The 115343-nt window shown below is 39.0% G+C and carries 102 protein-coding genes and 2 pseudogenes (1 of these 104 only partly in view); 85 read left to right on the forward strand and 19 right to left on the reverse strand.

Annotated elements, in window-relative coordinates:
• Together KW850_RS08855 and KW850_RS08860 are read left to right on the forward strand one after the other, a co-directional pair.
• Positions 1-365, forward strand: the final stretch of a protein-coding gene (locus tag KW850_RS08855; RefSeq protein WP_218347198.1) for an electron transfer flavoprotein subunit beta/FixA family protein. Its footprint begins 406 nt before the window's first position; 365 of the gene's 771 nt are visible here — the last part of the coding sequence; its start codon lies beyond the left edge, outside the window; its stop codon occupies positions 363-365.
• A gap of 14 nt (positions 366-379) precedes the next feature.
• Positions 380-1354: an electron transfer flavoprotein subunit alpha/FixB family protein gene (locus tag KW850_RS08860; protein WP_218347199.1), complete on the forward strand. Its 975-nt coding sequence runs from the start codon at positions 380-382 to the stop codon at positions 1352-1354.
• A 243-nt stretch (positions 1355-1597) separates the two neighbouring features.
• On the opposite strand, the gene KW850_RS08865 is transcribed toward KW850_RS08860, so the two are convergent.
• Together KW850_RS08865 and purF are read right to left on the reverse strand one after the other, a co-directional pair.
• Positions 1598-1738 (reverse strand): hypothetical protein, encoded by a 141-nt coding sequence (locus KW850_RS08865; RefSeq protein ID WP_218347200.1) that lies wholly within the window; start codon positions 1736-1738, stop codon positions 1598-1600.
• A gap of 141 nt (positions 1739-1879) precedes the next feature.
• A complete protein-coding gene (gene purF, locus KW850_RS08870) occupies positions 1880-3259 on the reverse strand; it encodes an amidophosphoribosyltransferase (RefSeq protein ID WP_218347201.1) in 1380 nt (459 codons plus the stop codon).
• A gap of 195 nt (positions 3260-3454) precedes the next feature.
• On the opposite strand from purF, the gene purK reads away from it, so the two are divergent.
• The 9 genes and pseudogenes from purK (at position 3455) to purD (ending at position 12176) form a co-directional block, all read left to right on the forward strand.
• Positions 3455-4582 carry a 5-(carboxyamino)imidazole ribonucleotide synthase gene (gene purK / locus KW850_RS08875; protein WP_218347202.1) on the forward strand — a complete coding sequence of 376 codons (1128 nt, stop codon included), beginning with the start codon at positions 3455-3457 and terminating at the stop codon, positions 4580-4582.
• A gap of 64 nt (positions 4583-4646) precedes the next feature.
• Positions 4647-5366, forward strand: coding sequence for a phosphoribosylaminoimidazolesuccinocarboxamide synthase (gene purC, locus KW850_RS08880; protein WP_218347203.1), 720 nt, complete (start codon positions 4647-4649; stop codon positions 5364-5366).
• Positions 5359-5613, forward strand: coding sequence for a phosphoribosylformylglycinamidine synthase subunit PurS (gene purS, locus KW850_RS08885; protein WP_218347204.1), 255 nt, complete (start codon positions 5359-5361; stop codon positions 5611-5613). Before purC ends, purS begins: the two co-directional genes overlap by 8 nt.
• Before the next feature lie 12 nt (positions 5614-5625).
• Positions 5626-6309, forward strand: coding sequence for a phosphoribosylformylglycinamidine synthase subunit PurQ (gene purQ, locus KW850_RS08890; RefSeq protein ID WP_218347205.1), 684 nt, complete (start codon positions 5626-5628; stop codon positions 6307-6309).
• On the forward strand, positions 6296-8584 hold the full coding sequence (gene purL, locus KW850_RS08895) for a phosphoribosylformylglycinamidine synthase subunit PurL (protein ID WP_218347206.1): 2289 nt from the start codon (positions 6296-6298) through the stop codon (positions 8582-8584). Before purQ ends, purL begins: the two co-directional genes overlap by 14 nt.
• A gap of 14 nt (positions 8585-8598) precedes the next feature.
• Entirely contained in the window at positions 8599-9633 is a 1035-nt protein-coding gene (gene purM / locus KW850_RS08900; protein WP_218347207.1) for a phosphoribosylformylglycinamidine cyclo-ligase, read from the forward strand.
• 2 nt (positions 9634-9635) lie between these two features.
• Positions 9636-10214, forward strand: a complete 579-nt coding sequence (purN, locus tag KW850_RS08905; protein ID WP_218347208.1) for a phosphoribosylglycinamide formyltransferase — start codon at positions 9636-9638, stop codon at positions 10212-10214.
• Positions 10208-10806: pseudogene (purH, locus tag KW850_RS08910) on the forward strand (bifunctional phosphoribosylaminoimidazolecarboxamide formyltransferase/IMP cyclohydrolase); the annotation flags it as partial. The gene purN and the pseudogene purH, both read left to right, overlap by 7 nt.
• Positions 10807-10913: 107 nt before the next feature.
• Positions 10914-12176, forward strand: a complete 1263-nt coding sequence (gene purD, locus KW850_RS08915; protein ID WP_218347209.1) for a phosphoribosylamine--glycine ligase — start codon at positions 10914-10916, stop codon at positions 12174-12176.
• 683 nt (positions 12177-12859) lie between these two features.
• Here purD and gltC read toward each other — a convergent pair.
• Entirely contained in the window at positions 12860-13762 is a 903-nt protein-coding gene (gene gltC, locus KW850_RS08920; protein ID WP_218347210.1) for a glutamate biosynthesis transcriptional regulator GltC, read from the reverse strand.
• 129 nt (positions 13763-13891) lie between these two features.
• Here gltC and gltB point away from each other — a divergent pair, with 129 nt between their 5' ends.
• Positions 13892-18442 (forward strand): glutamate synthase large subunit, encoded by a 4551-nt coding sequence (gene gltB / locus KW850_RS08925; protein ID WP_218347211.1) that lies wholly within the window; start codon positions 13892-13894, stop codon positions 18440-18442.
• A 15-nt stretch (positions 18443-18457) separates the two neighbouring features.
• Entirely contained in the window at positions 18458-19942 is a 1485-nt protein-coding gene (gltD, locus tag KW850_RS08930; RefSeq protein ID WP_218347212.1) for a glutamate synthase small subunit, read from the forward strand.
• Positions 19943-20137: 195 nt separating this feature from the next.
• On the opposite strand, the gene KW850_RS08935 is transcribed toward gltD, so the two are convergent.
• Both KW850_RS08935 and KW850_RS08940 read right to left on the reverse strand, forming a co-directional pair.
• On the reverse strand, positions 20138-21142 hold the full coding sequence (locus tag KW850_RS08935; RefSeq protein ID WP_218347213.1) for a DUF3231 family protein: 1005 nt from the start codon (positions 21140-21142) through the stop codon (positions 20138-20140).
• Positions 21143-21600: 458 nt separating this feature from the next.
• Positions 21601-21783, reverse strand: coding sequence for a YolD-like family protein (locus tag KW850_RS08940; protein WP_218347214.1), 183 nt, complete (start codon positions 21781-21783; stop codon positions 21601-21603).
• 191 nt (positions 21784-21974) lie between these two features.
• Here KW850_RS08940 and KW850_RS08945 point away from each other — a divergent pair, with 191 nt between their 5' ends.
• The 8 genes from KW850_RS08945 to glnA all read left to right on the forward strand — a co-directional run bounded on the left by KW850_RS08945 (position 21975) and on the right by glnA (position 31194).
• The gene (locus KW850_RS08945) at positions 21975-22295 is read left to right on the forward strand and encodes a ribonuclease E inhibitor RraB (protein ID WP_218347215.1); all 321 of its coding nucleotides are present in this window, start codon (positions 21975-21977) and stop codon (positions 22293-22295) included.
• A 659-nt stretch (positions 22296-22954) separates the two neighbouring features.
• Positions 22955-23722 (forward strand): ABC transporter ATP-binding protein, encoded by a 768-nt coding sequence (locus tag KW850_RS08950; protein ID WP_218347216.1) that lies wholly within the window; start codon positions 22955-22957, stop codon positions 23720-23722.
• 15 nt (positions 23723-23737) lie between these two features.
• On the forward strand, positions 23738-24763 hold the full coding sequence (locus KW850_RS08955; protein WP_218347217.1) for an aliphatic sulfonate ABC transporter substrate-binding protein: 1026 nt from the start codon (positions 23738-23740) through the stop codon (positions 24761-24763).
• An 11-nt stretch (positions 24764-24774) separates the two neighbouring features.
• Positions 24775-25644, forward strand: coding sequence for an ABC transporter permease (locus KW850_RS08960; RefSeq protein ID WP_218347218.1), 870 nt, complete (start codon positions 24775-24777; stop codon positions 25642-25644).
• A gap of 124 nt (positions 25645-25768) precedes the next feature.
• A complete protein-coding gene (gene ssuD, locus KW850_RS08965) occupies positions 25769-26908 on the forward strand; it encodes an FMNH2-dependent alkanesulfonate monooxygenase (protein ID WP_218347219.1) in 1140 nt (379 codons plus the stop codon).
• 164 nt (positions 26909-27072) lie between these two features.
• On the forward strand, positions 27073-28881 hold the full coding sequence (locus tag KW850_RS08970; protein WP_218347220.1) for a glycosyl hydrolase family 18 protein: 1809 nt from the start codon (positions 27073-27075) through the stop codon (positions 28879-28881).
• Positions 28882-28989: 108 nt separating this feature from the next.
• Complete coding sequence (locus KW850_RS08975) at positions 28990-29439, forward strand: DinB family protein (protein WP_218347221.1); 450 nt, start codon at positions 28990-28992, stop codon at positions 29437-29439.
• A gap of 390 nt (positions 29440-29829) precedes the next feature.
• Positions 29830-31194 (forward strand): type I glutamate--ammonia ligase, encoded by a 1365-nt coding sequence (gene glnA, locus KW850_RS08980; RefSeq protein WP_218347222.1) that lies wholly within the window; start codon positions 29830-29832, stop codon positions 31192-31194.
• A 149-nt stretch (positions 31195-31343) separates the two neighbouring features.
• Here the strand turns inward: glnA and KW850_RS08985 are convergent, their stop codons facing one another.
• A complete protein-coding gene (locus tag KW850_RS08985; protein ID WP_218347223.1) occupies positions 31344-31577 on the reverse strand; it encodes an ABC transporter in 234 nt (77 codons plus the stop codon).
• Positions 31578-32033: 456 nt separating this feature from the next.
• Between KW850_RS08985 and KW850_RS08990 the strand changes: the two genes are divergently transcribed.
• Both KW850_RS08990 and KW850_RS08995 read left to right on the forward strand, forming a co-directional pair.
• Positions 32034-33029, forward strand: a complete 996-nt coding sequence (locus tag KW850_RS08990; protein WP_218347224.1) for a hypothetical protein — start codon at positions 32034-32036, stop codon at positions 33027-33029.
• A gap of 192 nt (positions 33030-33221) precedes the next feature.
• A complete protein-coding gene (locus KW850_RS08995) occupies positions 33222-34295 on the forward strand; it encodes an NAD(P)H-dependent flavin oxidoreductase (protein ID WP_218347225.1) in 1074 nt (357 codons plus the stop codon).
• A gap of 70 nt (positions 34296-34365) precedes the next feature.
• Here KW850_RS08995 and KW850_RS09000 read toward each other — a convergent pair whose 3' ends face one another.
• Positions 34366-35121 carry a YqcI/YcgG family protein gene (locus tag KW850_RS09000; RefSeq protein WP_218347226.1) on the reverse strand — a complete coding sequence of 252 codons (756 nt, stop codon included), beginning with the start codon at positions 35119-35121 and terminating at the stop codon, positions 34366-34368.
• A 198-nt stretch (positions 35122-35319) separates the two neighbouring features.
• On the opposite strand from KW850_RS09000, the gene KW850_RS09005 reads away from it, so the two are divergent.
• The 9 genes from KW850_RS09005 to KW850_RS09045 all read left to right on the forward strand — a co-directional run bounded on the left by KW850_RS09005 (position 35320) and on the right by KW850_RS09045 (position 44089).
• Positions 35320-36270, forward strand: coding sequence for a ribose-phosphate diphosphokinase (locus KW850_RS09005; RefSeq protein ID WP_308128772.1), 951 nt, complete (start codon positions 35320-35322; stop codon positions 36268-36270).
• Positions 36271-36529: 259 nt separating this feature from the next.
• Positions 36530-38095 carry an acetate--CoA ligase gene (locus tag KW850_RS09010; protein ID WP_218347331.1) on the forward strand — a complete coding sequence of 522 codons (1566 nt, stop codon included), beginning with the start codon at positions 36530-36532 and terminating at the stop codon, positions 38093-38095.
• A gap of 136 nt (positions 38096-38231) precedes the next feature.
• Positions 38232-39626 (forward strand): MATE family efflux transporter, encoded by a 1395-nt coding sequence (locus KW850_RS09015; RefSeq protein ID WP_218347228.1) that lies wholly within the window; start codon positions 38232-38234, stop codon positions 39624-39626.
• A gap of 88 nt (positions 39627-39714) precedes the next feature.
• Complete coding sequence (locus KW850_RS09020; RefSeq protein WP_256358157.1) at positions 39715-40635, forward strand: carbohydrate kinase family protein; 921 nt, start codon at positions 39715-39717, stop codon at positions 40633-40635.
• 178 nt (positions 40636-40813) lie between these two features.
• Positions 40814-41713, forward strand: coding sequence for a formyltetrahydrofolate deformylase (purU, locus tag KW850_RS09025; protein WP_218347229.1), 900 nt, complete (start codon positions 40814-40816; stop codon positions 41711-41713).
• Positions 41714-41842: 129 nt separating this feature from the next.
• Positions 41843-42547 (forward strand): helix-turn-helix transcriptional regulator, encoded by a 705-nt coding sequence (locus KW850_RS09030; protein ID WP_218347230.1) that lies wholly within the window; start codon positions 41843-41845, stop codon positions 42545-42547.
• Between the two features lie 6 nt (positions 42548-42553).
• Complete coding sequence (gene folE, locus KW850_RS09035; protein WP_218347231.1) at positions 42554-43192, forward strand: GTP cyclohydrolase I FolE; 639 nt, start codon at positions 42554-42556, stop codon at positions 43190-43192.
• A gap of 15 nt (positions 43193-43207) precedes the next feature.
• Positions 43208-43408, forward strand: coding sequence for a CDGSH iron-sulfur domain-containing protein (locus tag KW850_RS09040; protein ID WP_218347232.1), 201 nt, complete (start codon positions 43208-43210; stop codon positions 43406-43408).
• A gap of 258 nt (positions 43409-43666) precedes the next feature.
• Positions 43667-44089 carry an SRPBCC family protein gene (locus KW850_RS09045; RefSeq protein WP_218347233.1) on the forward strand — a complete coding sequence of 141 codons (423 nt, stop codon included), beginning with the start codon at positions 43667-43669 and terminating at the stop codon, positions 44087-44089.
• A gap of 109 nt (positions 44090-44198) precedes the next feature.
• Here the strand turns inward: KW850_RS09045 and guaD are convergent, their stop codons facing one another.
• The gene (guaD, locus tag KW850_RS09050) at positions 44199-45566 is read right to left on the reverse strand and encodes a guanine deaminase (protein WP_218347234.1); all 1368 of its coding nucleotides are present in this window, start codon (positions 45564-45566) and stop codon (positions 44199-44201) included.
• A 203-nt stretch (positions 45567-45769) separates the two neighbouring features.
• Here guaD and KW850_RS09055 point away from each other — a divergent pair, with 203 nt between their 5' ends.
• Complete coding sequence (locus KW850_RS09055) at positions 45770-47338, forward strand: catalase (RefSeq protein ID WP_218347235.1); 1569 nt, start codon at positions 45770-45772, stop codon at positions 47336-47338.
• 82 nt (positions 47339-47420) lie between these two features.
• On the opposite strand, the gene KW850_RS09060 is transcribed toward KW850_RS09055, so the two are convergent.
• On the reverse strand, positions 47421-48104 hold the full coding sequence (locus tag KW850_RS09060) for a Dph6-related ATP pyrophosphatase (RefSeq protein WP_218347236.1): 684 nt from the start codon (positions 48102-48104) through the stop codon (positions 47421-47423).
• Positions 48105-48716: 612 nt separating this feature from the next.
• Between KW850_RS09060 and KW850_RS09065 the strand changes: the two genes are divergently transcribed.
• The 12 genes from KW850_RS09065 (at position 48717) to KW850_RS09120 (ending at position 64037) form a co-directional block, all read left to right on the forward strand.
• On the forward strand, positions 48717-50096 hold the full coding sequence (locus KW850_RS09065; RefSeq protein ID WP_218347237.1) for a sigma-54 interaction domain-containing protein: 1380 nt from the start codon (positions 48717-48719) through the stop codon (positions 50094-50096).
• 305 nt (positions 50097-50401) lie between these two features.
• Entirely contained in the window at positions 50402-51508 is a 1107-nt protein-coding gene (locus KW850_RS09070; protein WP_218347238.1) for an iron-containing alcohol dehydrogenase family protein, read from the forward strand.
• A gap of 82 nt (positions 51509-51590) precedes the next feature.
• Entirely contained in the window at positions 51591-52583 is a 993-nt protein-coding gene (locus tag KW850_RS09075) for an ABC transporter substrate-binding protein (protein WP_218347239.1), read from the forward strand.
• Between the two features lie 119 nt (positions 52584-52702).
• Positions 52703-53500: an ABC transporter permease gene (locus KW850_RS09080; RefSeq protein WP_218347240.1), complete on the forward strand. Its 798-nt coding sequence runs from the start codon at positions 52703-52705 to the stop codon at positions 53498-53500.
• Entirely contained in the window at positions 53501-54358 is an 858-nt protein-coding gene (locus KW850_RS09085) for an ABC transporter ATP-binding protein (RefSeq protein ID WP_218347241.1), read from the forward strand.
• A gap of 61 nt (positions 54359-54419) precedes the next feature.
• A complete protein-coding gene (locus tag KW850_RS09090) occupies positions 54420-55742 on the forward strand; it encodes an aspartate aminotransferase family protein (RefSeq protein WP_218347242.1) in 1323 nt (440 codons plus the stop codon).
• A 370-nt stretch (positions 55743-56112) separates the two neighbouring features.
• Positions 56113-56610 carry a TRAP transporter small permease gene (locus KW850_RS09095; protein ID WP_218347243.1) on the forward strand — a complete coding sequence of 166 codons (498 nt, stop codon included), beginning with the start codon at positions 56113-56115 and terminating at the stop codon, positions 56608-56610.
• Position 56611: 1 nt separating this feature from the next.
• Complete coding sequence (locus tag KW850_RS09100) at positions 56612-57907, forward strand: TRAP transporter large permease (RefSeq protein WP_218347244.1); 1296 nt, start codon at positions 56612-56614, stop codon at positions 57905-57907.
• 51 nt (positions 57908-57958) lie between these two features.
• The gene (locus tag KW850_RS09105; protein ID WP_218347245.1) at positions 57959-58984 is read left to right on the forward strand and encodes a TRAP transporter substrate-binding protein; all 1026 of its coding nucleotides are present in this window, start codon (positions 57959-57961) and stop codon (positions 58982-58984) included.
• Positions 58985-59080: 96 nt separating this feature from the next.
• Entirely contained in the window at positions 59081-60925 is a 1845-nt protein-coding gene (locus KW850_RS09110) for a sensor histidine kinase (protein ID WP_218347246.1), read from the forward strand.
• Positions 60922-61665, forward strand: coding sequence for a response regulator transcription factor (locus KW850_RS09115; RefSeq protein WP_218347247.1), 744 nt, complete (start codon positions 60922-60924; stop codon positions 61663-61665). Before KW850_RS09110 ends, KW850_RS09115 begins: the two co-directional genes overlap by 4 nt.
• Before the next feature lie 350 nt (positions 61666-62015).
• A complete protein-coding gene (locus KW850_RS09120) occupies positions 62016-64037 on the forward strand; it encodes a glycoside hydrolase family 3 protein (RefSeq protein ID WP_218347248.1) in 2022 nt (673 codons plus the stop codon).
• Positions 64038-64193: 156 nt separating this feature from the next.
• Here the strand turns inward: KW850_RS09120 and KW850_RS09125 are convergent, their stop codons facing one another.
• Positions 64194-64520 (reverse strand): hypothetical protein, encoded by a 327-nt coding sequence (locus tag KW850_RS09125; protein ID WP_218347249.1) that lies wholly within the window; start codon positions 64518-64520, stop codon positions 64194-64196.
• Between the two features lie 168 nt (positions 64521-64688).
• Here KW850_RS09125 and KW850_RS09130 point away from each other — a divergent pair, with 168 nt between their 5' ends.
• The 8 genes and pseudogenes from KW850_RS09130 (at position 64689) to KW850_RS09165 (ending at position 72836) form a co-directional block, all read left to right on the forward strand.
• Positions 64689-65192, forward strand: a complete 504-nt coding sequence (locus KW850_RS09130; protein ID WP_218347250.1) for a hypothetical protein — start codon at positions 64689-64691, stop codon at positions 65190-65192.
• Between the two features lie 110 nt (positions 65193-65302).
• Complete coding sequence (locus KW850_RS09135) at positions 65303-66052, forward strand: DUF2161 domain-containing phosphodiesterase (RefSeq protein ID WP_256358158.1); 750 nt, start codon at positions 65303-65305, stop codon at positions 66050-66052.
• Between the two features lie 195 nt (positions 66053-66247).
• On the forward strand, positions 66248-66421 hold the full coding sequence (locus tag KW850_RS09140; protein WP_218347251.1) for a hypothetical protein: 174 nt from the start codon (positions 66248-66250) through the stop codon (positions 66419-66421).
• 272 nt (positions 66422-66693) lie between these two features.
• The gene (locus KW850_RS09145; RefSeq protein ID WP_218347252.1) at positions 66694-68877 is read left to right on the forward strand and encodes a malate synthase G; all 2184 of its coding nucleotides are present in this window, start codon (positions 66694-66696) and stop codon (positions 68875-68877) included.
• 108 nt (positions 68878-68985) lie between these two features.
• Entirely contained in the window at positions 68986-69705 is a 720-nt protein-coding gene (gene deoD, locus KW850_RS09150; RefSeq protein WP_218347253.1) for a purine-nucleoside phosphorylase, read from the forward strand.
• 416 nt (positions 69706-70121) lie between these two features.
• Positions 70122-72074 (forward strand): FUSC family protein, encoded by a 1953-nt coding sequence (locus KW850_RS09155; RefSeq protein WP_218347254.1) that lies wholly within the window; start codon positions 70122-70124, stop codon positions 72072-72074.
• Positions 72074-72217 (forward strand): annotated as a pseudogene (locus tag KW850_RS09160) (isocitrate/isopropylmalate family dehydrogenase); the annotation flags it as partial. The gene KW850_RS09155 and the pseudogene KW850_RS09160, both read left to right, overlap by 1 nt.
• A 67-nt stretch (positions 72218-72284) precedes the next feature.
• Positions 72285-72836: a YybS family protein gene (locus KW850_RS09165; RefSeq protein ID WP_218347255.1), complete on the forward strand. Its 552-nt coding sequence runs from the start codon at positions 72285-72287 to the stop codon at positions 72834-72836.
• Between the two features lie 38 nt (positions 72837-72874).
• On the opposite strand, the gene KW850_RS09170 is transcribed toward KW850_RS09165, so the two are convergent.
• A complete protein-coding gene (locus tag KW850_RS09170; RefSeq protein WP_218347256.1) occupies positions 72875-74464 on the reverse strand; it encodes an acetolactate synthase large subunit in 1590 nt (529 codons plus the stop codon).
• Positions 74465-74715: 251 nt separating this feature from the next.
• Here KW850_RS09170 and KW850_RS09175 point away from each other — a divergent pair, with 251 nt between their 5' ends.
• Positions 74716-75654, forward strand: a complete 939-nt coding sequence (locus KW850_RS09175) for an aldo/keto reductase (protein ID WP_218347257.1) — start codon at positions 74716-74718, stop codon at positions 75652-75654.
• 267 nt (positions 75655-75921) lie between these two features.
• The gene (locus KW850_RS09180; protein ID WP_218347258.1) at positions 75922-76494 is read left to right on the forward strand and encodes a DUF2062 domain-containing protein; all 573 of its coding nucleotides are present in this window, start codon (positions 75922-75924) and stop codon (positions 76492-76494) included.
• Here the strand turns inward: KW850_RS09180 and KW850_RS09185 are convergent.
• On the reverse strand, positions 76491-77327 hold the full coding sequence (locus KW850_RS09185) for an SDR family oxidoreductase (RefSeq protein ID WP_218347259.1): 837 nt from the start codon (positions 77325-77327) through the stop codon (positions 76491-76493). The two genes, KW850_RS09180 and KW850_RS09185, sit on opposite strands and share 4 nt — an antisense overlap.
• A gap of 118 nt (positions 77328-77445) precedes the next feature.
• Complete coding sequence (locus KW850_RS09190) at positions 77446-77640, reverse strand: alpha/beta-type small acid-soluble spore protein (protein ID WP_026567533.1); 195 nt, start codon at positions 77638-77640, stop codon at positions 77446-77448.
• Between the two features lie 576 nt (positions 77641-78216).
• On the opposite strand from KW850_RS09190, the gene KW850_RS09195 reads away from it, so the two are divergent.
• Positions 78217-79341 (forward strand): NAD(P)/FAD-dependent oxidoreductase, encoded by a 1125-nt coding sequence (locus tag KW850_RS09195; RefSeq protein ID WP_218347260.1) that lies wholly within the window; start codon positions 78217-78219, stop codon positions 79339-79341.
• An 87-nt stretch (positions 79342-79428) separates the two neighbouring features.
• Here KW850_RS09195 and KW850_RS09200 read toward each other — a convergent pair whose 3' ends face one another.
• Complete coding sequence (locus KW850_RS09200; protein WP_218347261.1) at positions 79429-80124, reverse strand: response regulator transcription factor; 696 nt, start codon at positions 80122-80124, stop codon at positions 79429-79431.
• 147 nt (positions 80125-80271) lie between these two features.
• Here KW850_RS09200 and KW850_RS09205 point away from each other — a divergent pair, with 147 nt between their 5' ends.
• From KW850_RS09205 to KW850_RS09230, 6 genes are all read left to right on the forward strand, one after another.
• Positions 80272-81219, forward strand: coding sequence for an alpha/beta hydrolase (locus KW850_RS09205; protein WP_256358159.1), 948 nt, complete (start codon positions 80272-80274; stop codon positions 81217-81219).
• 31 nt (positions 81220-81250) lie between these two features.
• Positions 81251-82894, forward strand: coding sequence for a flavin-containing monooxygenase (locus KW850_RS09210; protein WP_218347262.1), 1644 nt, complete (start codon positions 81251-81253; stop codon positions 82892-82894).
• A gap of 293 nt (positions 82895-83187) precedes the next feature.
• On the forward strand, positions 83188-84270 hold the full coding sequence (locus KW850_RS09215) for a sulfate permease (RefSeq protein WP_218347263.1): 1083 nt from the start codon (positions 83188-83190) through the stop codon (positions 84268-84270).
• Between the two features lie 269 nt (positions 84271-84539).
• Positions 84540-85460 carry a ketopantoate reductase family protein gene (locus KW850_RS09220; protein ID WP_218347264.1) on the forward strand — a complete coding sequence of 307 codons (921 nt, stop codon included), beginning with the start codon at positions 84540-84542 and terminating at the stop codon, positions 85458-85460.
• 166 nt (positions 85461-85626) lie between these two features.
• A complete protein-coding gene (yyaC, locus tag KW850_RS09225) occupies positions 85627-86307 on the forward strand; it encodes a spore protease YyaC (RefSeq protein ID WP_256358160.1) in 681 nt (226 codons plus the stop codon).
• A 114-nt stretch (positions 86308-86421) separates the two neighbouring features.
• Complete coding sequence (locus tag KW850_RS09230; RefSeq protein WP_218347265.1) at positions 86422-87099, forward strand: GntR family transcriptional regulator; 678 nt, start codon at positions 86422-86424, stop codon at positions 87097-87099.
• 52 nt (positions 87100-87151) lie between these two features.
• Here the strand turns inward: KW850_RS09230 and KW850_RS09235 are convergent, their stop codons facing one another.
• Positions 87152-87958: an aspartate dehydrogenase gene (locus KW850_RS09235; protein ID WP_218347266.1), complete on the reverse strand. Its 807-nt coding sequence runs from the start codon at positions 87956-87958 to the stop codon at positions 87152-87154.
• Positions 87959-88624: 666 nt separating this feature from the next.
• On the opposite strand from KW850_RS09235, the gene KW850_RS09240 reads away from it, so the two are divergent.
• Both KW850_RS09240 and KW850_RS09245 read left to right on the forward strand, forming a co-directional pair.
• Positions 88625-90067, forward strand: coding sequence for a hypothetical protein (locus tag KW850_RS09240; protein WP_218347267.1), 1443 nt, complete (start codon positions 88625-88627; stop codon positions 90065-90067).
• Positions 90068-90258: 191 nt separating this feature from the next.
• On the forward strand, positions 90259-90972 hold the full coding sequence (locus KW850_RS09245; protein WP_218347268.1) for an NAD(P)-binding domain-containing protein: 714 nt from the start codon (positions 90259-90261) through the stop codon (positions 90970-90972).
• A 54-nt stretch (positions 90973-91026) separates the two neighbouring features.
• On the opposite strand, the gene KW850_RS09250 is transcribed toward KW850_RS09245, so the two are convergent.
• Together KW850_RS09250 and KW850_RS09255 are read right to left on the reverse strand one after the other, a co-directional pair.
• Positions 91027-92250: a hypothetical protein gene (locus KW850_RS09250; protein WP_256358161.1), complete on the reverse strand. Its 1224-nt coding sequence runs from the start codon at positions 92248-92250 to the stop codon at positions 91027-91029.
• Between the two features lie 559 nt (positions 92251-92809).
• Entirely contained in the window at positions 92810-93145 is a 336-nt protein-coding gene (locus KW850_RS09255) for a hypothetical protein (RefSeq protein ID WP_218347270.1), read from the reverse strand.
• Positions 93146-93492: 347 nt separating this feature from the next.
• Here KW850_RS09255 and KW850_RS09260 point away from each other — a divergent pair, with 347 nt between their 5' ends.
• From KW850_RS09260 to KW850_RS09310, 11 genes are all read left to right on the forward strand, one after another.
• Positions 93493-93825, forward strand: a complete 333-nt coding sequence (locus KW850_RS09260; RefSeq protein ID WP_218347271.1) for a 2Fe-2S iron-sulfur cluster-binding protein — start codon at positions 93493-93495, stop codon at positions 93823-93825.
• Between the two features lie 62 nt (positions 93826-93887).
• The gene (locus tag KW850_RS09265) at positions 93888-94658 is read left to right on the forward strand and encodes a creatininase family protein (RefSeq protein ID WP_218347272.1); all 771 of its coding nucleotides are present in this window, start codon (positions 93888-93890) and stop codon (positions 94656-94658) included.
• Between the two features lie 241 nt (positions 94659-94899).
• Positions 94900-95631: an iron-containing redox enzyme family protein gene (locus tag KW850_RS09270; RefSeq protein ID WP_026567517.1), complete on the forward strand. Its 732-nt coding sequence runs from the start codon at positions 94900-94902 to the stop codon at positions 95629-95631.
• Positions 95632-95766: 135 nt separating this feature from the next.
• The gene (locus KW850_RS09275; RefSeq protein ID WP_218347273.1) at positions 95767-97230 is read left to right on the forward strand and encodes an aldehyde dehydrogenase family protein; all 1464 of its coding nucleotides are present in this window, start codon (positions 95767-95769) and stop codon (positions 97228-97230) included.
• A gap of 29 nt (positions 97231-97259) precedes the next feature.
• Positions 97260-97739: a GlcG/HbpS family heme-binding protein gene (locus KW850_RS09280; RefSeq protein WP_218347274.1), complete on the forward strand. Its 480-nt coding sequence runs from the start codon at positions 97260-97262 to the stop codon at positions 97737-97739.
• Between the two features lie 83 nt (positions 97740-97822).
• Entirely contained in the window at positions 97823-98452 is a 630-nt protein-coding gene (locus tag KW850_RS09285) for a chromate transporter (protein ID WP_256358162.1), read from the forward strand.
• On the forward strand, positions 98449-98979 hold the full coding sequence (locus KW850_RS09290) for a chromate transporter (protein WP_218347275.1): 531 nt from the start codon (positions 98449-98451) through the stop codon (positions 98977-98979). Before KW850_RS09285 ends, KW850_RS09290 begins: the two co-directional genes overlap by 4 nt.
• 43 nt (positions 98980-99022) lie before the next feature.
• Entirely contained in the window at positions 99023-99724 is a 702-nt protein-coding gene (locus KW850_RS09295; RefSeq protein WP_218347276.1) for a GntR family transcriptional regulator, read from the forward strand.
• A 185-nt stretch (positions 99725-99909) separates the two neighbouring features.
• Entirely contained in the window at positions 99910-100257 is a 348-nt protein-coding gene (locus tag KW850_RS09300) for a 2Fe-2S iron-sulfur cluster-binding protein (RefSeq protein WP_218347277.1), read from the forward strand.
• A 373-nt stretch (positions 100258-100630) separates the two neighbouring features.
• Entirely contained in the window at positions 100631-101404 is a 774-nt protein-coding gene (locus KW850_RS09305) for an NAD-dependent protein deacylase (RefSeq protein WP_218347278.1), read from the forward strand.
• Between the two features lie 69 nt (positions 101405-101473).
• Positions 101474-102112 (forward strand): hypothetical protein, encoded by a 639-nt coding sequence (locus KW850_RS09310; protein WP_218347279.1) that lies wholly within the window; start codon positions 101474-101476, stop codon positions 102110-102112.
• Between the two features lie 44 nt (positions 102113-102156).
• On the opposite strand, the gene KW850_RS09315 is transcribed toward KW850_RS09310, so the two are convergent.
• Positions 102157-103302, reverse strand: coding sequence for a CAP-associated domain-containing protein (locus KW850_RS09315; protein WP_218347280.1), 1146 nt, complete (start codon positions 103300-103302; stop codon positions 102157-102159).
• 186 nt (positions 103303-103488) lie between these two features.
• Complete coding sequence (locus KW850_RS09320; RefSeq protein ID WP_218347281.1) at positions 103489-104808, reverse strand: helix-turn-helix domain-containing protein; 1320 nt, start codon at positions 104806-104808, stop codon at positions 103489-103491.
• A gap of 233 nt (positions 104809-105041) precedes the next feature.
• On the opposite strand from KW850_RS09320, the gene KW850_RS09325 reads away from it, so the two are divergent.
• The 10 genes from KW850_RS09325 to KW850_RS09370 all read left to right on the forward strand — a co-directional run bounded on the left by KW850_RS09325 (position 105042) and on the right by KW850_RS09370 (position 115096).
• Positions 105042-105554, forward strand: coding sequence for a flavin reductase family protein (locus tag KW850_RS09325; RefSeq protein ID WP_218347282.1), 513 nt, complete (start codon positions 105042-105044; stop codon positions 105552-105554).
• A gap of 47 nt (positions 105555-105601) precedes the next feature.
• The gene (locus KW850_RS09330) at positions 105602-107065 is read left to right on the forward strand and encodes a 4-hydroxyphenylacetate 3-hydroxylase family protein (RefSeq protein WP_218347283.1); all 1464 of its coding nucleotides are present in this window, start codon (positions 105602-105604) and stop codon (positions 107063-107065) included.
• 133 nt (positions 107066-107198) lie between these two features.
• Positions 107199-108473 (forward strand): Zn-dependent hydrolase, encoded by a 1275-nt coding sequence (locus KW850_RS09335; protein ID WP_218347284.1) that lies wholly within the window; start codon positions 107199-107201, stop codon positions 108471-108473.
• Positions 108474-109100: 627 nt separating this feature from the next.
• Complete coding sequence (locus KW850_RS09340; protein WP_256358163.1) at positions 109101-110222, forward strand: ABC transporter substrate-binding protein; 1122 nt, start codon at positions 109101-109103, stop codon at positions 110220-110222.
• Between the two features lie 11 nt (positions 110223-110233).
• Entirely contained in the window at positions 110234-111100 is an 867-nt protein-coding gene (locus KW850_RS09345; protein WP_218347286.1) for a branched-chain amino acid ABC transporter permease, read from the forward strand.
• Positions 111101-111113: 13 nt separating this feature from the next.
• The gene (locus tag KW850_RS09350; protein WP_218347287.1) at positions 111114-112139 is read left to right on the forward strand and encodes a branched-chain amino acid ABC transporter permease; all 1026 of its coding nucleotides are present in this window, start codon (positions 111114-111116) and stop codon (positions 112137-112139) included.
• Positions 112129-112923, forward strand: coding sequence for an ABC transporter ATP-binding protein (locus KW850_RS09355; RefSeq protein WP_218347288.1), 795 nt, complete (start codon positions 112129-112131; stop codon positions 112921-112923). Before KW850_RS09350 ends, KW850_RS09355 begins: the two co-directional genes overlap by 11 nt.
• Positions 112916-113614 carry an ABC transporter ATP-binding protein gene (locus KW850_RS09360; RefSeq protein WP_218347289.1) on the forward strand — a complete coding sequence of 233 codons (699 nt, stop codon included), beginning with the start codon at positions 112916-112918 and terminating at the stop codon, positions 113612-113614. The genes KW850_RS09355 and KW850_RS09360 overlap by 8 nt, the downstream gene beginning before the upstream one ends.
• Before the next feature lie 116 nt (positions 113615-113730).
• A complete protein-coding gene (locus KW850_RS09365) occupies positions 113731-114183 on the forward strand; it encodes a RidA family protein (RefSeq protein WP_218347290.1) in 453 nt (150 codons plus the stop codon).
• A gap of 238 nt (positions 114184-114421) precedes the next feature.
• On the forward strand, positions 114422-115096 hold the full coding sequence (locus KW850_RS09370) for a DUF1028 domain-containing protein (protein ID WP_218347291.1): 675 nt from the start codon (positions 114422-114424) through the stop codon (positions 115094-115096).
• Positions 115097-115343: the final 247 nt, after the last annotated feature.

Consider the following 115343-nt stretch of genomic DNA (forward strand, 5'->3'; position numbering starts at 1 on the left):
TTACTGTCGTTACAACCATAACAAAGCTAACCGTTGATGGTGATAAAGCAATGATCGAACGGGATGTCGAGGGGGATATCGAAATTGTTGAAGCCCAGCTTCCGCTGCTTGTGACTTGTCAACAAGGTTTAAATGAACCTCGCTATCCCTCTTTACCCGGAATCATGAAGGCCAAGAAAAAGCCTCTCGAGACATTAGATTTAGATGATTTAGACTTAGATGAAGAGGATGTTGAAGCAAAATCTAAAACTATTGAGATTTTCTTGCCATCAGGTAAAGGGGCAGGGAAAATTCTTGATGGAGATCTGAAACAGCAAGCACAAGAACTTATTTCACTATTAAAAACAGAAGCAAAGGTAATTTAAGGAGGGGAAACAACATGGCGAAAAAGGTTTTGGTTTTTGGTGAGGTACGTGAAGGTGAATTGCGAAATGTATCCTTTGAAGCGATTGCAGTTGCAAAGCAAATTTCAGATGGTGGGGAAGTAGTCGGATTACTGCTTGGTAATGATGCGAACAACCTTGCAAATACAATGATTCAGTTTGGCGCAGACCGTGTTATAATCGCTCAACATAATGATTTAGAGTCCTATACATCAGATGCATATTCTCAGGCCATTATGCAAGTCATACAGGCAGAAAATCCTCAAGGCTTAATATTAGGGCATACTTCTATCGGAAAAGACATTTCACCAAGAATTGCTGCAAAGTTAAAGTCAGGATTAATTTCTGACGCAATCAGTCTAGAAGTAATTGGAGATCAGGTTATATTTACTCGTCCAATATATTCTGGAAAAGCTTTTGAAAAGAAAGTGATTACGGATGGATTGGTTTTTGCAACCATTCGTCCAAATAATATTCCATTACTAGAAAAGGAAGAATCACGTTTTGGTGAAGTCACTTCAGTTAAAGTTGAGATAAAAGATTTACGCACCATAGTTAAAGATGTTGTTCGTAATGCAACAAGCGGGGTTGACCTTTCAGAAGCAAAAATTATTGTTTCTGGAGGACGCGGCGTTAAAAGTAAAGACGGATTTAAGCCTTTGCAAGAGTTGGCAGAATTGTTAGGTGGCGCAGTTGGGGCATCTCGTGGTGCCTGTGATGCGGACTATTGTGATTACTCGCTTCAAATTGGTCAAACAGGTAAAGTGGTTACACCTGACCTTTATATTGCTTGTGGAATATCAGGTGCTATTCAACACATAGCAGGTATGTCTAATGCGAAAGTGATTGTAGCTATTAACAAAGATCCAGAAGCAAATATTTTCAGCATCGCTGATTATGGAATAGTTGGAGACTTATTTGAAGTTGTACCATTATTAATAGAAGAGTTTAAGAGTGTAGCTGTTTACTAGCTTCAAAGAAGTCGAATGCCAGGTATTGTAAGATACAAATAACCTCAACCCTGTCAAGGTTCTGAAGTGATTCAGATAATAACGGATTTAGTTTGAACACATTGAAATAATAGGAATTTATTTTTCTTATTTATGATTTAAACAATTTCAGTGTTGTTAAAGACATTTATGGAATACATCATTAAAGGGCTTACTTCAAAATGGAGTAGCCCTTTTTGGTTTTTATAGAAGATATCTACCTAATTAATTTTTATCATTTTCGTACGCGATAACCACTACTTTTTTATGTGCTTGCTCACTTATTTTTTCTTCTAGTGATTGAATTTCATTTATTAAATTAGGTGATAGTGAAGCTGCAACATACTGATTTTCTTTATCCATCATAAAAAATCCCTCCAAATAAAAATTATCAAACAGGTTTTAGTATCTCTATTAGAACTCTTACTATTCCTAATTTTAGGTGATAAACCATTATTAAATAAAGACTAGGACTTCTATTATAGAGGTCCTAGTGTAATTAACTTATCACTTCAAATACAAATTAGTTGGATATGCTCCACTAAAACAGGCAATACAACGGTTGCTAGTATCTGCCAGATCTATATCTACTGCCTCTAATAATCCATCTGTACTTAAAAATGCTAATGAGTCTGCTCCAATCACACTTCCCATTGCTCGTTCATGTTCATGTTTGTTAGCAAAAAGTTCTTCTTTTGTTGGCATATCCACTCCATAAAAACAAGGATTTCTTACCATAGGGGAACTAATTCGTACATGGACCTCTTTTGCACCTGCTTGACGAATCAACTGAACAATTCGCTTGCTAGTAGTTCCACGTACAATCGAATCATCAACAAGCACTACCCGTTTATCCTCGAGAATTTCACGAACAGCACTTAATTTTAGACGAACGGCCAAGTCCCGTAATTCTTGGGTTGGTTCAATAAATGAACGACCGGCATAGGGGTTTTTGATAATTCCCATTTCATATGGAATTCCTGATTGTTGGGCAAAACCCATTGCTGCAGGAACACTTGATTCTGGAACAGCAACGACAACATCAGCTGGTGTAGGATGTTCTTTTGCTAAAATTTGGCCTAATTCTTTTCGGATCGATAAAACACTTCTTCCATGAATCACACTATCTGGACGAGCAAAGTAAACAAATTCAAAGGAGCAAAGGGAAACATCACCCTTTGCAGCAAATCTGCCGGTTTTAATTCCCGTCTCGTCAACAAGAAGCCATTCTCCCGGTTCAACATCCCTCCAGAACTTAGCATCAACCGCATTAAGTCCACATGTTTCTGACGACGCGATAATGGATTCACCAATTTTTCCGAGGCTAAGGGGACGTAAGCCATGACGATCTAGGGCAATCAGTATTTGTTTTTCTGTCATGATCAGCAAAGCAAAGGAACCGTCAATCCGCTTAAGAACTTCAGGTCCAGTTTCATTAAAATATTTTTTACTGGAACGGGCTATGAGGTGAGCAATAATTTCTGTATCAGTAGTTGTCTGAAAGATGGCACCCTGTTGCTGGAGAACCTTCCGTTCGATATTGGCATTCACTAGGTTCCCGTTATGGGCAACGGCCAAATCGCCCTCACTGTACTTAAAAACAAGAGGTTGTGCGTTTTGTAGTAAACTTGCACCAGAAGTAGAATATCGTACATGACCGATGGCCATATTTCCGCTTAGTCCATCAAGGATCTCACGTGAAAATACTTGGGTAACTAATCCCATTCCCCTGTGATGCCTGAATGATTTTCCATCACTAGCCACAATTCCTGCACTCTCCTGGCCGCGGTGTTGAAGTGCATGAAGTCCATAATATGTTAAATGGGCTGCTTTGGGGTGATTAAAAACGCCAAATACACCGCATTTCTCCTTCATTTCTGAATCCATTTGTGTATTCCTCCCGTTGATTTCATTTCATTATTTTTGGCGAAAGTAGAATTTTTATCCTTTTGATTGTCTAGTTGAAATTGTATTAGTTTTGTAAATGATAGAAGTTTTTTTGATTAAAAAAGTAAATGAGTGCATTTCAGGAAAACCTAAAATGATGAAAAGCTTAAAAAAGGATGAAGGAGGAAAAATGCTTTGACAGTCATTAAACCCTGCTCAACGATTGGTATCTTAGGGGGAGGCCAGCTAGGAAGAATGATTTCAATTGCTGGTAGAAATATGGGATATCGCTTCATTACTTTGGATCCGACACCTGACTCACCATGTGGACAAGTTGCAGATCTTCAAATCACAGCTCCATATACTGAGCTCAAAGCTGTTAAAGATCTAGCCGATTCCTCAGATGTTATTACTTATGAATTTGAAAATGTAGATTCTACTATAACCTCCATTTTAGAAACTACCTCCTTTGTACCTCAAGGAAGCGAACTGCTCAAAATAACCCAAAATCGTATCCTGGAAAAATCCACCTTAAAGTCCTTTAATGTGAGAGTAGCTCCTTTCTTGGTTATACATTCGGAAAATGACATTGAAACGGCTATAGATCGTATGGGATTGCCTTACATAATGAAAACAGCTACAGGGGGTTACGATGGGAAAGGGCAATGGGTTATAAAAAGCAGGGATGATATACCAATTGCGATTGAGGCTTGGCAAAAGGCAGGGATGGACATGATCATCGAGCAATTTATCCCGTTCTGCAAAGAATTATCCGTGATTGTTGCCCGAAATATCCAAGGTCAGACAAAGACTTTCCCAGTAGTTGAAAATATCCATATTAATAATATCCTGCATCAGTCCTTCGTTCCTGCAAGAATTACCGATGAGCAAAGGTTTCAAGCGGAAACTGAAGCATTAAAAATAGCTGACTCCTTACAAGTAGTAGGATTAATTGCGATCGAAATGTTCCTTACGAATGATGGTGAAATTATCGTAAATGAGTTAGCACCAAGACCTCATAATTCCGGGCATTATTCAATGGATGCATGTATTACTTCTCAATTTGAGCAGCATATTCGGGCAATATGTGGACTTCCCTTAGGAGATACTACTCTTTTAAGTCCGATTATAATGGTTAATATTTTAGGTCAGCATTTAAGTAAAGTGCTAGATGAAATAGATCAGCTTCCTCCAACAGCCAAATTACATTTATACGGCAAAAAGGAAAGCGTAGAAAACAGGAAAATGGGTCACATTAATTTTTTAGGTTCAAATCTCGAGCAAATAGACAAGCAAATTCAGAAACTTGGAATTTGGTCATAAGGGAACGTGAATTAGAGTCGTCCTACTAAAATCATTACCAACGAGTGAAAAGAGTGAAAAAATAATGGAAAAATTAGAACAGCTTTATGAAGGAAAAGCAAAAAAAGTGTACAAAACATCAGAACCAGGAATGTATTGGATTGAATATAAAGATGATGCTACTGCCTTCAATGGCGAGAAAAAAGGGCAAATTGCAGGAAAAGGAACTCTAAATAATGAGATTAGTGCCATTTTCCTAAGTTTGTTAAAAGAAAAAGGCGTGGAAAATCATTTTATTAAAAAGATTTCATTAACAGAGCAGATTGTTCAGCAAGTAGAGATTATCCCGATTGAGGTTGTTGTTAGAAATATAGCGGCTGGCTCACTTGCAAAAAGGTTGGGATGGGAGGAAGGGAAGGAACTCCCAAAAACAATTGTGGAATTCTACTATAAGAATGATGAGCTGGGGGACCCTTTGATTAACAATGATCATATTGCCATTCTTGAGCTCGCATCAGAACCAGAATTGGTTGAACTTCGAAAACAAGCCCTGAAAATCAATGAGATTTTAAAAGAGTATCTTTTAAACAAAGATATTATCTTAGTTGATTTTAAATTAGAGTTTGGAAAAACCCCAGCAGGCACTATTATCTTAGCGGATGAAATCTCTCCGGATACGTGTCGATTTTGGGATGCCCATACAGAGGAAAAGTTAGATAAGGATCGGTTTAGGCGTGATTTAGGGAACGTTCAGGAAGCTTATCAAGAAATATTAAGGAGAATTGGGGGTAGTGTCAATGTTTAAAGCAACGGTTTATGTAACCTTAAGAGAAAGTGTGTTAGATCCACAAGGTAATGCCGTTCATGAGTCGCTGCATTCGCTTGGATATGATGAGGTTGAAGATGTACGAATAGGTAAATATATGGAGCTTGAAATTAATAGTGATGATCAAAAGGCGGCAGAAGAACGAGTAAAGGATATGTGTGAGAAGCTGTTAGCCAATACCGTGATTGAAGATTTTCGTTTTGATCTTACCAAGAAGAAAGGATAGGAGGAGAAATAGATGAACTTTGCAGTACTGGTTTTTCCTGGTTCAAATTGTGATGTAGACATGTATAAAGCAGTGTTAGATTCGATTGAACAGTGTGTCGAATATGTATGGCATCTTGAAACGGACCTATCAAAATATGATGCGATCCTTGTTCCAGGTGGATTTTCCTATGGCGATTATTTGCGGCCAGGGGCTGTTGCAAGCTTGTCTCCTGTCATGGAGCAGGTAAAAATAGCCGCTGAAGAGGGGAAATTGATTCTTGGTGTCTGTAATGGATTTCAAATTCTAACTGAAGCTAATCTTTTGCCTGGTGCATTACGAAGAAATCAACGTTTAAAATTTCATTGTGAAATTATTGATTTAAAAGTAGAAAACAACCAAACTCCGTTCACATTAGACTATCAAGAAGGTGAAACGATTCGTATTCCCATTGCCCATGGCGACGGAAATTATTATTGTGATCAAGAGACGTTAGATCAATTAGAAAAGAACAATCAAATCGTATTCAGATATAAAGGGACGAATCCAAATGGGTCGATTTCTGAGATTGCAGGTGTGATCAATGAGAGAGGAAATGTTTTAGGATTAATGCCCCACCCGGAACGTGCGGTCCATATATGGCTGGGAACAGATGACGGAAAACGTATGTTTTCATCTATTTTAAGTTACTGGAGGAAACAACATGGTACAGCATAAAGAACCAACACCTGAGCAAATCGCCGAGCAGAAGGTCTATCGGGGAATGGGATTAACCGATGAAGAATTTGATAAAGTAATCGAAATTCTTGGGCGGAAACCAAATTATACGGAAACGGGCATATTTAGTGTCATGTGGTCCGAGCATTGCAGCTATAAAAATTCAAAAGTAGTTCTCAAACGTTTTCCGACTTCGGCACCACACGTTTTACAAGGTCCTGGAGAAGGAGCAGGTATTGTTGATATCGGTGATAATCAAGCCGTCGTGTTTAAAATTGAAAGCCACAATCATCCTTCGGCCATTGAGCCTTATCAAGGTGCGGCTACAGGTGTAGGCGGTATCATTCGTGATGTTTTTTCCATGGGTGCTCGCCCGATCGCCTTATTGAACTCGCTGCGTTTTGGCGAACTTGATAACCCAAAAACCAAATATATCTTTGAAAATGTGGTTGCGGGTATTGCCGGATATGGTAACTGTATGGGCATTCCTACAGTTGGTGGGGAAATCTACTTTGATGCTTCCTATGAAGGCAATCCCCTGGTGAATGCCATGTGTGTGGGTTTAATCAACCATAATGAAATTCAAAAAGGCGTCGCTAAAGGGATTGATAACCCAGTCATTTATGTTGGAGCTGCTACCGGCAGGGATGGAATTCATGGAGCTACGTTTGCTTCAGAAGAGTTGAGTGAAAATTCCGAAGTGAAACGTCCAGCCGTCCAAGTGGGCGATCCTTTTATGGAAAAATTGCTGCTGGAAGCCACTCTTGAATTGATCGCCTCTGGTAATGTGGTCGGGATTCAAGATATGGGGGCGGCAGGGTTAACCAGCTCCAGTTCTGAAATGGCCAGTAAAGCGGGAAATGGCGTTGAATTGGATCTTGATCTCGTTCCACAGCGCGAAAAAGGAATGAATGCCTACGAAATGATGCTCTCCGAATCACAAGAAAGAATGCTGGTCGTTGCGAAAAAAGGAAAAGAAGGGGAAGTAAAAAAGATATTTGATAAATGGGGACTCCACTCTTCTGTGATCGGCAAAGTAACTGATGATAACCAACTCCGTTTACTTCACAAGGGAGAGATCGTGGCGGAAATCCCCGCAGACAAGCTTGCAGAAGATGCGCCAGTGTATTGTAAGCCATCGAAAGAGGCGCCGTATTACGAACAATATTCATCATTAGACATAACAGCATCCATTGAAGAACCAAGGGATTATAATTCTGTTCTGCAGCAACTGCTAGCATCGCCTACGATTGCCAGTAAAGAGTGGGTATATCAACAGTATGACTATATGGTTAGAACAAATACGGCTGTCATACCTGGATCGGATGCGGCTGTCGTTGCAATCCGTGGAACACGGAAAGCCTTGGCGATGACAACGGATTGCAACGGAAGGTATGTTTATCTTGATCCGTTTGTTGGAGGAGCTATCGCGGTAGCCGAGGCAGCCCGTAATGTAGTTTGTTCCGGTGCGGAGCCTTTAGCTATTACCGATAACTTGAACTTTGGAAGTCCGGAAAAGCCGGAAATCTTCTGGCAGTTTGAAAAGGCAGCGGATGGAATTAGTGAAGCGTGCCGTCAGCTCAATACTCCCGTTATAGGTGGGAATGTCAGCTTATATAACGAGACAAAAGGAGTAGCTATTTTTCCAACACCAACTATTGGCATGGTAGGGTTAATTAAGGATACCGAACATATTACTACTCAAGAATTTAAAAAAGACGGAGATTTAATTTTTTTAATTGGGGAAACCAAAGCAGAAATAGGCGGGTCGGAATACCAAAAAATAATGACAGGAAAGATCGAAGGGCGCCCGCCGCAGTTAAACCTTGATTTGGAAAAGAAGATACAAGCTTTTACCCTTAAATTGATTCAAGAAGGATTGGTGCAGTCAGCTCATGATACAGCGGAAGGCGGTTTAGCAGTTGCTTTAGCTGAAAGCTGTATAAGTGGGAAGATGGGTGCCGAAATTCAAGTAACCGAAGAACTTCGAACAGACTTTAGCCTTTTTAGTGAATCTCAATCTCGAATCATTCTTTCCGTTGCTCCGGAAAATGCTGAGAAGATGAAGAAAATGGCGGAACAGCTGGAGGTACCACTAAAAGAAATCGGTAATGTAAAAGGTCAGGAACTTTCAATTACACATAATGGTAAGACCATCATTTCTCAACCGATTACTAAATTGGCAGAAGCCTGGCGAAATGCTATACCTAACATAATGTGTTCGGGATTATTAAAAAAGCTCAACATGCAGGAAATCTCTGCAAGTTTACCGTAAAGGAGAGAAACGAAGTGAGTGATGCTTACCGTCAAGCTGGTGTAAATATCGATGCGGGAAATGAAGCAGTTGAACGAATGAAAAAACATGTAAAAAAAACCTTCCGGCCAGAGGTTTTAACAGGACTAGGAGGCTTTGGGGCCCTATTTAAACCAGATTTATCGAAGATAGAAGAGCCTGTTTTTGTTTCAGGTACGGATGGAGTAGGGACCAAATTGAAAATTGCTTTTGCCATGAACAAGCATGATACCATTGGAATCGATGCGGTTGCCATGTGTGTGAATGACGTCATCGTCCAAGGAGCCGAGCCGCTTTTTTTTCTAGATTATTTAGCCTGCGGTAAGATCATCCCGGAAAAAATTGAAGCGATTGTTAAGGGGATTGCAGATGGCTGTGTTCAGGCGGGGTGTTCCCTAATTGGCGGGGAAACTGCCGAGATGCCGGGAATGTACCAGGACGAGGAATATGACATTGCTGGATTCACGGTAGGTATGGTTGATCAAAAACATGTTATTGATGGAACAAAAGTAAAAGAAGGCCAAGCACTCATTGGGTTAACTTCAAGTGGTATACATAGCAATGGGTTTTCACTTGTCCGAAAGGTTCTATTGGAGGATGCAAAGCTCTCATTAGGTGATTATGTGGAGGAATTGGGGACTGAATTAGGAAAAGTGTTGCTTGAACCCACCAAAATTTATGTGAAATCGGTCCTTTCAACGATACGGAAATTTAATGTCACTGGAATGGTACATGTAACAGGCGGGGGTTTTTATGATAACATTCCACGAGTTTTGCCCAAAGGTTTACAGGCTGAAATTAGGGATGGATCATGGAAGGTCCCTGGGGTTTTTTCCTTTATCCAACAAAAAGGTAAAATATCTGATTATGATATGTTCCGAACTTTTAATATGGGAATAGGGATGATTTTAGTGGTCGATATTGCGGACTCTCGGGGCGTTTTGGATCACTTGGAAACGTTGGGTGAAAATGCTTTTGTAATCGGTACAGTGCAAAAAGGAAACGAAGACGTCGTATTCAAGAAGGAGTAAGTATGAAGATTGCCGTTTTTGCTTCTGGTACGGGTTCTAATTTTGCTGCAATTCTAGAATCCATAAAATCAAAAAAAATCAATAACGTTGAAGTGGTTTTACTGGTGAGTGACCGTCCAGAAGCCATTGCAGTCCGCAATGCTATTAATGAATCAATCCCGGTTTTTTCTTTTACTGCAAAAGATTATCCAAACAAACAAGCCTATGAAGAAGAGATCCTTGAAAAGTTAACACAACTGAAGGTTGATTTCATCTTACTGGCAGGATATATGCGACTGTTAGGTCATGTTTTACTGCATGCATACGATCGGAAAATAATCAATGTCCACCCGTCCTTATTACCAGCATTCGCAGGAAAAGATGCTATTGGTCAAGCACTCGATTACGGGGTAAAGGTAACAGGTGTCACTGTCCATTATGTGGACGAAGGAATGGATACAGGGCCCATAATCGACCAGCGAGCCGTTACAATTGATTCGGAAGAGACCAGAGAAACATTGATAAAAAAGATTCAGGTGCAGGAGCACACATTATTACCAGAAGTGATCCAAAGACTGGCGAATAAGGAGGCTGCGGAATGAAAAAGCTGCTTGCTGAAAAAGGTGTACAGGTAACAGGTATATCTGAGGTAACTGGGTTTTCCGGAAATATTAGATGGCCGAGTGAAAACCCTTCATCCCAATATTCATAGCGGCCTTTTAGCCATTAGGGATAAGGAAGAACATCGAAAGCAAATCGAGGAGCGTGGCATTCACCTGATTGATTTGGTTGTCGTGAATTTATATCCATTTAGAGAAACCATTGCGAAACCCAATGTTACATATGAAGATGCAATCGAAAATTGATATCGGCGGTCCGAACATGTTGCGCTTAGCAGCTAAAAATCATGCCTTTGTTACCGTAGTCGTAGACGCTCTGTATTATCCAATCATCCTGAATGAAATGAAAAATGGTGAAGTAACCATTGAAACGAAAAGACGATTAGCTGCGAAGGTGTTCCGACATACTGCAGCCTATGATTCCTTAATTTCTAATTATTTAACGAAGCAAAGCGGAGAAGAATGGCCGGATCAATTTACCGTTACATTTGAAAAGGCACATGACTTACGATATGGAGAGAACCCTCATCAAAATGCTGCCTTTTATCGAAACCCATTAGCGAAATCCGGAAGCCGCATCAGCATCATAGATGTTATTGTAGGATAATTATTTTCCGTGTAATTGTTCAGCCATGGACAATGGGTGTTTTAGACATTTTAAACACTAGGAGGTAAGACGAAATGAAGGTGTTAGTCATAGGGGGAGGCGGCCGTGAGCATGCGATTGTTTGGAAACTGTCTCAAAGTTCTAAAGTTACTCAAGTTTATTGTGCTCCGGGCAATCCAGGGATTGCAGAGTTAGCGGAATGTGTTTCAATCGCTGTTTCAGACATTAAGAAATTAGCGGATTTTGCAGAAAAAGAACAAATCGATCTTACTTTTGTAGGACCAGAAGAGCCGCTCTCATTGGGTATTGTCAATTATTTTAAAGAACGGGGTTTAGCGGTATATGGACCTTCAAAGGAAGCGGCATTGATAGAGGGAAGTAAGGCGTTCGCTAAAGAATTAATGATGAAGTATCAGATTCCAACAGCTAAATATTCTTCTTTTACTAACTATGAGGATGCACTCTCCTATGTCCGCGGTGAAGGGGCACCAATCGTGATCAAAGCGGATGGATTGGCTGCAGGAAAAGGTGTGGTTGTGGCAAAAACATTGGAAGAAGCCGAAGAAGCACTTCATAGTATGATGCAAGAAGTTTCCTTTGGCTCGGCGGGGGCGAGGGTGGTTGTTGAGGAATTTCTGGAAGGAGAAGAATTGACCCTGCTCGCTTTTGTGAGTAGGGCTACTGTAAAGGCAATGGTTCCGGCACAGGACCATAAGCCGGTATATGATGGCGACAAGGGACCTAACACTGGTGGAATGGGAACTTACGCGCCGTTACCACATATTGATCCATCAATGGTTGAGCGGATTATTAATGAAATAGTCGAACCAACGGCAAAAGCTATGGTAGAGGAAGGCTGCCCATATGAGGGAATCCTCTATACTGGTTTGATGCTGACAAAATCAGGTCCAAAGGTCATTGAATATAATGCTCGCTTTGGCGATCCGGAAACACAGGTAGTTCTTCCATTGCTTGAAACAGATTTAATTGATATCTTGCTTGCAAGCCTCACCGGAGAATTAGAAAATCTAGAGGTGAAATGGAAGAACAAGTCTGCTGTTTGCGTGATAATGTCTTCTGCTGGCTATCCGGGACCATACGAAAAAGGCCAAGTGATAAAAGGATTGGAACATATAACTTATCCGTCTATTGTATTCCATGCCGGCACCACTGCAAAGGATGGAGAAATTCTAACAAATGGCGGCCGAGTCCTGGGGATCACTGCCATTGGCGACCATTTGAAGGAAGCGAGAGATTTGGCTTACCAATCCGTGGAAAAGGTATCTTTTATAGGTGCTCATTACCGAACAGATATAGGATCAAAGGCATTTCGTTGACAATTTTTTAGAGGCTTCATAAGCGGCCCAAATGAAGGATAAATCTCTTGCTCCAACAGCGTCTTTTGTCCTTCATTCCGCTTATGAAGGACAAATATCCAGAGCCTGCGGCGCCTTTTGTCTTTCAAACCGCTTATGAAGGACAAATATCCAGAGCCTACGGCGCCTTTTGTCTTTCAAACCGCTTATGAAGGACAAATATCCAGAGTCTGAGGCGCCTTTTGTCCTTCATTCCGCTTATGAAGGACAAATATCCAGAGCCTGCGGCGCCTTTTGTCTTTCAGACCGCTTATGAAGGACAAATATCCAGAGCCTGCGGCGTCTTTTGTCCTTCATTCCGCTTATGAAGGACAAATATCCAGAGCCTACGGCGCCTTTTGTCTTTCAAACCGCTTATGAATGACAAATATCCAGAGTCTGAGGCGCCTTTTGTCCTTCATTCCGCTAATGAAGGACAAATATCCAGAGCCTGCGGCGCCTTTTGTCTTTCAAACCGCTTATGAAGGACAAATATCCAGAGCCTGCGGCGCCTTTTGTCCTTAAAACCGCTTATGATTGCTAAATCTCTAATTCCTGTGACCACAGAATAAAGATCTGCCTATAAAGTCCACCCCATATGGACAAATGAACCTAAGTGTCTTTTTATGGTGCCTGACACCAATAAATGACACCCAAAATCCAGTCTATTGGAACTGCTCTAATACACGGAAAAAGTCTATCGCAAATTGGTAAAAAAGGTTTTCGGAGGGTGCTAGGTCTCTGTGTTTTGGTGTGATTAGGCCGACTGTTCGTTTTACTTTAGGGGAATCAATCGCTATTTTTACTGTATATCTCGGTATAGAGTCATGAACGGTGCTTTCTGGTAAGAGGCATACACCAATGCCTGCTGAGACCAGTCCCTTTAAGGCATCTAAATCCTCACCCTCTGACGTGATATTTGGTACAAATCCTGCTTCTTTGCATGCCTCTACTGCAATTTTTTGGAGAATATACCCTTTTGGAAATGACACGAAGGATTCAGTGCGTAACTCACTGAGGTCTAGCCTCTTTCGGTCCGCAAGTGCATGGTTCGCCGGAAGCAAAGCAGAAATATTTTCTGTAAATAAAATCTTTGCTTCAATATCAGGATCTTTGGTTGGGACAGGGCCAATAAACGCTATATCAATTTCACCATTTTTAACGGCATCAATTAAGTATTGGTAAGATCCCTGTCGCAAATGGAAAACTACATTTGGTTGCTTTGTTCTGAAAGCGGAAATGACGGTTGGAAGCCAATAGCTTGCTAAACTAGTTGGATATCCAATTTTAATGGTGCCGGATTGCGGGTCTAAATATTCATCCACCTTTTCTTTTGCTTCATCAATATATTTTACTGCCTTTTTTATTTGAGTTAAAAAGATCATGCCAATCTGCGTTAATTTAATGTTCCTTCCAGTTCTTTCAAATAAACGAACACCGAGTTCATCTTCTAGTTTGGCTATCTGGAAACTGATTGCGGATTGGGCTACATTTAGATTTTCAGCTGCCTCCGTAACATGTTCACGTTCAGCAACCTCCATAAAATATCGTAATTGACGCAATTCCACCCTCATTTCCTCCATTCATATTAAAATTAGATTGATTTAATCTGAATTATATATTGTTTATATGTATATTTAAACATAAAATTACTATCATACTGATTTATCGGAAAATTAAGAACGGGGGAGATAAAAATGACATTTCATCAACTACCAAAAGCACAAGGTCTCTACCGCCCAGAATACGAACATGATGCATGTGGAATTGGGTTATATGCCCACATTAAAGGGATTGCAACTCATGAGATTGTAACAAAAGGACTAAGTATGCTTTGTAAGCTCGACCACCGCGGGGGACAGGGAAGTGATCCATTTACAGGAGATGGTGCCGGGCTTATGGTCCAGATTCCCGATGCGTTTTTCCGCGATGCCCTCCAAAACGTTCAATTACCAGAGAAAGGCAGTTACGGGGTAGGGATGCTATTTTTCTCAAAAAATGATTCAGAGAGAGAACAAATAGAATCCTATATCAATCAAATGGTTGAACAAGAAGGGCAGAAGGTTCTCGGATGGAGGACTGTGCCTGTCAATGCGGAGACAATCGGTGAAACAGCCAAGAAAAGCCAGCCGTTCATCCGCCAAGTATTTATCGGGGCAAACGAAGGACTGTTGGATGAATTATCTTTCGAGCGGAAATTATATATCATTAGAAAACAATCAGAAAAATGGGCTAAGGAATCTGAGTTAAATTTTTATTTTGCCAGCCTTTCAAGTAAAACTATTGTATATAAAGGGTTATTAACACCAGAACAGGTAGACAGTTTTTATCTAGATTTACAGAATGAGAGTTTTGTATCGGCTTTTGCTTTAGTGCATTCCCGCTTTAGTACAAATACGTTCCCAAGTTGGGAGCGAGCTCATCCTAACCGTTACCTAATCCATAATGGAGAAATTAATACTCTTAGGGGCAATGTCCAATGGATGAAGGCACGTGAAAAGCAATTTGTGTCAGAAGCATTCGGAGACGACCTGCAAAAGGTGCTGCCCATCTTAGATACCGATGGAAGTGACTCGTCTATTTTAGATAACGCACTTGAATTCTTGGTACTGGCGGGCCGGAAACCTGCTCATGCAGCAATGATGCTGATTCCTGAGCCGTGGTCAGAAAATCCCCATATGACAAGAGAAAAGAGAGCGTTCTACGAGTATCATAGTTGCTTAATGGAACCTTGGGATGGGCCAACGGCTATTTCCTTTACGGACGGTAAACAAATTGGAGCTATTTTAGATCGGAACGGCCTTCGTCCGGCTCGTTATTACGTTACGGATGATGATTATATTATTTTTTCATCAGAGGTTGGCGTCATCGATGTCAAACCGGAAAAAGTATTATATAAAGAACGTTTAAGCCCAGGGAAAATGCTATTGATTGATTTTGAAGAGGGAAGAATTATTTCTGATGAAGAAGTAAAAACAGAGATGGCTGAGGCACTTCCGTATCAACAATGGCTCGACGAACAGCTTGTTCGATTAAAAGAAGATAGACAAAACAAATATGAGGTTCTAACGGATTTACTAGTTCGTCAGAAAGCATTTGGATACACATACGAAGATATTTCAAAATATTTAGTTCCTGTAGTAAATGAAGGAAAAGACCCAGTAGGAGCAATGGGGAATGACATGCCTTTAGCGGTGTTATCTGACCGTTCGCAATCATTGTTTAACTACTTTAAGCAATTATTTGCTCAAGTAACGAATCCGCCAATTGACTCTCTTCGTGAAGAAATTGTCACGTCTACGATGACGTTATTAGGATCGGAAGGGAATATATTACATCCTTCTGTATTAAACTGCCGCCGGATACAGCTTGATACACCGGTGATTACGAATGCTCAACTAGAGCAATTGAAATCTTTAAATTCAGTCGATTTTAAAAGTAAAGTAATTGACATCCTGTTCACTGAAGATCTAGAAGGCAGTCTAGTAAGGCTATGCCAAGCGGCGGATTCCGCTATTTCTGAAGGTGTAAGTTTGCTAATCTTATCGGACCGTAAAATGAATAAGCAAGAAGTTGCGATTCCTTCTTTATTGGCAGTAAGTGCCCTTCACCAGCATCTGATTCGTGAGGGCAGCAGAACGAAAGTAAGTATCATAATCGAATCTGGGGAAGTACGTGAAGTTCATCATTTATCCGCCTTAATTGGCTATGGTGTAGATGCGATTAATCCATATCTTGCTTTCGCAACCTATATGCAGGCTATTTTAGATGGAAGTTTACCCTTCACCTATGAAGAAGCAGTAAGCAAGTATGTAAAAGGTATGACTGAAGGCGTTGTAAAAGTCATGTCCAAAATGGGAATTTCAACTGTCCAAAGCTATCGCGGTGCACAAATTTTTGAAGCAGTGGGAATTAGCGAGGAAGTCATTGAACGTTATTTTACTGGAACAGTATCACAGCTTGGAGGTATCGGTTTAGATACGATTGCCAAAGAAGCAAAAATGCTTCATACAGAGGCTTATGGAGATTCGTATGATCAAACATTAGATTCAGGAAGTAACTTCCAGTGGAGAAAAACAGGTGAACATCACGCGTTTAACCCTGGAACTATTCATACTTTGCAATGGGCTTGCCGAAATGGCGATTATAAATTATTTAAAAAGTATTCCAAATTAGCAAATGAAGAAAGAATTGGATTCTTACGCAATTTGTTCACATTCGATGAAACTAGACAGTCTTTATCAATAGACGAGGTAGAACCAGTTGATTCCATTGTCCGCCGTTTCAAAACAGGGGCAATGTCGTTTGGTTCAATCAGTAAGGAAGCCCATGAAACATTAGCGATTGCGATGAATCGCTTAGGGGGAAAAAGCAACTCAGGTGAAGGCGGGGAAGATTCAAGCCGTTTTATCTTGGATGAAAATGGCGATAACCGCCGCAGTGCAGTGAAGCAAATTGCTTCAGGTCGTTTCGGGGTGAAAAGTCATTATCTTATCAATGCTGATGAACTGCAAATTAAGATGGCGCAAGGGGCAAAGCCTGGGGAAGGCGGACAGCTCCCAGGCAATAAGGTTTATCCATGGGTTGCCGATGTCCGTGGGTCTACACCAGGAGTTGGGCTGATTTCACCACCACCGCACCATGATATTTACTCGATTGAAGATTTGGCTCAACTGATTCACGATTTGAAAAATGCCAATCGGGATGCCCGAATCAGCGTTAAGCTTGTATCCAAAGGCGGCGTTGGAACGATTGCTGCCGGTGTGGCAAAAGGTGCAGCAGATGTCATTGTAATAAGTGGTTACGATGGCGGTACCGGAGCTTCTCCAAAAACAAGTATCCAGCATACGGGATTACCATGGGAGCTTGGACTTGCAGAAGCTCACCAAACGTTAATGCTTAATGGTTTGCGTGATCGTGTAGTTCTCGAAACAGATGGTAAATTAATGACTGGAAAAGATGTTTTAATGGCAGCATTATTTGGGGCCGAAGAGTTTGGGTTTGCGACCGCACCGCTCGTCGTGCTCGGATGTGTCATGATGCGCGTTTGTCATTTAGATACTTGCCCGGTTGGAATCGCAACACAAAATCCAGAGCTTCGTAGAAAGTTCTCAGGAGAAGCTGATTACATTGTCAACTATATGCGTTTTATTGCCCAAGAAGTTCGGGAACTAATGGCCGAGCTTGGATTTAGGTCAGTTGACGAAATGGTTGGCCGTTCGGATGTTTTGAAAATGAGTGACCGTGCAAAGGCACACTGGAAAGCAAAGGATCTGGACTTAACTCCATTACTGCATCAACCTAATGGAGTTCGAACGTTTAAGAATCCACAAAATCATAAAATTGATGACTCGCTTGATATGCAACAAATCTTGCCAATTGTGCAAAAAGCATTACAAGATCAAATTCCAGTGGATGTTAGCTTTCCGATTACGAACGTTAACCGTGTTGTTGGGACGATTGTTGGAAGTGAAGTATCGAAACGTTATGGGGAGGCAGGGCTTCCTGAAGATACCATTACCCTTAGGTTTACTGGTTCCGCAGGCCAAAGTTTTGGTGCTTTTGTTCCGAACGGTGTAACACTTAACATTACTGGTGATGTAAATGATTTTCTTGGTAAAGGTTTATCGGGTGGTAAATTGATTGTGAAAGCCGACGAAGTAACAAAAATTGCAGCAAGTGAAAATGTAATCGCCGGGAATGTTGCCTTATATGGTGCAACAAGTGGTGAAGCGTATATAAATGGTCGTGCTGGTGAACGATTTGCGGTCCGCAATAGCGGTGTAAACGTGGTAGTTGAAGGTATAGGCGACCATGGCTGTGAATATATGACAGGCGGACGTGTCGTTATTATAGGTGATGTAGGCAAAAACTTTGCTGCCGGTATGTCAGGTGGAATTGCATACGTACTAGCTGATGATCAAGATGCCTTTAAGAACTTATGTAACCAAGAGATGATTGAAATTGAGTTCATAACTAAAAACGACGAACAAGAGCTTAAGCAACTGATTCGCAATCATTTTTATTATACCAACAGCGTGAAAGCAAGTTGTATCCTAGAAGACTGGCAAAATCATGTCAGAAAATTTGTCAAAGTCATTCCGAAGGACTATAAACGCATGTTGGATCAAATCCAAAAACAAAAAGATGCAGGTTTGACAGAGGAAGAAGCCATTATGAGTGCGTTTTTAGCCAATTCTTCCAAACAAAAAAATACGCCCAAGCAGCCAGAAGCTGTAATACGCTAAGAAAGGGAGAGGAAGATGGGTAAAACAACTGGATTTATGGATTACTATCGAGAAAAAGGTCAAGAACGGAATCCCCTTACGCGTTTAGGCGACTGGAATGAGTATTCGGTTCCTTGCTCAGATGAAACGTTAAGCAGACAGGGAGCGCGGTGCATGGATTGTGCCACTCCTTTCTGCCATATCGGAATGGAACTTCAAGGAGCCACATCAGGTTGCCCAATTCATAATCTCATTCCGGAATGGAACGATTTAGTTTATCGCGGCAGGTGGAAAGAAGCCCTGGATCGTTTGCTTAAAACGAATAATTTTCCTGAGTTTACCGGTCGGGTTTGTCCGGCTCCTTGTGAAGGTTCGTGTACGTTAGCTATTACGGATCCAGCGGTAACGATTAAAAATATTGAGCAGGCCATTATAGATAAAGGTTTTGAAAATGGTTGGATTGCCCCTCGAATTCCCGCACGCAGAACTGGGAAAAAGGTGGCGATTATTGGTTCAGGTCCAGCTGGATTGGCAAGCGCTGATCAATTAAACCAGGCAGGGCACTCGGTAACCGTATTCGAACGTTCAGATCGTCCAGGCGGATTACTTATGTATGGGATTCCCAATATGAAACTTGGTAAAGAAGTCGTGGAACGCCGAATTAGCTTGTTGCGTCAAGAAGGTATTGATTTTGTCACCAATACTGAGGTTGGAGAAGATATTTCAGCTGAAGAATTACAGGCGCAATTCGATGCCGTAATTCTATGTACAGGCGCTCAAAAACAGAGGGACCTAGTGATTGAAGGGCGCGAGGCCAAAGGGATTTATTTCGCAATGGAATACCTGACCAAATCCACAAAAAGCCTATTGGATTCAAACTTTGAAGATGGCCAGTTTATTAATGTAGAAGACAAGGACGTTATTGTCATTGGCGGAGGCGACACAGGAGCAGATTGTGTGGCAACAGCCCTTCGTCAAAACTGCCGAAGTGTAGTTCAGTTTGGCAAACATCCACAGTTACCTGAGATGCGTACCTCAGAAAATATGTGGCCTGCCTATCCAAATGTTTTTACAATGGATTATGCTTATAAAGAGGCAGAAGCAAAGTTTGGTGATGATCCTCGTCAGTATTCTATTCAAACGAAGAAAATCGTTACGGATGAAAGTGGCAATTTGAAAGAGCTTCACACCATCCAAATGGAAAAAATAAGAGACGATGAAGGTCGATTTTATTTTAAAGAGATTCCAGGTACGGAAAAAGTTTGGCCTGCTCAATTTGTGTTTATTGCAATTGGATTTGAGGGCACAGAGCAGCCGCTTTTGAGCCAATTTGGTGTAAAAGCAGCTAATCAAAAGATTGAAGCAGCTTACGGTGATTACCGAACAAATATAGAAGGTGTATTTGCAGCAGGTGATGCAAGAAGAGGGCAAAGCCTAATCGTCTGGGCCATCAACGAGGGACGGCAGGTAGCTCATGAAGTGGACCGTTATTTGATGGGAAAAACCTTTTTACCTAAATAAATTTGCAGTAGGAAAGTAGACCTGATTTGGGAATCAGGTCTCTTTTTTCGGGTCTATAGTATAATTGAAATAAGAATAGGCGAATGATTCTTTTTTCTAATTCTGAAATCCGTTGGAGAGGGAAAATGTAAAAAATGCACTCTAAATAGAAAAAACTAGCCTTTTATAAGGTTAGTTTTGCTGTTCTATAAAAAATCATTTAGTTAATTGATTTCGATCCTCAATCTGTGGTGGTTCTTCCATCCAGCCATTTTTGATCATAAGCTTTCCCCCATCTTGAGCAAAAGTGAAAATATCTTTTGCAAGAAAAGCCATTTTTGCCGGCAAGTCACTTCGTAAACTGAATCCACCGCCTAGTGCATTACTTCCGAGCCCAAATGAAGCTAACAAACTGGTATTGTACATCATCAATTTGTCAGAAAATGGCGAAGTTTTTGACGTTGTTGCTTTACCAGCATGAGTAGCTGGGGGCTCAATATAACTATGGCGTAAAAATTCACCTAAATCTATTTCGATTTTCTTTGACAATTCCATTCCTTTGATTAGATAGTTTTGAACATCTTTATCAACAGCAACTTGTGCGAAACCAATCATTAATTGCATCCCTACAAGGTTAGTTTCAATTGCATGATGGATAAGTGAAACTTCAACTGTATTCAGGGATCTAGTTTCACTAAACCAAGTAAAACCATCCATATAATTTTTATCCTGAACAAAATTAACCTGTTTTGGCATTGATACAAAAGGTGGACGAACGAGTACCCCTTTATCTAAAAGGAATTGAGTTGATTGGCTGTTCATCAATTGGGATTCTGTGGTCATATTTATAAAAAAATCTTCAATATCCTTTCGATAGGACATGCCAGTGAAAAGTGCATAAAGGCTCATTTCCACTTTAGTCATCAAATGTAAATACATAATATCGTACATGAAATCAAATAACTTAGGAACACTTTTATTTACATCGCTTTCTGTAAAACCAATCGGAATTACTGCCCCTTCTTGTCGAAAAATACTTGTAATTATCTCAACGTTTTTGGCGGCAGCATTATAATGAGACTGTAGTAGTTGTTTTCCTTCATGATCTGAGTGCTCTATAAAATGTTCCAATACTCTAAGTATCATGGTTTTTTCTTGAAAAGCCATCCACAAATTAGCTAATTCTGATGATGTAATAGGTGCTCCACTCGAAGTCGTCATGCTAACCCTCCTGGTTTTTATATTATAATGTAACCATTAGGAAGTTATTTTATGAAATACTACAAAGTGCTTCATCTAAATAACGAATTTATTTTTATCAGGAATAAACTAAATTATTTATTGCCAAAAACAATTTTCTCGAATTTTATTATTAAGAAGTACCATTTTAGGATATCCCATACCAGGAGATCAACATTTGTGTCTGAAAAGGGTTCTTTTGTATAAAAAAAAATGTTTCGTATAGCTACCCAAAACCTTAATGTTACAAATATTAGTAAAGTACAAATGAAGTGACAGTCTTTTAGAGGATGTAACTTGAAGGGTAAGAAAAGTTGAAATAAGTCGTTAAAAAAATATAAATTGCTCAAGTAAAAAATTAGACAAAAAAAATAACCTAGACTTAGAGGAATTTCTTAATTCAGCTTTATTGATGATTAAAAAGTTGAAACATAAAAGTGTTAATAAATATGTCTAATAGATGACAAACGGATTGAGAATAACATTTGTTTTTCATCTTTTAAAGAAAGCAATTGGTCTTTTAGATTAAGACGATAAACGCGCCCTTTTAAGGTTTGTAAAGCTCCATTTGTGTAATAATCAATCGTTATCAGGCCATTTTGAGTTAGTTTTTTCAAATACATTAATATCCTCCTTTTATTAGTAATAGATAATACACTACCCATTATATAGTTTGTATTTTAAGAGACAATGAAGATGATGTTAAAAATTTGTAAATCAGAGGTGTTGGAATTTATAATTATGGTTAGTCGAAAAGAATTAAGTAAATTATAATGACAACAATGAATGGAATAGAAAATGGAGGAAAAAACGAATGAAATTTCCCAATGATGCTGATGGAGACGCACTACGTAGTTTATATAAAGATGGATTGGATTTTAAAAAACAACAATCAGTGGAGTTTTTTGTTGCCGTGCCTGATAAAGAGACAGGTAAAAAATTATCGCAAGTATTAAAAGGAGAAGGATTCAACTGTTTCCTAGAGCAAGACGACGAAACTGATGAGTGGGCATGTTCTTGCTCTAAAAGAATGCTTCTAAATTATAACGAACTAATTAAAATACAGGATCAATTAAATAACTTAAGTAAACCACATGGTGGTTATTCTGACGGTTGGGGAGTTTTTGTAGATTAAAAGGATTGAGGGAGGTATTTTTGTTAGGTGAAGTACCGTAAAACTTTCAAATCTCCTATGTGAATCAACTTTTCCAATCTTATTTTTTGAGGTTCAAAATCATCCACTCCATATAATTGAAGTAGGAGTATTCTTTCAGTAGAATTAATTAAAATTAAAGTTTCGTCTAATTCCCACTTGACAGATAGGATTAGTTTGTTTAAGCTCATATTAAGATATGAATTTTCAAAAAATTCCCCGACTGGTTTAATTTAATAAACAACCAGGTGATCAATCCCGACTTTTCACCAACAGTAGGGAAGCTTGTTTTGAACTAGCAAAAGGCAAGAAATGTATGCCATCCCATCCGTCACAGGTAGGATAAGTATAGTTATTATCAACATAATATACAATACATCCATATAAATAAGGGTCTATCAGACAACTGAAGGCTCCAACTCTTAGTATCTAGGAGTTGGAGTTTTTTTAATACATAAGATTCAGAATTTCTAAGTTGTTTTATTGTTTAGGGGTTTTTGATGACCATAAACCAAGTTGTCGGATGGGATAAGTAGTATAAGGAGGTAGCATTTAAAATGTGTGGGAACTTACAAACGCTATTTAGTTGGTAGAGAAGTCAAATGTTTATTCATTCTATTTTTATAAGGAGGAGAAGGATAGTGAGTGTTTCCGTGTCGTCATTACAAAAGGTATTCATTAAGCAGCAGAGAAAAACACAAGTATTACAAGATATAAATTTCCAAGTGAAGCAAGGCGAATTCGTAACCATTATCGGACCGAGCGGATGTGGTAAGAGTACACTGTTGAAGCTTATTGCTGGTCTTGATAACGAATATGAAGGAACGATTAAAATCAATGACCAAGAAATAGCAGGTCCAAGCATAAAACAAGGATTTATTTTTCAAGAACACCGACTCTTTCCTTGGCTGACGGTGGAGAAAAATATAGCAGCTGATTTATCTCTTAAAAATGCTAATGTACGTAAAAGGGTTGATGAACTCATTGAAATTGTAAGATTAAAAGGGTTTGAAAGAGCATATCCTAAGGAACTGTCTGGAGGGATGTCTCAAAGGGTGGCGATTGCCAGAGCGTTATTGCGGGATCCGGAGGTGATGTTGCTTGATGAACCATTCGGTGCACTTGATGCATTTACACGAACTCATTTACAGGATGTGCTGTTAGAGATATGGCATCAGAAGAAAACGACTATGATTCTTGTTACGCACGACTTAGATGAATCTATTTATCTTGCTGATCGTGTCGTGATCATGAGTTCAAGACCAGGTAAAATCAGCAACATTATTCCGATCGATTTACCTCATCCTAGGAAAAGGGCGGGCCGGTCATTCCAGGAATTTAGACAAAAGGTATTAAGTGAATTTGAAAAAGTAGATGAACTTCAGTTGATTGAAGGCTCAGGTATTTAGAGGAGGATGGAGAAAATGATTAAGAAGTTGAGGGTATCTGTTTTATTATTTACAGCAATTATGATGGTTATTTTAACAGGATGCACATCAAAAACGACAACAGTAAATGAGAAGAATGGAAAGAATGAAAATCTAACAATCAATATAGGAATTCAACAAAGCTTGGGTCCGTTATTGATTGCAAAGGAAAAAGGATGGTTTGAAGAAGAATTCGAAAAGGTTGGCGTAAAAGTAAAATGGACAGTATTTCAAAGCGGTCCGCCCCATTTTGAAGCAATGGCAGCCAATCGATTAGATTTTGGTGCAGTGGGCAATTCACCTGTAGTTGCTGGTCAAGCAGCAAATATTCAGTTTAAAGAAATTGCAAATGTAAGTGATGGGCTTAAAGGAAATGCGATTCTTGTTCCTAAAGACAGTCCGATTAATACATTAAACGATTTAAAAGGGAAAAAAATAGCAGTGGCAAAAGGAAGCAGTGGGTTCAATGTACTGTATCGTGCTTTAGAAAAGGCTGGATTAAAACCGGATGATGTAAAAATTATTCAATTACAACCAGATGAAGCACAGCCAGCGTTTGAAACAGGAGCCGTAGATGCTTGGTCTATATGGGAACCTTTCGTTTCGCTTCAAACATTAAAGAAAAATGCAAGAGTACTGGCGGATGGTAAGTCATTGAATGTTTATTCACCAGGTTTCGTAATTGCACGTAAAGAATTTACAAAAGAGCATCCTGATCTTGTTGTACGCTTTCTAAAAATATTCGAAAAAGCGCATCTTTATGAAAAAGAAAACCGTAATGATGCAATCGATTTGTATGCAAATGCAAAAAAAATTGATAAGGATGTAATACGTAAGGTACTCGAAAACAACGAATCTCGTAATCTGCCAATATCAGAAGAAATTATTAATGCACAGCAGGAAACCGCTGATTTCCAATATTCCCTTAAAGCAATTACAAAGAAAATCGATACATCAAAGGTAGTCGATAATTCTTATATTAAGCAAGCATTAAAGGAATTGAAGGAAGAACAAAATAAGTGAGGTGATTTTAGATGAGCAAAGCAAAACTAGCCTTTCCATCCGATAATACGATTAGAGAATTTAGGAAACAAACAGTTGCTAAGCAGGTGAAGGGCACTAAATCCCAGGTTCCTTCATTAATAATTGCACGCGGCTTGGTTTTACCAATCCTCATTTTAGTTGTGTGGCAATTGTTAGGATCACTTTTACAGGTGTCTAATACGATTTTACCAACACCATTAGATATTTTTCAATCGTTTCGGGTTTTAATACAATCGGGTGAATTATTTGGGCATTTAAAAATCAGTGTCACCCGTGCTCTAATTGGATTTATATTAGGTGCAAGTTTGGGTCTTCTGTTCGGGACGATAACCGGTCTTTCTAAAAAAACAGAGCAATTTATTGATCCATCTTTGCAAATGTTACGGACTGTGCCCCATTTAGCATTAGCACCGCTGTTTATTCTATGGTTTGGATTGGGAGAATTATCAAAGGATTTGCTAATTGCACTTGGAGCGTTTTTCCCTTTATATGTAAATACCTTATTAGGCATTCGCGGAGTGGATAAAAAATTATTTGATGTAGCCCGCATTTTGGAATTTAGTAGATGGAAGCAAGTAACACTACTAATTTTTCCGGCTGCTCTTCCTAATATTTTACTTGGGGTTCGCCTATCATTGGGCGCCGCTTGGCTAGGATTAGTTGTTTCTGAATTGATGGGTGCAAGTGAAGGAATCGGCTATTTAATCATGGATGCAAGACAATTTACCCGCACAGATGTTGTTTTTGTTGGAATTATTATCTTTGCACTTGGCGGTAAATTAGCTGATTCTATTGTTCGTGTATTAGAGTCCAGATTATTAAAATGGCGAGATAGCTATCAGGGAGAAAATGTAAGTTAATGAATAATTGGCGTTTGCAAAAATTAAAGTTGTTTACTGGTGCGTTAAATCCGATTAAAACTATCGATTTACTAAAAATTAATATTTATTCTTTTAATTACTTTTTGTAGGGAGTGTAAAATTAATGGAAATTTTATGGTTTATTCCAACACATGGGGACAGCAGATATTTAGGAACAACAAAGGGAGGACGCCTAGCTGATTTTTCTTATTTTCGTCAAGTCGCTCAAGCAGCTGATCGTCTTGGATATACAGGGGTATTAATACCAACAGGAAGATCATGCGAGGATCCTTGGACATTAGCTTCGTCGCTGGCGGCTGTTACAGAACGATTGAAATTTTTGATTGCTGTTCGACCAGGAATTATGTCCCCGTCTGTTGCAGCAAGAATGGCTTCAACAGTGGATCGTATTTCCAATGGACGTCTTCTTATTAATGTCGTCACAGGTGGTGACCCTGTTGAATTAGCTGGTGATGGATTATTCCTTGCTCATGATGAACGTTATGAGGTTACAGATGAATTTTTAACCGTCTGGCGTAATCTTTTAGAAGGAAAAGAGGTTCAATATGATGGGAAGCATGTGAAAATAGAGGGGGGAAAACTGCTCTTTCCTCCTGTTCAGCATCCGCATCCTCCTATTTATTTCGGGGGCTCATCGCCAGCAGGGCAAGCTGTTGCCGCAAAACATACAGATGTTTACTTAACATGGGGAGAGCCACCTGCACAGGTGGAACAAAAAATAAGGGAAGTTCGCCGTTTAGCTGAGCAAGAAGGAAGAACAGTACGATTTGGTATTCGCTTACACGTAATTGTTAGGGAAACAGAAGGAGAAGCATGGGAAGCTGCTGATCGCTTAATTAAATATATTGATAATGATACGATTGAGGCAGCACAACGTACATTAGCCCGTCAAGATTCTGTTGGACAACAGAGAATGATGAAGCTCCATAAAGGAGGAAGAGAGACACTAGAAATCAGTCCGAACCTTTGGGCAGGGGTTGGTCTCGTTCGAGGTGGAGCTGGAACAGCCCTTGTAGGCAATCCTACACAAGTGGCAGAGAGGATGAAAGAATATTCGGCCTTAGGTATTGATACATTTGTGCTATCGGGATATCCACATTTAGAAGAAGCGTATCAATTCGCAGAGTTAGTATTTCCGCATTTACCGCTGAAGAAAAGAGACGGCAACAATAGCACTCAACAAAACAATCATCCCATTGGAGAAATGATAGCAAATCAGTACGTTCCTGAAACAGCAAAATAAATATTTATTAGTAAAAGGAAGGAGTACATAAACCTTCCTTTTGCTATGGTAAAAACAAAAATACCCGTAACACTCCGTATCCAATATACACTACTATCGTCCCTATTTTCAGACTATTCTTTATATTAAAATGAAAATAAAAGATGAAATGGGAGAGGGTATGGATGCTGCCACAAAAACGTAAACTACTATCTAGCAAATTATTAATTGTTTTCACTGTTATTTTAGTATTATATAGTTGTTTTAAAAATGATAAGATCGTTGAAGCCGCAAAGCCAGACCGAATAGCTCCAACTTCACCTACAAACCTCCATGAAACTGGTATTACTGACACAACCATTTCGTTAGTTTGGAATAATTCCACCGATAATACAGGTGTCACTGGTTATGACATTTACCAAGATAATAGATACATAGGGAATGTTGCTTCCACCCAGTATGTGGCTAAGAATCTGACTCCGAATACCTCCTATAGTTTTTTTATTAAAGCAAGGGATGCGCGAGGAAATCTTTCGAATCCCAGTAATCTCATTCAAGTTACAACGAATCCTAAGACATCGATGGACCAACCTCCCCAAGTCAGTGAAATCCAAGTTTCTCCTATTGCGAGTGATGGGAAGACAGTAAGTGGAACCGTTACTTTGTCAGTAAATGCGAGCGATGATAAAGGAATTAGTAAGGTTGAGTTTTATAGTAATAATGGCGGCTATTTAATCCGCTCGCTATCAACCGCTCCTTATACAGTGAATTGGGCTACGAATCCATGGGTGGCTGATGGAGAACAAATAGTAAAAGTCGTTGCTTACGACACTGCAAATCAAACAGCTCAAGTTTCTAGAACGATTCTAGTAAATAATTCCGTTACTCCAGTACCAACAGAATATAAAACAGTGGGTTATTTTGCAGGTTGGGCTACCTACTCGAATTATCAAGTTACCGATATTGATGCTAGTAAACTCACTCATTTGAATTATGCATTTGCTAATATTTCTGCTGATGGAAAAATAGAAGTGGGCGACCCATGGGCCGATATTGAACAATCATTTCCCGGTGATACAGCAGATCAGCCTTATAAAGGGAATTTCTATCAATTAACGAAACTTAAACAACAATATCCACATTTAAAAACCTTAATCTCAGTCGGCGGCTGGTCATGGTCGGACAACTTTTCGGATGTTGCATTAACCGATCAATCCCGAACCATCTTTGCAGATAGTTGTCTGCAATTTATCTTAAAATATGGATTTGATGGAATCGATTTGGATTGGGAATATCCAGTTGCTGGAGGAGAAGCGGGAAATAGTAATCGTCCTGAGGATAAGCAAAATTTTACACTTTTAATCAAGAAAATCAGAGAAACGTTAGATGCTCAAAGTTTAAAGGATGGAAACACGTATTTATTAACGATAGCTGGTGGGGCAAACAAAGGCTACGTAGCAAATACGGAATTAAACCTGCTTCAACAGTATGTGGATTACATCCAGCTCATGACTTATGATTTTCATGGATCTTGGGATACATTGACAGGGATAAATGCTCCGTTATATCGGGATCCGGAGTCTAGATTTTCAGAATTTAGTGTTCAAGATGCTGTACAGATGTATATCAATAGTGGGGTGCCTGCGAATAAACTCGTTATGGGTATTCCTTTCTACGGAAGAGTTTACAACCAAGTAACCAATACGAATAATGGTTTATATCAGTCGTTTACGGGTGGAGGATCGGCTGTCAGTTATGGACAAATAGAAGCAAGTTACCTTAACAAAAACGCATTTACTCGTTTTTGGGAGCCTGATTCCAAAGTGCCTTGGCTGTTTAATGGTTCTCAATTTATTAGTTATGATGATACCGAATCGATTGGATATAAAACCTCTTTGATTAAGTCGATGGGGCTGGGAGGAGCCATGATGTGGGAACTAAGCCAAGATCCCAATAAGGTGTTATTAAGCAAGATTAATAATGATTTAAGATAAAAAATTAGTTTCTTTTGTTTGGCGGGAGTTAGTTGGATAGGGGTGATCCCCAACTGTATACATAAAAAAACTCTAGTCGAATATGGATTAAACCATGGAGGTGTTCACTTGGAAACAATCCGAAATATGTATGAACATTTAAATTGGTCTAATCAACGAATTTTAGAAACCTTGGAAAATATGGAAGGGGAGAACAAACAGGTTACCAATCTATTCTCACATATCCTTCTGGCAGAACAGGTGTGGTTTACTAGGTTAATAGGTTCAGATAGTTCAAACTTACCTATCTGGGCAGAAGTCCATTTAGAAACTTGTTCAGAATTGGCTAACCGAAATAATCAAAACTTTAAAGGATTCCTTACGGGTTTAACTAACCCAGCTCTCGAAAAGATCGTGTCCTATAGAAATAGTAAAGGTATAGAGTTTAATAATTCAGTAAGGGACATCTTGACCCATGTTGCACTACATGGTCAATATCACCGAGGACAAATCAATCTTCTTCTAAGGGCCAATGATACCGAGCCTGTTAACGTAGACTTTATTACTTTTAAGAGATGAGTGTAGGTAAACCAGTCCTACATTAAGGGAAGACGAATAAAAGCCACCAATACTATGTAAAACTAGGACTGAGTTAAAAAATGAGTGTTTCATCGGTGTCAGGCACCATGAAACACTCATTTTTTTCTTGCTGGTTATATTACTATGATTACTTGCTTAGGTTTTGAAGTTGCAAAAAATATACAAAGTTTTGTATAAAAATAAATACAAATACATCCAAATTTATTGAAAGTAGTAGATTTAATCAAACAAATTATGAAAACGCTTACTAAAAAATCAGCATAAATATTCAAAAAAATCACTAAAAAAGATTGTCAAACTATTCTTTTTTTATTATAATCTATTTATTGATGTAACAAAATATAACATGAAATTGCGAGGTAATGTAACATGACAAATACACTAGTTTCAAATGCGACTGTAGCCGCAACTACTCTTGAACAAATTAAAGAAACGATCAAAGAAAAAAGTGTTGAACTATTACACTTGCAATTTGTTGATATTGAAGGGATCTTAAAGCACGTTACGGTTACAAGCGAGCAATTAGAAGATGTAGTAGAAGGAAAAATGATGTTTGATGGCTCGTCTATTAAAGGTTTTTCACCTATTCATAAATCGGACCTTTATCTGCAACCAGATTTAGCTACCTTTGCGGTTCTTCCTTGGACCGTAGAAGAGGGTTATGCTGAAGCTAGATTCCTATGTTCTGTAAAGAACGCAGACGGATCACTATTTGAAGGAGATACAAGAAATGTTCTCAAGAAAACAGTGGAGCGTGCTGCTAATCATGGGTACACGATTTCAGTTGGTCCTGAGTTAGAATTTTTCCTTTTTAAAACGGATGAAAATGGATATGCAACACAAGAACTTGGTGATAAAGCAGGCTATTTTGAACCATCTCCACATGACCTTGGCGAGCGTGTTCGTTTAGAAATTTACAGAGCCTTAAAAGCAATGGGCTTCACAATTGAAGCTTCACACCATGAAGTGGCTGAAGGACAACATGAAATTAACTTTAAATATGCGGATGTATTAACTGCAGCTGATCTATCCACTACATATAAATGGGTCGTGAAGACGGTTGCGAAGAAATTCGGAATGCATGCTACATTTATGCCAAAGCCGGTATTCGGAATCAACGGTTCAGGTATGCACGTGAATATGTCATTCTTTAAAGGAAGCGAAAATGCATTTTTTGATCCATCCGATGAGTTACAATTATCTGAAAAAGCGTATCATTTCATTGCAGGTGTCCTAGAAAACGTGAAGAGCTTTACGGCAGTAACAAACCCGCTAGTAAACTCTTATAAGCGTTTAGTGCCAGGCTATGAAGCTCCTTGTTATATTGCATGGTCAGCATCTAACCGTTCAGCGCTAATTCGTATTCCTGCAAAAAAAGGTCTAGCGACACGTGTAGAATTACGCTGTCCAGATCCATCAGCTAACCCTTACTTAACGTTTGCAGTTATTGCCTCTGCAGGTTTAGATGGAATCGAACAAGGACTACAAGCGCCAGCACCAATCAATGAAGATATCTTCCATATGACGGAAGAGGAAAGAGCCTTCTTAGGCATTGATAACCTGCCTGGTAGTTTAGCAGAATCAATTAAAGAATTAGAAGCAGGAGAGATTGCTGCTAAAACACTAGGTGAGCACGTATACGGCGAGTACGTTTCATTGAAGAAATCAGAATGGGACAGCTACCGTACAGCTGTTCACACATGGGAAATTGATAACTATCATTCTAAATTCTAATTTAATAAGCGGGACAGCAGGGCTGATAACAGTCCTAGTTGCCCGCTTTTTTTAATGAAAAGGACAGGCTCTAATAAGAGACTGTCCTCCAGTAGTGGTTCCTTGCACAAAATTTAATATTCCAAGCTTGATTAATCCTGCATGCTATTTCACTTACAGTGATGCCATGCCTTCTTGAATACGCATAATCCGAAGATAAGGAATGCAAGGAATCCAATTAAAGCGATAAGGAATTTTAAAACGGTAACAATTAAACCACTTAGTCCGATTATTCCAAGCAAGAGAGTCACCCAGCCCAATGCTACAAACAATATCCAAATGGCACCTGTTAAAAATCCAAGAAAAATCCCAAAAATGCCACTGGAAGAATGGTTAGTACCCATCTGATTTCACCCCCTGTCCTAGTTTGTTCACCAACATTGTATGCGGTTTTTTTAAAAAATGTTTTATGAAAATAGAAAAAGAGGCGATTGTCCTAAAGCCGTCCTTTTTGAAAAAATATGAACAATAATTATAAAAATATTATTATAATTCGTGTTTTGTATTAATTGTTTGCTTGAAATACATAAAATTGTAGGTTTGTACAATAAAATAACAAACATTGCACAAGGAGTGAAAATGTTTGATTGATTTAAATATAGTGTAAAAAATATTATGTGAAATGGGGATGAAGTTCCAGATGAAGAATCGTTGGCTCAAAGCTATTTCAGCAGTTGGGATACATATATCACATTGTGATGTATTTCACAAAATGTTCAAGATTAGGATGGTTACCGTGCGTAATATCGTTGTATATTATCACTATAGTTATATTGTTTATATTGCTAGGGGGATTACGAATGAAAAAGATATTACAGATTTTACTAACATTTGGGCTTATTATGACACCTTTTTTTGCGCAAGCACATGTGAAATGGTTCACAAAAGTAGTGCCGCATAAGGAGTCCATTGAACATATATTATCACCCATGTTTATATATTTAACTTTAGTTGCGGCTATTGTTTTAGCCACATTAACATTGATCATTCCAAAAATGGCTGAATGGGAACCAGTGAAAAAAATGGAGAACTGGCTCTCCGGGTTAAGAAAGTACTCTAGGTATTTATTAAAATATGGGACTGCCGTTGCGTTGATGATTCAAATGCTGAATGGAACTCTATTTGCTCCTGAGTTCCATGTTGGTAGTACGATCATTACTGTATTAACATGGGTTACGATTGGATTTTTATTGATTCCGCATCATATCTCAACAAAAATTGGTGCTTCCATTTTATTCGGATTATTTATTTATGTAACGATTCATCATGGCATTTTCTATATGTTAGATTACGGGTTTTACGTAGCCATTATCGGTGTTTTAATGGTAGGAAATACAAAACTGGAGAAGGCAGGGTTCCCATTTCTTTATTTAGGGACAGGGTTATCACTCAGCTGGGTAGCCGTTGAAAAATGGGTATATCCAGGAATGGCTTTAGATATAGTCACAAACCATCATGTGCCTACATTTGGCTTCGAACCAGGTTTGTTTGTAGTGATGGCAGCATTTATTGAGTTTGTCGTGGGCTATTTGTTAGTTGTCGGTATCTTAAATCGTGTGTTAGGTTTTGTGGTAACAGGCATTTTTATCTCAACCACAATGCTCTTTGGAATGACAGAAGTCATAGGCCATTTCATGATTCATATTGTATTGATTATCTTCATTATAGAAGGTGTATCATTCTATAATCCGCCAATCAAAATGCATAAAACGAAATCAGATCAATTTATCTTCGTATTTTTAAACTTCATTTTTGTTCTAGCAACCTTTTTATTAATTTACTATCGTTTTGCTTAACTGAATTTAATATTAATCGGGAAGCGATACTTCAAGATTGAAGTATCGTTCTTTTTCATAGAATGAAAGGACGTGCAGGTTTCAAATATAACCATTATTTGTTAATATTTAAGTGAGTCATTCTTTATTGGTTCAAAAGAATATTTTCCCTTCACAAATATCGAATCATAATTGGTAGAGAGGAGGATCTTTATGAAATTACATACGAATTTATGTGAAATACTTGATATTACTTATCCGATCATTCAAGCGGGTATGGCTGGAGGTCCAACGACCGTGGACCTTGTTGCCAATGTTTCGAACGCTGGAGCTTTAGGGACTTTGGGTGCGGCGTATATGAAGCCTGAGGAAATTAGAATGGCCATCAGAGAAATTAAGAAGCGGACAACGAAACCTTTTGCAGTAAACTTGTTTTGTACCAATTGGAGCGATCAATATGAGGGGGTGGAAAAGTCACAAAAAGTACTTAATGCCATTAGAGGAAAGTTAGGTATGGAAACTTCGGAACACCACGTAGTGACGAACAACTTTTTTGAAGAACAGTTTAAAATATTAATAGAAGAAAAAGTACCTGTCATTTCTACTGCGTTCGGTGTCCTTCCTAAAGATAAAATGACTGTAGCAAAGCAGTATAACATCATCATTACTTCCATGGTAACAACTGTTCAGGAAGCACTGTTTGCTGAGGAAAATGGAACAGATATTATCATTGCCCAGGGAAGTGACGCAGGAGGACACCGCGGGACATTTGAAATTGAAAAAAACACCTATGGGGCAACAGTCGGTACCTTTTCGCTAGTCCCTCAGATTGTCGATGCTGCATCAGTGCCTGTTGTTGCTGCAGGGGGCATCATGGATAGCCGAGGTCTAGTTGCTGCCATAGCTTTAGGTGCCCAAGGGGTACAAATGGGGACCGCTTTCTTAACGACGACTGAGTCGGGGGCTCACCCCGTATACAAACAAGCTCTACTGAATAGTACGGAAGAAAGTACCGTGATAACGAAAGTTTTTTCCGGACGTCCGGCAAGGGGAATTAAAAATACATTTATACAAGCCTATTATGACGCCAAAATCTCCCCAGCGGATTTCCCAACACAAAATACCATGACCAATGATATCCGTAGACATGCAGCTTTGCAAAATAATCCCGAATATATGTCACTATGGGCAGGGCAGGCTACAAGACTATTACAAAACGAAATACCAGCAGGTAAACTTATTCATGATGTAATGGAAGGGGCCAAACGGTTACTATCTTCCAATTAATTACTGAATAAACACAAAGAATATACTTATGGTTAAAAAAGCGCAGATTCCTGCGCTTTTTTGCGTGTGGTTAATCAACATTCTTTTTTAATAATGAATGAAAGGGACACTTCGATAATGAGGCATCATCATCACGTAAAAAATATTGCCTCCACTCGTAATTGTCATTATTCCCATAACTATTTAAATCAGGATGTATACGAATCGAATCATAATTTTCTAGTCTTTTTCGAACCTTAGCTTTTATACTTTTTGCAAACGTTTCATTTCTATTGAATTCTTGTAATACCCATCTAGGTGTGATCGCTAGCATAAAGTTGTCAAAGTGTCTGCTTTTCCTATTTTGGTGGGCAGGTGTCGCGCAATACATAAAGTACTGCTCGCCATGAAAACAGAACTCCCAAATCGGATTGTGCGGGTCGAGTGGTATGTGATTCGGCCAATCCATCCCGTCCTTTTTGGATAGATCACTTAACTGCTGCCAGAATAATTGCTCAAACATTTCTACCGTATACGTGTCTTTCAAGTCTGGTGGTGTTTCATAAAAAATAATAAGCGAGGTATAGTTCCCATAATCTCTAGAAGTTTTCGTGTAGTCACTAAGTAAAGCAGCAACCTCTTCTATGGTAGAAGGAAGCTTGGGATCCCCTGCAAACCCGTAACGGATGTGGTTCTTTGTAAATCCTATCGTGGCGGGTATACAGGGGAAGGGCCTTTTTTCATCCGTTATTTTCGCTTTAAATTTCTCTAGAGCTGTTCGTTCCCATTGTTGGAGTTGGGGGCGTAGTAAAGGGGTATCATGAAAGAGTGTTTTTATTTTAATCACCTCCTAATGGCTCATACAGTATATTCATGGGTGGATGAGGGAGGTGAATGTTCGAACCAATATGGGCGGAGGGTGTATCATTTTGTTTTAAAAGTTTCTTCTAGGGTGTATTTCCTACCACTATGTTGATTAATATAGTAAAATAAGATGGATCGATATGAAGTAAAAGAAGAAATTCAAACGTGTGGAGGATCTAAGGTGACATATCAACAAAACAAACGATTTAAACTGTTTTCATTGAATTCCAATCAAAAGCTCTCAACAGAGATGGCAGAACTCTTGGGCTGCGAGTTAGGTAAATGTTCTGTATCTCATTTTAGTGATGGGGAGATTCAAATTCATATTGAAGAAAGTGTACGCGGCAGTGAGGTGTTTGTAGTTCAATCCACTTCCTACCCTGTCAATGACAATATTTTAGAACTCCTAATCATGATTGATGCTCTAAAAAGAGCATCTGCAAGCATCATTAATGTGGTCATTCCATACTATGGCTATGGTCGACAAGATCGAAAGGCACGTTCGCGGGAGCCAATTACAGCGAAACTAGTTGCGAACCTTTTAGAAACGACTGGTGCAAGTAGAATTCTTACAATGGACCTCCATACTTCCCAAATACAAGGTTTCTTTGATATTCCTGTTGAACATTTATATGGTGTTCCGATCCTTGGACAGTATTTTCAGGAAAAAGGCCTAGAAGATATTGTTATTGTAGCGCCTCATAATGGCAGCATTGGCAGAGCAAGAAAAGTGGCCAACCTCTTACACGCTCCAATTGCCCTGATTGATAAAAGAAAATTTGAAGAAAACGGTCCCGAATCCGTTAATGTTATTGGTAATGTTGATGGAAAAAATGTGGTTATTATTGATGATTTAATTGATACAGGTGAAACCATCACTTTAGCAGCAAAGGCTCTAGAAGAAAACGGGGCAAAAGCAATTTATGCCGGATGCACCCATCCTGTTTTTACAGACAAAGCGATTGAAAAAATTGCATCGTCACCGATTAAAGAATTAGTCGTAACCAATACCATCCAGTTACCAGAAGAGAAAATCATCAATAAAATAAAATCGATATCTGTTGCCCCACTGCTTGTCGAGGCAATTGATCGAATTCATAATGAGAAAGCAGTAAGTCCTTTATTTGAATAAGTTATCTTGCGAAGCCAACTAATTATTATAGTTGGCTTTTTTTATAGAGGAAAAAAAGTGGGTTAGGACTAGATAATAAGGCTTAGTATTAGATTTAATTCCTAAGTCTAAATAATTTACATAGATTTTTAAAGTGATATTATTGTAAGAGTAAATATTATTTTGATATCTTATGTTACCACCAGGTACTAACTATTTGGAATCAAGCTAAGTTACATGGGGAACCCAAATTCTAAACTACCAAGAATGGAGATTGAAAATTGTGGATTTGAAATCATTGATCGCACCAGAGCACTTTAATTTAGCAAGTGAAATTTCTAAGCATCACTCCGAAAAAATCGCTTTACGCTGGCAAAATGAACTCGGAGAAACGATAACGATCTCTTATGCTCAGTTAATCACAAAAGCCAATAAACTTGCCAATGGGTTAACTAAATTAGGACTAGAGAAAGGTGACCGGATTGTTGTCATGAGTACACGACTCATTGAATCATATGTCATCTATTTAGCTTGTTTAAAAGCAGGATTAGTCATTAGCCCATCATCAGAACTTTTAAGGGCAAAGGATTTAGTGTATCGCTTGAATCATTCAGAAGCGAAAGCCGTCATTTCTTATTCCGAGTTAATTGAAGAATTCGAAAATATAAGTGAAGAAACACCATTTTTACAATTTAAGATTGCCTTTGGTCAGGAAGTACCAAATTGGCTTTCGTTAGAAGTTTTAGTAGAAGAGGAATCAGACATTTTCAATGATGTCGATACGCGAAGTGAAGATACTGCCTTTTTAGCTTATACTTCCGGGACAACCGGACAGCCTAAAGGGGTTGTACATAGCCATGGCTGGGGCTACGCTCATTTACGAATTGCGGCTTCCAAATGGCTGAATATAAGTGAGGACGATCTGGTTTGGGCTACGGCTTCCCCAGGATGGCAAAAATGGGTTTGGAGTCCATTTTTATCAATTCTCGGATCTGGAGCAACAGGATTTATCTATCATGGCAGGTTTAATCCGCACAAATATTTACGTCTTCTTCAAGATCACAAAGTAAATGTTTTGTGCTGCACACCTACCGAATACCGGATGATGGCTAAATTAGATGATCTATCTACCTTCGACCTATCCCACTTACACACGGCTGTTTCTGCAGGTGAGGCACTGAATCGGGAAGTCATCGATGTGTTTAAAGAACATTTTCAGATCCTGATTCGCGATGGTTATGGCCAGACAGAAAGTACGTTATTGATTGCTAATTTAAATGTGGATGAAAAAAAATTAGGATCAATGGGACAGCCGCTGTTAGAAGAATTTATTGATGTAATCGATGAAAACGGCGAACCGGCACCGATCAACCAAGTAGGGACGATTGCGATTAGAAGCGATTTCCCCGCCTTATTTAAACAATATTACAAAAATCCAGTGACCACCGCTTCTTCCTATCAAGGGCAATATTTTTTGACCGGTGACCGTGCAATGAAAGACGAGGATAACTATTATTGGTTCCAGGGTAGAAAAGATGATGTGATCATCAGCTCTGGTTATACGATTGGACCTTTTGAAGTAGAAGATGCATTAATGAAACATAAATCGGTAAAAGAGTGCGCGGTAGTTGCATTGCCAGATCCAATTAGAGGAAACGTTGTAAAAGCATTTGTTGTGTTGAAAGACGGGACTCTAGGTACAGCAGAGTTGTCCAAGGAATTACAGGGGTTTGTAAAAAAATTAACAGCGCCTTATAAGTATCCACGGGTGATCGAATATATTGAGGTACTGCCTAAAACAGATTCAGGAAAAATTCGTCGTGTAGAACTGCGAACGCAACGATAATGAATAAGGAATTGGACATTTATTCCATTAGCTATAAACCTTTACACACTTCCAAATTGTGGTATAATTATCCGTATTAAAATTTACAAATATGGTAGGTACCAGTCCAAAAATTCCATCAAAGAAGTGTTGAGTAATGAATAAATTAGAACTGAATATTAGGCACCGAACGGTTTCTTTGTTAGATAAGTATTTTTCTGGCGAATCCATAGATTACAAGAAAATATTTGCAATTATCTTGCCCATTTTCGTAGACCAGGCCTTTTTAATTATCATGAGTTTATTAAACACAGCGATGATTAGTTCGGCTGGAGTGGCAGCGGTTAGTGCCGTGAGTATGGTAGATTCATTGAATATTTTCCTAGCCAATGTCTTTATAGCTGTCGCAACAGGCGGAACCGTGATTGTGGCCCAATATAAAGGGAGCGGGAATGGGGAAATGGTGTCCAAAACTGCCACACAAGCGATAACTGCAGTTACCCTATTTTCAGTCCTAATCAGCACCCTAGTTATCATTTTTCATACGCCAACCTTAAATCTTTTATTTGGTAAAGCGGAAGCAGATGTATTTCAAAACGCAAGGATCTATCTTATCGGCAGCTGTCTTTCTTTTCCATTTATCGCTATCTTTCAGGCGGTGACTGGCGCTTTAAGAGGTGTGGGAGAGACGAAACCCTGCCTAAATTTATCGTTATTAATGAATTTAACCAATACGATTCTAAATCTATTATTGATTACATTCTTTAACATGGGTGTGGAAGGGCTCGTCATATCCACGCTTTTGGCTAGATTTTTAGGAATGGCCGCTTCTTTGGTTTATGTCTTAAAATATAATGAGACCATCCGTTTCAAGATGAAAAATGCGGTTAGAATTGACCTGTCTATTTTAAAAAAGGTAATGTATATTGGGCTGCCTTTCGCTGCGGAACAAATCTTTTTCAATGGTGGAAAGCTGCTTACGCAAACATTTATTGTTCAGTTAGGCACCCTTTCACTTACCGTTTATGCGATCGGAAATGCAATAATGATGGTATATCAAATCGGACCTAATTCTATCGGAATCGCCATCGTCACCATTGTGGGGCAGTGTATTGGGCGAAGGAATATTGCGGACGCGAGGAAATTTATCTTTTCGTTAATTGGCCTTTCCTCGATTATTTTTGTCATCGCCGCTTTCTTGTTATTACCATTGTTTCCGTTGTTGATAAAAATGTTTAATCCACCGGAAGAAATTGTTCCCACAATCTTTACACTAGTGTTAATTGGTGCCATTGCCCAACCACTTCTGTGGTCACCCAGCTTTATTATGCCATCAGCTTTACGGGCAGCGGGGGATTCGAATTTTACTTCGATCGCCTCCTTGCTGTCAATGTGGCTGTTACGGGTAATCCTAGGCTATGTTTTAGGTATTACCTTAGGCTTTGGGATTGTTGGCGTCTGGGTTGCAATGATTGTAGAATGGGGTACTCGAGGAATCATCTTTGGATGGCGGTTCAAAGGGAAAAAATGGTATGCACATAAACTGGTTTAATCATCTTGAAGGATCCTCCTCAACAATTTTCAATTGAGGAGGATTTTTCATATAATCATCATAGATACATCATAGAAGGAGGACTATCTTGGAGCAAAAAGGAGTCATTTCACTAGGGGAAGCATTTGTAGACTTTATTTCAATGGACCAAACCAATACTAAATACCAAAAGCTGTTGGGGGGAGCTACCGTAAACTTAGCAGTGGGGATAAGGAGACTCGGACTTCCTGCATATTATTTATGTAAACTAGGGAGCGATGAAATAAGTCAATTTGTTGAACAAGAATTAGAGAAAGAACGAGTGGATAGTTCATTTTCGGTTCATACCGCGAGCAAGAAAATTTGTGGTGTGTATGTTCATTTAAATGAAATCGGTGAGCGTTATTTTCATTCATACATAAACCATACTCCAGATGAAGTATTATCTGAGAATGAATTGCGGAGGGAAGTTTTTGAGAGGGCGAAGATTTTTTATTTTGGTTCAGGAACGCTTTTTCATGAGAAAGCAAAGAAAACAACAAAAACAGCACTGAAATATGCCAAGGACACTGGCAACATCATTGCTTTTGACGCTAACCTTCGGCTCAAGCGTTGGGAAAGTGAGGACCATTGTCGTCAAACAGTCTCTTCCTTCCTTAAACATGCTGATATCGTCAAACTTGCTGAAGATGAACTACATTTTTTATCGGAAACAGATTCATTAGAGGCAGGTTTAGGTCAATTATCTAAATGGAAGATTCCTTATCTGTTTATCACGATGGGAAGCAAGGGCGCATGTGCTGTTATTGATGGTCAACAAGTTTTCGCACCAGCTCCGGCCGTACAGGCTATCGATACAACAGGGGCAGGGGATGCCTTTATGTCCGCTCTTTTGTATTGCTTTCACGAAAAAGGGCTGCCGGCCAAACTATCCCAAATCAAAGAGTACCTTCAATATGCAAATAAAATAGGAGCTGCCGCGACAACAGAAATCGGCTCTCTGACCGTAAATGTTGATAAAAAAATCTAACTGGAAACCTGGGTCTAACATTCATATGGGCTCAGGTTTTTCAATTGGAATCAGCATAAGATGTTGTGCACGTATACTAAATGTTTTTGAAGTTAGGGAATTTTCAAAATAATGATTACCTAATGCGTACAACTAATGTATAATGTTTTAAACAATGATAGGGAGAGGTTTTTTCAACATGAACTCATATATAAAAGATCAAATTGAACAATTTCAAGAAAAGAATAAGAACCGGGGATGTCTTTTGGTTAGCTGCCCGGACCAACCTGGAATTGTTGCAGCCATTTCGAAATTTTTGTATTCCTATAATGCAAATATTATCGAATCCAGCCAATACTCTACTAATCCCGAGGGCGGAACTTTTTTCATTCGGATTGAATTTGAATGTCCGGGTCTAAAGGAAAAAGCGATAGACATGGAGAATAAGTTTGCTGAAATTGTGGAACAGTTTTCGATGGAGTGGAACTTTACCCATGTTTATCATGTGAAAAAAGCAGCAATCTTTGTATCAAAAGAGCTTCATTGTTTGCATGAGCTTTTATGGGAATGGCAAAGTGGAGATCTAATGGCTGATATTGCCCTAGTTATCAGCAATCATGAAACCGCAAGAGAGGTTGTTGAAGGACTAAACATCCCGTTTTATTACGTTCCAGCCAATAAGGATATCCGCGGACAAGCTGAAGCCGCTCAACTTAAACTACTAAAGGAGTATGATATTGATTTCGTTGTATTGGCCCGCTATATGCAAATCTTATCTCCGAAATTTGTAGAAGAAAATCCTAACAAAATCATTAATATTCATCATTCATTCTTACCAGCCTTTGTGGGTGCAAGACCCTATGAGCGGGCATTTGACCGTGGAGTGAAATTGATTGGTGCGACTTCTCATTATGTGACCAATGACCTGGATGAAGGACCTATCATTGAACAGGATATTAGTCGGGTTGATCATCATGATAATGTTGATAGTCTTAAAAAAATTGGCCGTAGAATTGAAAGAAGTGTCTTAGCACGAGCTGTTAAATGGCATATTGAAGACCGTATTATCGTCCATCAAAATAAAACCATTGTTTTCTAAAATCCCTTTCCGAGGGATTTTTTTTTTTAGATTTTGAAAACGTGAATTTTTCCATTTTTTCAATAAAAATCTTGAACTATTCGAAAGTTAGCTGAATATACATTTAAGAAAGAGCAGGGAGGGGAGAGATTGAGTTTTCAGGCCGATCATTTGTCGGAACCAAGAAGAAGAATCGTTCGTGCGATTAAAACAAGCGGTGCTTCGTCCATGAGCGAACTTGCTTCATATTTGGAAATGTCCGGTGAGGCTGTCCGTCAGCATCTCCTCCATTTAGAAAAGGACGGCTGGATTATTCGAATTGCCGAAACGAGGAATGGCATTGGCCGGCCTCACATACGATATCGATTAACCTCTGCTGGCGAACATCTCTTTGAAAAAAATTACGATCACTTAACGATTGAAGTACTTGACACGTTGGTCAATCATCTCGGAATGAATGCACTTAAAGAGGTGCTTACCGCAATGATTGATGAAAGGGTGCGTGACTGGGAACCGAAATTGCGGGGGCTTAGTACAATCGAGAGATTAAATGTTCTTACTAATTATTATGCAAAAGATGACTTTTTTATGGAAGTAGTCAAAAAGGGTAAGGATTATTACCTGATTGAGCGAAATTGTCCCTTTCATAATGTTGCTCTCCGACGTCCCATCTTGTGCAGTGTTACTGTTTCCGTTCTTACACAGTTGCTTGGATGCAAGGTGCATAGAGAACAACGTCTTCAAAATGGTGATGGTTGTTGCGCTTTTCGTGTTCATCTAAATGAACAAGTGGATGAAAACACCACATGTTTAATCATTGAGAATGAATCTTCTAATACCATGTCAAAGGAATGATATGTCATGACAAGTGATCAGTTTCTTTTATTAGCTGAGAAGTTCCCAAGCTTGTTTAAACCATATACAGAGGAGAATCATCGAAATGTAATGGATGTTACCAATTTTACCTCGGCAATTAGACAGTTAATTAAACTGTGTGGGGAGGATCCTGATCGAGATGGACTACAAGATACTCCTTTTAGAGTCCTTAAAGCATTCCTTGAGTACACCGAAGGTTATCAGGAGGATCCCAAACTTCACCTCGAAAAGATGTTTGATATTCAACATAGAGGACTAATTTTAGTAAAGGAAATTGAATTCTTTTCGATGTGTGAGCATCATTTCTCGCCTTTCTTTGGTGTCGCCCACGTTGGTTATATCCCGAAAGAAAAAATCACTGGTTTATCGAAAATTGGCCGAATGGTTGATGGGTATGCAAAAAGATTTCAAGTGCAAGAGAGACTTACATCCCAGATTGCCGGAGCTATGGAAGAGGTTTTGGAACCGCAAGGAACCATGGCAGTCATTGAAGCAAAGCACATGTGTATGTGCAGCAGGGGAACGAAAAAGTCCACCACGTCAACAACCACTTCCAGTATTCATGGAGTATTTGAAACAAACGCGGATTTACGTTCCGAATTTTTCACATTAATAAAGAACTAAGGAGTTGTGATAGGAATGGAAAATCAAATTAAGATTAACGATAATGGTCCACTAGTTGTAAGTGGTGAGTTTCAAATCATGGATGCAGAGGGAAATGAATATCCAAAGAAGGGGAAAGCTTATCTATGCCGTTGTGGTCAGTCCAACAAAAAACCTTTTTGTGATGGTTCACATAAAAAAGGAGGATTTCAAAGCAGTCCTAGAGCATCTGATTAATAGAAAAGGATGAAAGGGGTGTCAGGCACCACTCTTGTAATTTGTTTCTTTTTGTATGTGGTATTGTGGTATTTTTGAATCATTTACTTGCAGCCAGGATGGGCAAACCCAACCTGGCTGTTTTAATTTCTAAGACTCTTTATTGCGGTTACAGTGAAGGCTTGATAAGATAGTATCAGGTATGTGCCACCATGAAGAAATTTCAACTTAAATTACGATATATAATAAACTAAGTAGAAGATGAGAGGCGGTATTAAAATGACAACGGGTAATAATGTAAAAATTACAGTAGAAACAACAGTTAATGCTCCAGTAGAAAAAGTATGGGAATATTGGACAGAGCCAAAACATATAACCCAATGGAACAATGCTTCAGATGACTGGCACACGCCTATTGCTGAAAATGATTTAACGGTTGGAGGAAAATTCCTAACAAGAATGGAAGCAAAGGATGGCAGTTTTGGCTTTGATTTTGGTGGGATATATGATGAAGTGAAATTAAATGAGGTTATTTCTTATACCTTAGGAGATGGAAGAAAGGTTACTATTACTTTTAAAGGTCAAGGAAACGAAACCCAGGTAATCGAAACTTTTGATGCGGAAACCACCAATCCAATTGAAATGCAACAAGCAGGATGGCAGGCAATTTTAGATAACTTTAAAAAATATGTAGAGCAATAAACAAATTGAAAAGATTTTTTTCAATTTTCATGCTTCAAAAAAGGGAGAGAATCAGTATAAAGCTGATTCTCTCTTTTGGTTTCAGGGATGTTTGTTGGCAATTTGGTCATTAAAAACGGGAATGAACTTTTACTCCTTGTACCCAAACTTCACGAATGTTTTCTGGGTTGACTAGATACATAATCTTTTGGAAGATATCATGTAAATCTTCATTTGCATGATAAATAGGAAGTTTTGAATATGCAACTGACGTATCAATGATTTGTACATCCCATGCATAGTTTTCCTCCAAGCGACCGATCGGCAAATTTAAACTTTCTCCGCCACCGGCCGTTGCGATATAGAATGCTTCATTTATAGTGATGCGTGAATTAGCTACACCGCGCTCCTCAGTTGGAAGCGTGCTGTTCACGCCATCTTCTAACATTCTAGAGACAATCACCGCTTGTCTAATATTATTAAAAAGGCTCGGTGAAAAACCGCCAGAAATGTCGGTTCCTAAACCAATTTCAACCCCTTTGGAAAGCAAATGTGCGATAGGTATGACGCTATTGGCAAAGTAAGCATTTGAGACGGGACAATGGCAAACAGCAGTACCTGTTGCAGCAAATAAATCGGCGTCTTCATCAGTTAAGAAATTACAATGTGCCATAACCGACTTTTCGCTCAATAAACCAAATTGATGTAAAGCAAACGCATCATTCTTACCGAAGCGCTTCTTTACATAACCATGTTCCCAATCACTTTCACTACAGTGCGATTGGACATACGTTTGGTACTTTGCAGCTAATTCTCCTAACCCTTTTAACGCATCATCCGTGCAGCTTGGAATAAAACGTGGGGTTACGACAGGATAAACACCCTGTTTCGCGCTCTTTGTTAATTTATTTACAGCTAAAATAAATTCCTCAGTGTCAGCTAAGGCTGTTTGTGTATCTGCGTCACGATAATAATCTGGATTTTGTTCAGGATTATCCATCACAACTTTTCCAACTAGACCGCGCTGCCCTTTTTCAGCGCATATTTCTGCTAGTAATAAACTTGCTTCTTTATGTACAGTGGCGAAATAAAGTGCTGTAGTTGTTCCATTTGCGAGTAAGGTGCTAACGACATCTTGGTAAACATCTTTCGCGAAATCTAAATCCGAAAATTTTGACTCAAGTGGAAAAGTATAGGTGTTTAACCAATCATAGAGTGGAATATCTAATGCCGTTCCAGCTTGTGCCCATTGCGGAGCATGTACATGCAAATCGACAAAACCAGGTAAGAAATATTGACCTTCAGCTAAGCGATGAAAGTTTTCTTTCTCTTGATAAGCATCTAGTAAAGGCTGGTAGTCAGTCTCTTCTGGGGAAACGACTTTTTCAATCATTCCGTTCTCGTTAATACAGAAAAGATTATCTTTTAATAGTTGGATTTCTTTTGGTGACTTGCTGGAAAAAGCAGTTCCCTGGAATACTAGTGTATATTTTTTCATAGATGGCACCTTTATGTTCGTATTTTTAAAATAAATCTTGGTTCTCCTATTATTGTAAGGATTTAACTTACTATTTATCATATCAAAGCACACTATTAAATTAAAATTTAAAAGTATCTAATTTCTAGTGAATACTGGCAATTTTTGCATAGTCCATCAGCTTTTGGAAATACTTACAAAGGTGAAAAAAAGGAGGGTTATTAATGGTCAATCAAGTAAATGGAGAGAATGAACATTCTGAAGAAATACTGACGAATCAACAGGGACACCCCGTAACGGATAACCAAAATGTCCGCACCGTTGGAAACCGTGGACCTATAACGCTAGAGAATTATGATTTCTTAGAAAAAATTAGCCATTTTGACCGTGAAAAAATTCCTGAACGTGTTGTCCATGCGCGGGGTGCTGGTGCTCATGGATATTTTGAATCTTATGGAACCATAAATGGAGAACCGATTTCGAAATATACCAGGGCGAAAGTATTTACGAACACCGAAAAACAAACACCTGTATTTGTCCGTTTTTCTTCAGTGGTTCACGGCGGGCATTCACCAGAAACATTACGTGACCCAAGAGGATTTGCCATTAAGTTTTATACAGAAGATGGTAATTGGGATTTAGTAGGGAACAATTTAAAGATATTCTTTATCAGAGACCCATTAAAATTTCCTGATATGGTGCATTCGTTTAAGCCAAGTCCGGTCACCAACCTGTCAGATCCGGAGAGAATGTTTGATTTCTTATGTCAAACACCGGAATCTATGCATATGATCACCTTTGTCTTTTCGCCTTGGGGTATTCCTTCCAACTACCGGCAAATGCAAGGGTCAGGTGTTCATGCGTATAAATGGGTGAATGAAGATGGGAAGGCTGTTCTCGTAAAATATCATTGGGAGCCAAAACAGGGCATAAAAAATCTTTCTCAACAAGAGGCAGATGAAATTCAAAGTAAGAATTATAGTCATGCCACTCAAGACTTATATGAAGCCATTGAAAAAGGTGACTATCCAGAATGGGAACTGTATGTTCAAATTATGGAAGATGGTGAGCATCCGGAACTGGATTTCGATCCATTGGATCCGACAAAGCTATGGTATAAGGAAGATTTCCAATGGCATAAGGTTGGGAGAATGGTCTTAAATAAAAACCCGGAAAATTACTTTGCTGACGTGGAACAAGTAGCTTTTGGCACGGGTGTCCTCGTGGATGGTCTTGATTTCTCCGATGATAAATTATTACAGGGGCGGACCTACTCTTATTCTGATACACAGAGGTACCGTGTGGGAACCAACTACTTGCAGCTTCCGATCAATCGACCAAAAACTCATGTTGCGACAAACCAAGACGGCGGACAAATGGATTATAGACAGGATTTCGGCAAGTTGAAAAATCCTCATGTCAATTATGAACCATCCCTAATTGGGGGATTAAAAGAAGTCAAAAACCCCGGTAAAGAACATCAGCCATATGTAGAAGGCAACCTAGTGAGAGAGAGAATCTCGCGCGAAAATAACTTTGTTCAAGCTGGTGAAACGTACCGGCGATTTAACGACTGGGAGAAGGATGAATTAATTTCAAATTTATCGGGAGCACTTGCTGCTTGTCGAAAAGAAATTCAAGACCGAATGGTGGATATGCTGACACAATGTGATCCTGATTATGGAAAGAGGATTGCTGAAGGGATTGAAAATGCTGGAAAAACTGCAGATTCAAAAATGGAAGAAGCAGTGAAACAAGCACAGGATATGGGGGAACCTTCCGATCCGTATTAAAAAGAATCGAGATTATGAAGGCGGGGGTAGTCACCCTCGCCTGTTATTTTCAATAATCACAACAATAGACCAACCTATAGTCTTAATGATTACGCTCAATTAGACGATAACTTGCAAATTCTAGCTTTTTTGTCGTTTCCAGCTGGATTAATTCTCCATGTTCCAAATGAATTCTTTTAGAAAATAGAGGTCCATCATAGACAAAAGTATGATATTCACCCGATTCTCCCATTGGACAAATAGAAGTCTTTTGGACATCTTGAAGGAACGATTCATCGATGATTCTACCGAGCCATGTGTCATCTAATAGATCTTCCCGTACACGAATCACGATTGCTTTATAGCCAGAATCAACAAACTTATCCAGGGATTGTAGCGCTGCTTCCTTTTTCATCCATAGTGGATACAGAGAATCTACACCTGCAGCGATAGCGACTTTTTCTCCCCATTCCCGGTGTTCATCTAGATATAGATCTCCGTAAGCAATTCCCGTTATATTAAATTGATTTTTCAAGGATTGTACGGCTTTGACAAATTGACTTGTATAGTTTTCGTATGTACATTCGATAAAATGAACAGGTAAGTTTAAAGCCTCGCCTTGTAGTTTAATCATTTCCATTCGCTCTCCATGGCCAAATGTCCGGCCTAGTTCTTTGGGAACCGTTGTAACCATGAAAGCCACCTCATATCCTTGCGAATGTAAAGTGTCCAAGGCCATGCAACAATCCTTTCCACCACTCCAAGATAAAGCCAATCTTTTTTTCAAGATTCATCATCCCCATTTAAGATATTTTCATTGTTTGTTATATTGCTATTTTATCATAAAAAAAAGCAACTGAGCCCGAACAGTCTAATCCAAAAAACCATAGAGAGTGTATAATGCCCGTTACGCCAAATTTTCGGTCTTAGCGGTAACCATAGAAAGTGTATGATGCCCGTTACGCCAAATTTTTGGTCTTAGCGGTAACCATAGAGAGCGTATGATGCCCGTTACACCGAATTATCGGTCTTAGCGGTAACCATAGAGAGTGTATGATGCCCGTTACGCCAAATTTTTGGTCTTAGCGGTAACCATAGAGAGCGTATGATGCCCGTTACACCGAATTTTCGGTCTTAGCGGTACTCATAGGGTAATAGTATATCTCTTATGAAATTATCACTTCGAATGTGAATCCACTACATACTTTTAATTCAGTCCTTATTGCCTCTTGAATGTCAGATGAAAAATTTTTAGTATACAAAACTGAATAAATTATTTAAAAAAGTATAAATTTTAATAATTATCTGATATAACTAAATTATAAAGGTGTTTGTCTCGTATTCTATTCAAAAATGAATAAAGCACTGCTTTTTAGAGTTCGAGAAGGGAGGGTAAATTGTGAGTACTGAAAAAAAAGTTTGGAATGAAAGTGAAGCGATTCTTCATTCATTACAAGACGATATTTTAGTCACCGATACAAATGGGATTATATTGAAGGTAAGCGAAGCAACCGAAGGAATTTATAATATGAAGTCCAATGAAATGGTCGGTCGATCCGTTTATGAACTTGAAAAAGAAGGGGTTTTTACACCGATTTTGACGCCATTGGTTATTAAAGAAAAAAAGAAAATCACCCTTGTCCAAACAACTAATAATGGGGAGAAGTTACTGGTAACGGGGATTCCTGTATTCGATCATAACAATCATTTGGTGCGGATTGTCAGTTATTCTCATGATGTTACTGAGTTACTTAACATGAAAAAATACTTAACTGACATCGAAGACGAAATGGAACGGGTGAAAAGTGAACTTGAAATGCTGAGGAATCTTCAGTTTGATTCAGATGGAATGATTGCAACGAGTACGGAAATGAAAAAAGTACTCCAACTCGCCTTACAAGTGGCAGAAATCGATGTCAATGTGTTGCTGCTGGGCGAAACAGGTGTAGGGAAATCACATATTGCTAAATTCATACATAAAAAAAGTTCGCGGAAAGATGGACCTTTTATCGAGGTAAACTGCGGCGCAATCCCCGAAGCCCTGTTTGAGGCAGAGTTTTTTGGATATGAGTCAGGGGCATTTACTGGAGCCAATTCAAAAGGCAAGATCGGGTTAGCGGAACTTGCAGAAGGCGGAACCTTATTTTTAGATGAAATTGGTGAGTTGTCGTTAGTCAATCAAGTGAAAATCCTCAAATTCATTCAAGAAAAGCAATTTTATCGGGTCGGTGGAACGAAGTTGCGAACCGTTGATTTCCGTATCCTTTCCGCAACAAATAGAGACTTAGAGAAAGCAGTTGAAGAAAAAACGTTTAGACATGACCTCTTTTTCCGTTTAAATGTTGTACCCATTACCATCCCGCCATTGAGGAAGCGTTCCACTGATATTATTCCGTTAATTGAACACTTTTTAAAGTATTTTTCCCAAAAGTATGGTCGTGAACGGAACCTTGATGAAGGTGTCTTGCATTTGTTATTTACACAAGAGTGGAAAGGAAATGTCCGTGAATTAATCAATTTAATTGAAAGACTAGTGGTCACTTCACCGAAACAACTGATTGAAATCGAAAACTTACCACCTCATTTTCGAAGATCTTATCCTGATGAGACGTCTGTGGATGATAGAAATCGTCCATTGAATGAGATTCTTGATAGTGTGGAAAAGCAAGTGCTAATGAAGGCTAGGAAACAATACAAAACAACGATAGACATGGCAAAAGCATTAGGAATTAGTCAACCATCTGTGTTTAGAAAAATCAGAAAATACGGAATAGATTAAAATTGGCACGAAACTTGCACTATTTTTAAGTGATAAGACGACAAACAAGGAGACTAATACTTCATCGAAATTCTTAAAAAAGGGGGGAAGTATCAAAGAGAAAAAATGGGTAGTTAATTATATTTATACAAGTATAATAAACAGAAATATTTCTAAATAACGTTTTAACTGTATTTTTATATTCGTTTTTGCATATTCAATTGATAATAGAATATTAAGAAAATATATTGACATAAAATAAATGAATATTTATATTAAAAGAATATTATTCGTTTCTAAAACAACATTTTAAAAAGAGGTGGATTATGAAAGTCACAGTTGGACCAGCTCAATATATTAGAAATAAGGGTTTACTAGAAGAAGCGGGAACATACATAAAAAACTTCGGAAAAACTGCCGCGCTTATTGGAGGCCATACTAGTAGAGAAATTGTAGAAGATTCATTAAGAAAGAGTTTGCCAGAGCATGGGATGTTTCTGAAGCAGTCCCTTTGGTATGGGGGAGAATCTTCTCAAACGAATATCGATAGATTAGTAGCCGAATTAATGGATAAAAATATCGATGTTCTTATTGCCACTGGTGGAGGTAAAGCAATTGATACGGTAAAGGCGGTTGCTTACCAACTTAACAAACCGTTAATTGCCATCCCAACCATCGCAGCTACGTGTGCAGCTGCTACGCCGATTTCAATTCTTTATAGCAATGAAGGTGAATTTATTGGGATTGAACGAAGGGCAAAAGCTCCAGATTTAGTCTTAGTCGATTCAGAAATCATTATAAAGGCACCGGTTCGTTTTTTAATAGCTGGTATTGGAGATACATTGGCTAAATGGTTTGAGACCAAATCCTCTGTGAAAAAAGCGACACCAAACGTATTAAATCAGACAGCCGTTGCAATAGCGGGTCAAGTATATCAAACGCTGCTTCATATTGGGAAAGAGGCTGTCACATCGGTTAGAAACCGAACTGTGACAAAAGAGTTAGAAGATGTCATTGATACCATTATTTTGGTCAGTGGCAGTGTTAGTGGGTATGGCGGGGATGACTGCCGAACAGCTGGAGCCCATGCGATTTATTCTGGGTTAACGATTTTTCCTGAAGTTCACCACACCTATCATGGTGAAATTGTTGCCTTTGGGATCCTTGCACAGCTGTGTATGGAGAATACAAGCGAGGATGAACTGAAAAAGTTAATAAGTTATTACCAGGAGGTAGGACTTCCCTTTACCTTAAAGCAAATGGGAATAACGAACTTAACAGAAAGTCAGTGGCTGAAGTTTGGTAATATTACCGTTACCATCGAGGATATGGCAAATATGCCATTTGAAGTCTCTCCTGAAATGGTAATTGACGCCGTTCGCCAAGCCGATGAAATAGGGAATCGAATGTTGCCAGGTGTTCTTCATCCTTGATTCCGTTTTAAGGAGCAACAGATGTAAAAAATGCCATTCTATTAAAATATCTATATTTTAAAAAAACAAGGGGGAATTTGGAGTGAAAAAGTGGTTATTGGTTATTTGTTCGCTGGTGTTGTTATTCGCACTAGCAGCATGTGGTAAAAAGGATGCGGCAAGTAGTGCACAGGATGGGAAGTCTTCTGAACCATTGAAAGTGACACTGCCAACCTGGACAGGATATGGTCCGTTATTTTTAGCAAAAGAAAAGGGCTTTTTCAAAAAGAATGGGATTGATGTTGAACTTTCCATTGTAGAAGGTTTGGGAGAACGTAAACAAGCGTTAGCCAGTGGGAAAATTGATGGGATGGCAACGGCGCTGGATGTACAAGTTTCCTTAGCGGCATCAGAAATCCCAGTTCAAGTAGTTTGGTTATTGGATGATTCTTACGGCGGAGATGGAATCCTCGTAAAAAAAGGAATTAATAGTGTTAAAGATTTAAAAGGGAAACAAGTAGCCTTTGAAGTTGGTTCAACTAGCCATATGTTAGCACTGCAAGCATTAAAACAAGGCGGATTAACAGAAAAAGATGTACAAGTGGTGCAAATGTCTGCCGGCGATGCAGGTGCTGCTTTTGCGGCTGGTAAAGTGGATGCAGCTGTTACATGGGAGCCATGGTTATCAAAAGGTGCACAAGCAAATGGTAAAGTATTGTTAACAACCAAAGATTTATCAGGAATCATTGTTGATACGGTCAGCTTTAAAGAAGATGTTATTAAAAACCGTCCGAAAGATGTGAAAGCTTTTGTTAAGGCGATGGGCGAAGCAATGACTTACTGGAAAGAACATGAAAAAGAAGCGAACGAAATTATGGCTAAAGGTTTGAATATTGATGTCAAGGAATTTGAAGGAACAGTTACTGGTTTGAAATTCTTCTCTAAACAGGATAATGAAAAGTTATTTGGAACAGAAAGCGCAAAAGGTTCGATCTATCAATCAACAGAAAATGCGATTTCGTTTTACAAGGATCAAAAACTACTTAAAACCGAGCCAAAAGCAGAAGATGTCATTAATCCAAGTTTCCAAAAGTAATAACTTTTAAGTTAGTTTTAGGATTCACTTTGATCAGCCTGACTAATGAGATGTGTTTTTGCCCTCATCAGTTAGGCTTTTTTACAAAATAGAACGCATAAGAAAATAGGTGAGAAAAAATGATAGCAAAATTGTTTACTCCTAATAAGGAAATACCAAAAATGTTTTATACGTCGGCAGGCTTTTTAACATTTATTATTTTTCTATTAATTTGGTCTGTACTCAGTTACGGACAAATTGTTAATCCTTTATTCCTACCAACTCCTACTGCTGTATTAGCAACAGCCGTTGATATGTTCGTAAATGGAGAGATTCTTTCTGATATTGGGATCAGTTTTACAAGGGTCCTTTTCGGGTTTCTTGCCGCTGCCATAATCGGGATACCTTTAGGGATCTTAATGGGATCACTTAGGATTATGGAGGGAGCTTTTGAACCAATTATTGGATTCATTCGTTATATGCCAGCATCTGCCTTCATTCCATTACTTATTCTATGGATTGGTCTTGGCGAAACTGAAAAAATGAGTGTCATTTTCCTTGGAACGTTTTTTCAACTTACCTTGATGATCATGGACGTCACCAAGAATGTTCAAAATGATTTAGTTGATGTTTCCTACACTCTAGGGGCAAGGAAGGCCCAGGTATTCACAAAGGTTATTTTGCCGGCTTCATTACCGGGAATTGTTGATACGCTTCGGATTACGTTCGGCTGGGCGTGGACATATTTAGTGGTCGCCGAAATCGTTGGCGCATCTAGTGGTTTAGGTTATATGATCATGCAAGCATCGCGTTTTCTACAGCCAGATAAAATCATTGTTGGAATCTTGATTATTGGTTTACTGGGGCTGATTACAGATATTCTCTTTAAAGCCATATACAAGGCTTCGTTTTCTTGGATGAGAAAGGATGGTTTCTAGATGGTTACACCTGGATTGAAAGTAAAAGAAGTCGAAAAAATAGTTGTACCAAAACAGAGAGAATCTCTTGTAAAAATAACGGGAACTCCAAAGTTAGAAATTAAAGAGGTAGGAAAGGTCTTTAAAACAAAAAAAGGGGAAACGACTGCATTAGAAAAAACCTCCTTTTCGATTGAGGAAGGGGAATTCGTGACAATTTTAGGTCCTTCGGGTTGTGGTAAGTCAACCGTATTGCGGATTGTTGCAGGGTTAGAAGAAGCCACTTCCGGTCAAGTGCTCCTTGATGGACAGGAGGTCAATGGACCTGGACCTGATCGCGGTATGGTATTTCAATCGTATACGTTATTTCCATGGTTATCCGTGAAAGACAATATTACCTTTGGGCTAAAGCTAAAGGGTGTTTCTCAAAGAGAAAGAGACGATATAGCCAGGCACTACTTACAAGTAATCGGTTTAGAAGGATTTGAAAACCATTTCCCGATTCAATTATCCGGCGGGATGAAACAGCGTGTCGCGATTGCACGGGCATTGGCAAACGATCCCAAAATATTATTAATGGATGAACCATTTGGAGCTTTGGATGCCCAAACACGGAACATTATGCAAGAAGTTCTCCTGAAAGCATGGGAAGAGTCCAAAAAGACGATTTTATTTATCACGCATGATGTGGATGAATCGATCTTTTTAGCTGATTCCGTTTATGTGATGACTGCAAGACCAGGGCGTTTAAAGAAGAAGATTCCAATTACCTTAGAGAGGCCAAGAGATTTCAGTGTGAAGGCTACAGTGGAATTTGCCGAATATAAAGAAGAATTATTGTCACTAATTCGTGATGAAACATTAAAAGCGATTAAATAAATAGAGGTTACTAAGTTAAGACAATTTCGAGAGTTAAGTATACGAATACGGAGGTCAAAGTATGGAGAACAAATGGGATCACCTGGTGAAAAATATGCCAAATCGACTTGCACCTAGCATGGCAAAGGATCATCCAAATCTTCCAGTGGTTAAAGAGGAAGGCTGCTATTACTTTGGTGTGGATGGAAAGAAATATCTTGATTTTACGTCAGGGATTGCTGTAACAAATGTAGGCCATCGTCATCCCAAGGTTGTCCAAGCCATTAAAGATGCTGCCGATGGATTGATGCACGGTCCCTCAGGCGTGATTATGTATGAGTCCATTTTACGTTTAGCCGATGAACTTGCTAATATTTTACCAGGAGACCTTGATTGCTTTTTCTTTGCCAATAGTGGGACGGAAGCAATCGAAGGAGCTCTTAAACTAGCAAAATATGTAACGAAACGTCCTTATGTTATTTCCTTTACCGGATGTTTCCACGGTCGTTCGTTAGGGGCACTAAGTGTGACAACATCCAAAAGTAAATATAGGAAATTCATCCAGCCATCTGGTCTTACCTATCAAGTTCCATATGCAAATGTAAAAGAATGTCCAGAAGGTATGGATCCAGAGATCTACGTGATTGAGAAGTTAGAAAAAGATTTCGCGTCATTATTTAGCCATCAAGTAACACCGGAAGAGGTTGCATGTGTTATTTTAGAGCCGGTGCTTGGTGAAGGCGGATATGTGGTTCCACCAAAAGGCTGGTTAAAAAAGGTTCGTGAAATTTGTGATCGACATAATATTTTACTTATTTTTGATGAAGTTCAAACAGGATTTGGCCGCACAGGTCAATGGTTCGCCGCCCAAACTTTTGACGTAACACCGGATATTATGGCGATTGCTAAAGGAATTGCCAATGGTCTTCCGCTCAGCGCGACGGTTTCTTCCAGTGAATTAATGAAACAATGGCCACTTGGAAGTCATGGTACGACCTTTGGGGGCAACCCTATTGCTTGTTCTGTTGCACTCGCGACATTGGAAGTGATGAAAGAAGAACACCTCCTTGAAAACACAAGGAATATGGGGAGTTATGCTGTTCAGCAACTAGAAAAGATTAAGGAACGACACCCTGTTATTGGGAGCATCCGCGCAGTGGGTTTGATGATTGGGATTGAAATCATTGATCCAGTCACCGGCGGACCTAATGGTGCAGGATTGTTAAAAATCCTTGATCTTGCCCTTGAAAAAGGTGTACTATTCTATCTTTGCGGAAATCATGGCGAAGTCATTCGAATGATTCCACCATTAATCGTGACAAAGGAACAAATCGATGAAGGTCTTCGTATGTTTGATGAAGCATTAACGGAGTATGAAGCAACGTTGATGCAACCAGTAAAATAATAGATAGAATGGAAAGCTAATTTTGGTCGCCAATTCACTCGATTGGCGACTATTTTATTTTCATCCTTCATTCTAACCTTATTGCCAAGTTGCTAAATTCAGACTAGAAAATGGTGTCTAGTAAATATATTAGAGCTTGCGACTTAAACGATCCAATACAAAGTTGATGGAAAAGAGAAAAAATGTTAAATTGTAAATATAATTTATTCGTTTATTAAACTAACAAAAAGAGCAAACGCTTTCAATATGAAAAAAATTTCAAAGTTTATCTAAAAAAATCACAAATTATTCTAAAAAAAGAACATTCAATAAAAGTCTAAAGATTCTTAAAATAAATACAAGAAAACGTTTTCAGTTTGGAGGAAATCATATGAATGTAATTAGAAAAGTGGGTCTAATCATCGATTCCATTTTTGAAAAATTCACTCTACTTGCGTTACTTGCCTTAATTTTTGTCGTAACCACTCAAGTAATGACACGGAAATTATTTAATTTTGTTTTCTTTTGGTCAGAGGAAATCACTCTCTTGTTACTAGCATGGTTTGCCTTTATGGCCATCGCTATTGGATTTCGTGAGTATATCCATTTAGGAATTGATTCTTTCACGAATCTATTTCCGAAGAGTTTTAATAAGGTCTTAGATAAAATCATCAGTGCCTCTATTTTTGCTTTCGGTTTGTACCTGGTAATACAGGGATGGGACTTTACGGTTTTGATGATGGAATCCACTCTGCCGGCTACAAAACTGCCAAGCAGTGTCACATATGCAGTCATGCCAATCACCGGAGTTATGATTTGTGTATATTCGCTTCTACAATTCTTTAACATTAACACCACTCGCCACAAAGAGATAGAGGAGGGTATGTAACGTGGACAACAATACAATTGGAATCATCATCTTACTTTCAAGCTTTGTAATCTTAATCTTACTTCGTTTTCCCATTGCCCTTACTCTGATTGCATCGTCATTACTAACGGTAATCTATCTAGGGATACCTCTTCCTGTAATAGGACAGCAGATGATCCAAGGGATGAATTCCTTTTCTTTACTGGCGATTCCGTTCTTTATATTGACTGGGCAAATTATGAGTGAAGGCGGACTTGCTACTCGAATTGTGAATCTTGCCAGTTTAATGGTCGGTCGAATCCACGGGGGCCTCGCTATGGTGAACAGCGTCGCTGCCTTGTTCTTTGGAAATATCTCCGGTTCTGCCGTAGCGGACGTTTCCTCTGTTGGGTCAGTGATGATTCCGATGATGAAAAAGAAGGGGTATGAAGCAGATTACGCTGTGGGTGTAACCATCGCCTCTGCCATTCAAGGGGTTGTCGTCCCGCCAAGTCATAATCTTGTTTTATATTCCTTAGCCGCCGGTGGTGTGTCGATCGCAAGTTTATTTATGGCTGGGATTGTTCCTGGATTTATTATGTTAATTTCCTTAATGATCACTGGGTATATTATTGCCAGAAAACGAGGCTATCAAAAAGCTGACCCTGTTCCAAAGTCAGAAATTGGTGGTATTCTTCTCCACGGACTTCTATCTCTTAGCCCAGCAGTCATTATCTTGGGCGGGATTATGAGTGGATGGTTTACGGCAACGGAATCAGGAGCATTAGCCTGTTTGTATTCTTTTATTCTAGCATTTGTTGTCTACAAAGAAGCTAAGTTTACGAATGTATGGAAAATTTTAACTCGAACGATGAGAACCGTTTCGATGGTGTTTTTCTTAATCGCCGCTTCTGCTTCCTTTGGCTGGATATTAGCCTATTTGAAAATACCTTCCATGGTAACCAATTTATTTTTAAGTATTTCTGATAATCCACTTATTATTCTATTAATTATTAATATTTTATTGCTGCTTCTAGGGGCACCAATGGACATGGCACCAATGATTTTAATTATGACACCTATTCTCCTTCCCGTAGTAACGAGTTTTGGAATGGATCCAGTGCATTTTGGTATCGTCCTCATATTAAATGCAGGGATTGGCCTATTAACGCCGCCGGTAGGAACGGTTCTGTTCGTCGGATGTGCGATCGGGAAGGTTACGATCCAGCAGGGGACAAAAGCGATGATGCCATTTTTCTACGCATTACTCATTGTTCTGTTAGTTATTACCTATATACCTGAGGTAGTCATGTGGCTTCCAAATATGATAGCCGAGTAACCGAAGGTAAGGTGAAAATAAATCAATCATTTTTTAAGGAGGGTTTCAAGAATGAAGAGAAAAAAATTTACAGGAATTCTTGCCGCAACGCTATTAATGGGTACCATCCTGGCTGCCTGCGGAAAAGAGGAAGCGAGTACAACAAAAGACGGGGGATCGAAAGCAGAGGAGCCTAAATATACCTTCCGCCTGGCTGATAATCAGCCGCCAGATTATCCAACGGTTGTTGGAGATAAAAAGTTTGCCGAATTGGTAGAAGAAAGAACTAACGGCCGCATTAAAATTGAAGTATTTCCATCTGCCCAATTAGGGGATGAAAAATCCGTGCTCGAACAGGTTCAGCTTGGAGCAATTGAGTTTACGAGAATCAATTCCAGTCCACTTGCCGAGTTTAATGACCAGTTCACCGCACTTGGACTCCCATATGTATTCGAAAGCGAAGAGCATTTATGGAATTTCCTTAATGGTGAGATGGGAACCAAGTTGTTAGATGGTTTAGAACAGTCAAAAATGAAAGGGCTTGCTTATTACGATTCTGGTTCACGTAGCTTTTATTCTACCAAACCATTAAAAGGTGTAAAGGATTTAAAAGGGCAAAAGATTCGTGTTCAACAAAGTAAAATCAATATTGATTTCATGAAAGCACTTGGGGCAAGTGCCACGCCAATGCCATATGGTGAGGTCTTTAGCGCCCTCCAAACAGGAATTATTGACGGTGCAGAAAATAATATTCCAAGCTTAGACTCTTCCAACCATTATCAGGAAGCTAAAAACTTTATATTAGACCACCATCAGCGGATCCCAGAAGTCCTGCTTATTAGTAAAGCAGCTTGGGATAAACTTTCAGAAAAAGATCAAAAAATTGTAAAACAAGCCGCACTTGATTCTGTTAATGCTCAGAGAGAAGAATGGGATAAGTGGGAAGAACGTTCTACAAAGAAATTGAAAGATGCTGGAGTGACATTTACAGAGGTTGATGATATAACACCTTGGAAAGAAGCAGTTAAATCCATGGTGGATAAATATTCAACAGATTACAAAGAAGTAATGGATGCGATTGAAAAAGCACGACCATAATCGATAGTTGGCGGAAAGCCTAGCTGGTAAAAATTTTCATCTACCAGCTAGGTATTTTCTGTTTAAAAAATGATCAAAGGTAAGGAATGAATTCTTATGAAAATGTGCTGGAGAAAATCAGCAGAATTAATTGAAAGATACATTCTATTAAGAAATCAATCACTGATGATTAAGCTCTGCGTTTTCGCCAGTTTTCTAGTCATATTTCCTGTCCTTTCTGTTGGAATTATTTCCTACAATCGTTCATCTGTTGAGTTAGAAAATGAACTTAGGCAATCGAGCAGACAAGTAATAGATCAAGTCGAGACACATATTGAATATTATTTACAGGATTTTGAGATTACCAGCCTTAAAATTATCAATTCTCCTGAATTGTCCAGCCTTTTGAAATCGCAATCGGTGGAAAATGATGATAAAAAGAAATTGATTGAATCCACTCGTAACACCCTAAAAGCGGCTGAATACTCAAGAGCTGATATATCTAATATCACCATCCTGCTAGGTAACAATCAAGTCATTGATACGCTCGGAATGAGAAATTTTTATCCGGCAACGAAAATGAAAGAGGAATATTGGTATTCGTCCGTACCTCTTAATGGGATGAGTATGTTAGTTACGAGGAAGCTTACTTTAGAAAATAATGAACAGCCTGTCATTTCACTCGTACGGCGGTTGTATAACCCTCGGACTCTCCTGCCAGTTGGCCTGCTGATTATTGATATCAATTTCAGACGAATCGAAGAAATTTCTAACAAAGTAACAATTAGTGAAAATGGTTATTTTTTTATTTTGGATGCAAACGGACATTATGTATACCATCCCGATTATTCGAAACTTGGAAAATTGGTGGAATTCAAACAACTTTCCAAATTAAAATCAGAAGGAAGCAGGACAGAAATTTTAGAAAATGAACGAAAAGATTTTGTTACCTATACTTTCTCACGGAATCTTGGCTGGAGGTTTTTAACAGCTGTCCCATACCGGGATTTAACGGGAGGAATGATTCAAATTGAAAAAACCATTTTCTTAACGATTTTAGTCTCTTTAATTATTGCCTATATGATCGGTTTCGGATTCGCTATAAGCATCATTCGACCTATCCGTCGCCTCCAACATTTTATGAAGGAAGTTGAAATTGGAAATCTAGAAGGCAGAGTTCAAGTGGATTCCAATGATGAAATCGGACAATTGACTGCTGGTTTTAATAATACCGTTGAAAAATTATCCGATCTACTTGAAGAAGTATACGTCTCTAAATTAAAAGAAGCAGAAATGTCACTTAAACAAAAAGAAGTCGAATTAAAGATGCTGCAATCACAAATGAATCCCCATTTTTTATACAATTCTCTTGAAACGATTAGAGGAATGGCATTAGAAGAAAATCAGGAAAATATTGCAACTATGTCTTACTCGTTAGGAAAATTACTCCGGTATAATCTGAATCATCATTCCTCTACCGTGTGTCTTAGGGAAGAAATTAATTTTTGCGAAGAGTACCTGAGTATTCAAAAGTTTCGCTTCGAGGATCGTGTTGAGTACCTGTTTGATATCCCGAAATGGGCCATGGACCTTAAGGTGGTAAAATTTTCACTGCAGCCGCTCGTTGAAAATTGTTTTGTACACGGTTATGGTCCGAACACTAGGAAGATAAAAATTGTGATATCGGTGTTTCGTCATTCTGAATCTTCCTTTGTTATGAGCATTGTGGATAACGGTAAGGGAATACAGGAAAGTATATTAAAAGAAATCAAGAAAAGAATGGATCAAAAAACGACTACTATGGATGGAAAAAATATTGGAATACTAAATGTTCACCAACGGATTCATTATTTGTTTGGATCTGAGTATGGGATCACCATTCAAAATAAACACGGGTCCGGAACAGAGGTATTGATCCATTTACCCATCCTTGACAATCATGCGGAAGGGGAGAGAGAGTGAAAAAAAATATCTTGTTGGTTGATGATGAGCGATGGGTTCGCACAGCTCTTAAATGGACCCTAAACAGGTTGAATCTTCCATTGCAAGTAGTACACGAATCTGAAAACGGATTGGAAGCACTCGACTGGATCAAACAAAATGATGTAGATCTTGTATTAACGGATATTCGAATGCCCATAATGGACGGGCTCTCGTTTGTAAAAGAATTGAGTCAATTAAAGAAAGAACAGGATGTCATTGTGATCAGCGTTCATGACGAGTTTCAATTTGTTCAACAAGCCCTTCGAACTGGTGTAACGGATTACCTCCTAAAACCAGTGGAGGAGAACGAATTAAAAGTTTGTCTTGAAAAGTGGTTGGATAATGAATCCAAAGAAAAATCAAAAGTTAACACTCCCTGCATGGGCGATGAAACTTTTCCTTCCTCAACGATTGAAAAGGTTTTACAGTATATAGAAAAAACACCATTAGATCAAATTACCCTAAAAGATGCGGCAGAAAACGTCCATATGAATCCTAGTTACCTCAGCCAATTGTTCAAACAACAACTGAACAAAAAGTTTGTTGATTATATCACTGATCTTCGAATTGAGGAAAGTAAACGTTTGTTACTGCTGACAACCCTACGAATGTCCGAGATTGCTGAGAGAGTCGGTTATTCTGATTTAGCGTATTTTAGTAATAATTTTAAGCGGATTATGGGTTGCTCTCCATCAGCATTTCGGAAATCAGCCATTTGAAAACGCTCAGGAAAGATCCTTTAAAGACGATTGAAGGAGCCAAGAATCTAGGTTTTGGCTTCTTTTTTGTGCATAAGAAGAATCTTCCCTATTAAGGAAATTTTGAGTCTGCTAGGAACAATCACTAGGTCTAAAGTCACGGGTATAAATTGCTGAATATTTATAATCTTAAAAAAACACAAATACACCTAAAAATACTCACTATTATCAAGTTGCTTCTAAATTATACACTTATTAAGTGAAAGCGTTTTCTTTTTAAGGGGATGATAGGAATGTCGTAATTCGTTTAGGATGTTATTATTTTTACTTTTTTGTCAGTGGTTTAGTAGAAATAGGGGGAGGAATAAATTATGAAACGATTCTCAAAAAAAGCAGCAACCTTATCGATTGCGGCCATGATGGTATCATCGCTTGTTATACCATTTGCAAGTGCGGAAACTGGCAAATCAAATGGTAATAAGCAAAATGCACCGGATGTTGAAGCGAGAGCCAAACACATTCTCGTTAAAGGAGAGAAGAAATTCAGAGATTTAAATAATAATGGAAGACTTGACCCTTATGAAAATTGGCAGATCCCTACTGAAGTACGCGTTAAGGATCTCGTGAAAAAGATGACTCTTGAGGAAAAAGCAGGTATGATGCTTATTACGGAATTCCCATCATTTAAAAATAATAAGTTAGTCCTACCGAATAAATTAATTAATCAAAACACACGATACTACATTTTTCGTCAAACCCCAACTGCAGATATCATAGCAGACTATAATAATCAACTGCAGGAAGCAGCAGAAGGTTCAAGGTTAGGTATCCCTATTGTTATCACGTCAAATCCGCGGAATCATGCTTCCACGGATTATACGAATAGTAGTGAGGGGGCGGGATTGCATTCTTTTTGGCCGGGTCCTTTAGGTTTAGCGGCAACGCGCGATGCCAGTCTAGTAAAGGGGTTTGCTGAAATCGCAGCAAAGGAATGGAGATCAGCCGGTATACGTAAAGTTTACGAGTATACTGCCGACATCGCTACCGATCCACTTTGGGCAAGGATTGAAGATACATTTGGAGAGGAGCCTGAACTAGCTTCAAATATGATTTATAATGTCATAAAAGGGTTTCAAGGCGATGAACTTGGAAAAGACAGTGTATCGATCACCGTGAAGCATTTCCCTGGCGGCGGAGCACGTGATATTGGCTTGGATCCACACTTTGTGGAAGGGAAATTCAACCCCTACCCGACAGAAGGAAGCCTACTTAAATATCATATTCCGACTTTTAAAGCAGCAATTGCCGCTGGTGTTTCGTCGGTGATGCCTTATTACGCCTATCCTAGCAATACGAGTGCCGACCAAGGATTGCCATGGTATAGCGAAAATCAGCAATTTGAAGAAGTTGGCTTTGCCTTAAACAAAGCGATCATCACCGACCTTTTACGCGGGCAGCTTGGTTTTAAAGGATATGTTAACTCCGATACTGGTGCAGTTGGTAATAATGCTTGGGGTGCGGAAGGGTTAACATCAGAACAAAAATTTGCCAAAGCAATCGAAGCAGGGACCAATATTATTTCTGGTGCTTCGGATCCGACTCCGATTATCAATGCCGTTAAAAACGGTTTGCTTAATGAAGATAAAGTGGATGAATCTGTCACTTTCTTACTAACTGAGATGATGAAATTAGGTCTGTTCGAAAACCCTTACGTGGATGGTCAAAATGCACTTGATGTTGTCAATAATCCTAAATCACAGGAAAAAGCAGATGAAGCGCACCGGAAGTCACTCGTTCTATTGCGTAATGACAATATCAATGGTGAAAATTTATTACCTTTATATGATGGGATAATAAAAAATGTAAAGCTATATGTTGAAATGTTCCCAGGTGGAAATGATGGAGCAGCTACCAAGAAATTAAAAGAAACCATTCAAACATACGATAAATCGATCACCATCACAGATAATCTTTCGGAAGCTACACATGCGTTTGTATGGGTTCGCCCTGTTCAATCCAATTGGGATAATAATCCACGGATTACAGTAGGCCCTGAAACAGGAATCAATAATGTCGATAGAATTATTGAGATTCAGAAAAAAGTACCGACGATTACGGCGATCAACTTCACAAACCCATGGTTGATTGATCAAATTGAGCCAAATGCAGCAGCCGTAATCAGCACATTTGGGGTAAAGGCGGAGGCCATCGTCGATGTTATTCGCGGCAAATACAATCCAACTGGAAAACTTCCCTTCACAATACCTGCTAGTAAAGAAGCAGTTGACCATGAGGTTGGGGACATCCCTGGGTATGTAGAAGATCCTTCTTATGTTTATAAAAATAAAAATGGAGATGCTTACGGATTAGATTTTGGTTTGACATATAAATAAAATGTGTATTGTAGATATTTAGAAAAATTGAAAAATGCTGTAGCCGAAAATAGGCGACAGCATTTTTTTAAACCAAAACTATTTGATTGATCATTTCATTGTCATTATGCCAACGGTTTTGCAGATTTATTCTCACCAGGGGCCCGACACCACCATTTAATCCTTGATTTCTACGTTTCCATGATCATCAATCTCGATGGTCGTATAGCTTTTAAAGACATCCGTGTTAGTTATTTCATGCGTAACCACACTGGCAAAGCTCTCCATATATGGCTTGTACACTTCAGGATCTTTTACGAGATGATAGAAATTTACTCTTCTTCCATCTTTCATATCCGTCATCCTAAGTAGGAACCGATCACCAAATTGCCCTTTAAACCACTCCCTAGCTTCCTCATGACTAGTGAATTTAGGCAGCTGCGCTTGTTCAATCGTAAAATCTTGATTCATCGAACCGATCACCTCTTTCCAAAATATTACCACTTCTAATATTCCCAAAAGGTATATAAATTATTGTGGATTAAAACTTAAATGAAAAACACAACGGACTCCCAATTTCTATGGTAAATTTAAAGAGTAAACATCAATAACAACATGAAAAAATAAGTTTGCCTTTAAAATAGATGAAACAAATGTATGGAGGAAGGATTAATGGTAGTTGTAAAATCAGTCACAATTGATGGTGAGAGTATCCATGTTTTTAGAAACGCGGTCTACATCTTTGAATCGAGTTCAGGTTTAACCTTAGAATTGGATCTGATTGTCAGTGAGGTGGTTCTAAAAAAATATAAGTCCGTGGATAACCTTATCGTAGAGATAGAATTAGAAGATGGTAGAATTATCAATTCTATTATGCATGTAAAAATTCTATCTGGGGGGTTACCACAGCTTAATTTATTCTGTGAACTCGACGATATTCAAGAATACGAAGATTTCGATCGGGTAAATGAAAATGAGTCTTGGTTTCCTAATATCGAGGATGGCATTACTATAGAAGAAATAAGAAAAATCGAAATGCCAAATGAGGATGTAAATATTAAACTAAATCTACCAATTGATCAGGTAGAATGGATTAAAAAACAAAAAAAGAAAACGTTAAATGAAATTTTTCAAAACATGATCTATGAATATTGGGAAAAACAAGAGTCTAAATAATCAAAGATTAGTGTCGGTGCATTTCCGTCAGAAGAACTCAGACGGTACTTAGTAAGCGACTGACACATTCGAAATATAAACAGCAGTCACTTTGGCTAGGTTGGTTCATTATGGTTTGCATGGAGATGGTGAAACTGGATGAAGGAAACAAAAAGCTGCAAGAAATAGATTTATATAAACCCATTCAGACCTATTTTGTCCATGAAGGTTATGAGGTTTATGGTGAAGTGAAAGACTGCGATATCGTGGCGGTTAAAGATGAGGAGTTAGTTGTCATCGAATTGAAGCTCAATTTGACTGTGGATTTATTGATCCAGGCGGCCAAACGGCAGCGGATTACGGATAAGGTTTATGTGGCGATACCTAAACCAAAACATCGTTTGAATTCAAAACAGTGGACAGAGAAATGCCATTTAATTCGCAGGCTGGAACTCGGGTTAATCGTTGTTTCGAGCCCGGGAAAACAGGGCAAAGCTGAAATTATTTTTGATCCTACTCCCTTTTTGCGTCGGAAAAACAAACTCAAGCGCGAGTCTATTCTGAAGGAAATTAATGGTCGCAGTGCGGACTATAATGTGGGCGGCAGTAATCGGACCAAGATTATGACTGCTTATAAAGAAAATTGTATCCAAATTGCTTGTTATCTTGAAAATTTAGGTCCATTATCTCCGAAAAAGTTAATTCATTTAGGATCGGGAAAAAATACCTCATCGATTCTTACGAAAAACTATTATGGTTGGTTTGAAAGAATCAAACGAGGGACCTATGTAATAACAGAGAAGGGGAAAGCTGATATAAAGAAATATCCGAAGTTGGTAAATTATTATTTAACTATGTTAGGTGACGAAAGGGTTACATAAGGCTTGGTCTATCGGAACTCCCATTGGAGGATGAGCATAAATATATGTTGAAAGGATGCCGTGACACAACCTGTCCATTGAATTTGTCTTTTAAGTTGATGGCTTAAATTTGTTTAAAATCCTATTTTTAATTTCTCTGCAAATTGTCAAGACTGATAAGTAGAGGGCAATTAAGATAAGGAAGGAGACATATTTATGAATAAACCTTTTGGATACCCGGATATTTTCTATAACGAAGTCATCTATTTTTTAGAAACGAAATGGAACCGTCGACTAAGTGATCACGAGCGACATGTACTTATTGAAGGCTATCGATTTGGCAGGATGGTTGAGGCAGAAAATGAGATCAGAATCCTTTCGGCTAAGTAATTTTTTGAAGGCATTTATCCTAATGGCAGCAGTTGCTGCCTTTATGAATATTTTTATCATATTTTAAAATGAACTTTGCAAATTGCAAGGTTTTTTCTCGTTTTAAGTATTGTATAATATAGGAAGCGTTTAAATTTATAAATAAGAATGTAGTTGTTTCAGTTGTCAAGTAGTGAAGGGAGGAGCAGGTGAAGAAACATCAAAGAGATTCGCAGATTTATAAGTTCTTAACGGATGTAAAAGTTTAAGCTACATAAGGAGGAAATTGATAGATGTCAAACTATGTGAAAATAGGTAATCTTCAAGTAGCGGATGTACTTTACCATTTTATTAACGACAACGCACTGCCTGGAACAGGCTTGGACCGTGAGCAGTTTTGGACTGATTTTGAAGCACTCTTTGATGAATTAACACCGATTAATAATCAACTTCTTGAACGAAGGGATAACATTCAACATAAAATCAATGCCTGGCACAGGATCAATAAAACCTTCCACTTTGAAAATTATCAATCATTCTTGAAAGAAATTGGTTATTTAGAACCGGAGACTGCTGATTTTCAGATTAGTACGGAAAATGTTGATGAAGAAGTAGCGGTAAAAGCTGGGCCTCAGCTCGTTGTCCCAGTTGATAATGCCCGCTATGCGTTGAATGCAGCCAATGCCCGTTGGGGAAGTCTTTATGATGCCTTATATGGAACGGATGCGATTAGTGAAGTGGATGGTGCCCAACGAAAAGGGGCTTACAATCCAATCCGCGGAGAAAAAGTTATTGCTTTTGCAAGAGAGTTTCTAGATCAAGCCGTTCCGTTGAAACAATTTTCTCATAAGGAAGCTGTCAAATATTCTGTTGTGGATGAGAAATTAGCGGTTTTACTTCGAAGCGGCGCAACTATAGGACTTCTGGATGAATCCAAATTTTGTGGGTATCAAGGGAATCCAGAAGAACCATCTGCCATTTTGCTGAAAAACAATGGACTCTATTTTGAAATTCAATTTGATCACAGCCATCCAATTGGAAAGACGGATTTAGCTGGAGTAAAAGATATTTTCATAGAGTCAGCCTTGACAACGATTATGGATTGCGAAGATTCTGTTGCTGCGGTGGATGCAGAGGATAAGGTTAAAGTTTACACCAATTGGCTCGGGTTAATGAAAGGTGATCTGACGGCTGCAATTACAAAAAATAATAAGACGATTACTCGATCGCTTCTGTCTGACCGAGAGTATATCTCCCCGACAGGTGAGGAATTTGCCTTAAAAGGCCGTTCCCTCATGTTTGTCCGCATTGTCGGGCATTTAATGAAAAGTCAGGCGATCCTTGATAAGGATGGAAACGAGGTACCAGAAGGATTAATGGATACGGTCCTTACAAGTTTAATAGCCAAACATTCTCTTTTGGCAATTGGTAAATATCAAAACTCTTCTAGGGGATCGATTTATATCGTTAAACCCAAAATGCATGGTTCAGAAGAAGCGGCTTTTGCAAACGAAACATTTAATCGCGTGGAAGATATGCTTGGACTAGAGCGGAATACCCTAAAGATTGGTGTTATGGACGAAGAGCGCCGGACGTCATTAAACCTGAAAAATTGTATCCGTGAAGTAAAGGATCGAATCGTATTCATTAATACGGGGTTCTTAGATCGGACGGGAGATGAAATCCATACATCGATGGAGATCGGTGCCGTGATTCGGAAAAATGATATGAAATTTTCGACATGGTTGCAAAGCTATGAAAAATCGAATGTGTTTGTCGGACTTGCTGCGGGTTTAAAAGGCCGAGCCCAGATCGGCAAAGGAATGTGGGCGATGCCAGACCTGATGGCCGAAATGCTGAAGCAAAAAATCAGCCACTTACAAGCGGGCGGCACAACAGCATGGGTTCCTTCCCCAACAGCTGCAACCCTTCATGCACTGCATTATCATCAATTGGATGTTTCAAAGGTGCAAGAAGAGTTAGCAAAGGATATCCAGGATCTGAGAGATCAGATCTTATCAATCCCTGCTGCCGAAAATACTAACTGGTCCGCGGAGGAAATTCAGCAGGAGCTTGATAATAATGCACAGGGTATCCTAGGTTATGTTGTTCGCTGGGTGGAAATGGGTGTTGGCTGCTCAAAGGTACCCGATATTAATCATATTGGGTTGATGGAAGACCGTGCGACCCTTCGTATTTCGAGTCAGCATATCGCTAACTGGCTTCACCATGGGATTTGTTCAAAGGAACAGGTAATGGAAACCTTAGAGAGGATGGCCAAGGTGGTGGACCAGCAAAATGCAGGTGATCCAGCATATCGCCCAATGGCTTGTGATTACAATCAATCTGTAGCGTTTCAAGCTGCATGCGATCTAGTTTTTAAAGGGTACGATCAGCCAAACGGTTACACAGAGCCGATTTTGCATCGCCGTCGTATTGAAGCAAAAGCCAAATGGGGAGTCAAGAATCCAAACTAATCGTAAAAGCAACTACATGCAATAGATGTAGTTGCTTTTTATGATGAATGAAACTGTAAACTTATGGGAAAATACTTTTGATAGTAATTGATTAAGGGAGTGAAAAGTATGAGCAACACGGAACAAAAGGAAACACCTCATATTAAACCAAACGGGGTTGAAATTGCCGATACAATACTTTTGCCTGGGGATCCTTTACGGGCAAAATTTATTGCAGAAACCTATTTAGAGAACCCGATCCAATTTAATTCAGTCCGAAATATGTTTGGATATACAGGATCCTATCAAGGGAAGAAAATATCTGTTATGGGAACAGGCATGGGGATGCCCAGTATGAGTCTCTATTCCTGGGAGCTGATTCATGTTTTTGGTGTGAAAAATTTGATTCGGATCGGTACTTGTGGCGCCATCCAAGACCAAATGAATTTGTATGATATTGTTTTGGCGATGGGGGCATCGACGGATTCTCGCTATGTTCATCAATACAACCTTCCTGGAGAGTTTTCAAATATTGCTTCCTTTTCTTTGTTGGAAAAAGCAAAGAAAGGAGCAGATGCAAAAAGTCTTCCTGTTCATGTCGGCAATGTACTTACCAGTGATATTTTTTACAATGCTGACCCGACTGCTATAGAAAAGTGGCGCAAAATGGGAATTCTTTGTGTAGAAATGGAAACCGCGGGCCTTTATATGAATGCCGCGTATGCAGGGGTTAATGCGTTGACCATTTTGACAGTGAGCGACCATATTATAAGGAATGAACAAACGACACCAGAGGAAAGACAAATAGCATTTACTAATATGATGGAAATTGCGTTGGGGCTCGCTTAGGTGTGCAGAATTGATATTGCCTGAATCATTGACCGAAAGTGGTAAAAAATTATCCTTTCGGTCAATGAAAGACGGTTACATTTCTATTCCTTAAGAAAAATGGGGTCAGTTTTTCGCTGCTTTAAAGCACCGAGAAAACTGGCCCTAAATGTTTTCAGCTATCTATTAATCTATGAAATAACCAAACCTTTCACCCTCGTATTTTTTGATAATCATACGGTTCTTGGGATCACCGAAGACAATGGTTTGCTCTCATGTGGAAACCGGGTTTCTTTTTACAAAGAGAAATTCCATTATTGCAGCAAGTCGTTATCAATGAGCCAGCCACCAGCAAACAAGAGAAGCCTAATGGCATTTCACTAAAATTAGTATTATAATGTTCAAAAAAATGACTAATTTTGGAAAGAAGCGATTGCATGGTTGATAGCCACAAATCAAAAGCATCTAACTATAAAGTCCTAATAATTATGAAGCAAGCAATGGCAGTTAACAAAAAGCCGTTTCCGTGGCTTAAGGCCCTTTGTGCAGGTGTTGCTGCTGCTCTTCCTGTAATAATTGGCTTATTATTGGATAACTTTGAATATGGGTTGTTGGCTGGGATGGGTGGCTTTACCTACCTTTATGTATTTAATATTCCATATGCGCAGCGTGCAAAAAAGCTATTTTTTGTCATCCTTGGCATGTGCTCGGTCACCGTATTAGGGACACTTGCTGCTCCTTATCCGCTTGCCATCTCCATTTTAATGGGATTTATTGGAGCTGTCGCTATTTTTATTTTTGGAGCACTACGAATAGCGGGACCCTCTGCCATTTTTTTTGTGTTGGTTTTTGCGATGACAACAGGGATGCCGATTCAACCAGAACTTGCTCCGTTGCGCGCTGGACTTGTGTTTCTTGGTGGTACCTTATCATGGTTTATTGCCATGGCAGGCTGGTTCTTTAATCCCCATGGCCCGGAAACAGAGGTCGTTAAAAGAGGTTATCTGGAATTGGCTGCGTTTCTGGATTCGGTTGGTACAAAGAAATTTAATGAGTCCAGAAATCGCTTGATGTCGGTACTAAAAGAAGCAGAGGAAACACTTGCTGCGGGATATATACCTTGGCGAACCACAGACCTATTTAATCGTTTATACGTGCTAAATAATCATGCTAATAAAATCTTTTTATGTGTCCTTGAAAATTTTTCAGAACGTTATGTTATCCTTCCACCTGAATTAGGTCAGACTGTCCGGGAAATGGCTCATTCATTGGGGAAGAAGGATAAGAGTGAAGGCGGGACCAAAAAAATTCTCCAGCCTGTTGAGGTGGACGAAAAAGTGGTTCATTTATTTACAAAAGTTTATGATGCCGATGCGATTATGAATGAACCAATTTCCAAAATAAATCAAACCATTCAAATCTTCAAACCATCTTATAAGACAGTTTTTATGGGAGCCTTTCATAAAGACTCGATTGTTTTTATTACGGCGATACAACTTGGGGTTATCACAATCATTGCTGCTATTATTGCCTTTCAGTTTGGATTGGTCCGCTCCTATTGGGTGCCATTATCTTGTGTAGCTGTTTTGTCAGGTTCGACGATTGTAGCCACTTATCATCGTGCGATTCAAAGAGGATTTGGCACCATACTTGGTATCTTAATAGCTAGTTTCATTCTAGCTACACACCCTGATGGCTATATAATTGCTTTTTTTATCTTACTATTGACGTTTATTACCGAACTTTTTATTGTGAAAAATTATGGATTAGCGGCCCTATTTTTTACACCGAATGCATTACTAATGGCAGAAAGCACAAGTCAGGAAAGCCTTAGCTTTGCTTATTTTGCTTCGGCTAGATTAATCGATGTTGTGATCGGAATTTGTATAGGTATCATCGGTATATGGTTGGTTGGAAGACGGTCCGCCTCTAGTCGACTGCCGCATTTAATTACCACAACCATTCGAAGTCAGGCGCATTTTTTGTTCATCCTCTTTTCAGAACAAGGGGATGGTTTTATTGCTTCTGAGAGTAGGGAATTGAAAAAAATGCGCACGAATATTATAAATTTAATAACTCTCTATAATACAGCGGCGGGAGAGATTCCAGTTAATCAAAAGGCTGTGGAAAATTATTGGTCTGTTATTTTTGCGATTGAGCATTTAGGATATTTACTAGAAAAATGTTCAAAAACTGAAGAGCGGCCATTTCTTTCGGATGAAAAACTGTCCAAGTTGCTCTATGTATTTGAGACGATGGCCAATGCTGCCGAGCGGCAACGTCCACCTTATTTAAAAAATGTCCCTGAAATCGAAGGTTTTTCTAGCATTAAAAATGAAATTATCCACCTGCAAAGATCGCTTCAAAGTGAAGTCAAGGTTTCTAAGTAACGGCACCTGATATTATTGGGAAAGGCATCGCGAATCCGATTGGCCAGATCTGGACGGCCAAAATGATGTTGGACCATTTTGGTGAAGTGGAGTTGGGAAATTTATTGCTTGATACAATTGAGTGTGTAACAAATGCAGGGATCGGTTCCATTCCGATTAACTAGTTAATATATTGTAATGTATTAACTAGTTAAGACAGGGGTGGAACCGATGTATTTATTCAAATCAATTTCGGGTGAAATTAAATCAGCAAAGCAAGTCTTTAAACATCAAACAAAAACAAAACGTCTGGTTTTAGCTGCTCTTTTTGCCAGCATTGCGGCAGTTCTCCAAGCTGCAGGCGGTTTTATTCCTGTCCTTGGGTATTTTATCAGTCCATTTGCAACAGCCCCAATCCTTCTCTGTTCGATGCTTTCACTTCCGCTTGGAGCTATGGCCTATTTTCTTACCAACTTATTGCTAGTTATCCTCCAGCCTAGCGAATTGTTTGTCTTTCCATTTACAACTGGCTTACTAGGACTAGGCACCGGTTTCGCTTTTTACTTTTTCAAAAAAAGATTAACGATCATCGCAGTAGGTGCGGCTTTTTTAACTTTAGGTATTCTGATCCTTCTTAGTGTTTTTAACTTCCCCGTTTTAGGGCCCGCCGTTTCTACTTCCTTTTCCTTGTTAACCACTGGCGTAATTTTTTTATTTTCTTTCATTTATAACTGGATCTGGGTCGATATGGGAATATTCTTTTTAAAAAGGGCTATCTCTTAGTTACTTTCCAAATCACACCTGTTTCTTGAGGCTGGGTGTCAATTTTCCAAGACAACGTCGATTAAAACGATATTCTCCTTATACAGGAGTGCATCTTTGAGGATGTTATCAAATTCGACAAGGTTACGTGCCCGTTTTCCAGAAATTCCGAAACTGGCAGCCAATTTAACAAAATCTGGGTTTTGGAAGGTTGCTCCTTGGCTCTCGCCGAACTTTTGGTTCATTTGCTCCACCTCAAGTTTTAACATCGAGTCGTTTAAAACAAGGATAATGAAGGAGAGACCAAGCCGTTTGGCCGTCTCTATTTCAGCAAAATTCATTAGGGCCCCGCCATCACCGGTGATACAAATAACCGGAGCATCGGGACAAGCTAGCTTCGCCCCGATGGCTCCCGGTACGGCAATTCCCATTGATGCGAGCCCGTTTGAGATAATTAACCGATTAGGACCTTTCGGCTGAAATGTTCGCGCAATTGAAACCTTATGGGAACCGACATCAGATATCACGATCGTTTCCTCTGAAGTATGAGCTTCAATACTGTGGAGAACATTCTCAATCGCAAAGGAAAGAGTATTGGGTTGATACGGGTCAATTTGATAAACAGTTTTTATGTTTTCCTTGAGTTTATCTGTTGGAACCCAGGATTTCGTTGGGAGGACGGATTGATTTAGGCGCTGCAAGGTTTTCCTTATATTCCCAACCAATTCCACCTTAACAGGGTAATATTCATTGATTTCTGCAGGTAATGTATCGATATGTAAAACAGGAAGTTTCCTTCCATTCCAATCTTTTGGCAGTTTTTCAACAAAGTCAAATCCGATGACAATCAAGAGATCAGCCTCATTTAAACCAGGTCCTACTTCATCGTTTTCCTTAAATCCGAAGGTAAAGAAATTAAGGGGATGTTCTTTAAAAAGCACCCCTTTTGCCATAAAACTATGTGTAACAGGGGATTGAAGGGTCTCAATAAAGGGTAGAAGTTCAGAGACAGCCTCCTGCCTAATGACCCCGTTACCAACAATGATAAAGGGTTTCAGACTTTTTTTGATCAGGGTATTTGCTGCTTCGATTGACTCGTTAACAGGAATACATTCTGGCAATGATGTCACGGGTAGTGGCTCACCTGGAATCATTTGAGTGGCAAAGTTCTCTGGTAAACTAATGGTGACGGAACCCGTTTTTTCCATTTTTGCTATCCTAAATGCTTTTCGGATGATCGCCGGGACTGTTTGTGATTCATTGATTTGTGTGCTCCATTTTGATACAGGTTCGAACATTTTTACGATATCGATGTATTGATGGGATTCTTTATGGTGACGTTCCAAACCAGCCTGCCCAATTAAGGCCACTAAGGAGGAATGATCGAGCTGGGCGCTTGCAATTCCCGTCAATAAATTGGCAGCGCCAGGACCTAGGGTTGATAAACATACCCCCACTTTTCCTGACAGTCTTCCATAAACATCGGCCATAAATGCTGCACCTTGCTCGTGCCTAACATTTACATACTGAATTTGGGACGAGTTTGATAGGGAATCAACGAGGTCCAATATTTCCGTGCCGACAATTCCAAACACATATTCCACGCCTTCGTTTTCTAAACAATGAACAAGTACATCCGTTACTTTCATCATGTCCTCCATATCATGTTAATTACCTATGATTACCGATGCCTAAAATTTTTAACCGTTTTGGGCATCATACTTCTCGTATGGTTACCGCTAACAACCATTTTTCACCTTTCCGGTGACCATATGTTTCCTACCCATATTCTTTCCTAAATCCGATTTTATTTTAATAAGGAAAATAAAAGCATTAACTTTGTTTTCTCATTTAATCGTTTGTTATCATTAAATTAGTAAAATAAGGGAGCTGAATGTACATGACAACGAAACTGATTCAAATCGGGAAAACAGAGTTATTGGTCAATCCAATTGGTCTTGGAACCAATGCCGTTGGAGGACATAATCTTTTTCCAAACCTTGATGAAGAAGCCGGGAGAGAGTTAGTTCGTACAGGTCTGGCTAATGGGATTAATTTCTTAGACACAGCCTATGTCTATGGATTGGGGCGATCAGAAGAAATCATTGGGGAAGTCGTGAAAGAAAGCGGAAATCGTTCAGAAATTGTCATTGCATCTAAAGCAGCCCATAAATTAAGTGGAAATGAAATGCACCTAGATAACTCACCCGCTTTTTTAAAACAAGCCGTCGAAGAGAGTTTAAAACGGCTTCAAACAGATTATATCGATCTATTTTATATTCATTTTCCCGACCAAGATACACCAAAAGCCGAAGCGGTAGGGGCATTAAAACAATTGAAGGATGAAGGGAAAATCAGATCGATTGGGGTTTCTAATTTTACTTTTGATCAATTGAAAGAAGCGAATAAGGATGGTTACGTAGATGTCTACCAAGGCGAATACAACTTATTAAGCCGCAGTGCCGAGCGAGAATTATTTCCATACGTGACCAAACAGCAAATTTCTTTTGTCCCATTTTATCCGCTAGCTTCTGGATTATTAACGGGAAAGTATGCGAGCGAAACTGAAATAAGTGAAAAGAATCGCAAAAGACCACAATTTCAGGAAGGCGTATACGAACAAAATTTGGAAAAAATAGAGCTTGTTCGTAAAATTGCATCAGCAAAGGGGGCGGAGGTTGCCCAAATCATTTTGGCTTGGTATCTGTCTCGTCCATGTATCGACGTGATCATTCCAGGTGCAAAGCGAGCGGACCAAGTGCTACATAATCTTAAAACCTTAGAGGTTCAGTTAACAGCTGAAGAGATTCAAGAAATCGATCGAATATTTCCATCATAAAGGGAAAAGAAAAGCCGTGAATAATGATATTTTATCACTTTTTCACGGCTTATTTTAATGAACTAAGGAATAATAATAATCATTCTTTATTTAATCGCTGCTTCTAGGAGGATAAAGGAAAAATTATCCTTGGTAATATATGATTTCGCTTACATTTCACAAATTTGCCCTTAATTATTCTATTTTTAATGTTATGATATTTGTAATAGGAATATGGAACTAATTGCCGATGGTTTTGAAAATCTGATATAAAAAGGAAGTATTCGTATGAACATAAAACCTAAAAAACATCCTTTTTTTAAACGACTTGGACGAGCTTTTAAGTTGAATTTTATTAAATTGCTTCGTTCTCCTGGTGGAGCCAAAAAAGTTTCTTTAGGATTTGCGATTGGCTTTGGCCTAGAAATGATTGTTCTTTCTTCTGCTTCCCTTATTTATATCGTATTTGTACCAATGGTTCGGATTGCAAGAGGTTCCTTGCCTGCAGCTATCATCGGAAATGTGATTGGAAAGCTATCCTTTTTACCTGTTCTGCTCCTTCCCTTTGCAAAAAAAATCGGTAAACTGATTTATCCCATTGACGGGAGAATTGGTCAAAAGTCACCGTTTTCTTTTGGACCATTCATGCATGGCGATTTCCGTGGTGTGGTTGGTCTTCTTCATGGCGGGGTCCATGTGTTAATTGGGATGACAATCTTTGGGATCATCCTTGGGATCATCTCTTACTTCCTTGTTCATTATTTTTATGAAAAAGAAAAAACGAAAAGACTGACGAGAATTCGAGATAAACAAGCCCTTCGTAAAAATAACTTGATCATGATTGATGCGACAAATAATTAAGGTTTAAGGCGCTTAAGAATGATTGTTTCCAACAATTTCCACGGCAGTAAATTTTTTAACCTTATCATATTCTTTACACCGGCCCCGATGGGATATCTAAGGTCAGGTAATTTTGGTTGCGAGGCAATTTGTGCAGCCAATTTCGCAACCTCGATGGGATTGCCATGATGGGGTTTTCCGCCTTCAATTTCATTAAGTAAACTCTCCATATAGGAGGTGTACGGGGACTGAGGATTGACCTCCATTCCGTTCACACTTGCCCAGATGTTGGTTTGATAAGAACCCGGCTCAATTAAGGAAACATCAATCCCAAATGGTTTCAGTTCGAGGCGTAAGCTTTCGCTATAACCCTCAAGAGCATATTTGGATGCAACATAAGCAGATAAGCCTGGGAATCCTAATCTCCCGCTAATACTGCTGATATTGATTATTCTACCTTGTTTCTTTTCCCGCATTATTGGCAGAACCGCTTGAGTGACCGCAATTACTCCGAATAGGTTTGTTTCGAATTGCCTCCGATAATCATCAACTGATAATTCTTCACTAAAACCACCAAGGGCAAACCCTGCATTGTTCACTAACAAGTCGACTGTGGTGTAAGCAACGAGAATGCTTCGAAAACGTTGAATCGAATCACTAGAAGTTACATCAAGCGGTTGAACATTGATGAAATCCTCGACTTTGTTTTCTTTAGCAAGAGCTAATAATCGCTCTGCTTTCGAGATATCTCTCATGGTTGCGAGCACGGTAAAGCCCTTTAATGCTAATTCAATCACGGTTAACATCCCGAACCCGCTTGAAGACCCTGTAACAATTGCTGTTCTCTGCTTCATGATTACCTCCTTAACTGCCTTTTCTTCTATTTAATCGTAAAAGGGAGAAGTTTGTATACCCAAAATGGAAAAAGGCTGTCCCAAATTACGAGGGACAGCCTCTTTTTGAAATCAACCGTTATTGATTTTGGTGATTTCGGAGGGTTTGTTCAGCATAGGCAACAAGACGTTTCGTCATTTCACCGCCGACTGAACCGTTAGCTCGTGCGGTCGTATCAGCACCAAGTTGAACTCCAAACTCGTTGGCAATCTCTTCTTTCATTTGATCTAAAGCATTATCTGCTCCAGGAACCAATAGTTTGTTTCTAGCCATGATACATCACTCCCGACGAAGGTTTTTTGTTGAGCAATTAGGAATCGCTCGTATATAATTTAACCGGTTTTGGTTCATTTCATTATCTGCGGAAAATGCGATTGTACTTTTTTAAAGTAAATGGTTCCAACTTTTGCTAAAATGTGAGAATGAAAAAGAGGAAGGAGGTGTCGTTGGTTTACCCAAGGGAATAGTGTTCCAATGATCGGGGATATTATACTTATTGTTGGTAAACATTTATTTAGAAAAGTGAGTGATGACAGGTATGATAGAATTCCCAAAGAATCTATATTGTGAAAAGTGCGGCAAGGAAACTGAACATATAGTACGTGAAGATGCATTAGAAATAGAGTATATTTGTAATGAGTGTAAAAATGAACAAGAGATTATTAAATCCTTTTTTTAAAAATAGGCTATGTTATAGCTTATTATTGATTTTGGCACCCTGTTGACTGGAGTAGAAGGCGCGAAGACTCCTGCGGGAGTCTCCCCGGACCGCCCGCGAACCGCACGCGCCTGGAGCGGAAATCAACAGGCAAGTGTAACAGAGTCTAAAAATAAAGAAATAGGTGTTATATGCAGAAAATAATTATAATTGGAGCAGGGATTCTGGGTGCATCTACTGCCTATCACTCTGCGAAATTAGGTGCAGTGGTGACTTTAGTAGATCGAAGCGACACCGGACAGGCGACGGATGCTGCAGCAGGGATTGTATGTCCTTGGCTTTCGCAGCGGCGAAACAAAGCATGGTATCAATTAGCTAAAGGCGGAGCTCGTTACTACCCAGAATTAATTGCTCAATTAGAAGCAGATGGAGAGAGAGATACAGGCTATCAACAGGTAGGAGCAATTAGTCTACATACGGAAATGAATAAACTCGAACAAATGGCGGAACGAGCACGGAAACGTCGAGAGGATGCACCTGAAATTGGAGAAATAACGATTCTATCGCCCACTGAAACAAAGCAATTATTTCCACCATTGTCTGAGCAATATGGTTCCGTTCATGTGAGTGGGGGAGCACGTGTAAAGGGTAGTGCATTACGTGACTCGTTAATTCGTGCTGCGAAAAAGAATGGAGTAACAGTTGTAAACGGGAATGCGTCCCTCGTAATGGAAGGAAACCAAGTGCTGGGGATTAAAACTGAGGATAAAATGTATTGCGCAGATCAGGTAATTGTTACGGCAGGAGCGTGGTCGAGAGAGCTTTTACAGCCATTAGGTGTTCAGTTTTTAGTTAAGCCCCAAAAAGCGCAAATCGTTCACCTTGAATTGCCTGGAACAGATACGAGCCATTGGCCGGTGGTCATGCCTCCTCAAAATCATTATATCCTTACCTTTGATAATGGCCGAGTCGTTGTCGGTTCGACTCATGAAAATGAGGCTGGATTTGACACTCGTGTAACGGCTGGTGGAATGAATGAGATATTAAGCAAAGCACTTGAAGTGGCTCCAGGGCTATCTGCATGTACATACCTTGAAACAAGAGTCGGTTTTCGGCCATTTACGCCAGGATTTTTGCCAGTCATCGGGGCGTTGCAAGGATTTGAAGGAATCTATGTTGCCAATGGTTTAGGGGCATCAGGGTTAACGAGTGGGCCGTATCTGGGTGCAGAACTGGCCAAATTTGTCTTGGGGAACCATACAGAAATAGACCCAATCAACTATAATGTGGAAGGAGCACTTTCACCAGAAGCATAAAAAGTCAAAGCACCCATTTGGGTGCTGAGCCTTTATTGTTCTAATCAGGTCATATTTTCTCAGGGAATAAAGCGCTTTCTAAAAAAACTACGAAATGATTCCTCTTCGAAAAAGTTCTCCAATCGCATGGGAACGATTCTGAACGCCTAGCTTTTTAATAGCTGTTTTTACATATTGTTTTACCGTTAATTCGCTGATTTCCATCAAATCTGCCATTTCCTTTGTACTTTCTCCCCAAGCAATTCTTCGCATTACCTCTAGTTCGCGCTTACTTAAGCTTTGTGGATCCTCCACACTATCAAATTTCTCCAAGAACTTTCCTATTTCTTTGCCATAAAGAGTTAAGGTGGAGAGGAGTTTATCATCTATCCTTGATTCTTTCTTGAACTCCGTGGTGCAAATGTATCCAATAATAACAGACCGGAAACAAATTGGTACCACGAGAATGGAATTTACACTCGATGTGGTGATGTATTTACTACTTGTTTGCTTTAAAAATTCAATTCCTGAACAATACTTCGCTTTCTTTTCATTAATTGCAGAATAAATAATCGATAGGGAACGGATATCATCCCGAATATCACCAATATGTATTATCCCATCAGAGGTCAATAAGATAATTCCTTCACCTAGAAAACCTAACGGAGAAAATCTAAATAAATAGGCATTCATGACGGGATAAAGCCCCATGTAAACCTCAAGAATTTTATATAATCTTTCTTCATGGCAGGTAGCGTCCTCTAATTTTTGAAGCTGTTGCAAAAAGGTATACTGAGATGTCAAATTATCATCTCCTTTTTTGGGATATAACACGTCTAAAATTGGGAATATTCAAATTATACAAAAAATTATAAGCTTAAGATAGACTTTTAGGAAAATTCTTTTTCTATGAAAGTTGAAAAATCCTCATTTACGAAAGGAAGATGTTCTTTGGCCAATTTAGATCCGCAAGCAAAAGTTTATTTAGAATTGTTCAGTCAGATGCCATTAATCCAGACATTAGATGCACAGACCGTTAGAGAGATGTTTGCATTAGCCCCTCCTGTTGAGGTAGAGTTGGCACATCTTGCGAAGGTAGAGGACAGAATGATTCCTGTTGCCGATGATGCTGAAATTAAGGTTAGAATTTACACTCCTGAAGGTCAAGGACCATTTCCACTGTTTGTTTATTACCATGGCGGCGGCTGGGTAATTGGTGATCTTGAGACAGCTGATCCTAGCTGTAGAATGATTGCGAATCGCACAGGAAGAGTGGTCGTTTCTGTAGATTATAGGCTTGCACCTGAATATAAATTCCCTATCCCTGTAGAAGACTCCTATGCAGCATTAAAATGGGTTAGTGAGAATGCTGCGGCATTAAATGGAAACGCTTCCAATCTTGTGGTTGGCGGTGACAGTGCAGGTGGAAATCTATCTGCCGTCGTTTCGTTAATCGCCAAGGAACAGAATGGTCCAGACATTGCTGCACAAGTCCTTATTTACCCAGTGACAGCCCTCGGATATGACACTAAATCATATGAAGAGTTTCAACAGGGCTATGGGCTTGATAGAGATTTAATGAAATGGTTTGGCAATTACTATATTAATAGTGAAGAAGATACAAAAAATAAATATATTGCACCATTATTAGCAGAGGATTTAGGTAATCTTCCGCCAGCTTACGTGCTAACTGCAGAAAATGATGTTCTGAGGGATGAAGGATTAGCCTATGCAGACCGCTTAAAGCAAGCTGGGGTCAAGGTTGAATCGATTATTGAACAAGGATTAGTGCATGGTTATTTTACGAATATGGCGGTATTTCCAGAACGAATTGAAGGATCTATTTTAAAATTCTCGAAGTTTCTGAGTGAAATAGACCAAAAGGTTGGCAGAGTTTAACGGATAAATTAGATGCGGGAGGAGGAGTAGGATGAAATCGACGAAACAATCGAATCATGTTGCTAATTATGACGCTGTTGTTATCGGGGCAGGGTTTTCAGGGTTGTATACGCTTCATCGCTTACGTGAGGCTGGTTTCTCTACCCGAGTATTCGAGGCAGGTGAGGGGGTTGGCGGTACATGGTATTGGAACCGTTATCCTGGAGCGCGCTGTGACTCGGAAAGCATCTATTATAACTATACTTTTTCTGAAGAACTATACAAGGAATGGACATGGACTTCAAGATATCCTGAGCAGCCAGAGATACTAAGTTACCTTAACTTCGTGGCAACCAAATTTGATCTCCGTCGTGACATTCAGTTTAAGACGCGGATTACGGCTGCACATTATAACGAAGAGACAAATAGATGGCTGGTTTATTTAAATGATGGGACAAGTGTATCAGCAAAGTACTTTATCACTGGTGTAGGCTGTCTATCTGCGGCCAATGTACCAAACTTTAAAGGAATCAATAATTTTAAGGGTAAGTGGTACCACACCGGACACTGGCCGCACGAAAAGGTTGATTTTAAGGGCAAGCGTGTTGGAATAATAGGGACTGGGTCGACTGGGGTTCAGGCCATCCCGGTCATTGCTCAAGAGGCAGACCATCTTACTGTCTTCCAGCGAACACCACAGTATTGCGCCCCTGCGAGAAATCATCCCTACGATCCGGAATATATCTGGCAGGCTAAAGAAAATTTCAGCGAGATTAAACGACAAATGCGTGAATCACAGGGCGGCCAGCCAGTCACACCACCTACTAAGTCAGCACTAGAAGTTACACCAGAGGAGAGAGAGCAAGTCTATGAGGAGGCATGGGAGCAGGGTGGACTAGGACTTTTCTCGGCCTATTACGATATAACGATAAATGAAGCTGCCAACGAAACGGTGGCCGAATTTATCCGTACCAAAATCCGTCAGATTGTTAAGGAACCTAAAGTAGCCGAAAAGCTTTTGCCAAGCTATTTTTATGGGACAAAACGTCCAATCATTGACACGAATTATTACGAAACTTATAACCGAGACAATGTCACTTTAGTAGATGTAAAAAAAGCGCCAATTGTAGAAATTACTCCAAATGGACTCCGGACCACGGATGGTGAGTATGAACTGGATACGCTTGTTTTTGCGACGGGATATGATGGTATGACAGGGCCATTGTTGAAGATCGATATTCGTGGGAAAGATGGGGTGTCACTGAAGGAGAAATGGGCAGGAGGAGCACAAACAAGGACGTACCTTGGAATTGCAAATGCTGGGTTTCCAAACATGTTCATGATTACTGGTCCAGAAAGTCCATCCGTTCTAAGTAATATGCCTGTCTCTATTGAGCAGCATGTCGAATGGATCGCCGATTGTATCGAATATATGCGTAGTCAGGGTGTGGATACAATTGAAGCGAAGGTCGAAGCGGAAGAAGCTTGGAGTAAGCATTGCCGAGAGGTAGCTGAATCAACGCTCTTTACTAAAACGGATTCATGGTACACTGGTGCCAATATTCCTGGAAAACCACGTGGATTTCTGATTTATTTAGGCGGAGTCGGTGCTTATCGCCAAAAATGTACTGAGATTGCTGTCAATGGATATGAGGGCTTTTCATTAATGTCATCATCTCAGGCAGCAACCCGTTAATAGGTTACAGGAACAAATAATCTTTGAAAAAAAGAGTCTTCGGACTCTTTTTTTTGTTGGCTGTGTTAATGGTTACTGTTGATTTTAAGCAAGTTAGTTTTATGAAGCAATTTTTAAATTTTTTTAGAAAATTCAAAGACCTTCGTAATAATTAATTGATTAATGAGGTATAGAATTGTATAATTATCAACATATTAAATTATTCCTACCTGAATAGTGTGGATTATTTAAGTTGAAACATGAGCTAATAGTTTACCGGTATAATAGATAGGTGACATAAGGGGAGATTCTACATGGTTTGGACGTCAATTGCTTTTATTATTGCTTTCTTCTTCGCAATGAATATTGGAGCAAGTGGTACGGCAGCATCGATGGGGTCCGCTTACGGTGCAGATGCCATTAAGAGTAAGCGAATGGCAATGTTGTTAGTGGCTGTGGCAGCATTTCTTGGGGCTGTGCTTGGGGGAGGAGAGGTTGTGAAAACAATTGGCGAGGGAATTATTCCTTCTAGTCTCCTATCGATTAAATTAGTCGTACTAATCCTTGCTGGTGCTACCTTGACGTTATTTATTGCAAATATAATAGGGATTCCTTTATCAACTAGTGAAGTTACCGTTGGCTCAATTGTAGGAGCTGGGATCGCGTTTAAAAGTTTGTACATAAATAACCTGTTGGTGATTGTTTTATTTTGGGTGTTAGTCCCAATCGTCTCTTTTCTCATTACCCTTATCCTCGGGAAAATCATTGCTGCGGCTGAGAAAAGATGGGTTGGTTTAACTAAAAATGGAAAATGGAAAAAATGGCTGGCAGTTTTACTTGTCGTGGGGGGCTGTTTAGAGGCCTTTTCAGCAGGGATGAATAATGTCGCAAATGCAGTTGGGCCGCTGGTTGGGGCCGGAATGATTTCCACGACTAAAGGAATCTGGATTGGCGGGCTATTCGTCTCAATTGGCGCTATTTTACTAGGGAACAGGGTTCTTGAAACAAATGGGAAGAAGATTACTAGACTGTCTTTACTAGAAGGAAGCGCTGTTTCCTTTACGGGAGGAACCCTCGTTATTGTGGCATCAATATTTGGACTCCCAATTCCGCTGACACAGGTAACTACTTGTGGAATTTTAGGTATAGGTGCTTCACAAAAGGGCTTAGGCATTTGGCAAAAATCTGTCATTCAAAGAATCCTTAAAGTTTGGCTTATCTCCCCGTTAGCTTCACTTGTTATTTCTTATATCCTGATTAATCTTTTAGTGGAGATTAATATTTATAATATTTTCATCATTTTAAGCACATTAATTGCAACTTTGGGAGCATTAAGTCTTTCAGCGACCATCCGCAAGGAGAACAGCACCATTCATGATGATGGTGGTGGAATATAAATGAAAAACTCTGTTGGAAGCTATTCAACAGAGTTTTTATATTTTATTTAAAAGCTGTGTTAATGGTTATTGTTGATAGTTTAGCAATGTTGATTGGAGAAGAAGGCGAAGCTTCTTAAGCACCAATCAACAGGCAAGTTTAATAGTGCCTTTATTTAAAAAATAATAAGATGATAAAATAGTAGGAGATAATCGATTCTGCAATCAAAATACATACAAAAAATCTGCCATTTTAGTAGATGAGCAGGAGAAAGGGATGGTAATTGGTTATGGAGATAAAAAAGGTATCAATCATTGGTTTAGGGGCATTAGGAATCATGTATGGACATTATTTTTCGAGGAGAATGCCAAAAGCCGATTTACGGATCATTGCGGACCGGAAGCGAATCGAAAGATATGAGAAGGAACATGTCTACTGTAATGGTGAACGCTGTGAATTTACATTTCTGACACCTGATGAAATATGTGAGGCAGCTGATTTGCTAATATTCACGGTAAAATATGATGGGCTAAAAGATGCGATTCAGTCCGTTCTGCATCATGTAGGTGAGCACACAATTATATTATCTGCCCTAAATGGGATTTCCAGTGAGGCAGTAATTGGAGAGACTTATGGAGATGACCATATTTTATATTGTGTGGCCCAAGGAATGGATGCAGTTAAAGTTGGAAATCAGTTGACCTATGACCATAGGGGTATCCTTGTTATTGGGGAACGTGAACCAGACTTGATATCTGACAAGGTAAAGAGTGTGGCAGCATTTTTTGAGAAAGTAGGTCTTCCCTATGAAATCGATACGAATATGGTGAAACGGCAATGGGGGAAGTTTATGTTAAATGTGGGGGTCAATCAAACCGTTGCCGTCTTTCAGAGTAATTATGGCGAGGTACAACGGGAAGGAAAATCTAGAGAAATGATGATTGCAGCGATGAAAGAGGTTATCGCGCTTTCAGAAAAAGCAGGGATTAATTTAACCGAAGCTGACTTAGACTATTGGTTAAGTGTATTGGCAACCTTAAGTCCAGACGGAAAACCGTCCATGGCTCAAGATGTCGAAGCCAGCCGCCCGAGTGAAGTGGAATTGTTTGCTGGAACTGTCTTAAACTTAGCTGATCAATACCGTATTCCAACACCAGTAAATAAAGAATTGTACAAACGGATTCAATTCATTGAAAGTCAGTACAAATAAAATAGTGCCTGACACCCATTTGGTGTCAGGCACTATTTTGTTACAGAAATGTGAACTCGCCTATTCTTTTTTATGATTTTTATATGAATGGATATGGAAGGTTTTAGCATCGCTATCATAAAATATAGGTAGACGTGGAAAAATTCTCGAGAGAAGTGTAGGGAACATGACAGTGGGCAAATGGATAGAAATAGGGAACTACAACTTGAGAAGAGGGTTGATGCTAATGTGGCCTTTTGACAGCAAGAAAAAGACCATTGAGAAGGCAGGAAAATCATGCTATTTTTCCGTAAAAGAGACCACAGAAGGAAATGAGTTTAATGAATTTGTTAATAAACTGAAGGAAGTCCTAACCAATACCTCTAGGGAAGTCATATTTTTGTGTGTGGGTTCCGACCGTTCAACAGGAGACTCACTCGGTCCCATCTTGGGGACGATGCTGAAAGAAACTAACATCCCATTCCCTGTGTACGGAACCTTAGAAAAACCAGTTCATGCCTTAAATATGCATATAATCCTGAAAGAAATTAATCAAACACACAATAATCCGTTTATTTTAGGCATCGATGCTTGTTTGGGAGATGAACGGCAAATTGGGTTCATATTCTTAAAAGAAGGTTCATTAATTCCTGGGATCGCTGTCAATAAAAAGCTGCCACAAGTGGGGGAATACCATATGAAGGCAGTTGTTAATTACCTGGATCCACTTTCACCGGTACAATCCTTAAATAACACGCGATTATTTACGGTCATGATGATTGCCGAAGTGATGACAAAGATTATAGCGCAAGCTGTATTTGGAGAAGTGTTATCTTACAAAAGACCAAGTGAACATCTCCATAGATAGTAAAGTTACGTATGAACTATTTTTTTTTTTGGTAATTCCAACCAAAGAATTTGAAGTTTTTAAATAGTGTGAGGTATAATTGGTACAATGTATACCTAGAAAGAAGGAGAAACTGTGGGGAATAATTGGGCCGAGGAAGATTTAATTTCTTTACGTGAAAGGGTCTTTATTCATATTAAAGATCTTATTTTAGAAGGTGAATTTAAAACGGGTGATCGTTTAGTAGAACGGGAACTAGCCGAACGATTAAATATTAGCAGGACTCCGATTCGCGAAGCGTTATTTAGACTAGAATCTCAAGGATTTGTAAAAACCGTTCCAAGAAAAGGTGTAATTGTCGCAGATATTTCGGAAAAGGAAATTATTGAAGTATTTACGATTCTGTCCTCGCTTGAAGTTTTAGCAGCTAAACTAACTGTTCAAAAGTTAGACGATGAAACCAAAAGTAAGTTTATTGAATACAGTAAAAAAGTAGAGGATTGTTTAAGGAATAAGGATGATCACGATTTCTCTAATTTACATGGTGACTTGAATCATCTCTTATACAGTTCAGCAAAAAATGCCAAACTTTATGAAATATTAAGCGGCTTATCGGATTATATTCGAGCTTTTGCCAAGACAGGATATAAAAATCCGGGCCGGCCTGTACAATCGATGGAAGAGCACTTACGAATTATGGAGGCTATTATTAATCAAGAGGCAGAAATGGCCGAATATTTGACCAAGATTCATATTGAAAATTCACGAAAAGCGTATACTGAGGCAGTCAATCAAGGAAAAAAGAAGAAATAAAAGGAAACTCCATCCCAATTAGGTGGAGTTTCTCTTTTTCTATTACAACAAATTAAACGCCGATCACTACGGATGAAGTTAGGTTTTGCAATACTTTTGCTACACTCATAGCAACAATCGGACTGGATTTAGGATTTTCCTGAAAAGGATTGTTTTGAATAGTGGTTTCCATTTGACCGAAATAACCCTTTGCTACTATGGTGTGGGTATTCATTTGAATGGTCGGGTCTACATAGACTTGAACCTTCGTTTTTTCAAAACCGATACCAGCGAGGCTTAACGCTGCCGATACGTTTACATTTTGAGGAAATAATGTTGCCGCATTTCTGGCATTGCCATCAAAGATACAAACAGGATCAGTAATCGTGTCTAAATTGACTTTTTCCTCCGCAATCGTACCATACCAACTTTTTGGTGGTTTCCTTGTAATCAGTGTGATTTCATCAATTTCCCCTAATACCCCAGCAGCGATTCGGTCCAAACCAGCAATGGCTGCTGAAGGGATAATCAATTGTTTCTTGGAATTCGCTGCGGCCGCTTTTAAAGACTCATAGAAATTTCTATCCGCTAAAGCACCTACCGAAAGGATGACTAAATGACTTCCAAAGGAAAGGGCTTTTTCCCCGTAAAGTTGGAGGGCCTGATGTCCAGCTGCTTCAATGATAATATCTAAATCTTGGTTAAAAAAAACTTCTTCATTCCTAGTTACTGTACATTGATCTGGTAATTTGTCAAAAGTGCCGAGCGGGGTTCGAACCAAAATGGCTTGAAGAACAACATCGCCAGCTTTTCCTGACTCAATTAATTTACTTATACTCTTTCCTAGTGTTCCATATCCAATGATACCTGCTTTAAGCATATTCATTCTCTCCTCGAGATTAAATTTTTTTGGAACCATTCTAATAGAAAGCTATCAATCTATGTACAAAATTTCGTATACCGTATACCATTAATTTTCTACATTTTAGCCGATTGCACCCACAAAATCAATATCAATAAGATAAATATAGGTAAACTTCTAAATTTTCAAAATAGTTTGCAAAGATAAAAGAATAATGGTATATTATGTTCAACCTTATTGAAAACAAGGTGTACATAGTGAAAAAGAGGGGGTTGATCTAGATTAATCCTTAACAACAAACTACATAAAATCCAGTAAAAAAGAGTGTAAGCGCATTCATTGAAATTTTATGTAGATTGATTAATTAGGATTAAAATACGTCTGGCTATAAAGTTTCTTTTGATTCAGGATTTAGTTGCCATCAGTAATTCCGTAAAAAATTTATTTAACCATGGTATACAATCTACAGTATGCAAAATATTCTCTCTCGAAAATTTATTCTTTTAATGAAACTTGCCATTGTTCATCTTTTTAGTGAGTATGAAAAGAAAATTAGAAGTAGAGGATTTACACCATGAAAATATTCTACATAAAACGGTATTCCTCTCCTACGATCTTTTCCAATAGTTAAGGGAATCTTCGCTACAAACGTTTTAAACTATTTTAAAACTACGGAGGGGAAATATGGAATTAACAGCAGCTCATTGGGTCTATCTAGTTGTCACTGTAGCCGTTATTATTATCATGCTTTTTAGAAAAGGTGTTGTTTTACCACTTATTATTGGAACCTTTTTAGTGGCAGCCGTGTATAAAGGCAGCGTGATTGCCGGATTTCAAGCCGTCTTTAATGCTAACCTTGTTGCGGCAAAGGAGCTATTTAGTATTTTCCTAATCATATCCATCATGATCGGTCTCCTTAATTCCTTGAAGGATCTAGGGGCGGATAAACGGATGGTTGTACCGATTCAAAAAATAATGGTAAACGGACACGTTTCTTATTTAGTCTTAATGGTCACGACGTTTGTGATTTCACTCTTTTTCTGGCCAACCCCAGCTGTTCCATTAATTTGTGCTTTATTAGTACCTGCTGCAGTTAGTGCAGGATTGCCAGTCATGACCTCAGCAATGGTTATTGTTATTGCAGGACAAGGTATGGCCCTTTCATCAGACTATATTATGCAAGTAGCCCCAATGTTAAGTGCGAAAGCCGCAGGAATTGATAAATCCTTAGTTTCAGATAAGGCCTTCATTCTTTCTCTTATTACTGGATTAACTTCTCTTACGATTGTATATGCAACACATCGAAAAGCGATTACAAAAAAATCTGTTAATGAGATTAATAAAGAAGGAAAAGCATTCTTCCAAGTTAGCGAAGAACTTGCTGCTACAGTAGAAGAAACTGCCGAAGTTATTAAGGTAAAAGAAAAATGGGGAAAAATCTTTGCTATCATTGTGCCGTTAGCGATGCTGGCTGTTATGATTTTTATGTTCCAGACTAAAATTGGCGGTGGAGCTGGATTCGAGGGAGGCGACGGTGCTGCTTTTATCGGCGGGGTTGCTACGATTCTCTTAGTATTGGCGACAATCGCGTTTAACCGCATTCATGCACTTGATAAAATCAGCGAACATATTACTGAAGGGTTTGTTTTCGCTTTTAGAGCAATGGCTCCCGTCATTCCGATTGCAGGTTACTTCTTTATGGGAAGTGGAGACTTTTCAGCATCTATCCTTTCGTTAGGTGAAGATGCAGCTAAGCCAGGATTCCTATTTGATTTGATCCAAGCAGCTCAAAATTATATTCCACACAGCCCATTTATTGCAGCATTTAGTATCTTAATCGTTGGTATTATTACCGGTTTAGATGGATCTGGATTTGCTGGTCTTCCGTTAACTGGTGCTTTGTCAGGAGCAATTGGACCTGGAAGTAACATCGATCCTTCTGTTCTTGCAGCTATTGGACAAATGGGTGCAGTTTGGAGCGGAGGAGGCACGCTGATTGCTTGGTCGTCACTTGTTGCAGTTGCCGGCTTCTTACAAGTGTCACCGTTAGAGCTGGCCAGAAAGAATTTCTTCCCAGTAATAACCGGACTTTTCCTTGCCACTCTTTTGGCAGTAATCATCTGGTAGATAAACAGTTTCCTTGTACTAAGCTATTTCATTAGACTAGATACAAATTAGGGGTCATAAATAAATAAAAGGGCTATCTCAAAAGTCAGCAGCGAACTGATTTTTGGGGTAGCCTTATTATTTTTGGATTGCAAAATCGTTATCTTAAATTGACAAGAGTCATAGGATGAAAGGAAGAGAGGGGATGGAAAATGAAAGACCACAGGATCGGTTTAGTAGGGCTTGGTAAATTAGGGACTGCGATGATGACACATTGGGACAAAAAAGGGATTGCCATTGGCGTTTATCATCCGGTACAAACGAAAGCAGAACACTTTCTGCAAGGGTTCCAAAATGGCTACCTCCAAACAGAAAGTGAATTGAGGGATGTTGATCTCTTAGTTCTAGCATTGCCAGCAACAGAAGTTATTCCATTTATTGCTTCTATAAAACTACAAGGTAATGTCCTATCTACACCAAGGATCATTAATATGGCAACAAATCTTCCTACCAATGAAATAAAGGTCAATTTTCCTGACTTAAAGGTACATGGGGTCAAATATATGGGACATTCAAAGGATTTATTGGAACATGGAAATGGCCTATTTATTACCGAAACTGAGTTACCACCCACGATTGGCGAACTTTTTCATGCACTTGGCAAGATAAATATTGATAGTGAGAATGTTTTATCAGAGGTAAACAAATTAGCCACGTATTTCGCTATCAAAACAGCAGTAACAATAGAAACGGAATGTATGAAAAGAGGATTGTCACCAGATTACCTGAAAAGAGCATTAACATCTTTAGCACCTGAAGTGATTCGCTCGTATAGCGAGGGGAGTCTTGGACACTTTGCGAAGGAAATAGCCGCGAAAATTAAAGCAGAGAGTTCTAGTGATAGTGATGGACGTAATACCCGATGAAATGGAAAAAGGTGTCAACCAAATGGGCTGACACCTTTTGTTCTGCACCAATAATTAGGATAAAAACATTTGTAATATAAATAGATACACCATGACACAGCCGATATAAATACTTGCGAAGGAAAGGTTCCAGTTCGACACTTTATAGGAGCTTTCCTTGACGATACTTGACATTAGACCTAATGTGGCATTATAGGGACCTACTAGAAAAGCAGATACAGCACCGGCTAACATCGCCACTGTCAAGATATGAGGGGAGATTCCAACCACCGTTGGATTCAAGCCTTCGGTCATTAATGCTAATGACACGGCAGGATGCAATCCTAAAAAGGCTAAAGCCAGTGGGATTAACGGTAGTAAAATTAAAAAGATCTCTACACCTGCAAATTGAATAAACTTGTTAACCCAGGCATCCAGAAAGACATTCGCATGAGTAACATTAATCGTTGAAATAAAAAAACCTGCCGATAAATAAATAAAGAATTGATCCTTCATACTTATAGAGAAGGTTTGAAAATGATTGACCAAATGGGCACCGAACTCCTTACCCTGCTTTAAGAAAAGGGACCAAACTAAGGCAAATGGTATGACCAGCAAGGAGACCAAAATTAAAAATGGATAAGGAAACTTTGATTCTACGAACGAAATGACCAGGTTAAAAATAATGATGGCCAATAGTATTTGAAAGACTCTACCTGCTCGATTCATCTGATCCACTGGTTCAACGGTTGCAGCAGTTTCGTGGACGGACAGGCTCTTTTTGTTTTGGATCATAATATTTGCCCTGCGTGAGCCAATATACCAATCCACACCAATGCCCACAATGCTTAAAGGAATTACATATGGAAGAATGGAGACCCAGCTTACATCCGTCATCGTGATTACAATCCCGACAATCGGAGTAACTGGTGCCCACAGTAAAGGCATCGCAAACCCGCGCGTGATTGCTCTACTCATGAACCGCTCCTTATTCTCAACGGGTATAACGTCTAAAGCAGGCCTAATCGAGTAATATGTCATTGGCAGGGTGGCCAGATTCATAAAAATACTAAAAAAATACGAAATACCAGACGTGATCATATACAGGTGACCAGAGGTTTTTACCCTCTTTTGAATAATGCTTTGTATGCCCCCGCTATATCCCCCTAATCTTATCGGAATCCCTAATATTGGAATAAGCGTAAACATGGTTAGCAAGTCAAGCATTGAGCCGAAAGAGAGGATGTATTGCTGCCACGGAGCTCCACTGGAAATTAGTAAGACCACACCAAAAAGCAAAAATGTACCTCCTAAAACTTGAACAAATCGCTTGGCTTGATATAAGGTCATAAGGACAATCAAAAGGCTAAGGCAGGAAATCAGTCCACTAAGATGAAGGCCGGGAAAGAGCACAGAGAATAAATACAATAAAATTACAAGAAAAAACAAATACCTCAGCATGTCATCAACACCCAATCTTTTTAAAAATTGTATACCAAACAAATCTTAAGAACGTAGATTAGTCACAAATTTGCCATTTATTCCGAACTTTTTTGGTATTTGGTATACAAAAAACTTGTTTTCTTGTTCCGCCCATTATACAATGACAGTATCAAATAACTCAATTCATAGGGGGCTTATCGATGTTAAACTTTCTATTTGGATCCAAAAAAGCTGCAGAAAAGGCAGAAAAAAAACTTGCTTCACTTAGAAAAACACTTAAATTCTAACGATATTTATTCAACCGTCACTACCAAGTGGCGGTTTTTTGTCGGGCTATTAAAGTATAAAAATCCGGAGACTTTTTTTCTCTCCGGATTTCAGCTATATGGAATAAACTGTTGGCAGCAATGAATTCTTAAACGGTTACCTCTGTTGATTTTACCAGTTTGGAGTTTACAGAATCTTGACTGTTTCCAGACGCTTTGACGATCTCATTTAATTCCTCACGAGCTGCTTCGATTGTGTCGAACTTTTCAAAAAACTTTACCGCGATCTGATTGACATATTCTTTTCCTTCATAATTCTCAAATAATTGAATTTTAATGGTTTCATCCAGGACTTCGGCAATTGTGTATTTCGCCTTTAGATTGTCAAAGAAATAGAAATCATAGGTTTCTACCGGTTTTAATCCATCATTTTCAAGAATCGTTTGGAAGGTATCCTTATTCGTTAACACAATATATTTCCCCATGCAGAACACTCCTTAAGGTAATTTTGAAATCCTATTAATAAAATCGTTTCAGGTAAGTATTGATTTTCATGGCTCAAAGGATCGGAAACTATGACAGAAAGTTTTCTCAACACACCTCCAAAGGAATATTGTATACCAAACTCTTATTTTGTATTTTATCTTAAGTTGTTAAAATGTTCAAGGTTATATTCTAAATATTAAAATAATTACAAGAATCGTTGCTAGACTAAGAGAATTTAATTAAAAAATCTGGCCATTTTTAAATTCTAGTTTGCTTCTCTATCCAAAAGATTGTATACTGCAGAGAAGAATCAAAATTTTTAGAATAAACTGAAAGGGGTAACAGTATGCCAAAAGTGATCCTTCATGTAGATGGAACGACAATAGAACAAGAGGTCAAAGACAATGCCAATTTAGTTGTCTTAGCTGGCACGCGCCAATTACCTAAATTGAAGTATGGCTGTGGAATGGGACGCTGCACGAAATGCACCTGCGTCGTAGTGAATGGGGCTGAAGGGTTGGCACCACCGAATTGGAAAGAAGAAAAAATGCTTGGCGATAAGGTAAACGAAGGGTACCGCTTAACGTGCCAATTAACCATTAAAGAGGATATTGAAATTTCTCAAGAAAATATTTCTATTCAGGCACCTAAGAAACAATCGGCTATTCAATCGATATAAGCAATTTTTTTAATTTGAAAAATGGTATACAAAATACAACAAGGCTAAGTAGGTGAGTAGGAATGGATTGTTATGATTTAACGAGGATGACATGGAAAGAAGTAGAAGGAGCGCTTAAGTCAGTTCAACTTGCTATAATTCCTATAGGCGCTCATGAACAGCACGGCCCCCACATGGTAGAAAGCTGTGATGCGGTCTTAGCTGAAAGGATGGCCAAGAAACTTGGTCAAAGGATGTTCCCTTATGCATTGGTCACACCATCTGTTAATATGGGTGTTTCGCCGCACCATTTGAATTTTCCGGGCACGATTTCCTTGCAGCCAACCACATTAATTGCGGTATTAAAGGATATGGTTTCATCATTAAAGCATCACGGAATTGAAAAGTTTTTGTTTTTAAATTCCCATGGCGGAAACCAGTCGACGCTTAATGTAGCCTCGATGATGTTAACCAAAGAACTGGATGTAGAAATCTATTATGCAAAAACGACTGCCTCTGCTAAAAAGGCAATTAAGGAAAATGTCACTTCCACCTTATTTGGTCATAGTTGTGAACGCGAAGTTTCGGAAGCATTGTATTTAGCTCCCGAACTTGTCCGTCTTGAAAAACTAGAAAAAGGTGATATTCAAGAAGAGGGAAGATGGAAGCAACTTCGACCTGGTAAAGCAATTCAAGGATTTTATTATTATGAAGAAATGACTAATAATGGCTGTATCGGTGATGGTACAAAAGCAAGTTGGGAAATTGGCCAGCAGATCGTCGAGGAATCTCTTGATAATCTTTCCAACGAACTTTTCAAATTGTTGGATTTGAATGTGAATGTCCAGCAATAATCGACGTACTAGAAAAAAAGAAAAACAATCTTTCAAAAATTCTAAAAATTATATTTACAAATAAACAATATATTGGTAGTATAAACGTAAGGTATACCAAAACAATAGTTTTACCTAATAAAAGAGTGCTGGAAAGAGAGAATATCCACAATCTTTTTATTTTTAAACTAATTTGGTATACAAAATATCAAATACCAATCAAAGGTTGGGTACCTACATAAAATTAGAGGAGGAGTTTCAGTTGACAGAATTATTATCTAAAGATGAATTTCGCAGACAATTAGAGGAAGCAATTAAAGGTAACCATAGCCAGAAAGCTGCATTTACAGTAGCTTGGGCAGAGGGCAAACTTGAAAGAAAACACTTTGCTAGTTGGGCTGAAAATCACTACCATTATGTAGGACCATTCGCTGATTACTTAGCGTATATTTACCACAATACTCCACAAGATCCAAAGTTTGCTGCTGCAAAAGATTTTACTCTACAAAATATGTATGAAGAAGAAATCGCAGCGGATCGTCACACAGACTTATTGATTCGATTTGCGGAAGCATGTGGTACGACTGCAGAAAGAATTATTGATCCAAACAATATGGCTCCAACTACTTTAGGTCTTCAAAGCTGGTGTTTCGCGGTGGCTGCACGTGAGAATTTCGTCGTAGCAACAGCAGCTCTGGTTGTTGGATTAGAATCACAAGTTCCTGATATCTACCGAAAACAAACTCCTGCTTTACGTGAAAAGTATGGGTTTACGGATGAAGAAATTGAATTCTTTGACTTACACATTGTTTCAGATGAGATCCATGGTGAGCGCGGATACAAAATTGTTCTTGATCACGCCGATACGCCTGAGTTACAGCAACGTTGCTTAGAAGTTGTTCGTACAGGAGCAAAAATGCGCCGTATGTACATGGATGGCCTTTGGAAAGAGTATATTGAAAAGGATTTAGGTGCATTAGTAGAAACGAAATAAATAGATAAGCGGAAGCGCCTGTGTACCGGCCGTCATATTAATCTTATAATTTAAGGTTTAAGTGACGGCCATTTTTATAGGATCATAGTTTTCAAATAATAGTTGGAACTTAATAAATGAAAAAAGGTGATAGTAGTGATTACTACAAAAGTAGAGACATTCAATAATTATATTAATGGAGAATGGCAGGAATCGGTAAGCAAGAAAACATTTTTTAGTGTGAACCCGGCAAATACCGAAGATCTCGTTGGAGAATTCCAGGCTTCAAACGAACATGATGTTCAAAATGCGATTGAAGCGGCCAAGAATGCTTTTCCTAGTTGGTCCCAAACTGCACCATCTAAACGCGCGGCTATCTTAAATCAAGCTGCCAGCATTCTCGAGCAAAATGTTTCTGCCCTTGCTGAAGAGTTAACAAGGGAAGAAGGCAAGCATGTAGATGATGCTAAGAATGAGGTATTACGTTCTGCGCAAACGCTCCGCTATTATGCAATAGAAGGACAAAGTTTTACAGGGGAAACCTTTCCAAACGATGATGCTAACATGAAAGTTTCAACGGAAAGAGAACCACTCGGAGTAGTAAGTGTCATTACTCCTTGGAACTTTCCACTTTCTATACCAGCCCGAAAAATCGCTCCCGCTTTAATCACGGGTAATACGGTGGTTTTTAAACCTTCCTCCGATACGCCACTAATCGCTTTTCGTCTAGTTGAAGCACTTGATAAGGCAGGAATTCCTAAAGGCGTGATTAACTTTGTTACAGGAAAAGCATCAGACGTGGGGGATCTATTGGTAACCCATCCTGCTGTTAGGGCCGTCACATTTACAGGTTCAACTGCTGCAGGAGAAGATATTCATAAAAAAGCAGGCTTTACGACAAGGACGCAAATGGAACTGGGCGGGAAGAATCCTCTTATTGTTATGGATGATGCAGATCTCGATTTAGCAGCCACTTTAACGGTTAACGGGGGCTTTTCGTTAACAGGGCAAGCTTGTACCGGAACAAGCCGTGTTATCGTCTTGAAAAATGTAAAAGAGGCATTTGTTCAAAAACTGGTTGAAAAAACGAGTGCACTAAAAATAGGTAATGGTTTTGAAGCAGGCGTGAAAATTGGCCCGCTTGCGAACGAAAATCAATTGAAAAATGTCTTAAAGTATATCGAATTCGGTAAGGAAGATGGTGCTGAATTGGTCTATGGTGGTGAGGCATTATTGACTGGAGAATTCGAAAAAGGATACTATGTCCAGCCGGCCATTTTTACTAATGTAAAAGCAAATTCGCGAATTGCGAAAGAAGAGATCTTTGGGCCGGTTGTGGCTGTGATTGAAGTAGATACATATGAAGAAGCCATCGCCGTTGCGAATGATGTCGAATATGGTTTGTCTGCTTCGATTGTTACCAATAATCTCAAAATTGCTAACCAATTTACCAAGGATATCCAAGCGGGAACAGTTAAGGTTAATCGTACAACAACAGGAAACTTAATGAATGCGCCATTTGGTGGCCTTAAAAAATCAAGTACGTCAACCTTCCGTGAATCGGGCAGAGTGGGCTTAGAGTTCTTTACACAATTAAAAACGGTTTATATGGGCTATTAATAACATTCGATAGATAAAGGAGAACATGTATGAAATCTGTGTTGAAAATTGAACTAGAAGAAGCAAAGTTAATGATTGAGGCGGCTAAGAAAAAATCAGAAGAGATCAATGTCCTTGAAACAATCGCTATTGTTGATGATGGCGGAAACCTGATTGCATTAGAACGCATGAACGGAGCACGCATCACTGGACCAGAAATTTCGATTGCTAAAGCCTACACGGCAGCGGGCCATAAACGCTCGACCCATTTATTTAACAAGGAGCCGAATGGACCTGCACTTCCTGGAAATGAAGCCTTTGGAATTCAGCAAATGCTGCCAGGAAAGTTTGCTATTTTTGTTGGCGGGTTTCCGATTGTTGTCAATGGCGAAGTAGTAGGTGGAATTGGAGTAAGCGGCGGAAACGGCGAGCAAGACACGGCCGTGGGTACAGCTGCACTGCAGGCACTACAGACCTATCTAGAAAGAGATGGGCTGGAGGTAATTACTGAAGCCGATATAAAAAAATAATTAGATCCGGACCTCATTCCTGAATTGTTTTTAACAGGATGGGGTCTATCTTAATCTGGCGTTCTATTAAAAAAAGAGTAAAAATGTTATATTGGTATAAAAAGGGGGAGAATCAACTGAAAACATATCTTGAGTTAGCTATTGGATTTGCCCGCACCGGTGTGACTGGTTATGGGGGCGGACCCTCGACTATACCGTTGATTGAATTTGAAGCTGTTAAAAAATACAAGTGGATGAACGAAGAAGAATTTGTAGAAATCCTGGCATTAGCCAACACATTACCTGGACCAATTGCCACCAAAATGGCGGCGTATATCGGTTATAAAGTGAAGGGATATTTAGGGGCTACTGTTGCCATTCTAACTCATATTCTGCCTTCCATTATTGCCATGATTGCCTTATTGGGTGTGCTTTATTCCTATAAGGAATCACCGATTGTAAGTGGGATGGTTCAAGGGGTTACACCTGTGATTGGCTTTATGCTCTTGGAGATGGCTTATCGTTTTTTCCAAAATGGCCGGAAAGGCTTAGGTTTTCCGATCATGCTCACGCTATCGATCGTTTCTTTAATTGTTGTTCAGTTCCTTGGATTACATCCCGGAATCTTAATTGCTGTATTTCTGATCGCTGCCTTTATCATTGCGGATCGAAAGGAAAAAGCGGCAAAAACTGCTGCTGAGATGGTTCTTCAGAGAAAGGAAAAAAGTTCATGATCTATTTGCATATCTTTTGGTCGTTTTTTATTGCGAATTTATTAGGTTACGGAGGCGGTCCTGCAACCATTCCATTAATTCAAAATGAAGTGGTTAACCATTACCACTGGATGAGTCTATCCGAGTTTGGGGATGTATTAGCGATTGCAAATGCCCTGCCTGGTCCGATTGCCACCAAAATGGGCGGCTATATCGGTTACCAACTAGGAGGAGTTCTCGGTGCAACCATTGCGCTAATTGCAACCGTTCTTCCTTCTGCACTTGCTGTTATTTTACTATTTAAGTTTATTAATCTATTTAAAGGGTCTCCAAAAGTAGCGCTTATGACAAAGTCTGTTCAGCCGATTATTTTCATTTTACTCGCTGTGATGGCCTATCAGTTCTTTTTAACTGCCTATGAAAAAAGTGGTCTTTTTCACTTAATCTTATTGGCTGTGGTTAGTTATTTTGCTTTAATTAAAATCAAAATGCACCCATCCCTGTTAATTGTTTGCTGCTTAGTCTATGGTGGAGTTTTTCTCTCGTAAGCCGGAATGTTAAAAAATAATATAAAATGAGCGGGTGGAAGTTATGGACTTAAGATGGGAGGAAAACAATCTTTTATCGATTCGTGAGCATGCATATAACTATTTAAAGGAAATGATTCTCGAGGGCGAATTAAAAGCAGGCGATCGGTTAATTGAACGGGAGCTGGCTGGGAAATTAGGCATCAGCCGTACCCCAATTCGAGAAGCATTGTTCCGCTTGGAATCCCAGGGTTTTGTAAAAACAGTACCCCGTAAAGGTGTCGTCGTCTCGAATATTTCCGAGAATGAAGTCATCGAGGTATTTACAATCCTTGCTTCATTAGAAGTCCTTGCCGTTAAATTGGCCGCGGGACGGATGGATAAAGAAACACAACTAGAATTGGATCAAAAGATCGAAGAGTTGATGGAGTTAAAAGATCAAGCGGAAGAAAACTTTAATTTTGAACATATTCAAATGAATCGTCTCATTAATAAAGCATCGAAAAGCCCTAAACTATTTGAGATTCTCTCTGGCCTGATTGACTATATACATATGGCTGCAAATATGGGATATGAGACACCAGGTAGAAGAGAAGAATCATTAAAGGAACATATCGATATCATGAAAGCCTTGCGGGATAAAGAAGCGGAAATGGCTGAGTATTTAATGAGAATTCATATTGAAAACTCGAAAAAAGCTTATATCACCTATATCAAAAATTTAAAACAAAAGCTTTCTAAAAAAGAAAAACTGATGTCCACTTGATCGATTACTCAAAGCGATCTCGGAGCGATTTGGTACCCATAGATGATGACCACACCTGTCCTGCGGATGTGGTCTTCTATTTATCTTTTAAAAAAATCAAAAGATTTAAAATATTATATTGTCTGATAATTTTAAATATGGTATATTGTATACCAAGAAGATAAATTAAAGGGAGGATACGAGGCATGCCAAAAATAAATTTCATTAATAGCAATAAACAATTAGAGGTACCAGAGGATTCGAATATTTTGAGGATGTCCCTTCGTTACGATGGCGAACTCCCGAACCGATGTGGCGGAGGAATTTGCGGCAGCTGCGTTTTTAAAACGGAGGAAGGCGCAGAGTTCTTAGATAAAGTTAAGGTCCAGGAAAGAAGAAAATTAGGCGAAGAATGGTTAAAAGAAGGATATCGCCTCGGCTGTCAAACCTTTGTGACAAATGGAGATATTTCGATTTCTTGGGATGATGCATTTACAGAAGTAGTGAAAAAGAGAAAGCCGGATAAAATTCAAAAAGAAGTTTCTACCATTTAGGAACGTGAAAATGAAAAATATAAATTCGGGGTGAGAACATGTGGGCCTGTAATCGACATATGAAAGAAATACTAACCTTCTTAGATACTCCCCATATTAGCAAAGCTTCCTATCAAATAAAATGTTCACTATGCGATAATCATGCACTAGCAAAAATCTATTACACACATAAACCATTACAGTTTAAAAAGAATAAAAAATTACGTGCCTTTGCTTAGTATCAATAATACCTGCCCCCCAGTGCTTTAAAGGTATAAAGTAGTGGGGTACATGTACCGAAAACAGACAAAGCGATGAGTTTTTATGACTCATCGCTTTTTTCTCGATATAATAGATAGTGCTTGAGAAAGAGGTTTAAAAGGAGTAATAACCGATGAAAAATAACGTGATCCAAAACTGTACCAGTATTATCAGGAACTCAAAGAACATCGTAGTACTCACAGGTGCTGGAATTAGCACAGAATCAGGCATTAAAGACTTTCGCTCGAGAAACGGTGTTTATCAAATGGCACCCGAATATATCCTTTCCCTGGATTATTTTTATCATTATCCACGAGAGTTTTATCAGTTTGCCTTCGAGAATCTATACCATCCCGATGCAGTTCCGAATCTTGGGCATGAAATCCTCGCAAAGTGGGAAAGGGAAGGGAAAGTGTCAAGTATCATTACCCAAAATATAGATGGACTTCATCAAAAAGCTGGCAGTGGAAACGTGATTGAATTCCATGGCACTATGAAAAGTGCTTCGTGTTTAAATTGCGGGAATAGCTATACGACCGAAGAAATGGTAAATCGTCTCCAGACTGTAGATGAATTCTATGTCTGTGACCAGTGTAATACCCGCTATAAACAAGAGCGTTTCATTAAGCCTGACGTTGTTTTGTTTGGTGATACAGGCAAGTGGTTTACGGTTGAGGGGTTTGACCAAATTTTAAATTCGATTCGTGATGCTGATTGTCTATTGGTGTTAGGGTCGAGTATGAAAGTAACGCCATTTTCTACATTTCCTCAATATAGACGGCAGCACATACCAATGATCATTATTAATTTAGGAGAAACACCTTATGACACTGACAGGAATACTTTTGTCTTACCTGAGTCCATCGGGAAATCCTTGGCGTTGTTGGATGATAACCAAGAATCTTGATGGCAAGTAGATAGGTTTATATAAAAAAGTAATGTTAATTTACTATACAGATTAAGGTTGGTGGTAGTCGTGAGTGAGAGCAATCAGTATGTGTGGTATGCGAGTTATGGTTCAAATCTTAATAAGGATCGATTTTTGTGTTATATCAAGGGCGGGAGTCCCGCGGGTTCCACAAGGGTGGAGACAGGCTGTAAAGATTCTTCACTGCCAATTGCGGAGTCTTCTTTTACAATCAATTATCCGCTTTACTTTGCAAAAGAGGCAGCAGGATGGCAATCACAAGGAGTGGCCTTTATTGGATTAAACCACGAAAAGGATACTGTAACCTATAGCAAAAAATATTTAATCACGATCGAACAGTTTTTAGATGTGGTCCAACAAGAGAACAGCGGAGAATTTTTCAAGATTGATTTAAACGAAGTAAAAAAGACTGGGTCAAAAATATTTAGAGACAGTTCTTGGTATGGAAATATTATTTATCTTGGTGAATACAATGGATACCCTATTTTCACCTTCACTGCTCCGTGGAATCGGGCTGAAGTGGAAATTACGAAGCCTTCCCATTACTATTTAGCAACCATTATTAAAGGCTTAAAAACATTGTATACGAATGAAGAAATCTATCTTTATCTTCAAAACAAACCTGGCGTAAAGGATTTCTATTCGACTGATGAATTAATGACAGTTATCTCTGCCAGGGAGTCTTAACGGAAAAAACGAAACCTTCCTATAGGAAGGTTTTGTGCGTATATCTACTTTGCAAAGAAGTTTTCCGTATAGTAGGGCTGTGATTCATTATTAAAAGCGACGCCGACTCCTAAATACTCATAACCTGCCCGCAAGATATTTTCCCGATGCCCAAGTGAATTCATTAAACCTTCATGGGCAAAAATGCTGCTAAATTGTCCATAGGCAAGGTTCTCACCTGCCAAATGAAAACTAATATCATCTGCTTTCATCCGGTCAAACGGGGATTGGCCTTTCAAGTTGGTATGATCAAAGAACTGATGGACAGCCATATCAGTGCTATGTTTACGAGCCGTTTCCCGAACATGTTCATCCCATGTCAGGACAGGAAGTTTATGATTGACCCGTGCCGCATTGGTCAAATCAAATAACTGATATTCAAAGCCTTCTTTTAAAGCTGCATTTCCTTTCGTGTAAAAATCTGTTTTCTCCTCTTCAAAATCTTTGCCCACCAACTGCATTGCCGTCACCGTATTATTTTCATGTTTATCATAAAAGACAGTTACATACGTTCCATCGACCAGGAACAAATCATTGTCGCTATTTTCCTCTAGTTGATACACAGTGAATCCTTTTTGAATTTTGGTTAATGGCTCCCCAAGTTTTTCCCGTACAGTTTTCCTCGAACTTCCAAGCTTGATTCCGTTCGTTGAAGAAATTAAATCCTGATTCGTATATATTCCAGCAGCTTTGTTGTTTTCGTCATACATAACCATAAAGAAATCATGATAATCTTGATGATAGGTATTCCAATCAGTCCCATATTCATTAAGGGATGAACGATTTGCCTTTCCTAAATTATGTTCAATATCTTCTTTTAGATTGCCAATTTCAACATTATGAATCGAGAATACTTGTTCAGTAGGGACTGTTAAGTCAACTTTATCTGTCTCTTTTTCCTGCTGTTGTGGATTTTGTTTAGGAAGAGGGAGTTCTCTTACTTGTGCTCCAATCTGTTTCACTAATTGTTGAACTTTTTCATAAAAACTGTTCAGTGTTTCTACTATTTCAGGATTATCTTTTACATTTATTTCAGATTGAATAGAATCAATCGTTTGGTTGATATTATTTTTTTCCAATTGCTTGTCAATAACAGGTAGTGAAAATTTAAATAAAAGAATAAATGAGATAATCGCGAGAAATCGTATCATGTTCTTTTTCCTCCATTTCTATTAGAATTGTAGCCAATTTTGGTCGAATGTATAAGTAATATGCTTGTGGGGAATAGAGAACTGCATTCGCCAAGTCAGAATTCGGAAGAATATCACAAAGGCACTATCTTTAAGTCGATAGCGCCTTTACTTCTTAGATTATATAGGCAGATTCCTTTGTCATTCCTACTTTTTAGTCAATTCGGAAGTATTGGAGACTCGATAGATTTTCCTCGGGCGTCCCTTGGAGGAAGGTGCCTCATCTCCAATAATTTCTGCCATACCTTCTTCTACTAATCCTGTAAGGATTCGACGAGCATTTCTTGGGGTCATTTTTAGCCATTCGGCTACTTGAGTTGAAGTAATTGAACCATTTCCCATTCTATTCTGAACCGATAATATTTTATTAAACGTTGTAATCGTTATCCCGCTATTTTTAAGTTTTTCACTTATTTCCTTATTTTCAGTCCGATATTGAAAGGAGATGGTTTCTTGTTCTTTTAATGGACCTTCGATTGTTCCATTATTATCCACCAAGAAAGCACAAAAAGAATCATAATTTTGAGCATGGTTTAGCGCAAGCCTAGCATTTTCTTCTGCTGTGAGGGCAGTATCACCGTAGCCAATTCCAATGTTGGATGGTAAATCTGCAATTAACGCCAATCTTTCCAAAAGTGAGGTAACCGAATTCTCCGGTTCTTCTAAAGAACCCCTAGTTGAAAAAATAACAAAGATTCCGATTCCAATCGTTACAAAAGATCCCGAAATGGATTCAGCAAAATTTAAAATAGCTGCCTGTATCTCTAAACTTAAGCGATGAATATCATATGAAACCATATTATGATCAGCTTTTTTTTCCATTCCTTGCACCTTCACAAGGATAGCCGCAATTTGTGATTGTTTAAAATGAATCGTTTCCCATTGTTGGACAGCAGATGACAATGTTCTACGAATGTTACTTCTAGTCGGTGCAACCCAATAGGTTGTTATATTTTGTGAACTCAACTGATCATAGATAGAACGTAAACTTGTTATACTAATATCCACTTTTCCATCTTGAATAAGTTTTTGATGAAAAGCTAGTAGATTCTCAAGAGGAGTTTCATTGGTATACTCATGAACATAAATCTGGTCACTTGGTATACCAAGGTCACGATAGGTTTCATAAACGTCTCTTTCGGACAATGTATCAATACTTATTCGTTCTAAACTTCTTTGATCATTATAACCAATGTCAAATAAGGTCTTGGTTAAGCTAGCACCATCTAATTGAAGTAAAAAAAATGGTTGTTTTACAGCGCTCTTTTGAAACGGATTAAAAAGGGCAGGCCCAGCAAGGATCCATAGATCAATTACTTGTTGATTGTTTAATACGATATTTGTTGCTTCTTCGGGTAACTGATAAATATATGGTACTGGCTGCAGCCGGTCACGATATTCATTGGCTATTTCAGTAATTAGTTGGACAGAGTCAGTTGGTCCGATGATTCCGGCTCTTAGTTTCAAAAATTTCCCTCCTAATTGATATGGTTGGTTATTTCATTATAACCATAATAAAACCCTTCGTAAAAAAGTTTTCATATTTTAAGAGTTTAACCAATTTCATATTAACACCCTCAAATTGATTGTAGTGAATTTTTAGAAAATTCTGTTGACAATAGTTTTAACGGGTTGTATAGTCTTATTTAAGGAACATATTAAGAAATATTCCGTAAATAAAATAACTAGGGGTGTTATGAATGAATAAATCGAAGCAGAACCATGAGTTATTCCCGTTGGTTGACCAAGAACAATTTAAACAGGTTATTGGCCACTTTGCTAGTGGGGTAACGATCATAACCGTTAGAAATAATGGGGTTGATTTTGGGATCACGGCAAGTGCGGTCTGTTCTGTTTCTGTTGACCCACCAATGCTGCTGGTTTGCGTGAATAAAAACACAGGAACTTGTCATGCAATCTCAGCTGCAGAGTCCTTTACGGTAAATATCGTCAATGAAACCCAAAAAGAGTTAGCATTAAAATTTGCAAGGGCTAATTCGGATAAATTTGATGGGACTGACTTTTCATATGGCGAGTTAGGCAATCCAGTTTTAGGTCAATCACTTGCTACACTCGAATGCCGCGTTGTTGAAGAAGTAACAGGTGGTACTCATTCCGTCTTTTTGGGCAGGGTGCAAACAGCCTATGCAGCTGATGGAGAGCCTTTAGTTTACTACCGTGGAAAGTTTGGAAAATTTGAAGAAGCAAAATAACAATCATTTGATTTGTAAGTTAAATGAATGAAATGGGAGGTAATGGAATGGCATTAATGACAGGTAAGCAATATCGGGAGTCGCTGAATGATGGACGAGAGGTTTATATTGATGGGGAAAAGGTAAAGAATGTTGCCGAACACCCATCCTTTAAGCCAATTATTGATGTTAAGGCTCGTATGTATGATATGGCACTCGAAGCAAAATATGCTGATACCTTAACAACCACACTGCCTGACGGCGAAGTTGTTTCACGGGCTTATAAAATGCCTGAAACAAAAGAAGATCTAATTGCTATTCGCAAACATGTCGAGACGGTACTAGACGATCTTGGCGGGGTAGTTTATCGGGTAGGAGATGAAACAATTGGTGAAATGTGGTCCTTATATGACGCACAAGATAAATTAAATGAAATTGATCCAACCTACGCGAAAAATATCAGGTATCATATTGACCGTGTAGCGCGAGAAGATTTATTTCATGTCTCAGCGAATACAGATCCAAAAGGTGATCGAAGCAAATTGTTCAGTGGGAAAGATGGAGGAACCCTTCTCCATGTGGTCGAGGAAAATGACCAAGGAATCGTTGTAAAAGGAGCAAAGTTTGAAACAGCTGCTGCCTATGCGCACCAGGCCTTTGTAAAACCAACCATACTAGACTGGAATGCTGGATCAGAAAAGATGGCACCGTTCGCTTGCGGATTCATTTGCGATATGGGTGCACCAGGATTAAAGCATATTTGCAGAACATCACTAGGTACAGACCGAAATCCACAAGATTATCCTATTGCCACAAAATTTGAAGAAATTGATACCCTGCTAATTTTTGATCACGTCCTTATTCCATGGGAAAATGTCCTTTTCCACCGCTCCTTAGATTCTGCCGCTTATATTCGTTCTACTCTACACCGTTATTCTGCCTTTAATTACACCCTAAGAATGTTACGCAGAGCTGATTATTTAATTGGTACAGCACTACTAAATGTTGAGCAAACAGGTTTAACCCATCTCCAAGCTGTTAAAGAAAAAATCTCTGAGTTGATCAATTATCGTGAAGGAATCAATGCCCATTTAACTGCAGCCGTAGCTGATGCGAAAAGAAGCCCCGGCGGTTTAATGATGCCGAATCCGTCACTTTTGTATACCGGTCGAGTCTTTGCTTTAGCTAATTTCCCAGCTATGGCTCATTTAACTAGAGAACTCGTTGGCGGCCAATTAGCGGTGACTCCTGATTCTACAACAATGGCAGATCCTGAAATCAAGCAGTATTTCGACCAATATTATTCTGTTGGGGAGTGGACCCCTGAAGATCGAGGGAAATTATTATATTTCGCGAGAGATTTGTTAAATTCCTCTTATGCAGGACACAAAACTACTTTTGAATTATTTGCACAAAGTCCTCCTTTTGCTCAACAAATGGCCGTATTTAGCAATTTTGATATGGAGCCACAGCGTGATTTAGTGCGAAAAGCAGCAGGGCTTAATAAGTCTGAGCCAGTTTCTAGTAATTAATGTATAAATAGTAGTGGAACAAAACTAATACTTGGAGCAACAATGCTGGATTTATTTCACATTGTTGCTTCGATTTATTTTTATGGTTACTAACTGGAACTGAAATAGATGGCAGGAAAGAGGGGGGCAATTTTTGAGAATCAATTTAAATCGACTATTAAGGGATATCGAGAAATATGGAGCCTACGGGAAAAATGAACATGGAGGTGTAACTAGGCCTAGTTTTTCTCCAGCAGATCATGAAGTTCGTCAATTATTTATTGAAGAAATAAAGGAAATGGGGCTAGAAGTGACCATTGATGGTGCTGCAAACATATGGGGGAAATATGAAGGTACAGGAAAAAAAGGGGGAAGCATTGTAATAGGCTCTCATTTGGATTCTGTTCCGAATGGAGGGAAATACGATGGGCCATTAGGGGTATTAATGGCGAAAGAAATTGTTAAAAGATTAATAGAATCAAATATTCGCTTAGATCATGATATCGAAATTGTCTCCTTCACTGCAGAGGAATCAAATGATTTTAATTTATCCACGTTTGGCAGCCGTTCATTTGTTGGCCGTTTAACAGCGGAAATGGTGCAAGATGTACACGATTTAAAAGGGACCCGTCTTAGTGATGAATTAATAAAGGTTAGCGGTGGCCTGGATAAATTCTCAATGATGAAAGATATGCATCGTGATAAAAAAGCTTTTATTGAACTTCATATAGAGCAGGGACAGCGCTTAGAAAATGCAAATATTCCGATGGCAGTGATTAACAGTGTTGTCGGGACGTACCGTTGTATTGTCAAAGTGAAGGGCGAGTCAAATCACTCGGGTACAACGATGATGAGGGATCGAAAAGATGCGTTGACTGCTGCCTCAGAAATGATTCTTGAAGTGGAAAGATACTGTTCGACCCGGGGAGATGTCGTCGGTACAGTCGGAAAGTTAAAAGTCAATCCGAATGCTGCCAATATTATTCCAGGTCAAATTGATTTTATCTTGGAAGTAAGAGCCGAAACATCAGAATCGATCTATCAGGCAGTTGAGGCAATTAAAGCGGTTTGGCAGGAAATTGCCACAAAAAGACAAGTGTCCATTCAACAGGAAGTATTTTTAGATCAAAAACCTGAGGTATTAGATCACGAGATTGTTACTTGCCTTGTAAACACGGCTAGCGAAATGAAAGAGCCTTTCTTAATTTTACCTAGTATGGCTGTCCATGATGCAGCCCATATGGCAAGCATTACGAAGTCGGCTATGGTTTTTGTTAAAAGTATAAATGGAAAAAGTCATTGTCCAGGTGAGTACAGCCATCCCGACGATATTGAAAAAGCAGGAAATTTAATTCTGCAGGGAATCATTAACTTAGATCGTACGCTTTCTGAATCAGAGTTTAGTATACCAATCAAAAAGACAAATTGAATTTGAATATGGTAGATCCCTTCAAATTTTTTCATTAAGGCTGTTGTAAGTAATGTAGACAGCCTTTTTCTACGATGGAAAATGGAGCAGTAGAATTATTATTTTAATAGAATGTAAACCATATATTTTTTTAATAAGTTCTAATTTTCTGTTAATGGTCGTACAAGCAGTTCTAAAAAATATGATATAGTATGTAAAAAATAAGATACTTATAAAAGTAAGAATTTTTAGAAAATTAAATTGACATTATCACTATGAATTTGTTATTTTTAATTAAAGAATAATTAAAGAAAAAATCCGTAAATAAAAAGTAAGGATATTGTTCATCCATTATTGGAAGGAGGAACCTGTGAGGAATAAATTGACAGGAAAACAAATACCTTACTTATTTTTGATCATGTCTTAATTCCATGGGAAAAATGTCATTTCCCTCACTCCTTAGAATCTGCCGCCAAAATCCATTCTAAACTTCACCGTTTATCTGTCTTTACATACACCCATAGAAAAACTTTCATCAAAAGGGAGATATGAAAATTTAAAAAAGTTTTAAAAATGTAAAAAGAAAGAGGAGGAATGAAGTTGGTATTCTCTAAAAGGTCAATTCCTAAAAAATTGGTGATGTTTTTGATGCTAGCCATATTGTTGGTTGGGTGTTCGGCAACGAATTCTTCTTCAGGAAACAGCAATTCATCTTCCAAGGGCAGCGACACAATAAAGGTTGGATTACAGGCACCAATGACTGGTGATAATGCCCAGTATGGACAGGATATGAAAAATGGAGTCGAACTTGCTTTTAAAAAGATTAATAGTGATGGAGGCATCAAAGGGAAGAAGCTTGACTTAATCGTCGGTGACGATAAAGCCACCCCGACTGAGGCTGTTGCAGTAGTGAATAAAATGATTATGAATGATGGAGTAAAGGCAATTATTGGAGGTTATAATTCATCACCAACATTAGCTGCACAGGATGTTTCAGGACCTGCGAAAGTCCTTCATTTAAACATGGGGGCCAGCCCAGACCTTTCTAAAACCGGTAACAAATATCTATTCCGCGTGATTTTAACAGGTTCCGTTTACGTTCCTGCCGTTATGAAATATATGGCAGAAGAGAAAAAGGTAACGAAAATCGCAGCACTCTTTGAAAATACAGATTATGGAATCACCATGTATGATGCAGCGAAAGCGTCAACCAAAGAATTAGGCGTAAAATTCATTGCAGCTGAGAAATATAACCCTGGTGATAAAAACTTTTCTTCTCAATTATCAAAGATTAAAACACTTAATGCAGATGCGGTAATGGTTGTCGGGCTATACAATGAAGTGGCCTTAATTGAACAGCAAGCAAAGCAGGCTGGATTAAATATTCAATTCTTCTCACCGGATGATTCTATGTATTCTGAGCAACTCATCAAATTAGGAGGGGATGCGGTAGAGAATCATATTTTTGCATCTATGATTGATTTAAATGCAGATACAGAAGAAATGAAAGAGTTTAAGAAATTAGCAGAAGAAAATGATATACCGGCACAAGCAAATACCGCTATTGCTTATGATGCAGCTATGGCATTGGCAAAGGCCCTGACTGATGGAGACGGGGACTCTGATAAATCACGTGACGCATTAGCGAACCTCGATTTTCAAGGTATTACTGGTCCGATTAAGTTTGACAAAAACGGTGACCGTTCCAACACACCAATGATTATGCAAGTGCAAAAAGGTAACTTCGTGGTTATAAAAGATTCAGAATAGGGTGATTACTTGTGTTCATTGATCAACTCATAAATGGAATAGTCCTCGGCAGTATATATGCATTAATGGCAATCGGATACACCATGGTATGGAATGTTTTACGTTTTATTAATTTTGCACATGGTGAGGTTTATATGGGAGGGGCATTCGTGTCCCTTTATCTTCTTTTATTGGATACTCCAATCTGGATCGCCTATCTTGGGGGAGTGTGCGCAGGAGCTTTACTTGGTTATTTAATGGAAAAAATGGTTTATATGAGGATGAGAAATGCACCCAAATTAAATCTGCTGATTGCAGCGATAGGAATATCGATTGTTCTCCAAAATTTAGCTCAATATATTTGGGGGGCGACACCAGAGCGACTAACCTCCCCCTTTTTATCAAAAAACATTACTGTTGGAGATATGCTGATCAATCAACATTATATCTTTATCATAATCTTGACCATCCTTGTCATGATTGTTTTGGAGTTATTTATTAATCGAACACTTATGGGGAAAGCAGTTCAAGCAGCCTCACAGAATATAAAAGCAACACAACTAATGGGGATTAATGCAAATAAGATTATATCAATCACGTTTGCTATTGGATCAGCGGTTGGTGCGCTCGCAGGTATTTTAGTAGGACCCGTATTCTTAGTATATCCAACAATGGGGGTATTTGCAGGATTAAAAGGATTTACAGCTTCCGTAATGGGCGGCATGGGAAATATTCCTGGCGCCATGATTGCGGGGTTATTACTTGGAGTCATTGAAAGCTTTGCGGCTGGATTTATCTCCTCCGGTTATCGTGATGCAGTCGCAATGGTGATATTGTTATTTATTTTATTAGTTCGTCCGCAAGGAATATTCGGAAAAATTATCCAACAAAAAGTGTAAGGGAGGAGATGAAATGGATCACATCAAAAAGCCGGCTATCCGAAAAATCGTGCTTATATTTGGGGGGATTGCATTATTTCTTCTTCCGCTTGGAATTGTAAATACGTACTTTATGTATGTTATAAATTTAATTTTAATTTATGCCATTCTAGCTTTAGGCCTCGATTTAATTGTAGGTTATACGGGTCAAGTTTCTGTCGGTCATGGAGCATTCTTTGGAATTGGTGCCTATGTAGCTGCGATTCTTGCTAAAAATCTAGGGTTTTCATTTTGGTTAACACTTCCTTTTTCGATTATCATCACTGCGATAATTGGGTTCATCATTGGATTTATTGGTTTGAAATTAATCGAAGAATATTTGGTAATGGCAACACTCGCGTTTGGAACAATTATCTGGCTAGTTTTTTTAAACTGGACGGACTTAACGGGAGGTCCAATGGGGATTGCAGGAATTTCTGCTCCTCCCACGATAACATTGGGAGGTTTGCAATTTCCGTTTATACAATACCACGACTACTACCCATTGCTATTAATCTTTGTATATCTAGGTATCTTAATAACGAGATTAATAATCAAGTCCGGGTTTGGCCGTGCATGCAAAGCCATCCGTGATGATGAACTTGCGGCACAAGCGATGGGAATTCCAGTTTTTAAAACAAAAGTGATTATGTTTACTATTTCGTCCGCATTCTGTGGTGCTGCCGGTGCTTTATATGCCCATTTTCTTCATGTGGTCAGTCCTGAAACCTTTGCCTTCGGTATGTCTGTGACTATTTTAACGATGGTCATGATCGGCGGACAAGGATCGATTGCAGGATCGATTATTGGAGCGGCGATTCTCACCGTTTCTTCCGAGGCATTAAGGGAAACACCTGAATTAAGAATGTTAATTTATGGTTTTCTAATCGTCATTATGATCATGTTTTTTCCAAAAGGAATCATGGGATTGTTTCAACTATCAAAGCGCCGTATGCTAAAGAAAAGTCTACAAATTGAAAAAAACGTTATTGAGAAAGAGGGGTTGAGTTATGAGCAGTAAGTTTGTTGATGATTCAGCCATCTTAACCGTCAAATCTCTCTCTAAATCCTTTGGGGGCGTTAAGGCAGTTAACAATTTATCGTTTTCTGTAAAGCATAATACTATCCATGCGATCATCGGTCCAAATGGGGCTGGGAAAAGTACACTTTTTAATTTGATTACGGGTGTCATTACTCCTGATGAAGGGGAGATTCAGTTATTGAATCAAAATATTACCTCGTTGAGACCTGATAAAATCGCGGAGCAAGGGGTTTCACGAACCTTCCAAAATATTAGACTATTTCCGGATATGACCGTTTTTGAAACGGTACTAATTGGGACCTATCTGCTGACAGGTGGAAAATTACTGCCTGCAGTATTCCGTACTAAACGATTCCGTAACAAGGAAAGAGAAGCAAAAGAACGAATTGCAGAAATTTTAAAATTCGTGGGGCTATGGGATATGCGCCATGAGTATGCTGCGCGGTTATCCTATGGAAATCAAAGACGGGTAGAAATTGCCCGTGCTTTAGCAACAAATCCGCGTTTATTATTACTTGATGAACCGACTGCTGGAATGAATCAGAATGAAACAAAAGAGCTGAAGCAACTATTTTCACAGGTTAATAATCAAGGTATCACCATTTTAATTATTGCTCACGACATGCATCTTGTGAATACGTTATCCGACCAAATTACAGTGATTAATTTTGGAGAAAAGTTGGTTGAAGGTCCTCCTGAAATGATTCAGAGTCATCCAGCGGTATTGGAAGCCTATATGGGGAGGGCTGAAGCCAATGCTTAAGGTTGAAAATGTTAGTACCTATTATGGTCAAATATGCGCATTAGACAATGTAAGTTTGATGGTAGAGGAGAAGGAAGCTGTTTCGGTGATCGGTGCCAATGGTGCAGGAAAAAGCACTCTCTTAAAAACTATTATCGGCGAACTCCGCCCCAAAAGCGGGAATATTGTACTTTCTGGTCAATCTATCATTAAAGAAAAAACGTTTAAGCTTGTCAGCCGTGGTATGACACTTGTACCTGAAGGCCGCCATGTCTTTCCGTTACTATCTGTGTGGGATAATTTGCTGTTAGGCGGTTATACACTTTCTGCTAAAGAACGTCAGCAGAGAGCTCTGGAAGTAACAGAGCCGTTTCCCATCCTCCGCGAGAGGAAAGATCAACTTGCTGGCTTACTTTCCGGAGGTGAGCAGCAAATGTTGGCCATTGCCCGTGCTATGATGACAAAGCCTAAGCTTTTATTACTAGATGAGCCTTCTATGGGTTTGTCCCCGAAACTAGTATATGAGGTATATGACAAAATTATGGATTTATATCGGCAGGGTACGACCATTTTATTAGTGGATCAAAATGCAGAAATGGCCATCGACTTTTGCAGTCGAGGTTATGTACTGATGGCAGGACGGTTAGTAGGTCAAGGGACGCAAAAAGAACTAAAGGAAAGCGAACTTGTCCAGCGTTCCTATCTAGGATAATTGGGCGAGTAGTGGTATGTTTCAAGATTTCTAGAATAAATATAATTGTGAATTTTGAGAATAATTAAGGAGAAATTCCTTAAATATAAAATTCTACCTTAGGGAGGAAAAAATATATGTCAATACATGGTGAGGCCAAAAAAGTAGAGATTCAGAGATTTAGAAAGTTTAAAACAGAACAGTTTTATCCTAAAAATTTAGGAAAACAGGAACACCACATCGTCAATGAGTTGAGTATGGCAGTTAGAGCAGGAAATCGTATTTTTTTAAGAGGTCAAACAGGCTTTGACTTAGATGGAAACTTTCACGGAATTGGTGATGTAGAAGCTCAGGCAGAAATGGCATGTACCTGTGTAAAGCAATTGATTGAAGAGGCTGGGGGCACCATACAGGATATATGTAAAATTACGGTGTATTTGATGAATCGTGAAGATCGCAGTAAGGTGTATCCTGTTATTGGCAAACATTTTAAGGATGTGTATCCATGTAGTACTGGATTGTTAGTCAGCGGCTTTGCGTTGCCGGAAATGCTGATGGAGATTGATGTTGAGGCTGTTATCAGCGAGTAAGGGTTTCTTTTAATAAGGCTATTTTCGCATAGAATGTTGTTTTTCGTATAAGTTAATCAACCCGTATAACTAGATGCTTCGTGGCATCTTTTCTTAGGAACATTTGCGAAAATTGCCTAGAAACATGGTACATGATCCTTATTAAGATCCAAAAGCAACAAAGTTTACGAAAAGAGCCTTTAATAAAATAGAAAGTAATTTCTTGAATGAAATTATTTTCAGCAAGGGGGGGAATGTAATGACATTTTCGGTAGCAGGTCGCTGTTCAGCCACGGGTGCGTTCGGTGTCATTGTTACATCCAGCAGTCCATCCGTTGGGGCAAGGTGCCCATGGGCAAAAACGGATGTAGGTGCCATATTAACACAAAATGTAACGGACCCGAGATTAGCTGCAATTGGATTTTCAGTGTTGGAAAACGGCTTTGATGCGCAATCGGCTATTCGCGCGATGAAGGAGGCATCACCTTATCCAGAGTTTCGCCAAATCGCAGTAGTCGATTCAAAAGGAAACTCGGCTGCCTTTACTGGAAGCAAGGCGCTGGGGGTTCATGGAGAATTTTGTGATAAAAATGTTGCCTGTATCGGTAATCTGCTCAGTGATTGCACAATCCCGGAAGCTATGGGCAGAGAATTTTTACGGACAGAAGGAAAGTCCTTGACAGATCGATTAATTTTGGCGATAGAAAAAGGCTTCCAAATGGGGGGAGAGCTCGACCAGGAGCATTCGATCGGACTTCTGGTATTCACTGATGAACCATTCCCTTTTGTTGACTTACGAGTTGATTATAGTGATAATCCTCTTCAGGATTTAAAAAAATTATGGGAATTATACAAACCACAGGCTAATGATTATAAGGTAAGAGCAGTTGTGCCTGAATTGGCTCCTTCTTATGGGGTTAAAGGGGACGAGTAAAAGTGTACTATTGAGAAACCTAACAATAATACACGGGGAAAATGCTTTGAAACTTGTGTGTTATTATCTTATTAAAGAGAATACAATCGGAGATTAAACTTTTTAAGTCCAGAATCCATAGTTGTGGGTTCTATTTTTTTTGAAACATGATCACCATCCATTTTCTTGTGGGCACTATATAAATGTAAATAAATAGAAGCAGATGGGAGATGACGGTAAGAAAATGATAAGACCGCCTTGTTAATCA

The organism is Bacillus sp. sid0103 (assembly GCF_019219025.1).

Coding starts and splice junctions, on each gene's coding strand:
- KW850_RS09215 (WP_218347263.1), top strand. CDS start 83,188: ATGGTTTGGACGTCAATTGCTTTTATTATTGCTTTCTTCTTCGCAATG.
- KW850_RS09175 (WP_218347257.1), top strand. CDS start 74,716: ATGACAACGAAACTGATTCAAATCGGGAAAACAGAGTTATTGGTCAAT.
- KW850_RS09080 (WP_218347240.1), top strand. CDS start 52,703: ATGATAGCAAAATTGTTTACTCCTAATAAGGAAATACCAAAAATGTTT.
- KW850_RS09090 (WP_218347242.1), top strand. CDS start 54,420: ATGGAGAACAAATGGGATCACCTGGTGAAAAATATGCCAAATCGACTT.
- KW850_RS09055 (WP_218347235.1), top strand. CDS start 45,770: ATGGTCAATCAAGTAAATGGAGAGAATGAACATTCTGAAGAAATACTG.
- KW850_RS09045 (WP_218347233.1), top strand. CDS start 43,667: ATGACAACGGGTAATAATGTAAAAATTACAGTAGAAACAACAGTTAAT.
- KW850_RS09210 (WP_218347262.1), top strand. CDS start 81,251: ATGAAATCGACGAAACAATCGAATCATGTTGCTAATTATGACGCTGTT.
- purL (WP_218347206.1), top strand. CDS start 6,296: ATGGTACAGCATAAAGAACCAACACCTGAGCAAATCGCCGAGCAGAAG.
- KW850_RS08990 (WP_218347224.1), top strand. CDS start 32,034: ATGAAAAAGATATTACAGATTTTACTAACATTTGGGCTTATTATGACA.
- KW850_RS09340 (WP_256358163.1), top strand. CDS start 109,101: ATGCTAGCCATATTGTTGGTTGGGTGTTCGGCAACGAATTCTTCTTCA.
- purC (WP_218347203.1), top strand. CDS start 4,647: ATGGAAAAATTAGAACAGCTTTATGAAGGAAAAGCAAAAAAAGTGTAC.
- KW850_RS08970 (WP_218347220.1), top strand. CDS start 27,073: ATGCTGCCACAAAAACGTAAACTACTATCTAGCAAATTATTAATTGTT.
- guaD (WP_218347234.1), bottom strand. CDS start 45,566: ATGAAAAAATATACACTAGTATTCCAGGGAACTGCTTTTTCCAGCAAG.
- KW850_RS09295 (WP_218347276.1), top strand. CDS start 99,023: ATGGACTTAAGATGGGAGGAAAACAATCTTTTATCGATTCGTGAGCAT.
- purF (WP_218347201.1), bottom strand. CDS start 3,259: ATGGATTCAGAAATGAAGGAGAAATGCGGTGTATTTGGCGTTTTTAAT.
- KW850_RS09355 (WP_218347288.1), top strand. CDS start 112,129: ATGAGCAGTAAGTTTGTTGATGATTCAGCCATCTTAACCGTCAAATCT.
- purD (WP_218347209.1), top strand. CDS start 10,914: ATGAAGGTGTTAGTCATAGGGGGAGGCGGCCGTGAGCATGCGATTGTT.
- KW850_RS09110 (WP_218347246.1), top strand. CDS start 59,081: ATGAAAATGTGCTGGAGAAAATCAGCAGAATTAATTGAAAGATACATT.
- KW850_RS09130 (WP_218347250.1), top strand. CDS start 64,689: ATGGTAGTTGTAAAATCAGTCACAATTGATGGTGAGAGTATCCATGTT.
- KW850_RS08860 (WP_218347199.1), top strand. CDS start 380: ATGGCGAAAAAGGTTTTGGTTTTTGGTGAGGTACGTGAAGGTGAATTG.
- KW850_RS09315 (WP_218347280.1), bottom strand. CDS start 103,302: ATGATACGATTTCTCGCGATTATCTCATTTATTCTTTTATTTAAATTT.
- KW850_RS09360 (WP_218347289.1), top strand. CDS start 112,916: ATGCTTAAGGTTGAAAATGTTAGTACCTATTATGGTCAAATATGCGCA.
- purU (WP_218347229.1), top strand. CDS start 40,814: ATGAACTCATATATAAAAGATCAAATTGAACAATTTCAAGAAAAGAAT.
- KW850_RS09015 (WP_218347228.1), top strand. CDS start 38,232: ATGAATAAATTAGAACTGAATATTAGGCACCGAACGGTTTCTTTGTTA.
- KW850_RS09265 (WP_218347272.1), top strand. CDS start 93,888: ATGGATTGTTATGATTTAACGAGGATGACATGGAAAGAAGTAGAAGGA.
- purN (WP_218347208.1), top strand. CDS start 9,636: ATGAAGATTGCCGTTTTTGCTTCTGGTACGGGTTCTAATTTTGCTGCA.
- folE (WP_218347231.1), top strand. CDS start 42,554: ATGACAAGTGATCAGTTTCTTTTATTAGCTGAGAAGTTCCCAAGCTTG.
- KW850_RS08995 (WP_218347225.1), top strand. CDS start 33,222: ATGAAATTACATACGAATTTATGTGAAATACTTGATATTACTTATCCG.
- KW850_RS09140 (WP_218347251.1), top strand. CDS start 66,248: ATGAATAAACCTTTTGGATACCCGGATATTTTCTATAACGAAGTCATC.
- KW850_RS09350 (WP_218347287.1), top strand. CDS start 111,114: ATGGATCACATCAAAAAGCCGGCTATCCGAAAAATCGTGCTTATATTT.
- KW850_RS09240 (WP_218347267.1), top strand. CDS start 88,625: ATGGAATTAACAGCAGCTCATTGGGTCTATCTAGTTGTCACTGTAGCC.
- deoD (WP_218347253.1), top strand. CDS start 68,986: ATGAGCAACACGGAACAAAAGGAAACACCTCATATTAAACCAAACGGG.
- KW850_RS09280 (WP_218347274.1), top strand. CDS start 97,260: ATGAAATCTGTGTTGAAAATTGAACTAGAAGAAGCAAAGTTAATGATT.
- KW850_RS09330 (WP_218347283.1), top strand. CDS start 105,602: ATGGCATTAATGACAGGTAAGCAATATCGGGAGTCGCTGAATGATGGA.
- KW850_RS09245 (WP_218347268.1), top strand. CDS start 90,259: ATGAAAGACCACAGGATCGGTTTAGTAGGGCTTGGTAAATTAGGGACT.
- KW850_RS09095 (WP_218347243.1), top strand. CDS start 56,113: ATGAATGTAATTAGAAAAGTGGGTCTAATCATCGATTCCATTTTTGAA.
- KW850_RS09290 (WP_218347275.1), top strand. CDS start 98,449: ATGATCTATTTGCATATCTTTTGGTCGTTTTTTATTGCGAATTTATTA.
- purQ (WP_218347205.1), top strand. CDS start 5,626: ATGAACTTTGCAGTACTGGTTTTTCCTGGTTCAAATTGTGATGTAGAC.
- KW850_RS08940 (WP_218347214.1), bottom strand. CDS start 21,783: ATGTATTTGAAAAAACTAACTCAAAATGGCCTGATAACGATTGATTAT.
- KW850_RS09185 (WP_218347259.1), bottom strand. CDS start 77,327: ATGAAGCAGAGAACAGCAATTGTTACAGGGTCTTCAAGCGGGTTCGGG.
- purS (WP_218347204.1), top strand. CDS start 5,359: ATGTTTAAAGCAACGGTTTATGTAACCTTAAGAGAAAGTGTGTTAGAT.
- KW850_RS08935 (WP_218347213.1), bottom strand. CDS start 21,142: ATGACGACTTCGAGTGGAGCACCTATTACATCATCAGAATTAGCTAAT.
- KW850_RS09220 (WP_218347264.1), top strand. CDS start 84,540: ATGGAGATAAAAAAGGTATCAATCATTGGTTTAGGGGCATTAGGAATC.
- KW850_RS08955 (WP_218347217.1), top strand. CDS start 23,738: ATGATTAAGAAGTTGAGGGTATCTGTTTTATTATTTACAGCAATTATG.
- KW850_RS08985 (WP_218347223.1), bottom strand. CDS start 31,577: ATGGGTACTAACCATTCTTCCAGTGGCATTTTTGGGATTTTTCTTGGA.
- KW850_RS09040 (WP_218347232.1), top strand. CDS start 43,208: ATGGAAAATCAAATTAAGATTAACGATAATGGTCCACTAGTTGTAAGT.
- KW850_RS09135 (WP_256358158.1), top strand. CDS start 65,303: ATGGTTTGCATGGAGATGGTGAAACTGGATGAAGGAAACAAAAAGCTG.
- KW850_RS08865 (WP_218347200.1), bottom strand. CDS start 1,738: ATGATGGATAAAGAAAATCAGTATGTTGCAGCTTCACTATCACCTAAT.
- KW850_RS09235 (WP_218347266.1), bottom strand. CDS start 87,958: ATGCTTAAAGCAGGTATCATTGGATATGGAACACTAGGAAAGAGTATA.
- glnA (WP_218347222.1), top strand. CDS start 29,830: ATGACAAATACACTAGTTTCAAATGCGACTGTAGCCGCAACTACTCTT.
- KW850_RS09325 (WP_218347282.1), top strand. CDS start 105,042: ATGAATAAATCGAAGCAGAACCATGAGTTATTCCCGTTGGTTGACCAA.
- KW850_RS09120 (WP_218347248.1), top strand. CDS start 62,016: ATGAAACGATTCTCAAAAAAAGCAGCAACCTTATCGATTGCGGCCATG.
- KW850_RS09145 (WP_218347252.1), top strand. CDS start 66,694: ATGTCAAACTATGTGAAAATAGGTAATCTTCAAGTAGCGGATGTACTT.
- KW850_RS09260 (WP_218347271.1), top strand. CDS start 93,493: ATGCCAAAAGTGATCCTTCATGTAGATGGAACGACAATAGAACAAGAG.
- KW850_RS09085 (WP_218347241.1), top strand. CDS start 53,501: ATGGTTACACCTGGATTGAAAGTAAAAGAAGTCGAAAAAATAGTTGTA.
- KW850_RS09190 (WP_026567533.1), bottom strand. CDS start 77,640: ATGGCTAGAAACAAACTATTGGTTCCTGGAGCAGATAATGCTTTAGAT.
- ssuD (WP_218347219.1), top strand. CDS start 25,769: ATGGAAATTTTATGGTTTATTCCAACACATGGGGACAGCAGATATTTA.
- yyaC (WP_256358160.1), top strand. CDS start 85,627: ATGACAGTGGGCAAATGGATAGAAATAGGGAACTACAACTTGAGAAGA.
- KW850_RS09155 (WP_218347254.1), top strand. CDS start 70,122: ATGGTTGATAGCCACAAATCAAAAGCATCTAACTATAAAGTCCTAATA.
- KW850_RS09300 (WP_218347277.1), top strand. CDS start 99,910: ATGCCAAAAATAAATTTCATTAATAGCAATAAACAATTAGAGGTACCA.
- KW850_RS09285 (WP_256358162.1), top strand. CDS start 97,823: ATGTTATATTGGTATAAAAAGGGGGAGAATCAACTGAAAACATATCTT.
- KW850_RS09365 (WP_218347290.1), top strand. CDS start 113,731: ATGTCAATACATGGTGAGGCCAAAAAAGTAGAGATTCAGAGATTTAGA.
- KW850_RS09255 (WP_218347270.1), bottom strand. CDS start 93,145: ATGGGGAAATATATTGTGTTAACGAATAAGGATACCTTCCAAACGATT.
- KW850_RS09305 (WP_218347278.1), top strand. CDS start 100,631: ATGAAAAATAACGTGATCCAAAACTGTACCAGTATTATCAGGAACTCA.
- KW850_RS09070 (WP_218347238.1), top strand. CDS start 50,402: ATGAAAGTCACAGTTGGACCAGCTCAATATATTAGAAATAAGGGTTTA.
- KW850_RS09105 (WP_218347245.1), top strand. CDS start 57,959: ATGAAGAGAAAAAAATTTACAGGAATTCTTGCCGCAACGCTATTAATG.
- KW850_RS09370 (WP_218347291.1), top strand. CDS start 114,422: ATGACATTTTCGGTAGCAGGTCGCTGTTCAGCCACGGGTGCGTTCGGT.
- KW850_RS09180 (WP_218347258.1), top strand. CDS start 75,922: ATGAACATAAAACCTAAAAAACATCCTTTTTTTAAACGACTTGGACGA.
- KW850_RS09195 (WP_218347260.1), top strand. CDS start 78,217: ATGCAGAAAATAATTATAATTGGAGCAGGGATTCTGGGTGCATCTACT.
- gltB (WP_218347211.1), top strand. CDS start 13,892: ATGACATTTCATCAACTACCAAAAGCACAAGGTCTCTACCGCCCAGAA.
- gltD (WP_218347212.1), top strand. CDS start 18,458: ATGGGTAAAACAACTGGATTTATGGATTACTATCGAGAAAAAGGTCAA.
- KW850_RS09170 (WP_218347256.1), bottom strand. CDS start 74,464: ATGAAAGTAACGGATGTACTTGTTCATTGTTTAGAAAACGAAGGCGTG.
- KW850_RS08945 (WP_218347215.1), top strand. CDS start 21,975: ATGAAATTTCCCAATGATGCTGATGGAGACGCACTACGTAGTTTATAT.
- KW850_RS08960 (WP_218347218.1), top strand. CDS start 24,775: ATGAGCAAAGCAAAACTAGCCTTTCCATCCGATAATACGATTAGAGAA.
- KW850_RS09165 (WP_218347255.1), top strand. CDS start 72,285: ATGTATTTATTCAAATCAATTTCGGGTGAAATTAAATCAGCAAAGCAA.